Raw genomic sequence first — 112,763 nt, forward strand, 5'->3', positions numbered from 1 at the left:
ATCAGCCCTGAAGGGCAGAACGCCCATCGCCGCCCTCAAGGACTGGCAACGCCAAAGGCCCGAGCTGTTCAGGAAGCGCGTCTACAATCACACGGGATGCGACATCTAATCCATAGATCGTGTCACGCCATATAAGGCCCATGCAACCTGAAAGGCGGAGGCCAGCATGAAGATCACGAGGGCGGGCAGCACAGCCTCGGTCAGGGGGCCGGGCGACTGGTTCACCGGCAGCGTGCGCATCGACCCGCTGTTTCAGACCGAAGCCCCCGCACGGGGCGCGGGCGCGGCGGTCACCTTTGAACCCGGCGCCCGCACCGCCTGGCACACCCATCCGGCGGGGCAAACGTTGATCGTGACCGCAGGACGCGGCCGCGTGCAGCGCGAAGGCGGCCCGATCGAGGAAATCCGGCCCGGCGATGTGGTCTGGTTTCCCGCGGGCGAAAAGCACTGGCACGGCGCGGCGCCGGAGGTGGCGATGACGCATATCGCCATTCAGGAGGCCGTGGATGGCATCGCGGTCACCTGGCTGGAACAGGTCAGCGATGCCGATTACCTTGGCTGATCCCGCAACCCTGTCGCGGCGCGGGTTCCTGATCGGCCTGACCTGGGCCGCATCCTATGCCTTCACCGCGCCGGCCATGGCCAGAGAGACCCCCATGCGAATGACATGCCGGTTTGCCGGTCAGGCATTCACCGTCCGGCTGAACGACAGCCCGGCAGCGCGTGACCTGTTCGCGTTGCTGCCGCTCGATCTGCGGATCGAGGACTACGCCCATAACGAGAAGATCGCCTATCTGCCGCGCAAGCTGACCGAGGAGGGTGCAGGCCCGTTTGGTGATGAGGCGGCAGGCCATGTCTGCACCTATGCGCCCTGGGGCAACCTCGTGTTCTTCCACGCGCCCTACCGCTATTCCCGCGGGCTGATCCGGCTGGGCCGGATCGAGGGCGGCATCGCGCCGCTTTTGCTGCGCGGCACCTATCCGCTTGGCCTGACACGGATCGGCTGAGCCTTTTCTCCGCAAAGGACATCACCATGAAAGACAAGGTCATCATCATCACCGGCGCCTCCTCCGGGATCGGCGAGGCGACCGCGCGGCTGCTGGCCGCGAAGGGGGCGAAAGTGGTTCTGGGCGCGCGCCGCGAGGACCGACTGAAGGCGCTGGCCGCCGAAATCACCGCAGCGGGCGGCGAGGCGGTCTGGCAGGTGCTGGATGTCACCAAACAGGCCGACAATGACGCCATCGTCAAACTGGCCAAAGATACCTATGGCCGGGTAGACGTGATCTTCCTCAATGCCGGGATCATGCCCAGTTCGCCGCTTTCGGCACTGAGAACCGACGACTGGCATGACATGGTGGATATCAACATCAAGGGCGTGCTGAACGGCGTGGCGGCGGTGTTGCCCGTATTCATCGCGCAAAAATCCGGCCATGTGATTGCGACGTCCTCGGTGGCGGGGCTCAAGGCCTATCCGGCGGCGGCGGTCTATGGCGGAACCAAGTTCTTTGTCCGCGATTTCATGGAAATCCTGCGTATGGAATCCGCGATGGAGGGCACCAATATCCGCACCGCCACCATCTTTCCGGCCGCAGTCAACACCGAATTGCTGGGCACCATCAGTGACATTGGCACCGCGGCGGGCATGGCAGCACTTTATGAACAGGTCGGCATCACGTCCGACCGGATCGCCAATGTCGTGGCCTTTGCCATTGAACAACCCGCCGACACGAATGTCAGCGAACTGACCGTCGGCCCCACGGTGCAGGCCTGGTAAGCGCTTGCGGCGGCTGGGGAGCCCGCCGCCGGATACCCTGATTCAGCCGGCGACGGCATATTTGCGCCCCAGTTCATGCCCGCCCGTTATCAAGCAGCGCCTGCACATGGCGCGGGCCGACCGGGCGGATGCCCAGCGGGTTGAGCGCCTTGATCGAATAGTAACCGCGCGTGATGTGATCCATGTTCACCGTCTCGCGCACCCCCGGCAGGTTCAGGATCCGCGCCATATAGGCCGAGAGGCGCGGGTAATCCGCGATCTGGCGCAGGTTGGTCTTGAACAGCCCGTGATAGGCCGCGTCAAAGCGGATCAGGGTGACGAAGGTGCGGATGTCGGTTTCGGTCAGGCGGTCGCCGAGCAGGTAGTCGCCGGTCAGCCGCGTCTCCAGCAGGTCGAGCGTTTCGAACACGCCTGCCACCGCCTCGTCATAGGCCGCCTGCGTGCTGGCGAAACCGGCCTTGTAGACACCATTGTTCAGCCGGTCATAGATCACCGGGTTCAGCGCCTCGATCTCCCCGGCCAGATCGGCGGGGTAGAGCCGCAGATCCGAGGGCACCAGATGCTCGAACGCAGTATCGAACATGCGCAGGATGTCGGCGCTTTCGTTGCTGACCATGACGCCCTGTTTCATGTCCCACAGCACCGGCACCGTGGCGCGGCCGGTGAAATGCGGGTCGGCGCGGGTATAGATCTGGTGCATGAATTCGGCCCCGAACAGCGGGTCGTCCTCCGCCCCCGGATAGCCGCCGAAGCGCCAGCCCTGATCGGTCATCACCGGGTTGACCACCGTCACCGGGATCACCGCATCCAGCCCCTTGAGCTTGCGCGCGATCAGCGTGCGCGAGGCCCAGGGGCAGATCAGCGCGACATAGAGCCGGTAGCGCCCCGCCTCGGCCGCAAAGCCGCCGGTGCCGGTCGGGCCGGGGCGGCCGTCGGCGGTGATCCAGTTGCGAAAGCTGGATACCTGCCGCACGAACCGGCCCTTTTCATCGGCCTTCTGCACCGGCTGCCAGTTTTCCACCCATTTTCCATCGACAAGCATGTGCAGGCTCCTTACCGGGCGTGGAACACAAAGGACCGCATCGAGATCGAGCCGAGGTCGATCACATCGGTCATGTAGGTCAGATCGTCCCCGCTATCCGAGGCGCCCGCGATGGTCAGCGCGGGCAGGTAGTGATCGACCGAGGGATGCGCCATTTGCAGCAGCGACCCCAGCTTGCCGCGATTGGCAAGCGTCGCGAAGTCGCGGTCGGTCAGGCGATCGGCGAACAGGCTGTCGAATTCCTGAGCGAAATCGAGCGTCCGACTGTTCGGCCCCCATTGCACCGCGCGCAGGTTATGCACCACATTGCCCGACCCCAGGATGAGCACGCCGCGATCGCGCAGCTGCGCCAGCTCGCGCCCGATTTCAAGCTGATAGTCCAGCCCCTTCGACATGTCGATGGAGATCTGGAACACCGGCACATCGGCATCGGGATAAAGGAATTTCAGCACCGTCCAGGCGCCGTGATCCAGCCCCCAGGTGTCGTCCTCCTCGGCGTGATGGCTGGCCAGCAGGCTGACCACCTCGCGCGCCAGTGTCGGGTCGCCCGGGGCGGGATAGCGTTGCTGAAACAGCGCCTCGGGGAAGCCGTAGAAATCATGGATGGTCTTCGGCATGGCCGAGACATCGACCAGCGTCGTGCCCCGCGTCATCCAATGCGCCGAAACGACAAGGATCGCGCGGGGGCGCGGCAGGTCGCGGCCCAGTTCGGTCCAGGCGCGGCTGTATTTCGTATCCTCGATGGCGTTCATCGGGCTGCCATGGCCCAGAAAGACCAGCGGCATCCGGTCACTGGGGGCCAGCCCGTCGCGCAGCGAGGCAAGGGTCCGGGTCGTGTTCATCGTCGCATCTCCTGTCGCCGGAAGGGAAGGGGAGGGCGCCACATGGGCGCCCCCGGATGGTCAGGCAAACTGGCCGAGCAGCCGGTCAAGGAAGGGCAGGCGCAGCGCCATGGCGCCCCGGCCCAGCAGGGCGATCACCCCCTGAACCATCGCCCAGAACAGCGGGAATTCCCAACCGCCGCCTTCACCGGAAAACAGCCAGCCATTGCCCGAATGCACCCAGGCCGCGCCCAGAAGCACCGGGATCAGCGCCAGCGCCACCAGCCGGGTCGCAACGCCGAGGATCAGCGCCGCACCGCCCGCCAGCTCGGCCAGAATGGTCAGATAGGCCAGCGCGCCGGGCAGGCCGAGGCTTTCGAAATAGCCCACGGTCCCGGCGATGGTGAACACATTCACCTTCAAGAGCCCATGCGCCAGGAACATGACACCGCTTGAAACCCGAAGCAGCGTGGCGGCGAGATTGACGTTGCGATCCATGGCCATGTCCTTTCAGGCGATTTGCCATTGCGGCGCGATGGCGGTGCCAAGGCCCAGCACATAGCCGAACTGGATGTTCAGAAAGCCCAGCGGCTCCAGATAGCGGGCGTTCTTCAGCGGACCGGCATCGACCGGCACCAGACCGATGTCGCGGGCCAGTTGGCTCACCCGGTCGCGCGCCGCCGCATCGTCGGAGGCGACGAAGGTCTGAAGTGGCTGGTCCTTGATCGAAAGGCCCGTGGCGTAATGCTGCGCGAAGATGGTGTTGAACGCCTTCACCACGGTGGCGCCGGGCAGAAGCCGCGCGATTTCCTCGGCGGCGGAACTGTCATGCCCGACGACGAGGCCCGAGAATTCGGCATTGACCGGGTTCGACAGGTCGATGACCAGCTTGCCGCTGAAATCGGCGGCCTTGGCCACATCCGCCGCCGCGCCATAGGGTGTGGCGAGGATCACCACATCCGCCCCGGCCACGGCCGCCTTCAGATCAGCGTCGCGGCCATGGGCCACGGCCGCATGCCCGGCCTTCGCCAGCGCCCCGGCAAGCCCGGAGCCGATATTTCCATTCCCGATGACCGCGATATTCATCTGCTTTTCCTTTCTGCCGCCCCGTCCGGGCGCCGTGTTTCGATGACAGATATTTACGGCTTGGCAATAACGAACAAAATGGCGATGTTATGGATTGACTATAACCATTATATTCTGAATTGACCGATGGATACACTTGACCAACTCCGCGCCTTTGTCGCCGTGGCGCAGGCCGGTTCCTTTACCGCCGGTGCCGGTCAGATCGGCGTGTCGAACCGGCTGAGTTCGAAATATGTGGCCGAGCTGGAGGCCCGGCTGGGCGTGCGGCTGTTCCAGCGCACCACGCGCAAGGTCGGGCTGACGCCAGCGGGCGAGGATCTGCTGGCCCGTGCGCCCGCGTTGCTGGAAGAGATGGAGACCCTGCTGGCCAGCATTGCCGAGGGTTCGCGCGGGTTGACCGGCACCATCCGCATCGCGGCGCCCGTGACCTTTGGCGAGGTCTATGTCGGGCCGATGCTGGGGCGGTTCGCGGCGCTGCATCCGGGGCTGACGTTCGATCTGCGGCTGGATGACGGCTATACCGATCTCGCGGCGACCGGCGTCGATCTGGCCTTCCGCATCGGCGCGACGCAGATGCAGTCGCTGCGGGTGCGCAAGCTGGGGGTGGTGCGGTCGGTGCTGGTGGCCAGCCCCGCCCATGTCGCCACCGCGGGCGCCCCCGAAAGCCCCGAGGCGCTGGCGCGGCACGTCTGCATCCTCGACAGCAATCGCCAGTCGCCGCGCCGTTGGGTCTTTCTGCGAGGCGGGGCCGAACATGTCGTGCATGTCGAGGGGCGGTTTCAGGTCAATTCGGGGCGCGCGGCGGGGGCACTGGCCGCCGCCGGGCTGGGACTGGCCTATGTGCCGCGCTTTGCCATCGCCGAGGCGCTGCATAATGGCGTGCTGATCCCGGTGATGACGGGCTTTGAGGGCACCGCCACGACGCTGAGCGCGGTCTATCTTGAAGGACGCGCCCTGCCGCGCAAGGTGCGGGCGCTGATCGACTTTGCCCATGACGACATCCGTACCGCCGGAATCCTTTGAGCTGCCCTTCATGCCGAGTGTTCAGCCAAGGCCCACCTGACTGATGTGGTCGGGTCATCTTTCCGGTGCTCTTCGATGGTCGGCTCGACGTATGAGCAGGGCATGGAAATCTCCATGTAACGCTCTGACGTTACTCGTTTGTCGCAACCAAAAATAGAATGTGCCCTTGAACGGTTCTTGAATCGGATAATCAGGGTTATGTATTCATAAAATCAACCCGGTGCCGCCGCTCGCCAGATGGCAGGCGGTGGCGCCAGGGTCACAACAAGCCAAGCCAGCGTGGCAGGGCCAGCGAAAGGTCGGGCCAGAAGCTTGTGACCAGCATCACCGGCAAGGCCACGAACAGCAGGATCAGCAAGGCAGGCCGCACCGCATCCAGCACCGACGCCCGGCAGACCCGGCAGGACATGTAGAGGATCGGCGCCATCGGCGGGCTGTTGGCGCCGATGACCACCGAACAGGCCACGATGGAGGCGAATTGCACCGGGCTGACCCCCGATGCTTCCATCAGCGGCAGGAACAGCGGCGCGACCACGACGGTGCAGGACACGTCATCCATCAATGCGCCTGCGACCACCAGTACCAGATTGACCAGAAGGATGGCGCCGATGGGCGAAGTTGCGATGCCCTGAACCGCGTCCGACAGGTCTTGCGGGATGCGTTCGGATGCCATGATCCGCGAGATCAGGAAGGAAAATAGCAGGATCAGGATGATGGAGCCGGTCGTCTCTGCCGTGCGGACCAGCGCCTCTGCCAGGTTGCGCAGCTTCAGCTCGCGATAGATGAAAACCCCGATCAGGATGGATGCGACAGCGGCGACAGCGGCAGCTTCGGTCGGGGTGACGAACCCGCCGTAGATCCCCCCGAGGATGATCACCGGAAGCGACAAGGCGGGCAGCGCCGACAGCGCCACCTGCCCAAAGCTTTGGGCGTTGTCTCGCGGGGGCGGCAGAATATCAGGGTTCCGGGCAACGGTGACGCGGTTGAAAACCAGCAGCCCGGCAATCAGCAGGATCGCGGGCAGGATCGAGGCGGCAAAGCAGGCGGCAACCGATTGCCGGGTGACCACGGCAAACAGGATCATGGTGATCGAGGGCGGGATGAGGATGCCCAGCAGCGACGAGACCCCCAGAAGCGCAGCCGTATAGCCGCGGGGATAGCCACGCTCTTCCATCGGTCTGGACATGATGGTGCCCATCGAGGCCACCGCCGCAGAGGCCGTTCCGGCAATAGCGCCGAAGATCGCCGAGGACAGCACGATCACACTGCCCATGCCGGACCGGCCTGTGGCGATGCGACCCACAAATTCGATGATCCGGCGGGCGATGCCGCCCCGGTCCATCAGATAGCCGGTGAAGATGAACAGCGGCAGTGCGAGCAGCACGACCGAGTCGAGCGACCTGTAGCCCTGCAACATCAGCGTGTTCAGATTGGCGTCATAGATCCATGCCAGAAAGCCTGTCACCAGCGCAAAGCTGAAGGCGACCGGCACGCCGACGGCCAGCAGGACCACAAGCAACGGCACGGCAAGCAGGCCGGTCATCGTCAAACTCCTTTTGCGCGGCGAAGGGCCTTCAGGCTGTGGATCACATCGCGCAGCGCGTAGATCAGACAGCCGACCGAGCCGACGACGAGCGACATCTGTGGCACCCACATCGGGATGCCGAACGAGGGCGTGAACTGCGGCCGCTGCATGCCCCAGGCAAGCATGCGATAGGTCCAGTAGCTGAACAGCGCTGTGGCACACACGGTGCAAAGCGCCACAACAAGCTGTTGCAAGGCGCGTTGACGCGGATCGACCAGCTTTTCGTTCAGCCAGTCCACCACAAGATGCTGGTGCCTGCGTGACGCGGTTGCCGCGCCAAGCATGTAGCTGGCCATCGCGAAAAGCCCGATGATCTCGAATATTCCGACAACGGAAATGTTGGCGAAACGGGCGACGATCAGAAAGACCATCAGCGAAACCACCACCGCCATGGCGATAGCTGCGAGCGTGTCAAGCACGCCCGCAGCCAGTTTGCCAAACCCGGCCATGCGCATCAGAACTCGGCGGCGTTGGCACGGACCTTGTCCATGATCTCCTGCCCGATGCGCTTGTCCATCTGCGGCCAGACCTCGTCACGCACCTTGCGGGCAATCGGGGCAAGATCCGAGTCCGAGGGTTCGATATATTCGATGCCCGCCTCTTTCGCCTTCTCGACATAGCCTGCGTCGATGGTCCGGGCGGAATCGAAGCCGTCCTGCATCACGACCTGCGCGGCATCGGCCACGACCTTCTTCTGCTCGTCGCTGAGACCGGCCCAGAATTCGCCATTGGCGGAAATGACGCCGGTGATGAACTGCTGGCGGGTGCGGTTGTAGTAGTTGATCGTGTCTCGGAAATATTCGTAATCCCAATAGATCACGTTGGCCGCATCCCCGTCGACAACCCCGGTCTGGATCGAGGTGAAGGTTTCCGACCAGTCGATCGAGGCCGTCTGATACCCCATCGCCTGCAAGGATTCCGCCATCGGGAACATCGTCGGCACCCGCACCTTCAGCGAGGCGGCTTCTTCCAGCGATTTGGCGTATTTGCCTTTGGTTGCCACGCCGTTGAAGCCCTCGGGCCAGGCGCCGAAGAATTTCAGCCCGATGTCGGAATAGACCTCGTCCAGAATGCCGTTCAGCCAGCCGCCCTGCCCGTAGGCCTTGAAGGCATCATCCCAGCTTTTCAGCATGTAGGGCGTGTAAAGCAGCCCGATCCGTTCGTCGTAAGAGGTGGAGGGCCAGTTGATCATCAGCTGCACATCATTGGCGACGAACAGGTCAAAGATCTCCTGCTGGCCGCCCAGTTCGTTCTGGTAGAAGATGTTGACCTTGATGTCGCCCTTGGTGCCCTCTTCGATCAGCGAGGCCCATTTTTCCATCGCATCGCCGGTGGGCGAGCCTTTGGCGCCCGAATCCGTCGCCAGCTTGATCGTCATGCTTTGCGCGGATGCGGTCAGGGCAATCAGGCTGACGCCTGCAGCAAGGGCGAGGGTCTTGAGTGCGGTGATCGGCATGACAATCCTCCATGTTGCGTCATGTCTGGCCTGCGATTGCAGGGCGCGGCATCCGGCGCGCGTGCCGCGCTGCCGGCCGCTGCGATTCCGTTACCTGCACCGCCACATGACGCCGCCTTGACAAAATTGTTACCCCTCTCCGCACACTTGTGTCCACAGAAATTATTGGCAGTAGCGCGCAAACTGCCGCCGGATGCTTCGGGCATTGCGCCCTGCGGCCGGCCCCGCGTATTCTGGCCGCAGAAACGGGAACAATCAGGGATTGGCGCGTGCGGGACAGGGATTCGACAGGGGGGCAGGTTGACGATGCCGAAGACCGGGCCGAACGGCGAACCAGACAGGACTGGCTGGATCTGGCACTGCGGACCCTTGTCGACGAAGGCATTGACAATGTCAAAATCCAGATCATGTCCAAGCAGTTGAACGTCGCAAGATCCAGTTTTTACTGGCATTTTGAAAGCCGCGAGGCATTGCAGCAAGCCATGTTGGACGATTGGCTGCGCAAGAATACCAGCCCGATCATCGAACGCGCGATGCGCCCGGCGCCGGATGTCATTTTCGCGGTGATCAATGTCTTTGAATGCTGGCTGGATGAAACGCTGTTCAGCCCGGCGCTGGACATGGCGGTGCGTCTTTGGGCGCGACGTTCCGCAGAGGTGCGCGATGTCGTGACCCAGGCTGATGGAATCAGGGTAGATGCCCTGCGCCGCATGTTCCTGCGCTATGCCTATCCCGAAGAGGAGGCTCTGATCCGCGCGCGCACCCTGTATTACACGCAGATCGGGCAATATACGCTGGAGGATTTCGAGCCCCCGGAGGTCCGGTTCTCGCGCGGTCCCGCCTATCTGCACATCTTCTCGGGACAGGAGCCGACGGCCGCGCATCGTGCACATCTGTCGAAATGTATTGAGGAAAAGTTCTTCGTGCCCCTGCGGGCCAAAATGGCTGACAAGGGAGGCGACTGAGCGGCGGAAACGGCAGCCCCTCGGAAACTCTGGACATAAGTGTACGGTCATGTCACCTTCCTGAAAACAGGGAGGCTCACCATGCTGAATCACTATAGGGTCGTCATCATCGGCGGGGGCGTGGTCGGCGCCTCGGTTGCTTATCATCTTGCGAAATTCGGCTGGACCGATGTGGCCATCGTCGAGCGGGACGTGCTGACCGCGGGGTCAAGCTGGCATGCCGCAGGCGGCTTTCATGCGCTGAATGCCGATCCCAACATCGCCGCACTTCAGGCCTATACGATCGACCTGCTGACCGAGGTGGGCGCGGAATCCGGCATCAATATCGGCATGCATATGACCGGCGGCATTTCCATCGCCTCGGCCCCGGCGCGGTGGGAGTGGTTGCAATCTGCTTATCGCACCTTCCAGTCGCTCGGGATCGAAGATGTGGAACTGATCGGGCCGGAAGAGATCAGGCGCCGCTGCCCCATCATCTCGACCGAGGGCATCATCGGCGGCATGTGGAGCGACCGCGAAGGCCATATCGACCCGTCGGCGGTGGTACATGCCTATGCCCGCGCCGCGAAAAACCGGGGCGCGCACATCCTGGAACATACGAAGGTCGAAAGTCTGAACCAGCGTGCGGATGGCCAATGGGAGGTTGTCACCGACAAGGGTGTGATCATCGCCGAGCATGTGGTCAATGCCGGTGGTCTCTGGGCCAAGCAGGTGGGGCGGATGGCGGGGGTCGACCTGCCGGTCACGCCGATGGAGCATCATTATCTGGTGACCGAAGCGATCCCCGAACTGGTGGCGATGCAGGGCGAAATCCCGCTGATCGTCGATCTGGAAGGCTTTACCTACACCCGGCAGGAACAGAAGGGCCTGCTTCTGGGGATCTATGAACGCGACTTCAAGCATTGGCACATGGAGGGCGCACCCTGGGATTTCGGTATCGAGCTTATCCAGGAAGACCTTGGGCGGATCGAACATGAACTCGGCCTCGGGTTCCAGCGCTTTCCCTGCCTGAACGAAGCGGGCGTCAAGCGCTGGGTCAACGGCGCCTTCACCTTCTCGCCTGACGGCAATCCGCTGGTCGGGCCGGTGCGCGGCCTGCGCAACTATTGGGTCGCCTGCGGGGTCATGGCGGGCTTCCTGCAGGGTGGCGGCGTCGGCAAGTCGCTGGCTGAATGGATGATCAGCGGCGCGCCGCAGGCCGATATCTTTGGCATGGATATTGCGCGCTACGGCGATTTTGCCTCGAACCGCGAATATATCCGTCAGACCACCGGACAATTCTATTCGCGCCGCTTCGTCATGTCCTACCCGAACGAGCAGCTTCCGGCTGGCCGCGTGTTGAAAACGCCAGGTGCCTATGCCGACATGACTGCCGCCGGGTGTCAGTGGGGTTCGGGCTGGGGGCTGGAACAGCCGCTGTATTTCGCTCCGGCCGGGTTCCGGGAGGAGCCTTCGCTGAAACGGTCGAATGCTTTCGATCTTGTCGGGGCCGAAGCGCAGGCGGCGCGCGAGGGGGTGGCGCTTCTCGATATCACCGCCTTTTCGCGGTACGAGGTCACCGGCCCCGGGGCCGAAGCCTGGCTGGCGCGCACCTTCGCCTGCAAGCTGCCAAAGCCGGGCCGGGCGGGCCTTGCGCCCATGCTGTCCGAAGATGGCAAGCTGAAGGGCGATCTGTCCCTGCTGAACTGGGGGAATGGCACCTGGTGGATCATGGGATCGTATTATCTGCGCCAGTGGCACATGCGCTGGTTCGAGGGCACCCTGCCCGTCGGTGTCACCTTGCGCGATATCTCGGATTCGGTCGGGGGGTTCGCTGTGACCGGCCCCCGCTCCCGCGAGGTATTGCAGAAACTCAGCCATCAGGACCTGTCCTCCCGCGCTTTGCCGTTCATGGGGCTGGCGCAGGTGGATCTGGGGCTGCTGCGCACCCGCGTAGCCCGCATGTCGGTCACGGGCGAACTGGGGTTTGAGATCAACGTCGGCGCGCTGGAACATGCCAGCCTGCGCAAGATGCTGCTTGAGGCGGGCGCCGCGTTCGGTATCCGCGAAATCGGCTTCAACGCCGTTCTGTCACTGCGGCTGGAAAAGAGCTTCGGCATCTGGTCGCGCGAATTCACCCAGGGCTATACGCCGGGCGAAACCGGGCTGTCGCGGTTCATTGACTGGACCCGCGAAGGCTTTGTCGGGCGCACGGCGGCGCTGGCCGAACGCGACGCGCCCTCATCGCGCACCGTCGTGACGCTGGAAGTGGACGCCACCGATGCCGATGCCACCGGATATGAGCCCGTCTGGCAGGATGGCCGGCTGGTCGGTTTTGTCACGTCGGGCGGTTATGGCCATACCATCGGCAAGAGCCTTGCCATGGCCATGGTCGACCGCAGCGTTGCGGCGTCCGGCACCGCGCTCAGCCTGCATATCGTGGGCCAGGAAGTGACGGCGCGGGTCATTCCGCCCTCGCCTTATGACCCTGAAGGATCGGCGCTGCGCGCCTGACCGCCCTGCCCCGCCGCCCGCAGGCGGGGCCTCTCACAGCCGGAAGATCGTGATGACAAGGCACTATTCGGCCCTCTCTCTGGTGAAAGAGGGTCTCAACAACCAGAAGGGCTGGGTCCGCGCCTGGGAAAGCCGGGCGCCGAAGCCGCGCTATGATGTCGTAATCATCGGCGGCGGCGGTCATGGCCTTGCCACGGCCTATTATCTGGCGCGGACCCACGGGATCACCAATGTCGCGGTGATCGAAAAGGGCTGGCTGGGCGGCGGCAATACCGGGCGCAACACCACGGTGGTGCGGTCGAACTATTTTTTCCCGGAAAGCGTGCGGCTTTATGACATGTCGCTGAAGCTCTACGAGGGCCTGTCGCGCGAGCTCAACTATAACATCATGCTGTCGCAGCGCGGCATGATCAGCCTCGCCCATACCCCCGCCGAGATGGAGATGTCCGCCCGCGTGGTGAACGCCATGCAGATCAACGGCACCGATGCCGAGCTTTTCGGCCCCGAGGACGTGCGGCGGGTGCTGCCGATCTACAATTTTTCCGACAAGGCCCGGTATCCGGCGCTTGGCGGGGTCTGGCAGGGTCGCTCCGGTACGGCCCGGCACGATGCGGTGGCATGGGGCTATGCCCGCGCGGCCTCCCGTCTCGGGGTCGACATCCTCCAGCAATGCGAGGTGCAGGATTTTCTGATCGAGGGTGGGCGCTGCCGGGGGGTCGTCACCAGTCGCGGCACGATCCGGGCGGATCGTGTGGGCATGGCGGTGGCGGGCCATTCGTCGCAAATGGCAGCACGGGCCGGGTTCCGCCTGCCCGTCGTATCCTACGCGCTGCAGGCCTGCGTGTCCGAGCCGGTGAAACCCGTGCTTGATACCATCGTCCTGTCCCCCGGCGCGGGCACCTATGCGAGCCAGTCCGACAAGGGCGAAATGGTGGTGGGCGGCGGGTTGGATCGCATCCCCTCTTACGGTCAGCGTGGCAACCTGCCGGTGCTGGAAACGGTTTTGTCAGGTCTGGTCGAGATGTTTCCGGCCTTCCGCCAGCTCAGGCTGATGCGGCAATGGGCGGGGATCGTGGATGTGGTGCCCGACAGTTCGCCCATCCTCGGGGAAAGCCCGCTGCCGGGTCTGTTCCTGAACTGCGGCTGGGGAACCGGCGGGTTCAAGGCGATCCCGGCGGGCGGCACCCTGCTTGCACACCTTCTGGCCACCGGCACCCATCACGATATCTCGCGCCCTTTCGATCTGGACCGCTTTGCCACCGGCCGCCTGATCGACGAGGCCGCAGGTTCCGGCATCGCACACTGAGGCATCATCCATGCAGATCTTTTCCTGCCCGTTTTGCGGCCCCCGGCCCGAATACGAATTCCACTTCGGGGGCGATCTGGGCAATCACCGCCCCGAAGGCCCCGAGGTTTCGGCTGAAGTCTGGGCGCAATACCTGCACTTCCGCAACAACCCCAAGGGTGCCTCGGAGGAGATCTGGCTGCATATGACCTGTGGCGAAATCTTCGCGCTACAGCGCGATACCCTGACGATGGAGGCCGCCCCCGGCCAGGCGCTGACCGCAGCGGAGGGCCGGCCATGACCGCACGCCGCCTGCCCCGCGGGGGCGAGATCGACCGCACGCGCCCGCTGCGCTTCACTTTCGACGGCCAGGCGGTTTCCGGGTTCCATGGTGATACGCTGGCATCCGCCCTGCTGGCTTCGGGCCAGCCCGTCCTTGGCCGCAGCTTCAAGTATCGCCGCCCACGCGGATTGTTCGGTGCGGGTGTGGAAGAGCCGAACATCTATGCCGATGTGACCGGAGACGGACAGTTCCGCCCCAATCAGCGCGTGACCACCGAACCCGCCATCGAAGGGCTCGATCTGCGTGCGGTCAACGCGAGCCCGACCGCGCGCAATGACCGCACGGGATTCATCGACCTCTGTGCGCGCTTCATCCCTTCGGGCTTCTACTACAAGACCTTCATGTGGCCCGACTGGCATCTGTTCGAGCCGCGCATCCGCGCCATGGCCGGTCTGGGCCGGGTGGAAACCGGCCAGACCGGACCGTCGGGGGATCAGATAAACCATTTCTGCGATGTGGTTGTCGTGGGTGCCGGGCCGGTTGGCATTGCCGCCGCGCTGGCGCTGGCCCGGCGGGGTGACGAGGTGATGCTGGTCGATGAGGGCAGCCGCATTGGCGGAAGCCTGCTTTATCGGGACGCCCGGATCGACGGCGTGCCGGGCGCCGACTGGCTGCCTGCCGCCAGTGCCGAACTGGCCGCCCTGGGCGTAAGGGTTCTGACCCGCACCACCGCTTTCGGTATCTATGACCATGGTCTGATCGCGCTGAACCAGAGGCGAGAAGCCGGACGGCCGGATACGTTGTGGCGAGTGCGGCCGGATCGCATCGTTCTGGCGGCAGGAGCGATCGAGCGTCCCCTGCCCTTCGCGCAGAACGATCTGCCCGGCATCCTGTCGGCGCAGGCGGGACTGGCCTATCTGCGCCGGTTTGCGGTCCTGCCCGGCGCCCGTCTGGTCATCGCGACCAACAACTCAACGGGCGCCGAGGTGGCGGGGGCCATGGCAGCGGCAGGGGCGAGCGTGACCCTGATCGACCGCAGGCCGCAGGCCACCGGGCCGGACACCGTTGATCTGCGGGCAGGCCGCAGCCTCCGCCGTGCCTTTGGCCGTGGCCAGGTGACGGGGGTCGAACTGGATGATGGCACGCGGCTAGATTGCGATGGCGTTCTGGTCTCCGGCGGATTTACCGCCAGCATCCACCTTTTTGCGCAGGCGCGTGGCAAGCTGGCCTGGGATGACCGCCGCCTCACCTTCCTGCCGGGCGCGGAGGTTCCGGGCCTCACTGTCATCGGTGCTGCCGCCGGGCATTTTACGCTCGCCGACGGGCTCGCCGCGCTGCCCGCAGCGCTTGGCCTGTCCTCCGCGCCGGTCGCCGAAAGCGCGCCTTACGATATCACACCTGCCTGGCCTGAACCCGGCCGGAAGGACCGGGTCTGGGTGGACTATCAGCATGATGTCACCGCCAAGGATGTCGAACTGGCCGCGCGCGAGAATTTCGTCTCTGTCGAGCATCTGAAGCGCTACACGACCCTTGGCATGGCTACTGATCAGGGCAAGACCTCGAACCTGAACGGGCTGGCGCTGATGGGGCAGATCACCGGGCGCACCATTCCCGAGGTCGGCACCACGACCTATCGCCCGCCTTTCACCCCCGTGCCCTATGCCAGCTTTGCCGGGCCGCGCGGGGCGAGCCGCATGAACCCCGTGCGCCGCCTCGCGCTGGAGACGCAGCATCGCGCGGCGGGGGCCGTGCTGGCGGAATACGGCGGATGGCTGCGTCCCGTTCATTATGGCCGGGACGAAACGGCCATCCTGACCGAGGCGCGAATGGCGCGGCAGGCGGTCGGGCTGTTCGATGCCTCGCCTCTGGGCAAGATCGAGGTCATCGGCCCGGATGCGGCGGAGTTTTTGGATTTCATCTATTACAACACCATGTCGACGGTGAAGTCCGGCCATTGCCGCTATGGCTTTATCCTGTCTGAAAGCGGCGTGGTGTTCGACGACGGTGTGCTGGTGCGGCTTGATGACGACAGGTTCGTGGTGTCCTGCTCATCCTCCCATACCGCTGGCGTCCATGCCCTGCTGGAGGAATGGCGGCAGGACAGGTTCCCTCGCAAAGCTATCTTCATCCACAACGCCACAGCAGAAACCGCCACGATCACCGTGTCTGGCCCCCGCGCTCGCGATACCATTGCGGCGGCGGGCATCGCGGCGGATCTTTCGGATGCGGCTTTCCCGCATATGACAAGCCGCTGGCTGGCTGCCGAGGCGCTGCGCCTGACGCGGGTCAGTTTTACGGGCGACCGTTCGTATGAAATCTCGGTCCGGCAGGATCGCGCAGCGGCCTTGTGGGACCGGCTTGCCGAAGCCGCCGCACGCCATGGTGGTGGCCCGGCCGGGATCGAGGCCATCATGATCCTGCGCGCCGAGAAGGGTTTCCTTGTCATCGGCAAGGATTCCGATGGCATGACGCGCCCGATGGATCTTGGCGTCTCCGGCCCGCTGCGGACAAAGAAGGCAGAGTTTATCGGTCGGCGTTCGCTGTTTCAGGAAGAGGCGCAGCGCCCGGACCGCAATCAACTGGTTGGACTGCTGCCCGCCGATGATCAGGGTCTGCTGCCGGTGGGGGGGCATGGTCTTGACCTGTCGGGATCAGTGCCGCGTTCCATCGGTTATATTACCTCCAGTTCTCCGGGCGCGGCGGTGGATCATCCGGTGGCGCTGGGGCTGATCGAACGCGGTGCCAGCCGGCATGGCGAAGAAATCGTGATCCAGCATCTTGGCCAACGCCGCCGGGCGCGAATCTGCGCCCCCTGTTTTCTTGATCCGAAGGGAGATCGGCTGAATGCCTGACCGTTCCGGCTTCTGGCCTGCCCCGCCTGCCCCCGATGCCCGGCTGGAGGGCGAGGGGCTTTCTGTTCGCCAATTGCCGCCTGTGCCGCAGGTGATGGTCAGCGGCGCTACAGACCGCTTTCTCGCGGCCCGGGGTCTTGGCCCGGCGGTCGGCCTTCTGGGGCAGGTCACACCCGAGCGCTATGCCCTGCGGCTTGCCCGGTACAGAATGCTGGTGGCTGGTGTCCGGCAGGATCATGAAACGGCGGGCTGGCAGGATGGAGTGGCCACGACGCCGATGACCGGGGCGCTGGCAGTCCTTGAAATCGCGGGACCGAACGGCATGGCGCTGTTTGCCCGTGCCTCTGCGATTGATCCACGCCTGTCCAGCGCCAGCGCCGCGCTGGATTTCGCAGGGGTTCATGCCGCCCTGTGCAGGGTGGAGGGGGTCTTGAGGCTGCATGTCGACCGGGGGCTGGTGCCCTATCTGTTCGACTGGATCGCCGCGACCGGCATGGCACGCTGAAAAACCCGGCGCCGTCAGGACGGCGCCGGGCAAGATTGCAAGGAGGCGTGGATCAGGCCTCGAACAGGTCCAGTTCCATCACCTTGACCCAGGCTGCAACGAAATCAGCCACGAATTTCGCTGCATTGTCGGACTGGGCATAGACTTCGGACAATGCGCGCAGTTGCGAGTTCGATCCGAAGACCAGATCGGCGCGCGTGCCGGTCCAGCGCAGTTCGCCCGTCTTGCGGTCCCGGCCCTCGAACCGGGTCTGATCCGCATTCGCGCCGTGCCATTCCACCGCCATGTCGAGCAGGTTGACGAAGAAGTCATTCGTCAACTGACCTTTGCGCCCGGTCAGCACCCCGTCGGCAGAGCCGTTGTAGTTGGCGCCAAGTACCCGCAGCCCGCCGACCAGCACGGTCATTTCCGGCGCGCTGAGCGTCAGAAGCTGGGCGCGATCCACCAGCATTTCCTCGGGCGCGGTTCGGAAATTGCCCTTGGAATAGTTGCGGAACCCGTCAGCCTGCGGCTCCAGCGGATCGAAGCTGGCGGCATCGGTCTGCGCTTCGGTGGCATCCATCCGGCCCGGCGTGAACGGCACGCTGACCGGGTGTCCCGCGGCGAGCGCCGCCGCTTCTACGGCAGCAGAACCACCCAGCACGATCAGATCGGCCAGCGAGACCTTCTTGCCGCCGGTCTGCGCGGCATTGAAATCGGCCTGCACGCCTTCCAGCGCGGCAAGAACGCGGGAAAGCTGCGCGGGCTGGTTGACCTCCCAGTCCTTTTGCGGCGCAAGGCGGATGCGTGCGCCATTGGCGCCACCGCGCTTGTCGGAACCCCGGAAGGTCGAGGCAGAGGCCCAGGCCGTCGCCACCAGTTCGGCGGTGCTCAGGCCGGTCGCCAGAATCCGCGCCTTCAGATCGGTGATATCGGCGGCGTCGATCAGCGCGTGATCCCGCGCCGGAATCGGGTCTTGCCAGATCAGATCCTCGGTCGGGGCTTCCGGCCCCAGATACAGCGCCTTCGGACCAAGATCACGATGCAGCAGCTTGAACCAGGCACGGGCAAAGGCATCGGCGAACTGATCAGGGTTCTGGTGGAACCGGCGCGCAATGGGTTCGTAGATGGGATCGAAGCGCAGTGACAGGTCCGCCGTTGTCATGAAGGGTGCGTGCCGGATCGCGGGATCATGCGCATCGGGGATCATGTGTTCAGGACGCACATCCTTTGCCTGCCACTGGATCGCACCGGCCGGGCTTTTCACCTGTTCCCACTCGTAGCCGAACAGCATGTCGAAATAGCCGTTGTCCCAGGTGGTCGGATTGGGTTTCCACGCCCCTTCAAAGCCTGAAGTGGTGGTGTGGATGCCCTTGCCGGTGCCGAAGCTGTTGATCCAGCCAAAGCCCTGCGCCTCGATGGCGCCGCCTTCCGGTTCAGCCCCGACCAGCGCCGGATCGCCCGCGCCATGGGCCTTGCCGAACGTATGGCCGCCAGCCACCAGCGCCACCGTTTCCTCGTCGTTCATCGCCATACGGCCGAAGGTCTCGCGCACATCGCGGCCCGAGGCGACGGGATCGGGGTTGCCGTCCGGTCCCTGCGGGTTGACGTAGATGAGGCCCATCTGTACAGCGGCCAGCGGGTTCACCAGATCCCGTTCGCCGGAATAGCGGCTGCTCGGTTTGTCCGACGTGGCAAGCCATTCGCCTTCCGGCCCCCAGTAGATATCTTCCTCCGGCGCCCAGATGTCGGCCCTGCCCCCGGCAAAGCCGAAGGTTTTGAAGCCCATGGTCTCCATCGCGACATTGCCCGCCAGCAGCATCAGATCGGCCCAGGAAATCCGGTTGCCGTATTTCTGCTTCACCGGCCACAACAGGCGGCGGGCCTTGTCCAGATTGCCGTTGTCCGGCCAGGAGTTCAGCGGCGCAAACCGCTGGTTGCCGGTCGAGCCGCCGCCCCGCCCGTCAGCGGTGCGATAGGTGCCCGCCGCATGCCAGGCCATGCGGATCATGAAGCCGCCGTAATGGCCCCAGTCGGCTGGCCACCAGTCCTGGCTGTCGGTCATCAGCGCCGCCAGATCCTTCTTCAGCCCGTCATAATCAAGCTTTTGGAACTCAGTGCGATAATCGAAACCGGCGCCCATCGGATCTGATTTCGGGCTGTGCTGATGCAGGATCGACAGGTTGAGCTGGTTCGGCCACCAGTCCTTGTTGCCGCGCCCGCCCAGCGTGGTCTGCGGCAGGCTGTGATGCATCACCGGGCAGCGCCCGGCGGGGGTATTTCCGTCCATGATTTTCCTCCCAGGATCGGCGGTTGGCGATCAGCCATCAATCGGGCGCCAGCTTCCGGGCGGGTGCCCGGACCTCCCGCAGGCGGCCTTCAATCTGGAATCATTCTAGTCACGGATCACTGTAAGGGAAACTTGAATATTCTTATTTCTGATATAAGGTTTCCTGATGAAGGGCCTGACACTGAAGCAGATACGCTATTTCGAGGCGCTCGCCCGTCACCGCACCTTCGGGCGCGCGGCGGAAGCCTGCGCCGTGACCCAGCCCGCCTTGTCCATGCAGATCAAGGAACTGGAGGAAATGGCCGGAACGCCGCTGCTGGAACGGGGACCGCGGCAGATCCGGCTGACCGCCTTTGGCGAGATGTTCCTGACCCGCGCCCAGGCCATGCTGGCCATCGTCGATGATCTGGATGATCTGGCACGCGCGGCGGGCGGTCAGCCGGCGGGCAAGCTGCGGCTTGGTGTGATCCCGACCATTGCGCCTTATCTGCTGCCGGCGGTCATCACCCGGCTGTCCCAGCAATTCCCCGGCCTGATGCCGATTCTGCGCGAAACCATGACCTCGCGCCTGATCGAGGAACTGAACGATGGCAGGATCGACGCCGCCATCCTTGCGCTGCCGGTCTCCGAACCGGCGCTGACCGAAGTGTCGCTGTTCACCGAACGGTTCGTGCTGATCCGGCAGATTGCGGATGCTGACAGGCCGGTGCCCAGCCGCGACATGCTGCGCGAGATGCGCCTGCTGCTGCTGGAAGAGGGGCATTGTTTCCGGGATCAGGCTCTGTCCTTCTGCGACATGCCCTCGACCCAGCCGCGCGAGATGCTGGACGGCAGTTCGCTGTCCACGCTGGTGCAGATGGTGGGGGTCGGAATCGGAGTGACGCTGATCCCCGAAATGGCGGTGCCAATCGAAACGCGGTCTGCCGCCGTCTCGGTTGCGCGCTTCCGCGATCCGCAGCCGGTGCGGACAATCGGCATGGTCTGGCGACGCTCCAGCGGTATGGAGGCGCAGCTTCTCCAGATCGCCGAAGTGGTGCGGCACTGCGGCATGACGTTACGGCAGGCCAGTGGCCTCACGACCCTGCCCGGCTGGCGCCGCTGAAGCCAGTGACGCGCTGTCCGTCACGCGGAAATGCTTGATGAATGCAACATCTGCATTGTAGGTTTGATCCACAGAAGCGGCAGAACCCGTCAAAATCGGACACCGCTTGCGGCATTCTGTAGTCTGAAACCGGCGGGGAGGGCCGGTGCAAAGAAAGCAGAAATGCTGAATTTATATATGGATCACTGGACATTGGGAGGATGACCATGGTCGACATAATTTCGAAGCGCGATGGCCCGCGCCGCGAGGACGAGCGTGCCCGGCGCATGATTCAGGCGAATCAGGGGGCCATTACCCAGATCGCCGACCGGCTGACCCAGGGTGCCTACAGCGCGGGTAAACGCGCCAAGGCCGCTGCCAGCAATGCCCCGCCGCCGCCCGATGGCAAGATCTTCCACGATCTGACCTCAGGGCGCGCACAGACCGGCACCGCCTCGGGCGATATCCGGGTCAAGGTCAGCGTCAATAACCGTGTGGTGGCCTATGACAGCGGGTCGGGGCGGCAGCTTCATCTGCTGGGCGAAATCCGGCGGCAGGATGACGTGCGCTACTTCGCGCTGGCATCGCGCGAGAACGGGTTCTTCTCGGCCCTGCCCGAGGATGTGACCGAAGCCATTGGCGAGCTGGATGGCCAGATCATCGACGACACCTGCCCCGAAAGCCTGCTGGCCGGCGAAATTTCTGAGCGGCTTGGCTTTCAGTGACGTTCCGGCGTCCGCTTCTGGCGGGCGCTTTCCCTCCCGCCGATACCCGTACACCCGCACATCGTAACTGCGTGCGTCAGCAAGGGCGAAATCCGCGCCCCAGCCCTTTGGGAGGAACTGCATGACCGATCTGGCAACGGGATTTCATACCCGGACCGGCATGTTCGAGGACTGGCTTGACCAGCGCGCTACCATGCGCGCCTGGGAGGATTTTCTGACCTTCAAGGAACTGGACCCCATACGGACCTCGGGCGTCCGGCGCGAGATCCTTGAATCCTGGTCCCGCAGTCTGGCCTCCGGCATCGACGCCACCGCCGAACTGGCGCCGCTGGACGAGACGGAGGAGCGGCTTGAGGATGCGCGGCAGAAGAATTCCGAACTGCGCGCGGCAGCCCGGCATCCGTTCGAAAAGATCGGCCCGCTGCTGGCAGAGGCCAATGCGCTGCTGATCCTGACCGATGCCGAGGGGCTTGTTCTGGATCAGATCGGCGATTTGCGCACACATGATGCCGCGCGCAGCATCCATCTGGTCCGGGGAGGCCAATGGGACGAATCCGCGATTGGCACCAACGGGATCGGCACCGCGATCCGTTCGGGACGGCCAACTGTCGTGCACGCGTCAGAGCATTTCTGTCAGGGCATCAAGGCCTGGACCTGTGCAGCTGCGCCGATCCGCGACCCGGTGGACCAGCGCATCATCGGTGCGGTGGATCTCTCCGGCCCGCCCAGCATCTTCCGCCCGCACAATGTCGCCATGATCGCGGCCGTTGCCCGCGAGATCGAATCCAGTCTGGCCGAGCGGCAGGAAATGCGCCGCACCCGGCTGCTGGAGGCATTCCTTGACAGCGGCCCGACCCGCAGCAGCCGCGACGCCGTGGTGATCCTCGACCGGATCGGGCGCGTGATGTATCACCGCTTTCCGGCGGGCGTGCCGAAGACGCCGAACCCGCCCGGTCTGACACTGGGACAGCAGTTCATCACGCTGACCGGCACCATGAGCGATCAGGACATCGCCCGCGCCATCCCGCCACATCTGCAACCCAGCGGCATCAGCAGGCTTTTTCTGGACGGGGAGTTCAGCGGAGCGGCACTGATCCTGCCGCCCCGGCGCAGCACCCCGGCCATCGCGGCAGAGCCGTTCCGCATTCCGCCGCGCGCGGGGGCGGAACGCGACGAACTGCTGATGATCGGGCAGTCCCCGAAGTTCGTGAAAGCTGTCGACCTTGCCCGCCGCACCGCCGCCGCAGGCTCTCCGGTTTTGATCCAGGGGGAAACCGGCGCGGGGAAAGAGCTGTTCGCCCGCCTGATCCATACCTCGGCCGCGCACAAGGGCCGCGCGCCTTTCGTCACCGTGAACTGTGGCGCGATTTCCGCCGATTTGTTTGGATCGGAGCTGTTCGGCCATGTCTCGGGGGCCTTCACAGGGGCCTCACGCGAGGGCAAGGCAGGCAAGTTTGAACAGGCCGACGGCGGCGTGCTGTGCCTCGACGAGATTGGCGAGATGCCGCTTGAATTGCAACCCTATCTGCTGCGCGTGCTGGAACAGCGGGCGGTTTACCGCATCGGCTGTTCAAAGCGGCGGCAGGTCGATGTGCAGCTTGTGGCGATGACCAACCGCGATCTGGGCCAGGAGGTCGAGGCAGGTCGCTTCCGCCGGGATCTTTACTACCGTATCGGCGCCATGACGATCGAGGTGCCGCCGCTGCGGGAACGGCCCTGTGACATTCCGGCGCTGGCGGATCATTTCAACCGCGCCGTGGCCACCAAGATGCGGCGCGAACCGCTGCTGCTGTCAGAAGAGGTGGCGACGCGGCTGGGCGCCTATGGCTGGCCGGGCAATGTGCGGGAAATGCGCAACCTGTTCGAGCGCCTGCATCTGGTCGTCTCGGACGGGGTGGTGACAGAAGCTGATCTGCCCCCCGCCTTTCTCGCCCCCGTCGCCGTGCCGCAGGGCAAGCTGTCCGCACCGCAGGAACCCGATCTGCCGCCCAATCTGACCGATATGGAAGAACAGGCGATCCGTCGCGCGCTGGCGGCAGAGCAGGGCAATCTGACCCGCGTCGCCGCCGTTCTGGGGATTTCCCGCCCGACGCTGTATCGCAAGCTGAAGACTTACGGGATCAAACGCAGCTACGGCTAGCGCGCGGCACTTTCGGGGCCGTAAATGACCAGATGGGGCGAAGGATGACCTTCGCCCCATCTGTTTTGATCAGCCGTCCTTGCGGATCAGAACATGACCTCGCCGCCATTCGGCGAAATGCAGGTGCCATGGAAGAAGGCCCCTTCGGGCGAGGCCAGAAGCACCGCTGCCGGGGTGATCTCGTCAACCTCGGCAAAACGACCCAGCGGGATTGCGGCCTTCAGCGTATCCAGAAGCTCCTGTGACAATGGCGTCAGCAGGTCGGTGTTGGTCACGCCCGGTGCCACTGCGTTCACAAGAACACCCGTCCCGGCGCATTCCAGCGCCAGCGCACGCGTAAAGGTCGCGTTTGCCCCTTTCGCCGCGCAATAATGCGTCAGCGTGGGTGCCCCCTTGTAGGCCAGTTGCGAGGTGATGTTGATGATCCTGCCGCTGCCGCGTTTCTTCATATCGCGATAGACGGTCTGGGCCATGAAGAAGGTGCCCTTCACATGGACATCCAGCATCCGGTCAAAGCTGGCCTCACTGATATCCTCGAACGCTTCGGTGATATTGTGCCCGGCATTGTTGACCAGAATGTCGATCTCGCCCAGGGCGGCCTTTGCCCCGGTATAGAACGCATGGATGGCCGCGACTGAGGAGACGTCGCATTCGGCGGCATGGACCTTACGGCCCAGGGCGGCGATGGCGGCGGCAGTTTCCTTCGCACGCTCGTCATCGCGGAAGTGGCAGAACGCGATATCCGCGCCCTCTGCCGCAAGGGCGAGGGCGATGCCCCGCCCGATGCCGCGCGATCCGCCCGAAACGATTACCGTCTTGCCCGCAAGTTTCTGGGTGCTCATTGTCATTTCTCCTGTGATCTCATTGCCGCCCGAGCCGTTCGGCACCGCCGCCAAGCGCCGGACCGGCGGTCGGGTCGACGTGATCCTCGACATGGCCGATCAGCGTTTCGGTGGTCAGGATCAGCGCAGCGACCGAAGCCGCATTGGCCAGTGCCGAGCAGGTGACCCGCACGGGATCGACGATGCCGGCTTCAATCATGTCGCGGAAACGGCCCTGTGCGGCATCGAAGCCATGCCCGCTTCCTGACCGGATCACCTCGGCAATGACGGCATTCGGGTCAGAGCCTGCGTTGATCGCGATGCGGGCCAGCGGGCGGGTCAGCACCGAGCGGACAAGCTCCACCCCGACCGAAACATCGCCCGAGGTTTCGGCCACCAGCGCATCCAGTTCGGGGGCGACATGGGCCAGGGCAGAGCCGCCACCCGGCACCACGCCCTCCTCCACCGCGGCCCGGATCGCATAAAGCGAATCCTCGATCAGCTGGATCTTGCGCTTCTGTTCCACCGGGGTCAGGCCGCCGGCATGGATCACCGCCGTGCCGCCCGAAAGCTTGGCCAGACGTTCGCGCAGCTTGTCCTGCTCGATATTCGGCGGGGCGATGTCATACTGGCGCTGCACTTGCAGGCGGCGGGCTGCGATGGCCGCAGGTTCACCCGCGCCGCCGATCACCGTGGTCTGGTTGGCCGACGCCCGGACCTGACGCGCCGCGCCAAGCTGTTCGCGGGTGACATTCTCGATCTTCCTGCCCAGATCGCGGGCCAGAACCTCGCCGCCGGTAAGGATCGCCAGATCATCCATCTGCGCCTTCCGCCAGTGGCCGTATTCCGGCGGATGCACGATCAGATATTTGCCCGGCCGCGCCGCTTCCAGAAGCGTAACCACGACTTCGGGCGCGATTTCTTCTGCCACGACCAGCAGCGACCGGCCTTCCGCCTCGGCGATGCCGCGCGCGTTGTCCAGCACAGAAGGATGCAGGATCTTCTGGTCGGTCAACAGGATCAGCGGCTTGTCCAGCACCGCTTCCATTTCGTCCTGATCGGTCACCATGTGATGCGAGATATAACCCCGCTCGAAGGACATGCCTTCGGTGACTTCCAGCGTTGTCTCGACCGTCACCGAGAAATCAGCGGTGATGATGCCATCCTCACCCACGCGGGAATGCGCCTCGGCAACGATTTCCCCCAGACGGGGATCGGTCGCGGCGATATTCGCCACGGCGCCCAGAAGGCGCGGATTGTCCTTGACCGGAACCGCCTGACGTTTCAGCGCCTCGACAACGCGGCCCACCGCCAGTTCGATGCCCCGGCACAGATCGACCGTGCGGGCGCCGCGTTCGGCCTGGGTCACACCCTGCTGGATCATCGCATTGGCCAGAACGATGGCGGTGGTGGTGCCATCCCCCGCGACCTCGTTGGTCTGCATCGACACTTCGCGCACCACCTGCGCGCCCATGTTCTCGAACCTGTCGGGCAATTCGATTTCGGTCGCGATGGAAACGCCGTCCCGCGTGATGAGCGGGGTGCCCACCGGACGGTCAATCATCGCATTGAGCCCTTTCGGCCCCAGCGTCGGTTCGACCGCAGCGGCCAGACGGGCGACGCCACGAGCCAGAGCGCGGCGGGCCTCGACATTGTGAATCAGAAAGTTCGGCATGGATAATCCTCCTTTGTCACCGCACGCGCGGGGCGCGGCGGTCTCCCTTCATGGTGGTTGGGTTGGCGTGTTCAGCCCCGGCTGCTCTGGCTGTCCCCGCAGGCCCGTGGCGGAACCCGCCCCAGGATGAAGTCGATCAGCTCCGGCTCCTCTCCGTTGCGGACAACTTCCTTGTAGCGCGCCGCGGCAAGGCCACGGCACATGGCGCCATTGAACTCCATGTTGATGCGCAGGGCGCGCAGCCGCATCAGATGATCTTGCAGGTCTTCGGCAACGATGGGATCGCCGCGCCAGGTGACGAAGGCCCAGTCTTCGGGCAGAAGCGCCAGCCCGTCCCCGACGAGGATTTCGCGGTAGCGCGGTTTCTGCGCTGCCGCCTCGGCATGGCCCGAAAGGTTGAGCGCATCAAACTCGGCCAGTGTCAGCGTTGTGATCTGCCCGGCGGTCCAGCCCATCGCGCGCAGGCCCTGAAGCACAGCTTCCTGTCGGCGCAGAAACGCCTTTTCGCGGAAGGTCTCGCGCACCTCGTCCAGATTGCCGCCTTCGGTCAGCGCAGCAAAGATCGCCTCGAAAGGCTGCTGGCCGTTGATCCCGTCATTCACCTTGTCGGCAAAGCAATGATCCTGCAACTGCACACGCACCTTCTGCACCCAGGCAGGCGTCATGGCGGCCTTGCGGATGCCGTCGGCCATCAGGAAGGCGAAGTTCGGCGAACACCAGTAGGTCGGCAGACGAAAGTCGATCTCGACCTCGCCGCTGCGCGATACCTCCAGCCGTTCGACAAATCCCATGTCGGTGATCGGCTCGTCCAGCTCGGGGTCGGTGACGGCGGAAAGCCGCCGCCACACTTCCCTTGCCTGCGCGCCACGGATTTGCGGCACAGGCATCGGCTTACTCCGCCGCGATGCGAACGGGGGACTGGGCCAGTTCGCGCATCTTGGCGGCCACGTCGATGTCGTAAAGCCGCGCCGCATTCAGCCCGAGGATCTTGCGCTTGATTTCATCCGTCAGCTGCACGCCACGCTCGGTGGCGATGTCTTCGGGAATTTCGAAATTCCACAGCCGGTCGACCAGCCATTGCGGCGTCCAGATCGCGTAGTCCGACCCGAACAGGATCTTGTCGGGGCCAAGCCAGAACAGCAGCTCCGAAATCACCTCGGCAAAGTAGCGCGGACGCGAGTGGATGAAGGGCAGCGCCACGGCAAGACCGCCGTAGACGTTGGTTTCCTGCGTGGCAATCCAGCAGAAATCATCCAGACGCGGCAGGCCGCAATGTTCGATGATCCAGTTCAGGCCCTGGAAATCCGTTGCCGCTTCATCGACATCGCCCACCGCGAAGGCATCCTTCGACAGCGGCAGGATGGTCGGACCCTTGTGGACATGGATGTTGCGGATGCCCAGCTTCTCGCACAGTTCAAAGCACTTGTAGGCCGAAGGATCGGTCAGTTTCCAGCCTTTGGAATCGCCGTTCCATTCGGCCGTATACATCTTGACCCCTTTGACATCGAAGGTCTCTTTCATGTAGTGGATGTATTCCAGCGCCTTTTCGCCATCGCGGGGGTCGAAGGCCCCGTTGACGATGAAACGGCCCGGATTGATCTGCGCCATCTGCGACGAGCGTTCGATGGACGAGAAACCTTCCTTGTAGAAGTCGCGCAGATAGGTGGACTGGATGATCGCCATGTCATCCGGCCCGTCGACGAAGAGATCGCGATAGATGTCATCGACCGAGTATTTCTCGAACTTCGATTTCTCCCAAAGCTGGTCCTTCGGCGACAGCGCGGTGTGATAGGCATAGAAGCAGTCGATGAACTGCTTGCCATGCACGTTGCGCTGGTTGGCCGGGCTGCCATCCCAGAAATGGGTGTGGCAGTCGAGAACGAAGACGTCCTGTCCGTCGGGTGTCTTGTACATGATTTCCTCCCTGGATGTTCTGTTGTGGTGTCAGGTGGTGATCGCGACCTTCAGCACGCCGTCGCGCTGATTGGCGAAAAGCTCGTAGGCATCCTCGATCTGGTCGAGGCTGTAGCGATGGGTCACCAGCGCCTTGAAATCGACGCGCCTTGCGCGCACGACTTCCATCATCCGCCGCATCCGCTCTTTCCCACCGGGACACAGCGCCGAACGGATGGTCTTTTCGCCCAGACCGGCCGCATAGGCATCCAGCGGAATCTTCAGATCGCCGGAATAGACCCCAAGGCTCGACAGCGTGCCGCCGGGCCGGATCGAGCGCAGCGCCCATTCAAAGGTCGCCTGAAGACCAAGCGCCTCGATGGCGACATCACAGCCGCGCCCGTTGGTCATTTCAAGGATGGTCTCGACGACGTTGTTCGACGCCTTGAAATCCACCACCTCGTCCGCGCCCATGCGCCGGGCCATTTCCAGACGCGCGGGCACGGTGTCGACCGCGATGATGCGACTGGCGCCCATCAGCTTGGCCCCGGCGGTGGCACAAAGGCCGATGGGGCCCTGTGCAAAGACCACAACGGTGTCGCCGATCTTGATGCCGCCATTCTCGGCGCCGACAAAGCCGGTCGACATGATGTCGGGGCACATCAGCACTTCTTCGTCGGACAGGTCGTCCGGGATCGGCGCCAGATTGGCCATGGCATCGGGCACCAGCACATATTCGGCCTGACAGCCGTCGATGGTATTGCCGAATTTCCAGCCGCCGATGGCCTTCCAGCCATGCGGGGTGCCCGCCCCATCCTGCGAGCAGAAACCGCAGAGGCAGGCATTCGACCAGCCCGAGGGCGTGATCGCCCCGGCGATGACGCGCTGCCCTTCCCGGAAGCCCTTCACGGCAGAGCCGAGCTTTTCGATCACGCCGACCGGCTCGTGTCCGATGGTCAGGCCCTTCTCGACCGGATATTCGCCCTTCAGGATATGAATATCCGTGCCGCAGATCGTGGTTGTCGTCACGCGCATCAATGCGTCGTTCGGTCCGACATCGGGGATCTTCTTGTCCTCAAGGACAATGCGCCCCTTCTCGACGAACACCGCCGCCTTCATCATCTGGGCCATGCGTGCCCTCCTTGATCCGGTTGGTGGGAATGGGGAGAGCGCGGCAGGCGCTCTCCCCGCATCGCTCAGATGAACTCGAACACTTCGTCCATGTTGCCGAACAGGATGACGGTGTTGTCGTCGATCCGCACCATGCGGCCATAGTGGGTCGAGGTATTCACCTCGAAGATCTCGGCTGTCATTTCCCGGCCCAGATATTCGCTGATGTCATCCATCTTGAAGATCAGCTTGCCTTCGCCGTCGATGCGGATGGTGGCCGGGTTGTAGGTGACCGTCACCTTCGGGTCCTGATCCATGTATTCGGCGATGGCGCGGGCCTCGACCGAGTCATTCATGGTGACGCCGCATTCATGCGAGATTTCGCGGCTGCTGAGGTCGATGTCCTTCATGGACTTGAAGATGTTGCTCTTCGTGCTGTCGCGTGCGGTGGTGGACATTGGATGCTCCTCTCAGCGGCTCAGACCGACTTCGCCAAGGATCTGCGCCAGCCGCTCGTGCGAGACGGCCAGGGCATCGGCGAAGGACACAGGCTTGGAATGGGGTTGCGACCAGACGGGTTGCAGCGCGGCGGCGGCCTTGTCGGCCAGACCGGCGTGCTTCTTCACCCAGCCGTTGAACAGGGCACGGTTGTGGGCGCCGTGCTTTTCGTCATTAGCCAGCAGGTAGATCAGGTCGATGGTATTGGCGAGATTGCGTTCGTAATCCGCTTCGGCCGCCGAGATCACCGGAGGCGTGATGAAGTCGTTGTTCGCCGCCGCCGCCTGCATCAGGAAGCCCGAACGGAACAGCTCGCCCACCAGCGGTTCGAAGATCAGGTTGATCGCGAAATACTGCTCCAGATAGTCTTCCGACCCCATGATCGTCTCGATCGCAAGGCGGGTGGGCTGCCAGATCGGGTCTTCAAGCCAGGCCTGCTTGCCCAGCTCGTCGCTCCAGCCTTCGATATCCATGCCGATCTCGGCCAGATACAGCGTGATGTCCTGCGCCAGCCGCATCTTGTAGGAAGAATTGGTCAGCGTGGCGTTGTTGATCATCTGGGTATAGCCATAGCGCTGCGCCTGCATGAGCGAGGTGCCAAGGCCGAATTCGGCATGTTTCCATGCGCCCAGATGAACTTGCAGGATGCGCTGCCACACCTTGTCAAAGGCCATGTGTGCACCGGCCTTGCGGGCATTGCCGATGACCGCCTGCACCATGGTCTCGATCTTGGACTGGCGCTGGTAATGGGTGCGTTCCCATTCCTGGTCGGGCGCGCGGAAGGCGTGCCAGTTCGAGGACAGCGCCTTGGTGTTGTCCTTGGTATAGGCGCCCTTGCCGTTGCCGAAGCTGATGATCCAGTCCTGGATCAGATAGCGTTCCGGATCGGGCTGCACGTCACAGGTGACATCCTCGTAATGGGTCGCGCGTTTGCCGCGCGGCTCGAAGTAATTGTATTTGCGGCTGGTCGATCCGGCAAAAATCGCGGCGCCTGCCGCCCCGGAACCGACAGAGCTGGAGGTTGCTGTCATGGTCTCTCTCCCTTGATGGTGTTTTCACTTGGACGAGCGGTCGGGCCGCCTTAATGGCCCGACGAACCGGACGTCGTGGTGAACTTGTCGTAGAAAATCCGCTCGCTTTCGAAATCGAGCATGAAGAGCGTGGGCGTCAGCGCGTCGATCATCGGCGGCGGGCCACAGGCATAGACATCGCCCTGCCCTTCCAGCCCCAGCGCCTTCAGCCTGCGGTCCACCGCTTCGTGAACGAAGCCGCGCTCGCCGGTCCAGCCGCTGCCCTCGGGGGCATGTGACAGGACGGGGATGAAGGTCACCGAGGGATGTTCGGCCGTTATGGCGGCCAGCCGGTCGAGGTGGAACAGGTCGTCCTCTGTCCTTGCGCCGTAGAAGAAATAGACCGGCCGGTCCTCGCCGCTTTCGATATGGTCGTGCAGGATCGACCAGACCGGCGACATGCCCGACCCGGCACCCACCAGCACCACCGGCCCCTCGCGGTTCTCGCGGCGGAAACACATCCCGTAGGGGCCAACCACCGTCACTTCCGCTCCGGCCCGGATTCCTCCGTTGTCAAGCTGGTTGGAGAACTTTCCTTCGGGGTATTTCTTGATGATGAAGGAGAGCTTTTGGGTTTCGCTCGGCGGATTTGCCATGGAGAACGAACGCGTGATCGTCTCCCCTTCTTCCGTGGTGACTGTGATGTCGACATACTGACCCGCCCAGAACTTGAGCGGCGCATTCAGCTCGATCTCAACGCCGCGGATGTCATGCGTGAGCTTCCGGAAATCCGTGATCCGGCCTTCGAAGGTCTTGACCGGAATGGATTTCGACAGGACCTCCTCATCATAGTTCAGAAGGTCGATCGTCAGATTGTCGAACGCCTTTGCCCGGCACATCAGGATCTGGCCGCCATCGCGGTCCGCATCGTTCAGGGCAAAGGTTGAATATTTCAGCATCTCGACCTCGCCGTCGAGAAGCACGCATTTGCAGGCGGAGCACTGCCCCTCCTTGCAGCCATGCGGCAGCGCGATGCCCTGGCGGAATGCGGCGTCAAGGACGGTTTCATCCTCTTCCACCTCGAATTCCACGCCCACCGGCTCGAGCCTTACGGTGTAAACATCTCCCATTCTGTCCGGCCTCCCCGCCGTCAGTCTGGCAGCCCGCCGGGCCGCCTGGTCAGTTCCGGTCACTGGCGGGGGCCTGCGATGGCCCCCGCCCTGCCCGCTCAGTTGCAGGGATTGATGGTGAAGCCCGCCTTGTATTCGGCGATGTGCTTGGCACGCGCCTCGGGGGTCATTTCACGCAGCAGCGTCAGCGGCGACAGCAGGGTGTGGCCGCGCACGTCGTCGAGCGTCCACATATCCTTGTTGTCGAAGCGCAGGTGCGGCTGCGGCACCAGGGTCTTGCCGTCGTCGCGGACGAAGTTCAGATCCTTGATCGCATCCGCGAGATCCCAGCCGTGATAGACGGTTTCCCACTCGCGCTTGCCCGAGAACTTGCCCATGGCCGGGGTCGGACGGCCCTGATATTCGCTCGAGAAGGCCTCGACGGCGGTCCAGCGGTCCAGCTCATGCGCGAAGGTGTGGATCTGGCCGTCGATTTCATCGACCACCATGTCCTCGCGGATGAGGCAGGGCACCAGGCACGACCAGCAGCGATGCGGATAGACGTAGCCGGTTTCCTCGTTGAAGGTGATAACCTTCTGGCCCGGCTTCGACAGCTTCGCATACCATTTCCAGAACTCGCCGAATTCGGCATACCAGCCCGGATACTTGTGCTCGAACCATTCGAAGTCCTTGTCGGTCTGGGCTTCGATCCGCCAGAAGTTCACCGGCCAGCCGACCGCGAAGAACTGCGCGACCTTGTGGACATAGTTCTTCTTGGTGATGCGGTTCCAGGCTTCCTGAACATCGTCATGGTGCACCTTGATGCCGTACTTCTCAAGCGGCAGCATATAGGTGCGGTAGTAGTCCTCGAAGATCCAGCGGTGCCACATTTCCGCGTAGGATTCCTTTTCCTTGTCGCGGTTGGTGGTGCCGTATTCGATCAGCGTGCCGATGGCGGCGTCAACGATGGCGTGGTTCTGCCAGAATGCATAGCGCAGGTCGCGTTCCAGGAGCAGGTGGTTTTCCGGCTCTTTCAGCGCAGCCATCAGCAGCGAGTGGCCGTTGCCGATATGGCGGCTTTCGTCCGACTGCACCGACAGGAACACGGTGGGCAGCGCGTAGTCGCCGTTGCGGGCGGCTTCCGACGGCATGGCCACGAAGAGTGTGTTGGTGAAGGCGGTCTCAGCGACGACCGTCAGATACATGCAGGCCGAAGTCATCACGTCGCCGGTGATGAAGCCTTCACCGAACTGACGGCCGATGGTGGTGGCATAGCACTTGCCGAAAGCTTCTTCGGTGATGTCGAAGCCCGCCGGGTCGATGTAGTTCTCCATATACCACTTCTTCAGGTTCATCTGAATGGTGGAGTGGCGGAACTCGTCAACCATCTGCATGGTAAAGCCGGTGCGCAGGTCTTCGCCGGGTGCGATGCGTGCCACCATGGCCATCGAGCGCGCGGCCGAGATTTCCGGGAAGGGAATGATCGCCAGGAACAGCTTCATCCATTCCACCCAGCGCGGCTGCACGTTGCGGAACATGTCACCGCGCAGCGCGGCGTCCAGCGCGCCGTAAACCCGGTTGTCCTTTTCTTCCTGCATGGGGAAGTAGGACCGCAGCACCTGCTTCATCGGGTCGCGCGGGGCCTTGTTGATCTTGTAATCGGTCGGGAAGGTCGCGGCTTCCTGGACATAGCTGGGGTTCCAGCCGAGATCCGAGATCTTCTTTGTCGCTTCGCCGACCGAGATCCCGCGCTGTGCGGTGATCTTGTTGAGCGTCAGTTGAGTCATGCCATGAGTCTCCTGATGTTGACGGCACGGACAGATTTCCGGGCCGGTGGGCGGAGGCTCCGCCCGGGATTGTCCGGCCGGTGGGCCGGGTCAGGTCACGGCAAAGGTTGCGGGCAACGGGGCCGGGAAACCGCAAGCGACTGCATCAGCGTGATGGTCGTCTCCGGTGGCCGCGCTTCTCCTCCCATTCCTTCGTTCTTGTGGGGCGCCCTGCATGGGGAGCCGCCTTCTTGTGTCTGGGATACATGCAGAACCCGTGCCAAAGCGGGGTTTCGGGGGCGGTTTTCCTGAAATTCTTCGCGCGTATTCTAATAATATATTGAAAATAAACAGTTTTATTTTTCGCACTTTTTATCGGCAACCTGCGGGCAGGCAGATGGGGCCGCAGGGAGCAGACGTTGCATTCCGTTACACTTGTCACGCCCCCTCGCCGTTACATTACGCAAAACTGTAACACTTCGGCCCTTTACTCCCGGTTCGGGCCTGATTCGCCGCCTCACGCGACTTGCCGTGGTGCAGAAAATTTGTACGGCGGCGCAGCATGTAAAGCGGCACGGAAACTGTAACTGCCGACCGGCACAAAATGTTACATCCGTAACGTGCAACCCTCATTTTACCATTTATAATCATCATCTTACAAAGACGGTCGCGCTTCTGGGGATGCCCCGATTCTGCTATGATCTGCACAATCGCCGGCCCGCACCGGCCCGGTTGCAGAAGGCCGTTACAATGTCTGATCCACTTCCCGTCGACCAGAATCCCGCCCGCCTCACCGCCGAGGCGATGGTGGCGCGTGCGCCGCAGGATCTGGTGTTCACCATGCAGTTCATCGGCCAGAGCCAGGAAATCCTGCACACCCATTTCCGGCGCTTTCTGGAGACCCGGCTGTCCGCCGCCGGGGTCACGCCCGAAAGCCACCCGCTGCTACCGTTCTTCATCGACAGCCACGCGGTCGAGCTGCGGGACTTTGTGGTGACCGGCGTCTCGCTGGCCCGCAGCTTCCGCTTGGGCGAAATCGAGATCCTGACCGGCGATGTCGAAACCCTGATGCGTGTAGACATCTGGGATGCGCTGGCCAGCCAGATCGACATGGCCGAACGGCGCTTCAGCGAAGGAATCGCACGCGTGGTCGCCGGCCTGAACGCCGACGAGGCCGCGCTGCGCGAGGCCCGGTCATGACAGGCTCAGTGCATCATTCCGCCGGATTGCGCGGCGCCGGGCAGGAAAGACCAGATCGCCGCCAGATCTTCGCGCATCAGCCGATGCGCAGCGGCCAGCAGGCGCTCGCGCGTCGCATCGGGCAGGGCCGCAAGCTGCTCCTGCGCGAGCAGGGCATCGCGACCATCGGTCGTGCCGCTGGCAAGCGGATGGTCCGCGCCCAGTTCAACGGCGGCGGCCTGTGCAAGGGCGGCAAGGAAACGGGTTTCGGGATCGGGCGGCGTCATCTGTCGCTCCATGGCGGCCAATGGGGGGCAAGATGACAAAAGACATACGCGGCACGCAAGAGGTTCTGGCCGATCAGTTTCGCCTGACTGCCGATCTTTGTGTTCTGACCGGCGAGTATCACCGCCTTTTGCAGCGGGTCGCGGCGGCCGGTTTCGCCCGCCAGATGGCCGAGGACGGGCCAGAGCCGCAATTGATCGAGGCCGAACGCACCGAGATTGCCGCGAAGCTCGCGGCAGAGTCCTGCGAAGTGAAGATTCAGGATCTGGAACACCGGCTCAGCGCCCTCGGGCAAGAACTGGCCGCGTTGAAATAAGGAGCGACCATGACCCACACCATTGCCCCTGCCGCGACGCCCCAGCAACCGGCGAAATCGGCGCAATCCCCCCTGTTTGATCTGCTGGCCCGCAGCTGGACGCTGGAGGCCGCCATCACCGATGTCGCGCTGGACAGGGCGGGCAAGGCGGCGGGCTTCGCGCTGGCGGATGGCCGTATGGCGCTGATGCCGCTGGACGACCCGGAATCCCCCCTCGCCCGGATGCGGGTCGAGGCGGATTCCGGCCGCAGCACCATCCGCCCGCGCGAAAAGCCGGTGGCGCAGCCGATCCTCACGCCCGAGCTTGCAACCGGCGCACCGCTGCTGGCGCCGTCGAACATGATCGGTCTGGTCGCGGCGGGCCGTGACGGGCGTATCCATCGCGTAACGCCGCGCGGGCAGGTGATTTCGCTGTGCAACAAGGCCGAGCCGATCTTTGCCCTGGCAGCGGACGGGCTGGGACGGCTGGCCATCGCCCGCGATGGCCGGACCGATCTGCATGACGAGGATGGCATGGCGCGTCAGGCGGGACTTCTGACCCCCGGCCCCGCCCATGCGCTTGCCTTCGCGCCGGATGACCGCTCGCTTGCGGTGGCGCTGAAGGAAAGCCTGATCATCGGGCAGCCGCGCAAGGGGTATGAGCTGTTCCCGCTGGGTGGCAGCGGTCCCATCGGCTTTTCCGCGGACGGGCGCTGGCTGGTCGGGTCCAATGGCAAGGACGGGATCTGGCTGCTACAGCGTCAGGACGGGCAGATCGCGCGTATCGGCAAGTTCCGTGCGCCGCCGACCTCGGTCGCCTTCAGTCGCGCGGCGGATGCGGTTTTCGCCTCCGGCGCCTTCCGCGCGGCAGGCTGGTCGCTTGCCGCGCCGCCTTTCGGCAACGAAGCGACGGGTGCGCTGAAAACCGGGCGTTCCGGTCTGGTGCTGATCGACAAGGTGGCAGCCCATCCCGCGCGCGACCTGATTGCGCTTGGCACGGCGGATGGCGCCGTTGCCATTGCCCAGGCCGGACGGGCCGAGGAAATGCCCCTGCGCCAAGCCGACGGTGCGGCGGTCACCGCGCTCGCCTGGTCGGCCGATGGTCTTCATCTGGCGATCGGCACCGCGAATGGCGAGGCGGCATTGGTGACGCTGCCGCCGCAACTCTTCAAATAAGGAAAGGAACCGACATGACCCAAGCCCAGCAAAGCCGGACGGACGAGGATGCCAGCAAGGATGCGTTCTTTGCACGGATCGCGGAAATTTCGCAGGACATGATCGCGGCGCATGGCAAGGATTTCGCAATGGGAACCCTTGTTCTCGCCGCGCGCTGGATCGCCAGCGACAAGATCAGTGAACCGCCTGCCCGCCACTGAGCGGTCCGGGCCGGGCGGTGGCCGCTACCCCGCCCTGCCCGGCCATCGTCCAGCGCATCTGGTCCAGCAGGATGTCGCGCGACCCGGCGGCAAAGGCCAGCAGTGCCGAATCTGAGGGCGCGCGTTCGGCGATGCAGGCCAGATCCTTGTCCAGACCGCTTTCCAGCAGATGCGCCCAGGCACAAAGCTCATGCAGCCGATGCGTCACAAAATCCACACAGTCGCAGGCCACCGGATTGGCGGGCCAGGCGGTATCCCTGCCCTGCCCGCGCCGCCCAAGGGGCGAACTGTGCACCGCGCTGCCCAGCAGCGTCAGCACCTCGCGCCGCCACTGGCCGTATTCACTTTGGTCCGAATAATCGAGACCAATGCTGTAAAGCTTTTCCGCCACCAGCCGGAAGGCCCGGCCGCCCGCGATATGACGGCGCCAGAAATCATTTGCCTCGTCGGCGGTGCGGCAGCCGACGAATTGCTGCGCCAGACGCGGGCGCAGCAGCAGTGCCAGCAGCATGTCCACATCCTCGGATACCGACCGCGCCAGTTGCAGTGCGGGCACCGACAGTTCCGACAGGACCAGCAGCCGCAGGGCCGAAACCGTCTCGATCAGCCGCCCGGACAACAGATGCAGCGCACAAAGCTGCGGCCCGCTCAGCCGCAGACCCGCAACACGGTTGCCCGCCTCAGCGGCACGGTTCAGCGAGATGATCCAGATCAGCGCCTGATCGAACAGGCAAAGGCCGTCATGCGCGCGGCTGTCCGCTTCGGGTTTGCCCGGCGGCAAGGGCCGGAACCCCGGCAGGCCCCGGATGCACTCGCCCCAGATCCGGTCCAGATCATGCCCGCGCGCCGACCACATCTGGCGCAGCCGCGCGGCCAGTTGTGGCGTCATGGCGCTGTAGAAACGCTCGGGTCCGATCAGTCGATCCGGGGCAAATGTCGCCAAAGTCGTTTTCCCGAAACAGGTTGGGCAGGCTGATGGTATCGTCTCGGCAAACGCAAAGCCAGCGTCAAACCCTGGGTTTCCGGCAGATCCAGGCGGTTGGCCTGCTACGGCTGACCAACGAGGGGCTGGCCGATCATCTGGCGCGGCGGGCGGCCGCCAACCCCTTTCTGCGCCTGCGGCTGCCTGCGGGCATCGTATCCGGCGGCGGCGAAGTCGAGCAGGCCGATACCTCGGGCGGGCTGTATGCACATGTCATGGCGCAGTTGCGCCTGATCGCCGCCGCCCGCGCGGACGAGGCGCTGGCGATTGCCTTCGTCGAGGCGCTGGATGGCAACGGCTGGCTGGATCGCCCGGTGGCCGAGATTGCCCGTGGTGCCGGTCGTCAGCTGCACCGGGCCGAGGCGATGCTGGTCGCGCTGCAAGCAGAGGTGGAGCCGGTGGGGCTGTTTGCCCGCGATCTGGCAGATTGCCTGCGTCTGCAAGCACAGGACCGCGGTCAGATGACGGCTGCCATGGCACTGGTTCTGACGCATATCGGCCTGCTGGCAGAAGGCGGTGTCCCTGCGGTGGCCGCCGCGACGAGGCTGCCGCAGGATGAGGTTACCACCGTGCTGGCCACCCTGCGCCGGATGGACCCGCGTCCGGGTCTGGCCTTTGGCGGCGGCGTCGCGCCGCTGCGGGCGCCGGATGTAATCGTATCACGCGGGGCTGCGGGCTGGGAGGTGGCGCTGAACCGGTCCACCCTGCCCGTACTCAGCGTCAGCCCGGCCCCCGACGCTTCCGCCGCCACGCGGGCGGCGCGCACCGAAGCGGCCTGGCTGGCCACGATCGTGGAGCGGCGCAACCGCACCGTCCTTGCGGTGGCCCGCGCCGTGCTGCTGCGACAGGGCGGGTTTCTGGATCACGGCGCGCACGCGCTCGTCGCCTTGCGGCGCACCGAGATCGCGGCAGAGCTTGGGCTGCATGACAGCACGATAGGCCGCGTTGCGCGCGATCTTCTGGTGGAAACGCCACAGGGGTTGCGCAGCCTGTGCAGCCTTTTCGACAGCGGCCCGCGCCGGGCTGGCCTCGTGCCGGCCTCTGCCGCGATCCGGCACCGGCTGGCGCAGCTTGTCGCTGCGGAAAATCCCGCCGATCCCTTGGACGATGGGGCGCTGACCACCCTGCTGTCGTCCGAGGGCATGGCCCTTGCACGCAGGACTGTCGCCAAGTTCCGGCAAGAGCTGGGCATTCCGCCCCGAGCCCGTCGCCGCCGTCGTCAGGAGGCCTGATCCTTCAGGTGTTTGTAGATCGTCGTGCGGGACATGCCCAGAACCCGTGCCGCGCGCGAGACATTGCCCTCGTGCCGCGCCACCACTGTGCGGATGTTCTGGCACTGGTCCGCTTTCCAGGGCACGCCCGCGCATTGCGCGCAACAGGTGGCACCGGAGGACACGGGTCTGACCGGGGCCCCCGGCAAAAGCGCGTCGAAATCCTGCGCCTCCAGTGCACCTTCGGGGCGCATCAGCATGGCCTGCAAAACGATGGCGCGCAATTCGTGCAGGTTGCCGGGCCAGTCATGCGCGGCAAGGCGGGCCAGCGCCGCCTCGGTCATCCGGGCATCCGGGCGGACAGAGCGGGCAAACCTTTGCGCCAGCGCGGCGAGATCGCTGCGAAGCCGCAGCGGCGGCAGGTCAAGCCGGAAACCTTCCAGCCGGTAGCGCAGCGCGGGCAACAGACCCGACAGCGCGGCCGGGGCACTGGTGGCGCAGACCACCCGCAGGTCGGTGCGCACCACAGCCCCCGTCTCGGGGTGACGGTATTCGCCGATATCCAGCACCCCCGCCAGTGCAGCCTGCGCCACCACCGGAAGGTCGGTCACCTCGTCCAGAAACAGCGTGCCACCCGCCGCCTGCTGCAACAGCCCCGGCTCGGTGCCGCTGCCCAGACAGACACGGGCGAAATCGCCCTCGGCCAGCATGCGCCCGTCCAGCGTGACCAGCGGACCGGACCGTTCGCTGGCAGCATGGGCCAACCGGGCGATCAGGGCTTTGCCAGTGCCGGTCTCGCCGGTGATCGCGATGGCCGCGCCGCGCTTTGCAGCATCGGGCAGCGCCTGCAACCTTTGCCACAGCGCGGGGTCGTCGATGACGACATCGCGGAACAGGTTACGCGCAGGGGCGGTGCCCGGCTCTGCCACCACCGGGATCAGACGCCGTGCCAGCGCAAAACTCGCGCGGTTTGCGACGCAGCGCAGTGACACCGCCGATCCGATCCGGTCCCTGACCCGCAGCGTCTCGCCCTCGACCAGACGCTGCTGGATGGCTGCGAAAGGCTGTTCGAAGATGCGGTCGAAGCTTTCGCCCAGCAGGCGCGGAAAGCCGGTCAGGAACATCTCGCCCCGCCGGTTGATGGCATGGAGCGTCAGATCCTCGTCCAGCACCAGAACCCCCATCGACAGCGTGCCCAGATATTCGGGCCGGGGATGGAATTGCAGCACGATCCGCCGGTCATGGCCGGATCGGATCAGGCTGTTCTCGATGCTGCTGGCGGCCATTTGCACCAGCGCGGCGGTGTGCTGTTGCCGCACCGCCGACATCGAGGAGGCATCCAGCACCCCTGCCAGCCGCCCCGCCCCGTCAAAGATCGGCGCGCTGATGCAGGAGACATCGCCATGCGCGCGCAGGAAATGCTCACCGCCATAGACCTGCGCCGGGCGTCCCGTCGCGATGCAGACGCCCATGGCATTGGTGCCGCGCAGATTCTCGCTCCAGACCGAGCCGGGTATGACCTGCGCCCCGGCCTCGGTTTCGGCAAACTGGGTGTCGTGCAGCGTGTCCAGCACCACCCCGTCCGGCGAGCCGAGCGCGATCATGAAATTCGATCCGGCGATCTGATCGTAAAGCAGTTCCAGCTCAGGCCGGGCAAAGCGGATCAGATCGGCATGGCTCTGCCGGGTAGCATTGAACTCCACCTCCGACAGGATCAGCCGCTGGCTGCGCGCCAGCGGGTCCAGCCCGTGCGACAGGCTGCGCAGCCAGCTTTCGGTGATGTCGCCCGGCAGGGCGCCACCCGGAAACCGCCCCTGCGTTTCCAGCATCTGCCGCGCACGGCCAAGGGCCGAGGTCTGCAAGTCCATGGCCGCGTCTCCTCCCCGATCCTTGGCCAGTCCCGAGCGTATCTGCTGGTGGCACCCTGTCAACGGTGGCGGATGATTCGCGTTCAATCGTCCAGTTTGTGAACACATGGGGATTTTCCAAAGCGCCTCAGGCAGATGCGCGGGCGGGCGTCCAGTTCCTGAACGGTATTTCCGGCACCTTCGTCCAGTTTGCGAACGGCTGCATCCGCAGCATGGGCTTTCATTGCCGCGTCCCCTGCCTCTGCGGAAACTTGCCCCCATCACCGCCGGGGAGGGCGGTCACCAGGAGGCTCGCCAGACCATGAAAGCACAGGTTCTTCATCATTATGACCCGGCCCTGACCGCACCCGTCTGGGTGACGGAGGAAACCGTGCCGGACCCGCGGATCGTCAAGTCGAACGACGTGATCGTGCGCATCGGTGGCGCGGGCGTCTGCCGCACCGACCTGCATATCATCGAGGGGATCTGGCGCCCGCATACCGATCCGACGGGCACAGGGCTGCTGCCGCTGATCATGGGGCACGAGAATGCGGGCTGGGTCGAGGAGGTCGGCGCCGAGGTCGAAGGATTCAGGAAGGGCGATCCGGTGATCGTGCATCCGAAGGTCACGGGCGGCACCTGTATCGCCTGCCGTCGCGGCCATGACATGCATGGCGACGGCAAGTTTCCGGGGCTCGACAGCAATGGCGGCTATGCCGAGGCGCTGCTGACCTCGTCGCGCAACCTCATCGCCCTGCCCAGGACGCTCGCGCCCCGCGATGTCGCGCCCTATGCCGATGCGGGGCTGACCGCCTATCGCGCCGCCAAGAAGGCAGCGCAGCAACTGCTGCCCGATCAGGCGGCGGTGGTGATTGGCGCGGGCGGTCTGGGCCATATCGGCATTCAGGTGCTGCGTGCGATGTGCGCGGCGCGCATCATCGTGGTCGACATCTCCGACACCTCGCTGGCGCTGGCTGGCGAACATGGGGCCGATCATCTGGTGAAGGCGGATGGCGGCGAGGTCGAGGCAGTGCTGGCCCTGACCGGCGGCAAGGGCGCCGAGGCGGTGATCGACTTCGTCGGCGAGAAGGGCACGACGAAAAAGGGCCTCGACATGACCCGCGCGGCGGGCAGCTACTATGTCGTCGGTTATGGCGAAGATATCCGCGTGCCCACCGTCGACATGGTGATCACCGAAAAGAACATCATCGGCAATCTGGTCGGCACCTGGGCCGAACTGACCGAGCTGATGGCCCTGGCGGATCGCGGCCTCGTGGAGCTGGCGACCAAACATTACCGCCTGTCCGAGGCCAATCAGGCGCTGCGCGACCTGCATCACGGCAAGATCCGCGGCCGCGCCGTTCTGGTGCCCTGAACTGCCACCATTCAAGGGAAGACAGAGATGAACACCACCACCGCGCTGAAGCGCGCGCTTTACGCATCCGTGGCATTTGGCCTTGCGACCGGCATGGCCACGGCCGAGGACTACAGCCAATACGGCATCAAGGCCGATGTTCCGGGCTTGTGCAGCTTCGAGGCGATCGACGCCAAGGACTACACGGGCCGCACGCTGAACATCATCACCCATGCGATCCCGGTGATCGGCGAGCCGACCGCCCTGCATGCCCGGCAGTTTCAGGAACTCACCGGCGCCACGGTCAATGTTGTGCATGTGCCCTTCGGCGATCTGTTCCAGCGCATCATGATCCCGTTCCAGACCGGACAGGCCGCCTATGACGTGCTGTTCTACGGCTCGCTCTGGCTTGGGGATTTCAACCCCTATCTGGCCGAGGTTCCCGCCGCCTATCAGGAGGTCGCGGGGATGAAGGAAGTCACGGAAACCTATCGCGGCATCGCCGGCTGGCAAGGCCGGATGCTGCAATACACCATGGATGGCGACCGCCATTACCTGAAATACCGCTCGGATGTGTTCTCGAACCCCGAGATGCAGGCGCTGTTCAGGGAAAAGACCGGGCGCGAGCTGACTGTGCCCGCCACCTGGGAAGACTATAACGAGGTCGCCTCGGTTTTCACCAACATGGATTGGGACGACGACGGCGCGCCGGATTTCGGCACCGCCGAAGTGACGAAGCGCGATGACCTGATGTTTTCCGCCTTCATCAGCCGGGTCGCGCCTTACGCCAAGCACCCGGATGTGAAGGGCGGGTTCTTCTTCGATCTGGAAACCATGACCCCGCTGGTCAACACGCCCGGCTGGGTGCGCGGGCTGGAACTGTTCGTCGCGGCGCAGGCCGCCATGCCGCCCGGAGGCACCTCTTTCGGGCTGGGGGACGAGATTTTCTCGTTCGGCGGCGGGCAGACGCTGATGTCCTACAGCTGGGACGATGCCTTCATCCAGGCGATGCAGGAGGACAGCCCGATCCGCAACAAGGTGGCGGCCGCGATCCTGCCGGGCGCGAAAGAGGTGTGGAACCGCAAGACCGGCCAGTGGGATACATTCGACGAGCCCAACCGCGTCGCCTATGTCACCTGGGGCTGGACCTCGGCGGTGGCGAAGGACAGTGCCAATCAGGACATGGCCTTCGACTATCTGTGCTTCTTTGCGAACGAGGCCAATACGCTGGCCGATCTTCAGATCGGGCGCTTCGGGATCAACCCCTATCGCGATACCCATTTCGACCCGGCCTTCTACGAGACGGAAATGGGTTGGGATGCCGCAGTGGCGGAAACCTATACCGCAACGCTGAAGGGCATCGACACTGCGCCGAACCAGGTTTTTGACCTGCGCGTGCCGGGGGTGGGCGAGTTCATGTCGTCACTTGCCGCAGGGGTGGCCCGTGCGCAATCGGGCGAACAGTCGCCGCAAGAGGCGTTGGACGGCGTGGCCGCCGAATGGACCGCCATCGTCGACCGCATCGGCGCCGACCGCGTGCGCGAGGCCTATGCCAACGTCGTGGCGCTGGAAGACCGCTGAGCGCATTCGCCCGGAGGGCCAGACCCGGCCCTCCGCCCGCCCGTCCATGCCCGAGACCGCCATGTATCGCCAGAAATACATCTTCCTGCTGCCCGGCCTTCTGGTGCTGGTTGCGGTGATCCTGTTCCCGCTGATCTTCACCATCCGCGTCAGCTTTTCGTCATGGGATGTCTACAATCCCGGCCTGAACAATGCGGGCGGCGCGATGTATGCCCGGCTCTGGGACGACAGCCGCTATTGGGAGGCACTCTGGCGCCTCTCTCTGCTTAGCCTGTCAACGGTGCTGATCCAATATGTACTGGGGTTCGCGCTGGCGCTGCTGGTCTGGCGAGACATTGCCGCGCGGCGCTTCCTGCGTGTGCTGTTTCTGGTGCCGATGATGACAACCCCGGTGGTCATGTCGGTGATCTGGCGCACGATCTTTCACGAAAGCCTCGGTCCGCTGAACCCGATCCTCGAAGCCCTTGGCATCGGCGCCCAGCCCTGGCTGTCACAGGCCACCCATGCCTTCGCCGCAGTGATGATCGTCGAGATCTGGCAATGGACGCCTTTCATGTTCCTGTTGCTGCTGGCGGGGCTGCTTTCGCTGCCGTCCGAACCGTTCCTGGCCGCCAGGGTCGACGGGGCGGGGCCGGTGCGGACCTTCCTGTCGGTGACCTTCCCGATGATGGGCGCGATCTCGGTCGGGGCCATCCTGATCCGCGCCATCGAGGCGTCAAAGATCATGGAAACCGTTTATGTGCTGACCTCGGGCGGGCCGGGCACCGCGACCGAAACCGTCAGCTATTACATCTACATCCGGGGCATGCGCGATTTCCAGATCGGCTACGCTGCCGCGCTGTCGCTGACCTATCTGGTCATCATGGCCGTGGCGCTGACCCTGATCGCCAAGGCGCTGATCCGCCTGATGGTGCGGGAGGCGCGGGCATGAGAACGCTTTACCTCGCCCTGAAATATCTGGCCGTCACGCTCTGGTCCGGTTTCGTGATCTTCCCCTTCCTCTGGATGCTGACCACCAGCTTCAAGACCGCCAATGGCGTGACCGGCGGCGCCACATGGCTGCCATGGCTGCAATACCAGCCCTCGCTGGGTGGCTGGCAGTCGCTGTTCGGCGGCGCAGGCGGGGTCAATATCGTCAGACCCTATCTGAACTCGCTGGTCGTGACGCTGAGCGGATCGGCCATCGCGCTGATCCTTGGCACCCTGGCCGCCTATGGCCTGTCACGGTTCAGCTTTCGCGCCGGGCCGATCCGCAATGGCGACATCACCTTCTTCTTCATCAGCCAGCGCATCATGCCGCCCATTGTTCTGGCGATCCCGTTCTTCCTGATGCTGCGCTGGCTGGGGCTGCTCGACAGCCTGCCGGGGCTGATCCTGATCTATGTTGCGCTGCTGATGCCGATTGCGGTCTGGGTGATGGTGGATTTCTTCAACACCATTCCGCGCGGTCTGGACGAGATGGCCTGGATGGACGGCTGCCCCCCGGTCACCACCTTCCTCCGTGTCATCCTGCCCAATGTGATGCCGGGCCTCGTGGTGGCGGGGATGTTCTGCCTGATCTTCGGCTGGAACGACTTTTTCTTCGCTTTCACGCTGACCTTCACAAAGACGCAGCTTCTGCCGGTCTCCATCGTGGCGCTGAACTCGTCGGTGACGCCATGGTGGGCGCTGTCGGCAGCGGCCATCGTCTCGGTCGCGCCGCTGGCGGTGCTCGCCGTCGTGGTCGAGCGCTTCCTGTCGCGCGGCGGTCTTGCCGGGGCGGTGCGCTGATGCTGGTGCTGCGCGATCTATCCCTGACCGAGGGTGGCGTGCCGCATCTGGCGGCGGTCAGTGTCGAGGCTGAGCCGGGGCGGATGACCACCCTGCTGGGCCGCACCGGGGCGGGCAAGACCACGCTTCTGCGCGCGGTGGCCGGGCTGGTGCAGCCGCAATCGGGCCAGATTTCACTAGCGGGTAACGACTGGTCACGCCTGCCACCCTGGCGGCGCCCGGTGGCCATGGTCACCCAGCAATTCATCAACTACCCGCATCTGAGCGTGCTGGACAACGTGGCCTTTCCGCTGATCCGGCGCGGTGAACCGCGCGAGGCCGCCCGCGAGGCCGCGGCTGCAATGCTGGGGCGCGTCGGTCTGGCGCAGATGACCGGGCGGCGTCCGGCGGCGCTTTCGGGCGGGCAGCAGCAGCGTGTGGCCATTGCCCGCGCACTGGTCAAGCGCGCGCCGGTGCTGTTGCTGGACGAGCCTTTCGTCAATCTGGATTACAAGCTGCGCGAAGGGCTTCGCGAGGAGCTGGCAGAGCTTTTGCGCAGCCAGAGCGACACCGTGGTGCTTTATGCCACCACCGACCCGCGCGAGGCACTTCAGATGGGCGATTGCACCGTGCTGATGGCCGAGGGGAGGGTTCTGCAAGCCGGGCCGCCTCGTGCCGTGTTTGGTGCCCCGGCCACGCTAGAGGCGGCGCGGGTGGTCAATGACCCGCCGATCAACCTGCTGGCAGCCGAAATCACCCAAAGCGGCCTTGTGCTGGATCATCTGGGGCCGCAATCCGCCGGGGCAACAGGCCGCGCCTTGCCGCCGGGGCGTTACACGCTGGCCCTGCGGGCCGAGGATATCCGCAGCGGCGGCCCCCTTCCCGCGCGCGTCGCCCTGACCGAGGTTTCCGGCTCGGAAACCGTCACGCATCTGGTGGCGGGGGGGCAGCCCCTTGTGATGCTGGAGCGGGCGGTGACCGATCACCGGCTGGGGTCCGAACTGGGCCTGATGCTCGATCTGGGGAAGGCGCTGGTCTTCGGTGCCAATGGCGCCCTGATCCCGAAAGGAGCCAGCCATGGCTGAGATCCGGTTGCAAGAGCTTGCCCATGCCTATGCCCCCGGTGCGCCTCATGCGCTGAAACCGCTGGACATGACCTGGCGCGACGGGGGCACCTATGCGCTGCTCGGGCCGTCGGGCTGCGGCAAATCCACCATGCTCAATATCATCTCGGGCCTGCTGCATCCCTCGGAAGGGCGGGTGCTGTTCGACGGGCAGGATGTCACCCGTCTGGGCACCGGCCAGCGCAATATCGCGCAGGTCTTTCAGGTGCCGGTCATCTATCGCTCGATGACGGTGGGGCAGAACCTTGCCTTCCCGCTGGTCTGCCGGGGCGTCCCGACCCCGCGTATCCGCCAACGGGTGGAGGCAATTGCCGAACGGCTTGGCCTCACACCACTGTTGAAACGGCCCGCCAATGCCCTGACGGCCGATCAGAAACAACTCGTTTCGCTGGGCCGTGGGCTTGTACGCGAGGATGTGGCCGCAATCCTGCTGGACGAGCCGCTGACCGTCATCGATCCGCAGATGAAATTCGAGCTGCGCCGCATCCTCAAGGAAATCAACGCCGAATTCCGGGTGACCATGGTTCTGGTCACGCATGACCAGACCGAGGCGATGACCTTTGCCGAAGAGGTGATCGTGATGAACCATGGCGAGGTGGTGCAGGCAGGCCGCCCGCGCGATCTGTTCGAACGACCGGCCACCACGCATGTCGGCCATTTCATCGGCTCGCCCGCCATGAATTTCCTGCCCGCGCTGGCCGTCGCGGGGTGGGCCGTCGTGCCGGGCACCGGCTTGTCGCTGCCGCTGCCGGACGGGCTGCCCACAGATGGCCTCGTGCTGGGTTTCCGGCCGGAGCACGCGCGGCTTTCGGGCGCAAGCGGCACCATGCAGGGCCGCGTGGCGCGGCTGTGGTTCGAGGGGCTGGACGAGATCGTGGCCCTCTCCCACCCGGCGGGGGAGGTGCGGCTGCGGGCACCGGCCGGGCTGGGGCTTGCCCCCGGTGACACCGCCGCCTTCACCCTGCGCGACAGCGCGCTGCGGCTTTATCGCAACGGGCGCCTTGTCGCCTGATTTACCGGAAAGGAGCATCCCATGGCCAAGGCCATCCACAGCATGATCCGCGTTCTTGACGAGGAGCGCACGCTGAAGTTCTACGACGAGGCCTTTGGCCTGAAACCCGCCGCCCGGCTGGATTTCGACACGTTCACGCTGGTCTACCTTTCGAATGCCGAAAGCAGCTTCGAGCTGGAGCTGACCATCAACAAGGGCCGGACCCAACCCTATGACCTTGGCGACGGCTACGGTCATCTGGCGGTGTCGGTGCCCGATGTGGCTGCCGAACACAGCCGCCTGACCGCCCTTGGACATGCCCCGCGCAAGATCGTCGACTTCGCCCCCGGCGGCGAGGTGATCGCGCGGTTCTTCTTCATCGCCGATCCCGACGGCTACCAGATCGAGGTGCTGGAACGGGGCGGTCGCTACCTTTGACCCAACCCCGCCGGGAGGAGCGGCGGGGCACTCAGCCAACAGCAAGGAGGACACCATGACCACCAAACCGAACTGGCGCGGGATGACCCGCCGCCAGCTGATTGCGCGCAGCTTTGCGGCGGGCACTACGCTGATCGTCGGCGCCGGCTTCGTTGCCGCGCCGAATGCGGCCTGGGCTTATGAGGCGGCGGCACTGAAGCCCGAAACGCTTGCCACGCTGATCCGCATGGCGCGCGACATCTATCCGCATGATCACATCGGCGATGCTTTCTATGTCACGGCGGTGAAAGGCTATGACACCGCCGAAACCGCGGCCGAGATCGAGGCGGGCATCGCCGCGCTGAATGCCGCAGCACAGGGGGCGGGCCATGCCAGCTATCTGGATGCCGCATGGGAGGATGACCGCGTGGCCCTGCTGCGCGGGATGGAGAAATCCGCCTTCTTCCAGAAGATCCGGGGCGGGCTGGTGACCGGGCTCTACAACCAGAAAGAGCTGTGGCCGCTGTTCGGCTATGAAGGCGAGTCCTTCAGCCAGGGCGGCTACATCGACCGTGGCTTCGACGACATCGACTGGCTGTAAGGAGAACAGGACCATGGTTGCGAAATTCGACCTGAATGACGACTCGGTCGTCCTGATTATCGGCACCGGCGCAGGCGGCGGGGTGCTGGCCAACGAACTGGCGCAAAAGGGCGTCAAGGTGGTGGCGCTGGAAGCGGGCGGGCGCTATCTTCCCGAGGATTACATCAATGACGAATGGGATGCTTTCGGCCAGCTGTCATGGCTCGATGCGCGGACCACTTCGGGTGACTGGCGCGTGGCACAGGATTTCTCGGGCCTGCCCGCCTGGATCGTCAAGGCTGTCGGTGGCACCACGATCCACTGGGCCGGGGCCTCGCTGCGGTTTCGTCCGCATGAATGGAAGGCCCGCACCACCTATGGCCATGTCGCGGGTGCCAATCTGCTGGACTGGCCGATCGACGCCGAGGAAATGGCGCCCTGGTATGAAAAAGCCGAGGCCAAGCTGGGCGTGACCCGCACCGGCAATTTCCCCGGCCTGCCCGGCAACAACAATTACAAGGTGCTGGAAAAGGGCGCGCTTGCCCTGGGTTACAAAGAGGTCTCCACCGGGCGCATGGCCATCAACTCGGTCGAGAATGATGACCGCCCGGCCTGCCAGCAGACCGGCTTCTGCTTCCAGGGCTGCAAATGGGGCGCGAAATGGTCGGCCGCCTATACCGATATCCCGAAGGGCGAGGCCACCGGCAATCTTGAGGTGCGGTCCAATGCGCAGGTGCTGCGCATCGAACATGATGAAAACGGCCGCGTCACCGGCGCGCTTTATGCCGACAAGGAGGGCAACCAGCATTTCCAGAAGGCGCGCGTGGTCTGCGTTGCGGGCAATTCCATCGAAAGCCCGCGTCTGCTGCTGAACTCCGCCTCCGAGATGTTCCCGGATGGTCTTGCCAATTCCTCGGGTCAGGTCGGGCGCAACTACATGCGCCATGTCACCGGATCGGTCTATGGCGTGTTCGAAAAGCCGGTGCGGATGTGGCGTGGCACAACCATGGCGGGGATCGTGCAGGACGAGGCCCGGTTCGACCCGTCGCGCGGTTTCGTCGGCGGCTACGAACTGGAAACCCTGTCGCTTGGCCTGCCCTTCATGGCGGCCTTCCTCGATCCCGGCGGCTGGGGGCGTGGCTTCACCTCGGCCATGGATGATTACGAACGGATGGCGGGGATGTGGATTGTCGGCGAGGACATGCCGCAGGAAACCAACCGCATCACGCTGTCCTCGACGGTGAAGGACCAATATGGTCTGCCCGCACCCAATGTGCATTTCGATGATCACCCGAATGACATCGCGATGCGCAGTCATGCCTACCGGCAGGGCGAGGCGATCTATCGTGCCGCCGGCGCCACCCGCACCTTCCCGACACCGCCCTATCCGTCCACGCATAACCTTGGCACCAACCGGATGTCGGAACATGCGCGCGACGGTGTGGTGAACCGTCATGGCCAGACCCATGACATCGCGAACCTGTTCATCTCGGATGGCAGCCAGTTCACCACCGGCGCGGCGGAAAACCCGACGCTGACCATTGTCGCCCTCGCGATCCGGCAGGCAGACCACATTGCGGCGGAACTGTCGCGGCAGAACCTGTAGGTCAGCACAGCCATCCTCTTCCGCCTGTCCAGTGGCGGAAGGGGCGCGGGCAAGCCGGTTCACCCTTTGGGGTGCCGGCTTGCCTTGCCATGCCGCCCCGGGACCGGGCACCTGTCAGCCGATCCAAGACCAAAGTGGAATGGCACGGTTCGGGCACTCTGCTAGCCTTGGTCAGCCATCGGCACAGAGGAGGATGACATGGCCTGGAAGAAACCGACCCTGAAGGAAGTTGCCTGCGGCATGGAGATCAACATGTACGGTCCCGCCGAGGATGACCGTCGTTCCGACGACGTGATCTGACCCGGCGATGATCGTCCGGACGCTCGGCGCGGGGGCTGGTGGCGGGCTGCCGCAATGGAACTGCGGCTGCCGCAACTGTGCCCTTGCCCGGGCGGGCGCGATCCCGGAAATGACGCAGTCCTCGGTCGCCGTTTCCCCGGACGGCGACCGCTGGATCGTCCTGAATGCCTCGCCCGACCTGCGCGCGCAACTGGCTGCCGCGCCGCCGCTGCATCCGCGCGGGTTGCGCGACACACCCATCGCGGCGGTCATCGTAACCAATGCCGATGTGGATCATGTGGCGGGTCTGCTGACACTGCGCGAAAAGACCGGGTTTGACCTCTGGGCCACATCGGGTACCCGCGCCGATCTGGCGGCGAACCCTATCTTTGGCGTGCTGGACCCAACGCTGGTGATCCCGCGCACCATCGCACTGCATCAGCCATTCGAGCCCCTGCCCGGCCTGCAGGTCACCGCCTATCCTGTGCCCGGCAAGGTCGCATTATATCTGGAGGGGGCTGCGCCCAATACCCGGATGCTGGGCGAACAGACCATCGGCCTGCGGATCGAAGCCAAAGACCGCGTGTTTCACTACATCCCCGGCTGCGCCGAAGTGACCGACGATCTGGTCGCACAATTGGCCGACGCCGATCTGCTGTTCTTCGACGGCACCGTCTGGCGTGATGACGAAATGCCCGCCAGCGGCACCGGCGCCAAAACCGGCGCGCGGATGGGCCATATCGCAATGTCCGGCCCCTCGGGCAGTCTGGCACGGCTGGCCGGGCTGCGGGCGCTGCGCCGCTACATTCATGTGAACAACACCAATCCCGCGCTCGACCCCGCCAGTGCCGAACGCGCCGCCCTGCGTGCCGCCGGGTGGGAGATCGTTCAGGATCAGGAGGAGATCCGCCCATGACCGACCAGAGCCCGAACCCGCAGGCCTTCGAAGCCCGTCTGCGCCAGATCGGCGCCGAACGCTATCACGACCGCCACCCGTTCCATCATCGCCTGCATGGCGGCCAATGCACGATGGACGAGGTGCAGGCCTGGGTCATCAACCGCTGGTATTACCAGTCGCGCATTCCGATGAAAGACGCGGCCTTCATGTCGCGCTGCACCGACCCGCAGTTGCGCCGCAACTGGCGCAGCCGGATCGAGGATCACGATGGTGGCGAAGCTGAGGGCGGCGGCATCCGGCGCTGGCTGAAACTGGCCGAGGGGGTGGGGCTGGACCCTGATTACGTCGCCTCGGGGCGCGGCGTGATGCCCGCCACGCGCTTCGCGGTGGATGCCTATGTGCGTTTCGTGCGGGACGAGCCGCTGATCGCGGCCATGGCCTCGTCACTGACGGAACTGTTCGCGCCTGCCATCCACGGCCAGCGGATCGAAGGGTTGCTTGCGCATTACCCCTTCGCCAATCCCGAAACCACCGCCTATTTCCGCCACCGTCTGACCGAGGCGCCGAAGGACGTGGCCTTCACCCTGCGCTGGGTTCTGGATCACGCCACCAGCCGCGCCGATCAGGAGGCCGCCGCCGCCGCACTGACCTTCAAGACCGAGGTGCTTTGGGCGCAGCTTGATGCGCTTTGGCATGGCTATGTCGAAGGCAGCATCCCGCCCGGCGCCTGGCGCCCCGGTGAGGGACAGTTGCAATGAGCGCCGACCCGCTGGTACTGCTGCCGCGCGGGGTTCGGCTGCATGACGACCGCGTGCGGGGACGGCCCGTCCTTCTGGGGCCGGAACGGGCGCTGATGCTGGATGACATTGCCCATGCCATCCTGACCGAAGTCGACAACTGCAGCCGCGAAAGCCAGATCGTCACCCGTCTGGCTGCGCGCTTTGCCGCGCCCCAGGCCGAGATTGCCGGGGATGTGCATGAGTTCCTGAGCGATCTGCGCGACCGGCGGCTGGTGGATCTGCTGCCATGAGCGCCATTCCCCCGCCGATCTCCATGCTGGCCGAGTTGACGCATCGCTGCCCGCTCGCCTGCCCTTATTGCTCCAACCCTCTGGAATTGCTGAAATCCGATGGCGAACTGCCAACGGAAACCTGGGCCGGTATCTTTCGTCAGGCCGCGGACCTTGGCGTGTTGCAACTGCACCTTTCCGGGGGCGAACCCGCCGCGCGCCGCGATCTGGCTGATCTCGTTGGCGCGGCGCGCGAGGCGGGTCTTTACGTCAACCTCATCACCTCTGGCATCGGGCTGACCGAGGCGCGGCTGGATGCGCTGGAGGCGCGCGGCCTCGATCATGTGCAACTGTCGCTGCAAGGGGCGAGTGCGGCGGTGGCGGACCGGATCGGCGGCTACACCGGGGGATTTGACCGCAAGATGGCGGTGGCGCACAGCATCGCCCGGCGCGGCCTGCCGCTGACAGTGAATGCGGTGATGCACCGGCACAATCTGGACCAGCTGCCTGAGGCGATTGCGCTGGCGGCCGAGCTTGGCGCCCGGCGGATCGAAGTCGCCTGTGTGCAGTTCTATGGCTGGGCGCTGAAGAACCGCACCGCCCTGCAACCCAGCCGCGCACAGGTCGCGGCCGCCAAGGTCACGGTGGAGGCTGCACGCGACACCTATAAGGGCCGCATGCAGATCGACTTCGTGCCGCCCGATTATTATGCCGATTATCCCAAGGCCTGCATGGGCGGCTGGGGGTCTACGGGTCTGAACATCGCGCCCGACGGGACGGTGCTGCCCTGCCATGCGGCGCAGACGATTCCGGGTCTCAGCTTCCCGAAGGTGACCGACCTGCCGCTGGCTGATATCTGGTACCGCAGTGACGCTTTCATGGCTTTCCGCGGCACCGATTACCTGCCGGACATCTGTCAGGGCTGCGCGCGGCGGGACCGGGATTTCGGGGGATGTCGCTGTCAGGCGATGGCGCTGGCAGGAGATGCCCGCGCGGCTGATCCGGTCTGCCGCCATTCGCCGCACCGGGGGCTGGTGGACCGGCTGCTGGCCGAGGCGGATGACCGGCCACTGGAAACCACCGATTTCACCTATCGGCGCTAGCGCGTCAGTGCCCGAGAGCAGATCCGCTTCACCCCGCTCATCTGGAAACAATGCGCAGGAATATCTCGCAGCGCGGTGCCGCTGGCCTGTCTGACGCCCGGAAGGCGGGAACGATACTGAACACAAACATGCAAATGAAAAAACGGGCGCACAACTGCGCCCGTTTCCGTCATGGCTGTGGCACGCGGGGCAACCCTGCGTGCCATGAAGACCTCAGAAGAAGCCCAGCTTGTTGGGGTTGTAGCTGACCAGCATGTTCTTGGTCTGCTGATAATGGTCCAGCATCATCTTGTGCGTTTCGCGCCCGATGCCCGACTGCTTGTAGCCACCGAAGGCTGCATGGGCCGGATAGGCGTGGTAGTTGTTCACCCAGACGCGGCCTGCCTCGATGGCGCGGCCAAAGCGATAGGCGCGGGTGCCGTCACGGGTCCACACACCGGCGCCGAGGCCGTACATCGTGTCATTGGCGATGGCCAGCGCCTCAGCCTCGTTCCTGAAGGTGGTCACGCTGACGACGGGGCCAAAGATTTCTTCCTGGAACACCCGCATCTTGTTGTGGCCCTTCAGGATGGTCGGCTGGATGTAGAAACCTTCCGCCAGATCGCCGTTGAAGCGCGCGGCATCGCCACCCACCAGCACCTCGGCGCCTTCATCACGGCCGATTTGCAGGTAGGACATGATCTTGTCATGCTGCATCCGCGAGGCCTGCGCGCCCACCATGGTGGCCATGTCGCGCGGGTCGCCCTGCTTGATCGCCTTCACGCGGGCGATGCAGCGGGCAATGAATTCCTCGTAGATGTCTTCCTGGATCAGCGCGCGCGATGGGCAGGTGCAGACTTCGCCCTGGTTGAAGGCAAACAGCACAAAGCCTTCGACCGCCTTGTCAAGGAAGGCATCATCCTCGGCCATCACATCGCTGAAGAAGATGTTGGGCGACTTGCCGCCCAGTTCCAGCGTCACCGGGATCAGGTTCACCGTCGCCGCTTCCATGATCTTGCGGCCCGTGGCCGTCGATCCGGTGAAGGCGATCTTGGCGATGCGGTTCGACCGCGCCAGCGCGTCGCCCGCTTCGGCACCATAGCCGTTCACGATGTTCAGCACGCCCGGCGGCAGCAGATCGGCGATCAGTTCGGCGAGCACCAGAATGGCCGCCGGGGTCTGTTCGGCGGGCTTCATCACGATGCAGTTGCCGGCGGCCAGCGCGGGCGCCAGTTTCCACGCCGCCATCAGGATCGAGAAGTTCCACGGGATGATCTGACCGACGACGCCCAGCGGCTCGTGGAAGTGATAGGCCACGGTGTCATGGTCGATTTCCGACATGGTGCCTTCCTGGCTGCGCAGGACACCGGCAAAGTAACGGAAATGGTCGATCGACAGCGGAATGTCGGCAAAGGTCGTCTCGCGGATCGGCTTGCCGTTGTCCCAGGTTTCGGCCGCGGCCAGCAAATCAAGGTTGGCTTCCATCACATCCGCGATCTTCAGCAGGATGTTTGACCGATGCGCCGCCGAGGTCTTGCCCCAGGCGTCTTTCGCGGCATGGGCGGCGTCCAGCGCGGCATTCACGTCGGCGGCATCCGAACGGGCCACTTCGCAGACCTTCGCGCCGGTGATCGGGGTAATATTGTCCATGTAGCGCCCCGCCACCGGGGGCACGAAACGTCCGCCGATGAAATTGTCATAGCGGGATTTGAAGGGCGAGACCGTGCGGAAATCGGCCTGTGTCATCTGGTTCATGCTGTTCCTCCTCCGAAGCCGCCTCCTTGCGGCCATGGGGAAAGCATGGGGTCTGGGGATGAGTCGGTCACCGGGGGCACGAAGGTTCGCGCCGCCCGACTGTCTCAGGTTTGAGACAGTCGGGGCGCGTAAATCTCAGGTCCGGCCCAGCTTGCGGTGCATGGTCGCGCGGCTCAGCCCCAGCGCACGGGCGGCGGCGGAAACATTGCCCGAGGCACGCGCCATTGCCCGGTTCAGCACGGCGCGCTCGGCATCTTCCAGCCGTTCATGCGCTTCCAGCTGCACCAGATCAGCCAGCGGGCGCGGCATGGCAGACAGATCGCCCCTCAGCCCCAGATGGGTGCGCGCCGCTCGGGTGGCGCCGATCACCAGATCATCGGCATCCACCGCCAGCACCGCCCCCTGCCCCTGATCCAGGCCCGGCACCAGCACCATACGGGCGCGCGGGAAATGATCGCGGAACAGATCCGTCTCCATCTTCCGGGCCGTATCGCCAACGGTATGGGCAATCAGCGAGGCCACCGCCTCGGGCAGGTCGGCGCGGGCGGTGGAAACGTCGATCACCGCCACCAGCCGTCCCTGCGCATCATGCACGGGCGCGGAGGAACAGGACAGGCCGGTGTTATGGGCCAGAAAATGCTGATCACGGTGGATGGTCACTGCCCGCCCCTCGGCCAGACAGGTGCCGATGCCATTGGTGCCCAGTTCCGCTTCGGACCAGTTGGCGCCGGTCCAGAGACCGGAGTCGGCAAAATCGCGGTCATCGCCCGGATTGCCGCGCCGGTCCAGCGCCACGCCTTCGGCATCGGCCAGCACGACGCAGGCGCCAAGACCGCCGACGATCTGGAACAGCCGGTCCAGATGCGGCGCGGCCAGCAGCGGCAGCGGCCCGAGCCGGTCACGGGCCTCCGCCAGCTCGGCCTGTGTCAGGCGGGGCACCGCATGGCGGCGGGTCGGGTCCAGCCCGTGCAGATGCGCCGACCGCGCCCAGGAGGCCGCGATGGCGGATCGGGCCGCCTGCCCGTTGGCAAGCGCCACCTCGATCCTTTGCAGGTGGCGGGACAGGGATGTCTGCATCTGCGGTCCTCCGGGGCGTCGGCTCTGCCGATCCTTCCCCACAGAAGCACCCATCCCGCCTGTCCGCAACGCGACCAAAGGCGCAGTTGTGCCGGATCAGGCGCTTTTGCGCTGAACCGTGCCGGTCAGGTTCGCCACCAGATCCCCTGGCAGATCCGGCTCCGTAACCAGCGCCGGAACAAGACCGATCCCCTCGCGTTTCGCGCGGTAGACCAGCGCGCTGGTGCGGTCATAGCCCAGATCAAGGCTCAACCGGGTGGCCAGCGCGAGGCTGCCTTCAAACAGCGCGCGGCAACGGTCGGCATCCGCCACGATCCCGTCAACGCAGCGCGTGCGGAAGGTGTTGGCCGCGTTTTCCATCAGGCTCAGCGACTCAAGCAAACGGCACAGCATCACAGGTTCCATCGCGTTCAGCTGCAATTCACCCGCCTCGGCTGCCATCGTCACCGTCACATCATTGCCGACCACCGCATAGGCCACCTGATTGACCATCTCGGGGATCACCGGGTTCACCTTGCCCGGCATGATCGACGATCCGGCCTGTACCGGCGGCAGGATGATTTCGCCCAGACCAGCGCGCGGCCCGCTGGACAGCAGCCGCAGATCCGAGGCGATTTTCGACATTCGCAGCGCGGCGGATTTCAGTGCCGCCGAAAACTGCACCAGCGCGCCCTGATCGTAGCCCGCGGCGAACAGGTCGTCTGCGCCGGTCAGATCAAAGCCCGAGATTTCCGACAGCGCGGCAATGGCGCGGGCGCGATACCCTTCAGGTGCCAGAATACCGTCACCAATGGCTGTGCCACCCAGATTGATCACGCGCAGCCCTTCGCTTGCGGCGGTGATCTGGCGCACGCTGTCGGCCAGCGTGGCAGCAAAGGCAGCAAATTCGGTGCCAAGGCTCATCGGCACCGCATCCTGCAACTGGGTACGGCCAACCTTGGTGATCCCGGCGAACTCTGTCGCCTTGTTGCGGAACGCCAGCGCCAGCACCTCCAGCGCGGTGGTCAGCGCCCGCGCCCGGTGCAGCAGCGCCAGCCGGATTGCCGTGGGATAGACGTCATTGGTGGATTGCGAATGGTTCACATCGTCGTTCGGATGCAGGTAGCGGTACTCGCCAAAGCCATGCCCCATCGCCCGCAGGCCCAGATTGGCGATGACCTCATTGGCGTTCATGTTCGACGAGGTGCCCGCGCCACCCTGAATCAGATCAACCACGAAATGATCGTGGTGCTGGCCCGCGATGATCTGGTCGGTGATGGCAGTGATGACCTGCGCCTTTTCCGGTGCCAGGACCCCCAGTTCCAGATTGGCCCGCGCGGCAGCCTGCTTGACCATGGCGAGGGCACGCACGAATTCCGGCTCGTCCTTCAGGCGGCTGCGCGAAATCGGAAAGTTCAGGACGGCGCGGGCGGTCTGCGCCCCATAGGCCAGATCATCGGCGATTTCGACGACGCCAAGCTGATCCCGTTCGACACGCATGGAAGTTCTCCGTTGTTGCTGTGCCAAGGATGTCGCGGCGCTGTCTTTTGCGGAAATGCCGTTGATACATTTATCATGCCTTTTTTGCATGATGCCTTTTCGGTATGATCAATGCCGAAAAGGGCAGGGAGCATGCAATGGAACTGGTCTGGCTGCTGGATTTCGTGACGCTGGCAGAATGTTCGGTGTTCTCGCGCGCGGCGGAAATCCGCAACGTGACGCAACCTGCCTTCACCCGCCGCATCAAGAAGCTGGAATATGCGGTGGGAACGGTGCTGTTCGACCGTTCCGTGCATCCGGTTACGCTGACCCCGGCGGGTGAGAAATTTCTGCCGGTGGCGCAAAGCCTGATCTTTGAATGGGAAACCGCGCGGGCCGAGCTTGCGGGGGCGGGCGAGGCGCGGGCGGGTATCCGCATTGCCTGCCTGCAATCGCTGAGCGTGGCCTATGTGCCTGTTTTCCTGCGCAATCTGTACGATCATGGTGCGCGGCCGCGGTTCCGGGTCTTTGCCGATAATTTCGCCGGATGCGTGGATGCCGTGACCTCCGGTTCTGCCGATGTGCTGATCTGTTATTCGCATGACACGATTTCCACCGGCAGCTTCCTGCCGGGCAAGACGGTCTGCCCGCTGGACCGCGACCGCCTGATCCCGGTGTCGAAGGCCATGGCCGGGCAGGCGCTGCATGGGCTGGACGGGGGAAACATCCCCTTCCTGTCACCGGGGCCAGGCAGCTTTCTGGGGCGGCTGACCCGCACGATCCTCGCCCGCAACGGCGACGCGCTGTCGCTGGATACGGTTTATGAGGACAGTATCGGCGCCGCGCTGAAAACTGCCGTGATCGAAGGGCTGGGTATTGCCTGGCTGCCCGAAAAGCTGGTCGCGGCGGAACTGGCCAGCGGGGCGCTGGCCGATCTGTCGCGCGACATGCCGCAGATGGCCGAGCCGATCGGGATTACCGCCTATCGCAACGCCCATGCCACCAGCCCGCAGGTCGAACGGTTCTGGTCGCGCCTCGTCAGCAGCAGCACGGGCTGAGCGGCTCAGCGCCCGGTCAGACGGTTTGCCCAGGTCGCAAGGCGCGAGGTGGTCTTGCCGCCGCCCGCCGCTTCGTTCCGGTCGGCGCGGTGGTAAAGCCAGTACATGCCATGCACCCCCAGCCAGCGGAACGGCTCCACTTCCCATTTGCGCGGGCGGCGGTTGACCCAGGGCAGAGCGGTCCGTTCGGTCTGGCGGTCCAGCACCAGATCGGCCAGCGTCTGCCCCGAGAAATTGGAGGTCGAGACCCCCAGCCCGACATAGCCGCCCGCCCAGCCGATGCCGGTCTGCGGGTCCATCCCCGCAGTGGCGCACCAGTCGCGCGGCACGCCCAGCACCCCGCACCAGGCATGATCCAGCCGCAGCCCGCGCGTCTGCGGCAGCATCCGATAAAGGATGTCCTTCAGCTTTTCGATGGTTTCCGGCTGGGTCTGGCCGCGGGTATCGGTTTTCGAGCCAAAACGATAGGGCACGCCGCGCCCGCCCATGGCGATGCGGTTGCCCCGCGTGCGCTGCGCATAGCAATAGGCATGCGAGGCATCGGCCAGAAGCTGATGATCCTCCCAGCCGATCTCGCGCCACAGGTCATCGGGCAGTGGTTCGGTGACCACAATGGCGCTGTTCATCGGCAGCCACTGACGTTCGTTGCCGGGGATGCCATGGGTAAAGCCCTCGGTGGCGCGGATGATCCGGTGCGCCGTAACCCTGCCCCGGTTCGTGGTGACAAGGCCCTTTGCGATGCCGGTCACGGTGGTCTGTTCATAAATCGCCACCCCGCGCCTTTCCACCGCATCAGCCAGACCGCGCACCAGCTTGGCGGGCTGCACGCGGGCGACGTGGTGACGCACCAGCGCGCCCCGCGCATCGGGTACCCGGATGCGCGCCGCCGCCTCGGCCCCGCCGATCAGTTCCAGCCGCGTGGTCGGCACCTGCCAGGACATCGCGGTTTCGTAATCCGCGCGCAGACGCGCCATCTGTGCGGGGGTCTGGGCGAAGGTCAGGCAATCGGTCAGCCGGAAGTCGCAGTCGATGCCCTCGGCCTCCGTCACGCGCTTCACCTCGTCCACGGTGGCGCGTAACTGGCGTTCAAATTCGATAACCCCCGCACGGCTGCCGGAGGACAGGTATTTCTGGCGGCTCCATCCAAATTCGCCCGAACACCAGCCGCCATTGCGACCCGAGGCGCCGAAGCCCGCGAATTCCTTTTCCACGATGGCGATGGACAGGCCGGGCTCAGCTTCTTTCAGGTAATAGGCGGTCCAGAGGCCGGTGAACCCCGCGCCGACGATGCAGACATCCACCGAGATGTCGCCGGGCAGCGGCGGGCGATAGCCCGGCACGCCGCCCATATCGGCATACCAGAACGACACTTCGCCATTGGTCCCTACGTCCATCTTCCGCTCCTTGCCACGCCGCACCACCGTCGATCACGCGCAGTATGCGGCCTTCGCCGGGGCGTGCCAATTCCCCACGGGGAAGGTTTGGCGGGCCGCCACCCCGGAGGCCGGGGCGGCGGCAGCCGGATTACAGGTCTTTCACCAGCCGCAGCGCATCATAGATCGCGGCATGGGTGTTACGCGCCGCCACCGCATCGCCGATGCGGAACAGCCGGAACCGGCCTTCGGTGTTGCGCCGCACATCCTGCACAGCACCGGCGGTCAGCGCGCGGTAATCCACCTCGCCCAGGTTCGACGACTGCGGCTTCAGCTCGAAATAAAGCTCGTCCAGCGGGCGGGTGCCGTGGTTGACCACCACCTGATCCACCAGCCGCTCGCGCCGGAAATCGCCGTAGTCGCTGCCCAGCGTGGCGCGCAACGCATTGCCCTCGCGTGCGACCGACATAAGACGCCAGGTCACCGTGAAGGTGGTGTCGCGCTTTTGCAGGTTGCGCATGTAGGGCACAAGGTTCATCGCCATGACCTCGGGCGAGAAGCTGCGGTCCGGGGTCACGATTTCTACCGCGGCCCCGGTGGCCGAGATCAGATCGGCCGCTTGCAGTGCCGCATGATCACCCGCGTCGTCATAGATCAGCACATTGCTGCCCGGCTTCACATCGCCCGACAGGATGTCCCAGGCAGAGACCACGAGGTCATTGCCACCCGACAGCACCTCGGTATGCGGCAGACCACCTGTGGCGATGATCACCTCGTCGGGGTTGGTCGCCAGAATATCAGCGGCATCAGCGAAGGTGTTGAAGCGGAAATCCACCCCCAGCTTTTCACATTGCGCCTGACGCCAGGCGATGACCGAGATCATCTCGCGCCGCCGTTCATCCTGCGCGGTCAGGCGGATCTGACCGCCCGGCTGGTCGGCCGCCTCGAACACCGTCACGGCATGGCCACGTTCGCCCGCCACCCGCGCGGCCTCCATCCCCGCCGGACCGGCGCCGACAATGGTGATGCGCTTCTTCGTGGGGGCAACGGGGATGCTGTGCGGCATCGTCTCTTCCCGGCCCGTCGCCGGGTTGTGCAGACAGAAGGCCAGCCCGCCCTGATAGATCCGGTCGAGGCAATAATTGGCGCCGACACAGGGACGGATGTCATCCTCCCGCCCTTCGATGACCTTGCGCACCAGATGCGGGTCGGCCATATGCGCCCGCGTCATCCCGACCATATCCAGCTTGCCGCTGGCGATGGCGTGCCGTGCCGTCGCCACATCGGGGATCTTCGCCGCATGGAAGGTCGGAAAGCCGGTCGCCGCACGGATCTCGCCCGCGAAGTCCAGATGCGGCGCGTTCTTCATACCCTGAATCGGGATCAGATCGGTCAGCGCCGGGTCAGTGTCGATTGCCCCGCGCACGACATTGAGGAAATCGACCAGCCCGCTGTTCTTCAGCTTGTGGCTGACCTCCAGCCCCTCGGCCGCCGTCATGCCGCCCGGCTGGCACTGATCGCCGGTATAGCGCAGGCCGACGATGAAATCCTCGCCACAGCGGGCACGGATGGCGCGCAGCACGTCGAAGGTAAAGCGCAGCCGGTTGTCGAGGCTGCCACCATAGGGCGCCTCAAGATCATTGGTCAGCGGCGACCAGAACTGTTCGAGCAGGTGGCCATAGGCCTCCAGCTCGATCCCATCCACGCCCGCCGCCTTCATCCGCTCGGCGGCATCGGCGAAGTCGCTGATGATGCGGGTGATGTCCCAATCCTCGATCCGCTTCGGAAAGGCGCGATGCGCCGCCTCACGTTCATGGCTGGGGGCGACGACCGGCAGCCAGTCGGCCTTGTCCCAGCGGGTGCGGCGGCCAAGGTGGGTCAGCTGGATCATCACGGCGGCGCCATGGTCGTGGCATTCATCGACCATCTGCTTCATCCAGCCCACCACCTCGTCCTTCCAGGCGAGGATGTTGTTGAACACTGGCGGGCTGTCCTGCGCCACGCTGGCGGAACCGGCCGTCATTGTCAGCGCCACGCCCGCCTTTGCCCGTTCCACATGATAGGCGCGATAGCGGCCCTTCGGCATCCCGTCTTCCGGGTAGGCCGGTTCGTGGCTGGTGATCATGATGCGATTGCGCAGCGTGAGATGCTTCAGCTTGTAGGGCTGCAAAAGCGGGTCGTTCGACATGGCGGGCGCCTTTCGGATGCGGGCTGGCAGGTGAGTCTGGCGGGATCATCGGAAAAATGTTCATAACTGTCAAGAAAACAGTCAGTGCAGAACATTTCTTGCGGATACCCTCCGTTCCGCCTAGTCTGCGTGTCATGGAAGAGACGGAAAAACCTGAAACGGGCTGGCGCGGATCGCGCGAGGGCTGGCTGGAAGCGGCCTATGGTGCGCTGATCCGCGAGGGCGTGGATGCGGTGAAAATCCTGCCGCTGGCGGAGCAGCTGAAGCTGTCACGGACGTCGTTCTACTGGTTCTTCCAGAACCGCGACGCGCTGCTGGCCGCACTGGCCGAGATGTGGGAGGCGCGGACCACAACCCCCCTGACCGCCGCGACGCGTGAATTTGCCGAAACGGAGACGGAGGCGATGCTGAATGTCATCGCCTGTTTCCTGCGGCCCGAGACCTTCGACGCGAAGCTGGAATTCGCCATGCGCGGCTGGGGCCTGAAAGACCCGGCCATCCTTGCCCGCGTGGCCGAGGCTGATCAACAGCGACTGGCCGCGCTGGCTGCCCTGCTGGAACGCTGGGGCCATGCGGCGCTGGATGCCGATGTGCGGGCGCGCACCATCTATCTGGTGCAGATCGGCTATATCTCGATGCAGGCTGACGAGACGCTGGAAACCCGGTTGGAGCGGATTCCGAGCTATGTCGAGATCTACACGGGGCGCCCGCCGGAACCACGCGAGATTGCCCGGTTCCGGGGTCGTTTCGGCCTCTAGGCTCAGAAATTCAGGGCCTTTTCGGTGGCGACCTCCAGCGCCGCGGTAATGGCCTCGGCAAAGCCCGACGCCTCGGCCGCCGTCAGCCCCGCCGCCGTGACACCGCGATAGCCGTGGTAGCTTTCCAGCAGCGCCGCCGCCTGTTCCGGGCCCTGGGTGAACAGCGCGGGGGCACCGCAGACCACCGACCGCACGGCCCGCCATGCCACATCCGGCGCGATGCCCCGCCTGATGGCGTCGTGATACATTGCCTGCGCCATCAGCGCCGGATAGGCGGCACCCGAGCCGGACAGCGCCGACATATAGGCCAGCGCCGTCTCATCCGCGACGCGATCCACCATGCCGATGGCGCCCAGCACCCCGGCCACCCGGGTTGCGGCTGCGGCGGGGATCTCGCCCGCGCACCACGGCACATGAGCCTGCCCCTCCTGCGCACCGCCGCCGGGCATGGCGCGGGCAATGGTGGCCTGCGGCCAGTCCCGCGCCAGCCGTTCCAGCGGCACGCCCGCCATGAAGGAAATCACCAGCCCGCCAAAGCTCTGCGGGACGGGGATGTGGTAATCCCCGGGACGCACCGACAGCACCACAACCCCGGCGCCCGCCAGAAGGTCATCAAGGTCTGTCGCCCAGTGAACGCCCGGCCAGCCGTCATAATCCGCCGTCGGCCCGCGCCGGTTGAGCAGGCGCAAAGCCCCCGGCGGCAAGCCGCGCCGCAGCAGGTTCTGTCCGAGCGCCAGCCCCAGCCAGCCGGTTCCGCCAAGAATTGCAATGCCCTGTGCCATGCAGATCAATACCACATATCCGCGACTTCCGCCTTTCGCCGCGCCACGAAATCGCGCAGCGCCTCGTCAATACCTTCGTCCAGCGCCGGGGCCTCATATTCCGCCAGCCGCCGCTTCCACAGCTTGTTGGCACGGCTCGCGGCATCCTCCGACCCGGCAGCCTCCCATTTCTCGAAAGGTTCGTTGTCGGAAAGCTCGCTGTCCCAGAAGGCGGTTTCGTAATGGCCCATCGTATGCGTGCAGCCGAAGAAATGGTTGCCCGGCCCCACTTCGGCGAAGGCATCGACGGCAAGCTGGTCGTCATCGACCTGCACGCCCTTCAGATAGGAATGCAGCGCGCCGCAAAGGTCGGCGTCCAGCATGAATTTCTCGTAGGACATCGACAGCAGGCCGTCGAGGAACCCGGCGGAATGCAGGATGTAATTCGCCCCGCAGTGAATGGCGGAAAGCATGGACATCGTGCCCTCCATCATCGCCTGCGCGTCGGGGAGTTTCGAGGTGGTGAAATTGCCGGCACAGCGCAGGGGCAGGTTCAGCCGCCGGGCAAGCTGGCCAATGACCATGCTGCCGATGGCGGGTTCGGGCGTCCCGAACGTGGGACTGCCCGACCGCAGGCTCATCGAGGACAGGAAGTTGCCAAACACCACCGGCGCACCGGGACGTTCAAGTTGCGTCAGCGCGCAACCGGCCAGTGTTTCGGCAAGCGCCTGTGCGATGGCGCCCGCGCTGGTGACCGGCCCCATGGCGCCGCCGAGGATGAATGGCACGAGGATGGTGCCCTGCCCCGCCCGCGCATATTCCCGCATGCCGCGCGTCATCGTGCCATCCCAGACCAGCGGCGAGTTCACGTTGAAATTGCCCATGATCACGCAATTGCGGTCGGCCATATCGGCGCCGAACAGGATGCGCGCCATTTCCACGCTGTCGGCGGCCCGTTCCGCCGCCGTGACCGAGCCCAGAAAGGCGCGGTCGGAATATTTGATATGGGCATAGACCATATCGAGATGGCGCTTGTTCACCGGCACGTCGGTCGGTTCGCAGATCGTGCCGCCGGAATGGTGGAACCACGGGGACGACTGCGCCAGTTTGATGAAATTGGTGAAATCCTCGATGGTGCCAAAGCGGCGGCCCCGGTCGAGATCCATCACGAAGGGGCTGCCATAGGCCGGGGCGAAGACCACGTTGCGGCCGCCGATCTGCACATTGTTCGCCGGGTTGCGGGCGTGTTGGGTGAATTCGGCCGGAGCGGTGCGCACGATCTCGCGCAACATGCCGGGTTCGAACTTCACCGAAACGCCCTCCACCTTCGCCCCGGCACGACGCCAGAGGTCCAGCGCCTCGGGGTCGTCGCGAAACTCAAGCCCGGTTTCCGCCAGAATGCGGTCGGCGGCGGCCTCGATCTTCAGCAGGTTTTCCTCGCCCATCACGTCATAGGTGGGGATGCCCCGCGTGATGTAGGGCACATGCACGCCGCGCGTGGCACCTGTGCCGCGCTCGCTGCGGCGCATGTCGCGCCCGCCGCTGCGGCGCCGCCCGCGGCCGGACTCGTTCATGTCGGTATTGAGGTCATCCATGATTTCACCTTCGGCAGAGCGTGGGACAGCATGACCTTAAGGCCGCCGCGCGGCAGTTGTGACGAGCAGAAAAAAGGCCCGAGTCGATGATCTGAGGTTATATACCGGCAGCGAATTCGTCGATGATCCAGTCGCGGAAGGCCGCAGCAGCGGGCGAGAGTTCGCGGCCATGCGGTTCCATCAGGTGATAGCGCTCCTCCAGCATCACCCGGCGCCCGCCCACCTGAATCAGACGGCCTTCCACCAGATAGGGGTTGATCAGCGTAGCCCAGCCAATCGCCACACCCTCGCCGTGCAGGGCAGCGTGAATCGTATCGGTGTAATGGTTGAACCGCAGACGGCTGGTATCCGAGGCTTTGGCGATGGCCGGGGATTCCCCCGCCAGCTTGGCCCAGGACCGCCAGGACAGCCAGGCCGGGTCCACCCAATCCGAGGCCAGAAGCGGCATCTTCGCCAGATCGGCGGTGGCCGCCTGCATCCCCAGCCGCGCAAGCAGGCGCGGGCTGCACACGGGGAACACCTCGTCCGCGATGGTGGCAAGACTGCGCGCATCTTCAAAGGGCGGCTTGCCGTAGCGGATCGACAGGTCCAGCCGGTCGCGGCGCAGGTCCGTGATGCTGTCTTCGGCCACCAGGCGCAGCTTGATGTCGGGATAAGCCGCGCGAAACTCGGCCAGACGCGGCAGAAGCCAGAAATGTGTGAAGGCCAGCGTCGCCCCGACGGTGATGCTGTCATGCACGACAGGCTGGCGGATCGTCTCGATCATCTCGGCGATGCGCTGGAACGAGCCGGACAGCACCGAGGACAGCGCCGCCCCCTGCGTGGTCAGCACGACCTTGCGATGCGCGCGAACGAAAAGCGCGGTGTTCAGTTCGGCCTCAAGCTGCTTGATCTGCCGACTCACTGCCGCTTGCGTCACCCCCAGTTCCGAGGCCGCACGGGTAAAACTTTCCAGCCGTGCCGCCGCCTCGAAGGTGGTCAATGCGCCAAGCGAGGAAATCGTTCGCCGCAGACTGACCATTTTCGACCTCCTGTCGCGATTTTACGAAACGCATAACTCAGAGTTATCTAAACGTCGAGAATTTTTGCGGTTGAGCGAAAAGCTTCCGCAACGGAACGTCAACGGCACTTACCAGTCGGCGGAACAAGCCGGCAAAAGCAACAGGCCGGGGAGGCGCCTCCCCGGCGCAGGGAGCAAATGATGAAAGCCAGCCTCTTCGTGACATCGGCCGTCCTGGCCACGATTGCCACTGCCCAGACCGCTGCGGCCTGTGGCGATGTGACGATCACCGAAATGAACTGGGCCTCGGCCGGGATCGTGACCGGCGTATCGAAATTCCTTATGGAACAAGGATATGGCTGCAAGGTTACCGTGGTTCCTTCGAACACTGTGCCCGCGCTCGCCTCGGTGGCGGAAACCGGCAAACCGGATATCGTGACCGAACTCTGGCTGAACTCGCTGCCGGAGTACAAGCCGCTGGAGGAAGCGGGCAAAGTCAGGACCGTGGCGCATGTACTGTCCGATGGCGGTGTCGAAGGCTGGTGGATTCCCGATTATCTGGCGGCCGAACATCCTGAGCTGACCAAGATCGACGGTATTCTGGCGCATCCCGACATGGTGGGCGGCGTGTTCAACAACTGCCCCGAAGGCTGGGGCTGCCGAGTGGCCAACGATAACCTGAAGGTTGCCTATGATCTGGCCGGACATGGCGTGACGGTTTTCGACCACGGCTCGGGCGAGACGCTGGCCGCCTCCATCGCCTCAGCCTATGCCGACAAGAAACCGTGGTTCGGCTACTACTGGGCGCCGACCGCCGTTCTGGGCAAATATCCGATGGTGAAGGTCGATGTCGGCCCCTATGACGCCGAGGCGCATGTCTGCAACCAGACTGTCGGCTGCGCCAATCCGAAAAAATCGGATTTCCCCAGCGCCGAGGTCGTGACCGCCGTGACCACCGATTTCGCCGCCCGCGAACCCGAAGTCGTCGATCTGATGTCGAAAGTCGCCTTCACCAACCAGCAGATGGGCGAGGTTCTGGCGTGGCAGGAAGAAAACAAGGCCTCGATTGACGAATCCGTGGTGCACTTCCTGATGACCTACCCGGATGTCTGGACGGCATGGGTCAGCCCGGAAGCCAAGGAAAAACTGGCCGCTTTCGCACAGTGACCCTGATCGGGGGGCGGTCTTGCGCCCCCCACCTTCCGGTGAGGACCGATGGCAGCCTATACTCAACTTTTCGATACGCTGGGCCTGCGCGCCTGGTGCGACGCCGGATCGACCGGCGGGCCGATGACCATGGCGCAACTGATGGCCAAGGCGAAGGCGCAGTCCGGCGGGGCCGAGGAGGTCGCGTTCTGGTCGCGGCCCTTTCCGTCGCTGGATGTGCTGAATGAAAGCTGCAACGCCATCTGGCGCACGCGCGATCTGACCGCCGCGGTCGAAAGCCTGTTCATGAGCATGAAAGACGGTCTGAAGCTGGTGCTGGACCCGCTGACCCAGCCGCTGAGCTGGGCGCTGACCGGCACGCTGAAGGGCTTTGCTTTCCTGCCCTGGTGGCTGACCATGCTGCTGATCCTGCTGGTGGTGCAGCGCGTGACGCGGTCGCGCGGGCTGACCGCCTTTGTCGGCGCATCCATGCTGGTTCTGGCCCTCATCAACCATTTCGACGCGGCGATCCAGACTTTCGCCATCATCCTCGTCTGCACAGTGATTTCGGTGCTGCTGGGCCTGCCCATCGGCATCCTGATGTCGAAAAACGACCGGGCGCAGAAAGTGGTGCTGCCGGTTCTGGACCTGCTGCAAACCCTGCCGTCCTTCGTGTATCTGATCCCGCTGATCTTCCTGTTCAGTGTGACCGAGCCAAAGCTTTATGGCATTGCCATCATCCTTTACGCCATCGTGCCGATCATCCGGCTGACCGATCTGGGCATCCGTCTGGTCGATCCCGATGTGACCGAGGCCGCCGATGCCTTCGGCATGACCCGCTGGCAGAAGCTGGTGAAGGTCGAGCTGCCTCTGGCCATGCCCAATATCATGGCGGGCCTGAACCAGACCATCATGATGAGCCTCGCTATGGTCGTCATCGCCTCGCTGGTGTCGGCGCCGGGCCTGGGCGTACTGGTGCTGCGCGGCATCAACAACCTTGAGCTGGGCGTGGGTCTGGTGGCCGGTCTGGGCATCGTGCTGCTGGCCATCATCCTCGACCGGGTGACCAAGACCGCGCTGTCGCGCATGAATGCCGGAGACCAGCAATGAACGCGCCCGCCCCGGTCAAGATTTCGGTCCGCAATCTCTACAAGATTTTCGGGCCACGCCCCGAGGCGGCGCTTGCCGATGTCCGGAAAGGCATGGGCAAGACCGAGCTTCTGGAAAACGGCAAGCATGTGCTGGGCCTGTCCGACATCAACATCGACATGCGGGCGGGGCAGATCACCGTCATCATGGGGCTGTCGGGCTCAGGCAAATCCACGCTGGTGCGCCACTTGAACCGGCTGATCGAGCCGACGGCCGGTCAGATCCTGATTGACGGCACCGATGTCACCGGCCTGTCGCCCGAAGGGTTGCGCAGGCTGCGTCAGGACCAGATGACCATGGTGTTCCAGAAATTCGCGCTGCTGCCGCATCGCACGGTTCTGGAAAACGCGGCGCTGGCGCTGGAGGTCAAGGGCGTGCCGCTGGCGGAACGCAGCGCCGAAGCGATGAAATGGCTGGAGCGTGTCGGGCTGGGCAAATTCGCCGACAGCCATCCGCACCGGCTATCGGGCGGGATGCAACAACGGGTGGGCATTGCCCGCGCGCTGGCCTCCAACGCGCCGATTCTGCTGATGGACGAGGCGTTCTCGGCGCTTGACCCGCTGATCCGCACCGACATGCAGAACCTGCTGCTGCAATTGCAGACGGAACTGCACAAGACCATCATCTTCATCAGTCACGATCTGGACGAGGCGCTGAAGCTGGCCGATCATCTGGTCATCCTGAAGGATGGCTGCGTGGTGCAACAGGGCGACCCGCAGAGCATCGTGCTGCATCCGCGCGATCCCTACATCGTGGACTTCGTCAGCGACATCAACCGCGCCCGCGTGCTGCGGGTACGGTCGGTGATGACGCCGGGCCTGTCGGACGACATGCCGCCCGAGACGGTGGATACCGAAACCACGCTGGAGGCGCTGATCGCGCTGTCCGATGGCGACACCCATCGCGCCTATACCGTTCTGAACAAGGGCCAGCCCGCCGGGCGGATCGACATGCGCGACGTGGTGCGCGCGCTCGTTCCCAAGGTGGGCTGACCGCCCCGCTTTTCCTCCTCCCCTCCTCTCCCTCCTCCCTTCAGGAAACACCGTCATGCAAGGCGATCTCCTTTCTCTGCTGAATGAACAACGCTCTGGCTTCTCGCTGGCCCGGCCCTTCTATGCCGACCCCGAGGTCTTTGCCGAGGACCTGCGCGCCATCTGGCAGCGCGAATGGATCTTCGCCGCCTCGATCGCCGAGTTTCCCAAGACCGGCAGCTATGTGACGCTGCAACTGGGCGCCTATCCGGTGGTCGTGGTGCGTGGTGCGGATGGTGTGATCCGCGCGTTCCATAATGTATGCCGCCATCGCGGACAGCGCATCTGCTCCAAACCCTCGGGTCAGGCGGCAAAGCTGGTCTGCCCCTACCACCAGTGGACCTATGACCCGGACGGGCGCCTGCTGTGGGCGCGCGACATGGGCACGGATTTCGACGCCTCCAAGCACGGGCTGAAGCCGGTGCATTGCACTCAGGCCGCCGGGATGGTGTTTGTCTGTCTGGCCGAGGAAGCGCCGGATTTCGCCGCCGTGCAGGCCGAGGCGGATCGCTATGCCGCGCCGCATGGCATGGCCGACCTTAAGGTCGCCTTCCAGTCGCGCATCGTCGAGGAAGGCAACTGGAAGCTGGTGCTGGAAAACAACCGCGAATGCTATCACTGCGCGGGATCGCATCCGTCGCTCTGCCGCACCTTCAGCGACGACCCCGATCTGGTCGGCGCGGATGACAGCCTGTCCTCGCCCGCCGGTGCCGCCCATGTGAACCGCTGCGAAGAGGCTGGGCTGCCCTCGCGCTATGTCATCGCGCCGAACGATCAGTGGCGTCTGGTGCGCATCCCCTTCGTGGGCGAGGGTGTCAGCTACACCATGGATGGCGCCGCCGCCGCACCGCGCTTGCCGGGCATGCCCTTCGCCAATGCCGGGTCGCTGCTGTTCTTCCACTATCCGAACACCTGGAACCACTTCCTGTCAGATCATGTGCTGAACTTCCGCGTCCTGCCGATCAGCGCCACCCAAACCGAGGTTGTGACCACCTGGCTGGTCCACAAGGATGCCGTGGAAGGGCGTGACTACGATCTGAAACGCCTGACCGAGGTCTGGCTTGCCACCAATGACGAGGATCGCCGCGTGGTCGAGGAAAACCAGATCGGCGTAAGCTCGCCTGCCTATGAACCCGGCCCTTATTCGGCGAAACAGGAAAGCGGCGTGATCCAGTTTGTCGACTGGTATGTCCGCGCGATGATCGCGGCGCAGGCCCCCGGCGGCTCCCGGCTGGCGGCAGAGTAAACCGATGCCGCAGCGCCAGAACTGGACGGCAGAACCCTGGGATGACCACGAGGAGCTTGAATGCGCCATGGTCATCCCCGAAGCGCCCGATTGCGCCACCATCGCCTTCCGCGCCCCTTCCGGGGCGTGGTTCGACTATCAGCCGGGGCAGTTCCTGACGCTGGATCTGCCACTGCCTTCGGGCATGGTCAGCCGGACCTATACCATATCTTCCTCGCCCTCGCGGCCGCTGTCGCTGTCGATCACCGTCAAGGCGCAGCCGGGGTCCGAAGGCACGCGCTGGCTGATCGACCATCTGAAGCCCGGCATGCGTCTGCGCGCCCATGGCCCGGCGGGGCAGTTCACCTTCCTGCGCCACAAGGCACCGAAATATCTGTTCATTTCGGCAGGATCAGGCATCACCCCGATGATGTCGATGACGATGTGGGCCTGGGATTCGGGCGAAATGCCCGACATCACCTTCGTCCATGCCGCGCGCCGCCCGGCCGAAATCATCTTCCGCCGCAGGCTTGAACAGTTCGCCGCCCGCGTGCCGGGGCTGCAATTGCGCTTCACGGTGGAAGAGGTGGACCCGTTCGAGGTCTGGCCCGGCTATCGCGGGCGGCTCAGCCAGATCATGCTGGGCCTGATGGCGCCGGATTATCTGGAACGTGAGATCTTCTGCTGCGGCCCCGAACCGTTCATGCGGGCGGTGCGCGAGATGCTGGCCTCGCTCGGCTACGACATGGCGCGCTATCACGAGGAAAGCTTTGCCGCCCCCGCGCTGGTCGAACAGCCGGTCGAGACGGTGGAGCTTGGCGGCGCGGCCAGCGTGACCTTCGCGCTGTCGGGCAAAACGCTGGGCTGCGACGGCTCGGAAACCGTGCTGACCGTGGCGAAACGCGCCGGGCTGAACATTCCGTCCAGCTGCAACTTTGGCCTTTGCGGCACCTGCAAGGTGAAGAAAACCTCCGGCGAAGTGGTCATGGTGCATAACGGCGGCATCTCGGATGACGAGATTGACGAGGGGCTGATCCTCGCCTGCTGTTCGCACCCGCAGGGTGCCATTACCGTCGAGGTCTGACCGCCCCCTCATGTGCAGCAAGAATTTTCTTGCTGCACATGCACTTTTGTGTGCATCAAACATATATTCGCTACACACAAGACGGACCCTGCCATGCCTGCCCTTTCCCATTCCCGCGCCGCGCAGGTGGCCTATCAGGATCTGCTGCGCCTGCATCTGGAAGAAACCGCCTCAGAACTCATCGGCAGTGTCGAAGAGCGGGTGCGCAACGGGCGCTGTTATCTTTATGACAGGTTCCGCATCGGGACCGAGATGAAAAGCCGCTATCTGGGCGAAGGCACGCCCGAGTTGCGCGCCCGGCTGGCGCGCGCGGCGGAATTGCGGGCGGGGGCCGGGGCACGCAGGGCGGGGATGACGCGGCTTGCCCGGATCCTGCGGGCCGAAGGCTTCATCGCCACCGACCGTGACACCGGCTCCCTGCTGCTTGCCTTTGCGCGGGCCGGGGTGTTCCGGCTGGGTGGCACGCTGGTCGGAACGGCGGCCTATGCACTTTATCAGGGCGAACTGGGCGTGCGTTTCGATTCAGACGAACTGGCCCAGACCGGCGACATTGATTTCGCCAGTTTCGAACGGCTCTCCGTGGCACTGGGGGACCGGGTGGAGGAAAACCCCGGCGACATCCTTCAGGCGCTGAAATTCGACCCGGTGCCGGGGATGCCGGACCGGCAGGTGTGGAAGTGGCGGCAGAACCGGGGCGAGGCGCTGGTGGAGTTCCTGACCCCGGCTTTCGGCGATGAAACCGTGAAGCCGTTGCCCGCGCTGGGGGTCAGCGCGCAGGCGCTGAACTACCTGAATTACCTGATCGCCGATCCGATCCCGGCCATCGCGCTTTACCGCTCCGGCGTGCTGGTACAGATCCCCCGCCCCGAGCGGTTCGCCATCCACAAGCTGATCGTGGCAGACCGGCGGCGCGGCGGGGCCGATCAGGCCAAGGCCCGCAAGGATCGCGGCCAGGCGGCTTTCCTGATCGGGGTTCTGGCGCAGGACCGGCCGGACGATCTGGCCGAAGCTCTGGCTGAGGCGCAGGCGCGTGGCCCGCGCTGGCGGCAACGGATCGGAGCAAGCCTGTCGCGGATGCCGGACACCGCCGCCATCCTGCGCGATCTTGCGTGACGCTGACTCAGCGCTGGCTGGCCCAGCGGTCGCGGCTGAGGCCATACCAGACCTCACCCTGTTCGGACCCGGCAACCGGAACCGGGGCTGCGGGATACTCCGTCCGCTCATGGGTCATCCCCGTCTTTTCCATGACGCGACGCGAGCCGTGGTTGACCGCCAGTGTGCAGGCGATGATCCGGTCATGGCCCGCATGACCGAACCCCCAGTCAATCAGGGCCATCGCCCCTTCGCTGGCCAGCCCCCTGCCCCAGTGATCGCGGCGCAGCCGATAGCCAAGCTCGGCCAGCCCACCACCTTCGGGAAACAGGCCGAACCAGCCGACAAATGCCTCATCCGCGCGACGCCGGGCCGTCCAGACATGCGGTTCGTGACCCCGCGGCATCAGGAAGGTCACCTTGTCCGGGTCCACGCGGCCATGATCGACCGGACCGCCGTTCAGAAATTGCATGACTTCGGCATCCCGCTCCAGCGCGATGAAATCCGGCCCGTCCGCCGGGTGACACGGGCGGAGCGTCAGATTCAACGTGTGCAGGACGGTCATGATGCGGTATCCTGATTGCGCGGGCTATTCCATAAGACCATCGGGTGCGGCATGGCGCAATGCGGGAAACCGGCTGTCATCTGGCGGGGCAAGTCTCTGATAACACAGCATGGAAAGCCGTGAATGACCTAACGTAAGGCAGTATTGCCACCAAAATGGGAATGCTTTCTCTTGACCTCGCCCGCTGGCTGAACCAGCAAGGTGCGGCGAACAGAATATAACGAACCCTTCCCTTCCCGGTTTGTAGCTATTGGAGACCCTCGATGTTCAAGCGGCTGGTAATCGCGGTCATTTTGCTGGGGCTGATTGTCGGCGGCATTGTCTGGTTCAAGTACTTCCGGGACGATATGATCGCACAGTATCTCGGCGGCATGGTTCCGCCGCCGGTTCCTGTCAGCACCGAGACGGTCGAGGCTGTCACATGGGAGCCGGGGATCGAGGCGATCGGCACCGCCCTTTCGGCGCGCGGCGTCGATCTCGCCATCGAATCCGGCGGGCTGGTGCGCGCAATCCAGTTCTCCGCCAATGACAAGATTTCGAAAGACCAGCATCTCGTTCAGATCGACGATGACAGCGAGGCTGCTTCGCTGGCAGCCGCGAAAGCGGGGCTGAGCGTCGCGCTGGCCGATGCCAACCGCGCGCATACGCTGTCCGAACGCGGCGTCGGTGCGGCGAATACCGTCGAAAGCGCCGATGCCCAGGTGCAAAGCGCCCGTGCACAGGTCGCCCAGGTGCAGACCGCGCTGGACAGCAAGAAACTGGTGGCGCCCTTCGACGGGGTGATCGGCATTCCGCAGATCGAGGTCGGGCAATATGTGACCCCCGGCACGATCTACGCCACCTTGCAGGATCTGTCGCATATGCGGGTAGATTTCGCCGTGCCGGAACAGCAGATCGCTGATCTGACCATGGGCGGGCCGGTCAGCGTGACCTCCGAGGTCGGCAATTTCAGCGCGAAGGGCAACATCATCGCCATCGAACCGCGCGTTGATTCCAACTCGCGCATGGTTTCGGTCCGGGCCGAGGTGGATAACCCCTCCGGCGAGCTGTATCCGGGCCAGTTCCTGCGCGTGCGTATCGCCCTGCCGAAAGAGGAAGGCGTGATCGCCGTGCCGCAAACGGCCGTCAGTTCCACCCTTTACGGGGATTCGATCTATGTGCTGCGGCCGGGAGACACGGCGGAAGAGCAAAAGGTCGAACAGGTGTTCGTTACCATCGGTCGCCGTTCCGGCGCGCGGATCGAAGTGGTCAAGGGCATCGCTGCCGGCGACGAGATCGTGACCTCGGGTCAGAACCGCCTGACCTCGGGCGCACGGGTCAAGGTCGACAATTCGGTGGTGCTTGACGCCCCTGCGGGCGAGTGAGGGCCGAAAGATGAATTTTTCGGAAATCTTCATCCGACGCCCGGTCCTGTCCACCGTCGTCGCCGCACTGATCCTGTTTCTGGGTCTGGTTTCGGTGGTGAACCTGCCGGTTCGCCAGTATCCCGAAGTCGAGGAAACCGTGGTGACCATCACCACAGTCTATCCCGGCGCATCGGCCGATCTGATCCAGGGCTTCGTCACCTCGCCCATCGCCTCGGCGGTGTCGACGACCGAGCATGTCGATTATATCAGCACCGCATCGCGGCCCTCTGCCTCGGTCGTGACGGTACAGATGAAACTGGGCGCCGACCCGGATATCGCCCTGACCGAAGTCATGTCCAAGGTGCAGCAGGTGCGCGGGCAACTGCCGTCGGATGCCGAAGACCCGGTGATCGTGAAAGGCACCGGCCAGACCTTCGCGCTGATGTATCTGGCGGTCCAGAACCCCAACATGACCCCCGAGCAGCTGACCGAATATCTGGAACGCGTGGTCCGTCCGCGCGTGACCAATATCGACGGCGTGGCGCAAATGGAAATCATGGGCGCCTCGGAATATGCCATGCGGATCTGGCTCGATCCGCTGCAACTGGCCGCACGCGGTGTCACCGCCTCCGAGGTGCTGGGCGCGATCCGGGCCTCGAACTTCCTGTCGGCGCCCGGCAAGACCGAGAATGAATACTTCATCTACTCGCTGACGCTGGCCTCCACCGTACAGTCGGCCGAAGCTTTCGGCGCGCTGCCGCTGGTGCAGGGCAAGAACGGCACCGTGCGCCTGCGCGACGTGTCACGGATCGAACTGGCCTCGGGCGAGCAGGATGCCATCGTGACCTTCGCGGGCGAGCCGGGCACTTTCATCGGTATCATTCCCGCGCCGGGCGAGAACCAGCTGGATGTCGCCGCCAACGTGCTGGCGGCCCTTCCGGCGCTGAACGACACGCTGCCCAAGGGCATGACCATCAAGCTGGTCTACGATTCCACCGAAACCATCGCCGCCTCCATTCAGGAGGTGTTCAAGACCATTGGCGAAGCCGTGGCCATCGTGGTGGTGGTGATCCTGCTGTTCCTCGGCTCGTTCCGGTCGGTTCTCATGCCCATCGTCACGATCCCGCTGTCGCTGATCGGGGTCTGCGCCATCATGCTGACGCTGGGCTATTCGATCAACCTGCTGACGCTGCTGGCCATGGTGCTGGCCATCGGTCTGGTGGTCGATGACGCCATCGTGGTGGTGGAAAACATCCATCGCCATATTGACGAGGGCCTGTCTCCGGCGCGTGCTGCGATTGTCGGGATGAAGGAAATTACCGGCCCGGTCATCGCCATGACCATCACGCTGGCCGCCGTGCTGGCGCCGCTGGCCTTTACCGGCGGGCTGACCGGGTCGCTGTTCACCGAATTTGCGCTGACGCTGGCCGGGTCGGTCATCCTGTCGGGGATCGTCGCGCTGACCATCACCCCCACGATGTCCGCCCGTCTGCTGAGCCACGACGCCCCGGGCCGCTTCCAGCGCACGGTGGACCGGGTGCTGGGCGGCGTCGCCAACTGGTATGAACGCCGGGTGTCCTCGTCGCTGGATTACCGCCCGGTCACGCTGCTGATGGTGGTGTCGCTGCTGGGGGCCACCGGGTTCATGTTCATGAACACCTCCTCCGAACTGGCCCCGGAAGAGGATCAGGGTGCGCTGTTCGCGATCCTGAACGGCCCGCGCTATGCGACGCTGGATTATACCGACGCCTTCACCCGCGAGATCGGCAAGCGTACCGCCGACATCCCCGAGGTCGATACTTCGTTCTCGGTCGCCGGGATGGGCGGGGCAGACAATACCGGCTTCTATATCTGGGCGCTGAAGGACTGGTCCGAGCGCAGCCGCAGCCAGGCCGAGATCCAGGCCGAGATCCAGGGCAAACTGGATACGACGCCCGGCCTGCAAGGCTATGCCTTCGCCCCGCCGTCGCTGCCCGGTGCCGGGGGTGGCTTGCCGATTTCCATGGTGATCCAGTCGATCCACTCGCCCGACCGCGTGGTCGAGATCGCCGATGAAATCCGCATGAAAGCCATGCAAAGCGGCAAGTTCATCGTGGTGCAGAACAGCCTTGCTTTCGACGCGCCGCAGATCAGCATTACCATTGATCGCGACCGGGCGGCGGAACTGGGCGTGTCGGTCAGCGAGATCGGCAATACGCTGGGCCTGCTGGTCGGCGGCGGGGCCATCGCGCAATTTGACCGCGACTCCAACAGCTATGACGTGATCACGCAGGTGCCGCAGGAGTGGCGGAACAACCCTGAACGGCTGGAACAGTTCTTCGTCCGCTCCTCATCGGGCGAGATGGTACCGCTGTCCTCGGTGGTTTCGCTGCAACCCGGTGTGGCGGCGGCCTCTATCGAGCAGTTCAACCAGCTCAATTCCGCCACGCTTTCCGCCATGCCGATGATCGGTCTGTCCACTGGCGTTGCCCTGGCCGAGCTGGAGCGCATCGCGGGCGAGGTGCTGCCGGACGGGTTCTTTATCGACTATTCCGGCCAGTCGCGGCTGGAAAAGACGGAAGGCAACACCATCCTTCTGGCCTTCGGCGCCGCGCTTATCGTCATCTACATGGTGCTGGCCGCGCAGTTCGAAAGCTTCCGGGATCCGTTCATCATCATGATGTCGGTGCCGCTCTCGATCTTCGGCGCGGTGCTGCCCCTGTTCTTTGGCGTGAGCACGCTGAACATCTACACACAGGTCGGGCTGATCACGCTGATCGGGCTGATTACAAAGCACGGCATCCTGATGGTGGAATTTGCCAACCAGCAGCGTGAGGAACACGGCCTGTCCCGCAAGGAGGCCATCGTGGCCGCCGCCAAGACCCGTCTGCGCCCGATCCTGATGACCACTGCCGCCATGGCACTGGCTGTGGTGCCACTGATCATCGCGGAGGGTGCGGGGGCTGCGGCACGGCAGGCGATGGGTGTGGTGATCTTCGCCGGTCTGATGATCGGAACGGTCTTCACCCTGTTCGTGGTGCCGATGTTCTATACCCTGATCTCGCGCAGCGACAGCGCCTACCTACTGCACAAGAACGAGGTCACGAAGAAATTCGCCTGACCCTGGCGCAGACTGATATCGACAGGGCGGCGCGGGACACTGCGCCGCCCTGTGCGTTTCAGAGTCAGAAAACGAAGTCGCCGATGTCCAGATCGGCCACGCGCATGTTTTCCAGCCGGACCGAGCTGCCGGCAGACAGGCTCAGCACCACATCGTCCCCCGATTGCCGGGCCGTGTCGATCACCGCCTGAACCTGCGCGCGGCTGAAGTCATCCAGATGCAGCCAGTCCTGCCCGTTGGTGAAATCGGTGATGCGGTCGCGGCCGTCGCCACGTTCGAACTCGAACACATCGGCGCCCGAACCGCCGGTCAGCGTATCATTGCCCCGGCCGCCTTCCAGCCAGTCACGCCCGGTGCCACCGAACAGGCGGTCGCGTCCCGCGCCCCCGTCCAGTTCGTCATTGCCGGAACCACCGAACAGCCGGTCGTTGCCGCCGTCGCCGTCCAGTTCGTCATGGCCAAGGCCGCCGTGCAGCACATCGTCACCGCTGTCGCCATCCAGTTCATCATTTCCGCTGTATCCGAACAGCCGGTCATTGCCCGCGCCGCCGTCCAGTTCATCATTGCCGGCGTAGCCTTTCAGCGTGTCATTGCCGCCACGACCGTCCAGCCAGTCAATGCCATCGCTGCCTTTCAGCAGATCGGCAGTCGGGGTTCCAGTCTTGCGTGCCATCGGTGGCTCCTTTTCTTGCGCGTTGGATACAGGACGATATGTCCCGAAGGTGGCTTGGCTTAACCCGGCGCTGCTGACAGTGTTCCGATCCCGGATGTCAGCCAATTGTCAGACAGGCATGTTCCCGCCGGGTCATGTGGTCTCAGTCATCAGCACGCTGGCGCAGGATGCGGCCGGTCGCGGCGTCAACACGCAACTCGACCCGCAGCCCTTCGGCGGTAATCGCTTTCGCCTCGATCAGGCCCGCGTCCAGTTCCGCCTCGCTGACGCGATAGCCCTGCGCCTCAATCTGCGCGACAAGCCCGGAAAGCCGAGGCTCGGTCTGCGCAACAGCGGCGGACACCCCTGTCACCAGCACCAGAAGCGCGGGAAGAATAGCCTGTTTCATATCAACCTCCTGAGGACCGGGCCATGATGCCCGCCCCCCTTCTGGCAAAGCTGCGCTGACGCGGCTCTGATCCGATTTGTCAGTGTGATGTCAGGATGGATCGGCTAGGTTGCCTGCATGAAAGCCCATGTCCTTGCCTCTGCCTGTGCCCTCGCTCTCCTGTCTTCCGCAGGACATGGCGACACGCCGCGCCGTGATTTTGAAATCGCGCGCGATGCCGTCGCGAGGGGCGAGATCCTGCCACTGGCCGAAGTTCTGGCGCGGCTTCAGACCGTGCATCCCGGCCGGGTGATCGAGGTTGAACTGGAAATCAGCGACGACAAGATGGTTTACGAGGTCGAACTGGTGACCCCCGATGGACGGTTGATCGAAGTGGAGCTTGACGCCGCCACGGCGGAAATCCTCGATTATGAAGAGGAAGACCCCTCCTGATGCGCGCGCTTGTTGTCGAGGATGACGTGAGGATCGCGAGCGATCTGCACCGGGCGCTTGCCTCGGCCGGGTTCAGGGTGGAACGGGTGGCGGACGGTGAAACCGCGTGGTTTCGCGGCGGGACGGAAACCTATGACCTGATCGTCCTCGACCTCGGGCTTCCACAGCTTGACGGGCTCACCGTGCTGAAACGCTGGCGGGCGGAAGGGGTGGAATGCCCGGTTCTGGTGCTGACCGCACGCGGCGCCTGGACCGAACGGGTCGAGGGCATAGACGCCGGGGCCGATGATTATCTGCCCAAACCCTTTCGTATGGAAGAGCTGCTGGCCCGTGCGCGGGCGCTGGTCCGACGGGCAGGCGGGCGCGGGGCGGCGCAGCAGGCGGTGGGGGATCTTTCGGTCGATCTGAACCGCATGATAGTAGCGCTGCGCGGCGTACCGGTGGCCGTGACACCGCTGGAGTTTCGCCTGGTCGCCTATCTGGCGCTGCACCGCGACCGGACGGTGCCGCCAACCGAGTTGCTGGAGCATCTGTACGGGGATGAAGATGCCAAGGAGGCGAATGCGGTCGAGGCCATCGTCGCGCGGCTGCGGCGCAAGCTCGGCAGCGGTGTCATCGGCACACGGCGCGGCTTCGGCTATTATCTGGAAGCTGCGGAATGATCCTGCGGTCCTTGCGCTGGCGCCTGATCCTTGCCGGAGGCGGGGCCATCGTGCTGGCGCTGGTGCTGGCGGCCCTCGGCCTTGCCCTGCTGTTCGAGCGTCATGTGGAACGGGTGGCAGTCGCCGATCTGGAGGCCCGCGCCATGGCCGTCGCTGCCCTGGTGGAGCCGCAGCCCGACGGGCCGCCGGCCTTCCGCAAAGTGGCCTCCGACCCGCTTTATGAACAGCCGTTTTCCGGGCATTACTGGCAGATCGAGCTTGGGTCTTCAGTGCTGCGTTCGCGGTCACTGTGGGACTTTGGCTTTCCCCCGGCAGAGGCGCCGCCGGACCCCGCCCCGCCGCGGGGACGGCGGGTTCTGGCGCTGACCGGACCGCTGGAAAGACCGTTGCTGGCGCTGGAATGGTGGCTGGAGGTTCGCTCGGGCGCCGAAAGCCTGCCGCTGCGCATCATCGTCGCCCGCGACCGCGCCGAACTGGATAACGCCCGCCAGGGTTTTCTGTCGGATCTGCTGCCCTATCTGGGCCTTCTGGGCCTGTGCCTGCTGGCGGCCTCGTCGGTGCAGATCACCGTGGGCCTGCACCCGTTGCGCCAGATCCGCGCGCAGGTTGCCGCGCTGCGCTCGGGGCAGCGCGCCCGGCTTGGCCCGGACATGCCGCAGGAGGTGCAGCCCCTCGCCGCAGAGATTGACGCCCTGCTTGATGCCCGCGACGACGAACTGGCCAAGGCCCGCCATCGCGCGGGCGACCTGGCGCATGGTTTCAAGACGCCGTTGCAGGCGCTGATGGGTGATGCCAGGCTGCTGCGCGACCGCGGCGAGGCGGATATCGCGCAGAGTATCGAGCTTGTGGCCGGGTCGATGCGGCGTCTGGTCGATCACGAACTGGCGCGCGCGCGCATCCGCTCGGACCGTCTGGTCGCCGCTGTTGCGGACCCCGCCGTGGTCATCGGCCGGGTGGTGGCGGTGCTGCAACGCACGCCCGCAGGCGCTGAACTGGACTGGCAGGTTGATGTGGCGCCCGGCCTCGCCGCCCGCATTGACCCCGCCGACCTGACCGAGGCCGTCGGCGCCCTGGCCGAAAATGCGGTGCAGCATGCCCGGAGACGCATTGCGATATCGGCCCGGCGCGACGGCGCGCATCTGGCCATCACTCTGCGCGATGACGGGCCGGGGGCGCCCGATGCCGCGCTGACCCGGCTGCGCCAGCGGGGTGCGCGACTGGACGAGGCGGGCGACAACCATGGTCTCGGACTGGCCATCGTGGCGGATATTGCGGCTGCGGCGGGGGGTGAACTGATGCTGCGCAACGCCACACCGGGCCTGGAGGTCACGCTGCGGCTTTTATCGGCTGCAAAAGGCTGATGTCGGGATCAGGCCACCACGGTGCGGATCGCGGTTGAAGCGCCGGTCGGGATGGCCGACAACAGGGCATGACCCGTCTTGTTCCGCTGTTCCGGTGCTACTTTCCCGGCTTTGCCATTGCTGCCGTCGTCGCACTGGCGGCGCAGTTTCTGGCCGATCACTACGGCGCGCCCTCGATGCTCATGGCGATCCTGATTGGCCTTGCGCTGAACTTTCTGGGCGAGGACACCCGGACTGCGCCAGGCATCGGGCTTGCGGCACGGCATATCTTGCGGATCGGGGTGGCGCTGCTGGGCATCCGCATCAGCGCCGATACCCTTGCCGGGCTGGGTCTTGCACCGCTGAGCCTTGTTGCCCTGGCCGTGCCGCTGACCATCGGCTTCGGCCTGTTGCTGGCCCGGCTTCTGGGGCAGCCCGGCCGGTTCGGCTTTCTGACCGGCGGTGCGGTAGCGATCTGCGGCGCCTCGGCTGCCATGGCGATCGGCGCCCTGCTGCCGCAGGATGACCGGCGCGAGCGGGACATCGCCTTCACCGTCATCGCGGTCACGGTGATGTCAACGCTGGCGATGATCCTTTATCCGGTGCTGACCGCCCGGCTGGGCCTGACCGATGCCTCCACCGGCCTGCTGTTGGGCGCGACGATCCATGACGTCGCGCAGGTGGTGGGCGCAGGCTTTTCGGTTTCGCCTGAAACCGGCGAGATTTCGACGGTGTTCAAGCTGTTCCGGGTGATGCTGCTGGCGCCGGTCGTCGTGATCGGGGCGCTGACGCTGCGCAATGGCTCCGCGGCAGGCGGGCGGCGCCCGCCGCTGGTGCCCGGCTTCGTCATCGGTTTTCTGGTGCTGGCGGCAGCCAATTCGCTGGGTCTGGTGCCGCAGGCGCTGCGCGATCTGCTGGACCCGCTGATCCGGGCAAGCCTTCTGATGGCCATCGGCGCGGTGGGGCTGCGTACCAATCTGCCGGGGCTGATGACCGTGGGGGCAACGGCGGCGCTGATGATCGTGGCGGAAACGGTTTTCCTGCTGGCCATCGTGCTGGGGCCGCTGCTGATCTGGGGCCTGTAATCGCGCTGGACCTTCCTGTTTTATCCGGTTAATGCACGATTATGCACGATTCAATACTCCCCCTCGCCCGCCGCGACCTGATTGCCCACCGGCTTGACGCCGGGCAATCGGTTCACTCCGGCGCGCTGGCGACCGAGTTCGGGGTTTCCGAAGATGCGATCCGCCGGGATCTGAGGGCGCTGGCACAGCAGGGCCTGTGTCGACGGGTTTATGGCGGGGCTTTACCGCTTTCACCTGCCTCGGGGCCGGTTGCCGCACGTCAGGCCGAAGCGCCCGCGCAAAAACAGGCCCTTGCACAGGTGGCCTGCGGCCTCATCCAGCCCGGCATGACGCTGTTTCTGGATACCGGCAGCACTGTCGCACATCTGGCGGCGCACCTGCCCGTTCTGCCCGATCTGCGGGTTATTACCAACTCCCTGCCCGCCGCCGCAGTGCTGATGCAGCGAAATGATCTGTCGCTGGTGTTGATTGGCGGCGGCGTCGATCCGTCGACGGGCGGCTGCACCGATGCCCGCGCGCAGGCCGCACTGGCCCTGTATCGCGTCGACCTTTGCTTCCTGGGTGCCTGTGCGCTGTCGCAGAAACAGGGGCTGGCGGGGTTCGATCTGGCGGATGTCGATTTCAAACGACAGCTCATTGACCGCAGTGCGGAAACCGCCCTGATGATGACCACCGCGAAGCTGGAAACCACGGCGCCCTATGCCATCGCCGGGCTTGATGCGGTGGCCGATTACATCCTTGCCGCCGATGCTCCTGCCCCCGTGGCCGACGCCCTGCGCGCGGCCGGGGCCCGTGTGCATCTGGCCCACCCCGACCGGAGCATGACATGACCCCTTCCGCCAATACCCCCGCAACACGGCGGGCAACGCGGCTTGGCTTCTTCATTGCCGGGTTCGTCATGTCCTGCTGGGCGCCGCTGGTGCCTTATGCCAAGGCCAATACGGGCGCGAGTGAGGGAGAGCTGGGCCTGCTGCTGCTGTGCCTCGGGATCGGCTCGCTGATCGCCATGCCGCTGACAGGCTGGTTCAGCACCCGCGCCGGGGCACGGCCGATGATCCTGCTGGGCGGTCTTGGGCTCGTGCTGATCCTGCCTGCGCTGGCGGTGGTCAGCGTGCCGGTGATGCTGGGGGGCGCATTGCTGGTGTTCGGGGCGGCGCTTGGTACGATCGACGTGGCAGTAAACGTCCATGCGGTCGAGGTGGAGCGCGACTCCGCGCGCCCGCTGATGTCCGGATTTCATGCAATGTTCAGCCTGGGCGGGGTGGCCGGTGCGGGCGGCATGACCTTCCTGCTGTCATCGGGCCTGACACCGGGGCATGCCGCCCTGTGGTGCAGCGCGCTGGCGCTGATCACGCTGATCCTTGCCGCCCCCGGCCTGCTGCCCGCGCGGCAGGGCGAACCCGCGGCCTTTGCCCTGCCGCGCGGGCTGGTCCTGATCCTCGCCGGGCTTGCGGCGGTGACCTTTCTGGTCGAGGGCGCCATTCTGGACTGGGGCGCGCTGCTGATCCTTGATCGTGCCCTTGCGCCTGCGGAACAGGGCGGCCTCGGCTATATGCTGTTCTCGGTCGCGATGGTGCTGGGCCGGTTCAGCAGCGACCGGGTGGTCGCCTTGCTGGGCGCGCGGCGCGTGCTGGTCTGCGGCGGGCTTCTGGCGCTTGCCGGCTTTGCCGTCCTTCTGCTGTCGCCGCTGGCGGTTCCCGCCATGGCCGGGTTCGTGCTGATCGGCTTCGGTGCCTCGAACCTCGTGCCGGTGCTGTTCAGCCTTGCCGGGCGGCAGAAAGCGATGCCGGCGGGGCTGGCCATCGCCGCGGTGACGACGACCGGCTACGCCGGCATCCTTGCCGGTCCTGCCGCCATCGGCGCGCTGTCGCAGGCGACCAGCCTGTCCACCGCCTTTTGGCTGCTGGCTGTGCTGGTCGCGCTGGTGCCGCTGTCGGCCCGCATCGTCACACGCTGAGGGGGCGGGCCGCGGCGGTTCAGTGCTGGTTCTGGCCCATCCGGGCAAAGGCGGCAGGGTTTGCCGCCTTCAGCCGCCGCGCCGCCAGCATCCCCACCAGCGCCGCCAGCGGGATCAGCGAGGGCAGGATGGTCCCCAGCGCCCCGCCGGTGGTGCCCGTCAGATCGCCGAAGTTCAGGAAGATGTAGACGAAGAGCGCCGCCATGATCAGCCCCGAGACGCCGGGCAGGATCAGCGTCTTCAGCGGCGAGGCCCCCGCCGCGCCCTTGCCGAAGAATACGATGACGGCAACCGAGGTTACGGTCATCATGCCCAGCACGCCCAGGGTGCCGATCTGGCTGATCCATGTGAACATGTTCAGGATCGGATCAAGCCCCAGCCCGGCAAAGATCGCCAGCACGACCAGCGCCCCGACGGTCTGCACAACCGAGCCGATATGCGGGCTTTGATGCCGGTCATGGGTCTGGCCAAACACTGCGGGCAACAGCCCCTCGCGTCCGGCGACATAGGAATAGCGCGCGATGTAATTGTGAAAGGCGGACAGCGCGGCGAAAAGGCTCGATACCAGCAGGATACCCGCGATGGGTGGCACCGGCCCGCCGACATACTGATCGGCCAGCACGAAGAAATATTCGGTCGGATCGGCCAGCCCGCCGATGGTCGGCAGCAGGTTGTCGGCCCCCACCGCGACGATCATCAGCCAGGTGGTGAAAACGAAGAACAGCCCGATCATCAGGACAGACAGATAGGTTGCGCGCGGGATGGTGCGGTCAGGGTCGCGGGCTTCCTCGGCATAGATTGTCGTCGCCTCGAAGCCGATGAAAGAGCCCAGGCAGAACAGGATCGCCGCCGTCATCGACCCCGAAAAGATGGCCCCGGTGTCAAAGATGTTCAGCGCCAGCCCCCCGGCCCCGCCTTTGCCGAGGATGGCGAAATCGACGATGAACACCACAAGGTATTCCAGCGCGACCAGCACCATCATCACACGGGCCGAAAGATCGACCTGCCGGTAGCCCAGAACGCCCACCAGCGCGATAGCCAGAAGGCTCCAGACCCACCAGGGCAGGACAAGGCCAAAGCTACCGAACACGCCTGCCGCGATGCCGCCCAGCAGGCCGATCAGCCCGAACTGCATGGCATTATACGCCACCAGCGCGGTGAAAGCGGTGGCGCCGCCCCAGGTGCCGCCCAGGCCCCGCGCCGCATAGGCATAGAAGGCACCCGCATTCTTCACATGCCGCGACATCGCGACATAGCCGACCGAGAAGGCCAGCATGACCAGCGTCATGAAAAGGAAGGTCGCAGGCACCCCGGTGCCATTGCCGATCAGAAAGGCAATGGGCACCGCGCCCGCCACCCCGGTCAGCGGGGCTGCGGCTGAAATCACCATGAAGGTGACCGCCAGAAGCCCGAGAGAATTGCTGCGGAGCCGGTTCGCCCCCGCGCCAGTCGTATCAGTCATGGTCCACTCCTTGCTGGATTGCGGACGCCGGTCTTTGCGCCGGCTGTCCGATGCAGTGCCTCGGGCCTAGTCGCCCTCGGAGAAATGCACGGCCCGGCGATAGGCGCGCTGGCCGTAAAGCAGTGCCGCCGGGCTTTCGGACAGCCGCACACCGACGACATGCCCGATGATGATGTGATGCGTCTCCCACAGCAGCGCGGTGCCAAGACGGCATTCAAAGGCTGCGGTCGCGCCGGTCAGAAGCGGCTGGCCCAGTTCGCCGGGTTGCCAGGGCGTGTGGTCGAAACGCCCGGCCCGGTGGCCGGTCAGGCCGCGCCCGGCAAAGAGGTTCGACACATCCATCTGGTGCTCCCCCAGAAGGTTGGCACAGAAGGCGCGGTTCTTCAGGATGGCCGCCGCCGCCGGGCTTTGGTGATGAATGCAGGCCAGAAGCGAAGGATGATCGCCATCGGCAGAAACGGAGGTGAGCGACGAAATCGTCACCGCCTCGCGCCCGCCCTCGCCATCGGTGGTCGCGACCGCGACAAACGTCGCGGCGCGGCTCATGCCTTCCAGAAACAGGCTGCGCAGATCCGCCATGGCTCAGCCCAGATCGAAAAAGCGTTCGAGTTCCACATCGGGAACCTTGCGGCGGAAGGCATCGTACTGGCATTCGCGCGTGGCGGTGAAAGCCTCGACAAAGCGCGGGCCCAGCCAGTCGGCCGCGAAGGCAGAGCCGCGCAGCCGCGAGATCGCCTCGGGCATCGAGCGGGCAAAATCGCGCGGCGCTTCCTGTGCATAGCCGGAGCCGATGGTTTCGGGGTCGGGTTCCAGCCCTTCAAGGATACCGGCAACGCCTGCGGCCAGTGTGGCGGCGGTGGTAAGATAGGGGTTGGTATCGGCGCCGGGCAGGCGGTTCTCCACCCGCAGGCTGCCCGCGTCATGGCCTACCACCCGCAGGCAGGTCGTGCGGTTTTCGTACCCCCAGGTCAGGCCGGGCGGCGCGAAGGTGCCCGGCGCGAAGCGGCGATAGGAATTCACCGTGGGCTGGAAAATCAGCGTCATGTCGCCGAGATATTTCTGCAAACCGCCCATGAACTGGCGGAAGGTCGCACTCATGCCGTGCCGCGCTGCCGGGTCATGGAACAGCGCCCGGCCATCGTCCCCCTTCAGGCTGACATGCAGGTGGATGGACTGGCTGTCGGCCTGTTCGTTCCAGCGCGGCATGAAGGTGACGCTGCGCCCCTGCCGCAGCGCCAGCGCGCGGACAAAGTTCTTCAGCAGCACCATCTGGTCGGCAGGCTCCACTCCCTCGCCCGCCCCGATGCAGGCTTCCATGAAACCGGCGCCGATTTCCTCGTGCATCTTGGCAAGGTCGATGCGCAGCGGTTCACAGATCGCGGCCAGCGCCTCATACCATTCCGTCTGCATGACCTGATAGAGGATCAGGTCATGGCTGGCATGTGGCGTCGCGGTCTTGAGGTTTCGGTATCCCTTGGCACGCGCGCTTTCCGGGGTTTCGTCGAACAGCGTATATTCAAGTTCCATCCCGTATTTCGGGAAGAACCCGGCGTCCGCCGCCCGCGCCAGCACCGATTTCAGGATCGCGCGCGGGCAGATCGCGGCTGACGCTCCGGTGTAGTTGGACAACACCAGCAGATCATGCCCCGGCTTCGACCATGGCAGGCTGCGCGCCGAGGCCGGGTCCAGTTGCAGCGGATCGTCGTGAAAATCCCCGCTGTCATCATTCACGCCCGGAATGATCAGCATCTCGTCGGTCGGATCCAGCGCAAGCTGGGCCGGAGCCATGCCCATGCCGTTCTGCGCGATCCCTTTCAGGCTGCGGGCCGAAACCATCTGGCCCCGCAAAAGCCCGTTCGTATCGGCCATGGCCACCGTGGCAAAGCGGCTGCCGGGATCGGCAAGGAAGTCTTCAAGCGTCATCCTGTTCCCCTGTCGGAAGCGGTCGGGCGCCTGTCAGCGCCTCTAGTTGATGAAGATCGGTTTGCGGATCGGTCGAATAGGCGCGCAGGAAAACCCGCAGGCCGTTGTGGATATAGCGAGCCAGCTGCGCCTGGGTCGGCGCCGCGTCCGGCATGTAAAGCGCCTGCGTCCGCGGGGCTGAAAGGATCAGGCCCCACAGATCCTGCGCGGCGAGTTCGGCATCTTCGAAAGTCAGCCGCCCCTCGTCACGCCGCCGCACGAGATAGGCCATGATCCCTTGCAGCACATGATCGGGGCCAGAGGCCTGATAGGCCCGGCCGATCTCGGGAAAGCGCTGCACCTCGCCGATGATCAGCCGTGCAAGTGACAGCAGGTCCGGGCGCATCACCGTGTCGGCATAGTCCCAGGCAAACTCCAGCAGGTCGTTGACCATGCCCTCTTCGGTCGGATGTTCAAAGACATCGAGCATCCGGTCGCGCTTGCCCAGCATCATGGCCGAGAACAGCGCCTCTTTCGACGCGAAGTATTGGTAAAGCGTCGGCTTCGAAAGCCCCGCCGCCATGGCCACCGCATCCATCGTCGCGCCGGAATAGCCGGTTTCGGCAAAGACCTTCAGCGCCGCATCGAGAATGCGCCTTTCGCGGTCGATCCGGTTCTGTTCGCGGCGGGACAGGACGGTCATCGCGGCAGCGCCTCCAGAAAGCCGGTGAGGATGCGGCTGTAGCTTTCGGGGCATTCCACGTTGCAGACATGGCCTGCCCCGGCGATCACCTCGAACTGAACCGAAGGATGCGGCGCCTGATCCCAGATCCGGCCCGCGATGCCGCGGATTTCGGCAGGCGGCGCCAGGCGGTCATGCTCTCCCGTCATCAGCAGAACCGGCATGGTCAGTTTCGAGAAATCGAAACGCTCCAGCGGGTTGGTGAAGCAGACCAACGCATCGCGATAAGTGGCGGCGGGAATGGCCGCCATCGAGGCATGCAGCGCCTGCCGTGTCGCCTCATCAGCCTCCGGCCCCGCCAGAACCTTCACCACCGCCGGCGCGAAATCGGCAGGCACCTGACCCGCGTTCAGGGGCACCTCACGGCTGAGCCGGAACGCCTCGCGTTCCTCCGGTCCCGCCTCGGACATGCCGGTGCAGCCTCCGGACAAGACCAGCCCGGCCAGAAGCTCCGGGTGGCGCATCGCGAAGGAGGTCGCGATCCACGAGCCATAGGACAGCCCCACCAGCACCAGCCGGTCGGCACCCAGAACGCTGCGCAGGCGCAGGATGTCGGCACAGTAATCGTCGACGGTGGATTGCCGTGGACCGAGCGTGCTGTCGCCATAACCGCGCAGATCCAGCGCCGCCGCCCGCATCAGCCGCCCTGCCTGACCCAGTTGCGGCAGCCAGTTACCGCGCGCGCCGCCGATGCCATGCAGGAACAGGCAGAGCATGCGGCTGCCGGTTTCAGGCGTGACCGACAATGCCAGCCGGGGCAGATCATCCACCATCATCGAGGTGCTGCCCATCGGGTGAGGCAGCGGTTGCACAGCGGGAGCCGGGGCCACACGCAGCACCGCCAGCGTGGCAATTCCAGCCTCGAACACCGCCCGCGTACCTTCGGCAATCTGGCCCAGCCGCACGGCGGGGGCCCGGATCGCCGCCGTCCACAGCACGCTGGACCCGCCGCCTTCTGCCGGGGCGACCGAAAAGCGGGCGTCATAGGCCTCGCAGCCGGCGATGCCCTCAAGATGGGTATAGCCCAGCACCCGGTCGCTGTCTGACCGATAGGTGAGCTGTTCGCGGTACAGCGTATCCTCACCATGAACCCTGATCGCCCGGATCAAAGCACCACGGGTATCGCGTTCGACGACGATCTCGCGGATCGCCGGATGCCAGGCGGCGCAGAAATCGCCCGCCACCTGCCAGACCTGTTCTGGCGGCAGCGGCACATGGCCATGCACATGGACCTGATCGCGCGGCATGGTCTAGCGCAGCGCCCTGAGCGTGCCGGAATCCCCCCGCCACAGCGAGTTGCGGGCACCGCCCTCGTCGCCCGGCGCGGTGTCGATCTCGTCCATGTCGTAGAGGGTGAGGATCGAAAGATAGTCCTCCATGATTTCAGAGGTATAGGGCAGCATCAGCGCCCCGCAGCGGCTGTCGCGATACATCCGCTCCAGCGGCAGGCTGCGCAGCATGGACTGCCCGCCGCAGGTGCGAATAGCCATCGAAGTCATCTCGGCCGCGCCTTCCATCACGTTATACTGTGCGGCATACATGCGCATGACCTCACCCTTGGTGGGAAAGCCCTTCGCTTCGGTAAACGCCTGCCACCAGAGGGCGCGCATATTGGCAAGGCGGGCATACATCTTGCCCACCGCAATGCGCTTTGTCGCATACATGCGACGGTCGATGGGCGGCTGGCCCGGCACCTTGCCCTTCAGGTAGGCCACCGTGAAATCAAACGCCCCCTGCGCGACGCCCATATAGGTGGGCGACAGCGTCGCCATCATGTGAGGCCAGTTCGGCAGCGTCTTGCCGAAGATGCCGCGCGGCATCAGCAGATCATCCCCGGTGACGAAGACATCCTTCAGGATCAGGTCGCGCGAATTGGTGCCGCGCATGCCCAGCGGATCCCATTCGCCCTTCACGCTGAGGCCGGGCGCATCCTTGTGGACGACGAACAGCATCGTGTCCTCGTGCCGCGGCTCCACCCCCTCGAACACCTCGGTGCAGACGATGGTGTAGTAATCGCAATAGCCTGCCAGCGAAGCGAACTTCTTGAACCCGTTGATGCGCCATCCCCCATCCACCTTGCGGCACTGGGTCTGGTTGGGTTTCGAGGTCCAGTTCTGCCCCCCCTCGGAGATCGGTTGCGAGAAGATCGCCCGTTCCGCAATGGCACGGCGGAACTGGCGGTCGCGCAGCGGGGCGAAGGCCGCCTTTTCCTCGGGCGTCAGGTTCGGCATGTCGAACATGAACCGCGACCAGGCCATCGAGGAATTGTGCATGTTGAAGGTCAGCGCGGTCGCCCCGCAGTATTTGGCGATCTCAGCCCCGACCATGGCATATTCCCACATGGAAAAGCCCCAGCCGCCATATTCCTCGGGGATGCAGAGACCCAGAAAGCCCTCCTCCGCCAGATCACGGTAGTTTTCCACCGGGAAGCTGGCCTCGTCATCCACCGCCCTTGCGCGGGCGGCAAATTTCGTGGCGCCAAGCTCATTCACCCGGCGCAGCTTTTCCAGCACAACGGGGCGGATGCGGCTGATGTCATAGTAATCGGCCGGGTCGCTCATGGGCGGGTGGGCGGTGATCGCACTCTGGTCGGTCATCAGGCAAGCTCTCCTTGCAGAACGCCGTCGCGAACGACGACGCGCCCGTCGAGGGCAATGGTGCAGTTCCTCATCGGAAGATCGAAATGGCCGAGCGTGTAGCGCCCCGCATACTGATTGGCCCCGGTGGACCACAGGAAAGACCCGGCCAGCGCGCGGAATTCCACCGCCTGCATGTCGCGCTTGTCGTACATCGCCGCCGAGATCCAGCGCGCACCGGGATGCATCCCCCAGCCGACATGGCTCATGCCATAGGCGTTACGGTCGTCCCAGGCTTCCATGTATTCGCGGAAATGCAACGCATCGATGCCGTCACCCCGGATCGCGGTGACGAAATCATTCTCGATGGTGAAGTCGATCTGGCTGGTCAGGTAAGTCTTGAAGGTCAGGTTCATGTCACCGACCCCCATGACGATGCGACCGTTGACCGCATTCCTGCCGGGAAAGGCGAGGCACAGGCCGCCCGGCCAGTGCGCCACCGCGCCGGGTGTGGTGCCAAAGCCCGCCGTACCGCCGCAGGGGGCGCCGCGCAGATCCACCGTCAGATCAGTACCAAGCGCCGAGGTCACCCGCATCTCGGACGCTTCACGCAGCATCTGGATACCCAGTTGCACCTTCGGCCCGTGTTCGGCCTTCGGCTCGGTCCGTTCCAGGATTTCGGGGTGTTCGTTGGTGATGACCAGCAGGCGGGTGTTCCCCGCCTCCTCGATCTCCGGCCATTCCGGGGCGTGGATCAGCCCCTCGACCGTACAATCCACAATCACCTCGACGCGTTTAAGCGCCTCGATCACCGCGCGATTGCCCTGGATCGCCCAAGAGGTGCCGGTGGATTTGACCGGGACCGGCGCGGTCTGCACCGGGGTGGGCATCTGGATCATGCAGAAATCCGCCCCCAGATCATAGGCGGCCAGTTCCGACAGATGCACCAGCACCGGCCGCGACTGGGTTTCCGAAAGGATGGCGACGGGTGTGCCCTGCCCGATCCCGTTCAGCGCGAAGACGCGCCGGAAACAGGCAAGCCATTTCCCCTCGATGCGTTCCTGAAGCATCGGTTCCTCATTCCCTGTTGACGATTCGCGTTCGCGCGAATTTCTTAACTCTGTAGTTAAGATTTTATCGCAGCCCGGATTCTGTCAACAGAATTTTCGAAAATATTAAAAACGTCGAAAATTCAGCGCCATGGCAGATTGGAGCTGACAGATCTCGGGCAAAATGCTGCCGCGGATGGCAAAGGCTGGCGTCGCTGAACCGCGCGACGGTGCGTGGGCAAGATGCGATGGAACATAGCAACAACCCGTCCCCGCCCGCGCGCCAGAGGCCGCCCCTCCTGCCGCAACGCAGTGACCAGCGCCGGAGACGAAGCCCGGAATGACCGACATGACCCACAAGGACCACAAAATGCGGACCCACGCCCAAGCCGTCGTCATCGGCGGCGGCCTCATCGGCTGTTCGATCCTCTATCACCTTGCGAAGCTTGGCTGGCGCGATGTCATCCTGCTGGAACGGTCAGAGCTGACCTCCGGCTCCACCTGGCATGCGGCCGCGAATATCCACGGGCTGCATGATGTCACCAATATCTCGCGGCTTCAGCATTACACGATGACGCTTTACAAGCAGCTTGAGGCCGAGACGGGTCAGGGTTGCGGCATCTTCCAGCCCGGTTCGCTGTATCTGGCACAGACCGAGGCGCGGGAACACCAGCTCCGCATTCAGGCGGCCAAGGCCCGCCGCTACGGAATGAATTTTCACGAAATCAGCCGGGACGAGGCCGAGCGTCTGCATCCTCTGGTCGATTTCGACGGCATCCGCTGCATCATGTATGAACCCGACGGCGGCAATGTCGATCCATCGGGCGTGACCATGGCCTATGCCGCAGGGGCCCGCCAGATGGGGGCGGAAATCATGCGCTTCACCCCCGTCACCGGGACGGAACCGCAGCCCGACGGCAGCTGGATCGTGCGCACCGACAAGGGCGACATCCGCAGCCCCTGGGTCGTCAATGCCGCAGGGCTCTGGGCGCGCGAGGTGGCGCGGATGGCGGGGGTCGAACTGCCACTGATCCCGACGGAACATCAGTATTTCGTCACCGAAACCATCCCCGCCATCGCGGATCTGGGCCGCCGCCTGCCTTCGGTCGCGGATCGCGACGGCGAATATTACCTGCGGCAGGAAGGGCTTGGCCTGCTGGTCGGCGCCTATGAAAAGAACATGAAGTTCTGGGCCGAGGACGGCACGCCGCAGGGGTTTGGCCACGAGCTTTTCGCCGACGATCTGGAACGGATCGAGCCGAATATGATGCGCGCCATTGACCGCGTGCCCGCAGTGGGCGCGGCGGGTATCAAGCGCGTCATCAACGGCCCGATGATCTGGTCGCCCGACAGCGCGGCGTTGTTCGGCCCGGTGCCGGAACTGACCGGCTATTTCTGCTGCAACGGCATCATCCCCGGGTTTTCGCAATCCGGGGGGTTGGGCAAGCTCGCGGCGGAATGGATCGTCGAGGGTGAGCCCTCGCTCGATATGTTCGGCTGGGACATGGCGCGCTTTGGCCACTGGGCGGGGCGGGCTTTCACCAAAGCGCGGGTCGAAGATCAGTATTCCCACCGCTTCAAGATCCACTTCCCGAATGAAGAACGCGCTGCGGGCCGCCCGGTCCGCACGCGCCCGGCCTTCGCGATGCAAAAGGACATGGGCGCGATCTTCGGGCTGAACTACGGCTGGGAGCATCCCCTGTGGTTTGCCGCCGAGGGCGAGCCGGATCATGAGACCTGCGGCTTCACCCGGCAGAACTGGTGGGCGCCGGTCGGGCGCGAGGCGCGGATGCTGCGCGAGCGCGCCGGGATCATCGACATCTCGAACTTCGCGAAATACAGCGTCACCGGGCCGGGGGCCGAGGACTGGCTCAACGCGTTGTTCGCCAACCATATGCCCAGGGCGGTGGGGCGGTCCTGCCTGACGCCGCTGATCGGGCGGCGGGGCGGCATCGCGGGCGATTTCACCGTCACCCGGCTCGGGGCAGAGGAATTCCTGATCGTGGGCTCCGGCATGGCCGAACGGTTTCATTTGCGGTTCTTCCGTCAGATACCGCTGCCCGAAGGCACCCGTTTCGAAAGCCGGACTGAGGCGATATGCGGTTTCAACGTCGCCGGACCAAAGGCGCGCGATCTGCTGTCGGGGCTGACCGGGGCCCATCTGTCGGACACGGCCTTCCCGTTCATGCGTTCGGCCCGCATCAGCGTGGCGGGGGTGGATTGCGTGGCGATCCGCGTCAGCTTTACCGGCGATCTGGGGTGGGAACTGCACTGCGCCGAGGCCGACCAGACGCGGCTTTACGCCGCGCTGCTGGACGCTGGCCGCGCCGTCGGGGCCGGTCCGGTGGGCAGCCGGGCGCTGATGAGCCTGCGGATCGAGAAGGGTTACGGCTCATGGGGCCGGGACTACAGCCCCGAATACTGGCCGCAGGAAAGCGGGCTGGACCGGCTGATCAGGGCTGACAAGGACTTCCTGAACAAGGCGGCGTGGCAGAGCATTGCCGGTCACGCCCCCCGCGCCGTGATGACCATGCTGGAAATCGACGCGGCAGATGCCGATGCCACAGGCGGGGAGCCGATATTTCTGACCGACGGCACGCCCGTCGGGCAGGTGACTTCCGGCGGCTATGGCTATTCCGTCGGCAAGTCACTGGCCATCGCCTATCTGAAGGCAGGGATGACGCAGCCCGGTGACACGGTCCATGTGGCGATCCTTGGCCGTCCGCATACCGCGCGGGTTCTCGCTGAACCGCCCTTCGACCCCGATGGCAAGCGCCTGCGCGGCACGGGCTGAACCCTGGCAGGCGCCACCGACGCCCGCCACAAGGGTTCACGACAGCCCGAGACAGGCGTATTTCAACTCGGTGTAATCCTCGATCCCGTGGCGGCTGCCCTCGCGACCCAGACCCGATTGCTTGATGCCGCCGAAAGGCGCCACCTCGGTCGAGATGAGGCCGGTGTTCACCCCGACCATGCCGTATTCCAGCGCCTCCATCACCCGCCAGACCCGGCCAAGGTCACGGGTGAAAACGTAGGATGCCAGCCCGAATTCGGTGTCATTGGCGGCGGCGATCACCTCGGCCTCGGTATCGAACCGGAAGACCGGGGCCAGCGGGCCAAAGGTTTCCTCGCGCGCAATCTGCATTTCCGCCCTGACGCCGGAAAGGACGGTAGGCTGGAAGAAGGTGCCCTCCAGCCGCGCGCCGCCGGTGGTGACGACCGCGCCTTTTGCGCGGGCATCCACCAGATGCGCTTCAACCTTGGCCAGTGCGGCGACGGAGATCAGCGGCCCGATCTCGCTGCCTGCCTCATCGCCGGGGCCGACCCGCAGGGCCGCCACAGCCTCGGACAGGCGCGCGACGAAGGCATCATGGATACCGGCCTGCGCATAGATACGGTTCGTGCAGACGCAGGTTTGCCCGGCGTTGCGGAACTTCGCCACCAGCGCGCCCTGCACCGCCGCCTCCAGATCCGCATCATCAAAGACAATGAAGGGGGCGTTGCCGCCAAGCTCCAGCGACAGTTTCTTGATCTGCGCCGCGCCCTGCCGCATCAGGATGCGGCCCACGTTGGTCGAACCGGTGAAGCTGATCTTGCGCACCGCCGGGTTTTCGCAGAACTCCAGCCCCAACCCGACCGCATCGATTGACGGCAGGACCGACAGCACGCCCTTCGGCAGCCCGGCGCGTTCGGCCAGCACCGCCAGCGCCAGTGCCGACAGCGGGGTTTCCGCCGCCGGTTTCGCCACGATGGTGCAGCCTGCCGCCAGAGCAGGTGCAAGCTTGCGGGCGATCATGGCATTGGGGAAGTTCCAGGGCGTGATCGCGGCCACCACGCCGATCGGCTGGCGGATCACCAACAGCCGCTTGTCCCGCTGATGACCGGGGATGATCTCGCCGTAAAGCCGCTTCGCTTCCTCGGCGAACCATTCGATGTAAGAGGCGCCATAGAGGATCTCGCCCTTCGCCTCGGCCAGCGGCTTGCCCATCTCGGCAGTCAGGATCGCGGCAAGGTCGTCGGCATTGGCGATGACCAGATCGTGCCAGCGCCGCAGAAGTGCCGCACGTTCCTTGCCGGTCAGCGCGGCCCAGCCGGGTTGCGCCGCCCGCGCCGCCGCGATGGCCGCCGCAGCGTCAGCGCGCGTGCAATCCGCCACCTCGGCCAGCAGGCTGCCGCGCGCAGGGTCGCGCACGGCGATGCGGCTTCCGCCCTGCACCCAGACCCCGGCGAGGAAGGCGCGGGTTTCCAGCAATGTCGGATCGCTCAGCCGCATCGTTTACCCCCGCACAAAGGCGTGGGCGGCCTCGGGCGACCAGCGCACGTTGAGCCGGTCACCGCGCGCCACGCGGCCTGCCAGCGGATGACCGAAGTTCAGCCGCACGGTCAGCGCATCGCCCCAGTCGGTGCGCGCCGCGACCGAAGTGCAATTGCCGAGAAAAGTGATGTCCTGCACCGTCACCGGCAGCGAGGCGCCCGCCGGTCCGGCCTCCGGGGTCAATTCCATCCGCTCGGGGCGCAGCATCAGATCGGCCGCCTGCCCTTCCTGTCCCGCACCATGCAGCGGCACGTCGACGATCTGCTGCCCACCCTCGAACCGGATCGCAGCGCGGCCACCCTTCAATGAGGCCAGACGGCCCGAAAGAAAGGCGCTGTCCCCGATGAAATCAGCCACGAAATGCGTGGCGGGATTGGCGTAAAGCTCTGGCCCAGTGCCAACCTGTTCGATCTTGCCACGGTTGAAGATGGCAATGCGATCCGAGAGGCGCAGCGCCTCTTCCTGATCGTGTGTGACGTAAAGGATGGTCACCCCGGTTTCCTGATGGATGCGGCGGATTTCGAACTGGATTTCCTCGCGCAGCTTCTTGTCCAGCGCAGAAAGCGGCTCGTCCATCAGAAGGACCGGAGGATCATAGACCAACGCCCGCGCAAGGGCCACGCGCTGCTGCTGGCCGCCCGACATCCTGGCCGGCATCCGGTCCTCGAACCCGTCCAGCCTCACCAGTGACAGCGCGCGCTTCACCTTTGCTGCCACCTCGGCCTGCCCCATCCGGCGCACGCGCAGCGGGAAGGCGACGTTCTCGCCCACGCTCAGATGCGGGAAAAGGGTATAGCGCTGGAACACCATGCCGATGTTGCGCTTGTGCGAAGGCGTGCGCAGGATCGACTGCCCGCGCAGGCGGATGTCGCCCGCCGTCGGATCCTGAAAGCCTGCCAGAATATATAGCGTGGTGGACTTGCCGGAACCCGACGGGCCGAGGAAGGTCATGAACTCGCCTTCCGCGATGGAAAGCTCCACATGATCGGTCGCCACGACATCGCCATAGGTCTTGCGGATGCCGTTGATGTGCAGGAAGGGCGTGGTCATTCGGATTTGCCTTTGCGGATCAGGGCGGCGGCGATCATCAGGATCACCGTCAGCGCGACAAGCAGGGTGGAGGCGGCGGCGATCACAGGCGTCAGATCCTGCCGCAGCGTCGTCCAGACCTTCACGGGAAGCGTCTGAAGCGAGGGCGAGGCCATGAAGATCGCCAGCACCACCTCATCCCAGGAGATGAGGAAGGAAAAGATCGCGGCTGAGAACAGGCCATGACGGATGCCCGGCAGGGTGACACGCAGCCGCGCCTCCCACGGGCTTGCGCCACACAGGATGGCGGCATCCTCGATCGACGGGTCGAAGGTTTCCAGCGCGCCGGAGATGGTGATGATGGCAAAAGGCAGCGCCACGATCAGATGTGCGATGACAAAACCGGGCAAGGTGCCGTTCAGCCCCAACCGCAGGAAGGCCGCGTAAAGCGCCACGGCGACGATGACCACCGGCAGCACCATCGGCGTCAGGAAGAAGGCACGCAGCACCGCCCGGCCCCGGAAGGTGCCGCGCACCAGCGCCATCGAGGCCAGCAACCCCAGCACCACCGACAGCACCATGACGATGACCCCGATCTTGGCCGAGGTCAGCGCCGCCCCGATCCAGCGCGGATCGGCGAACAGCTCCTCATACCATTTCAGCGTCCAGCCCGGTGGCGGAAAGATCAGCCAGCGGGACGATCCGAAAGACAGCGCCACGATGAACAGGATCGGCAGCAGCAGAAACAGCGCCATCACTGCACAGATGGCCGACAGCGCCCATTTCCACGCGCCCAGCTTGTCGAAATCCAGAAGCATCAGCGCGCCTCCGCCTGATCGAAGAACCGCAGTTGCACGGCATAAAGGCCGAGCGTGACGACCAGCAGCACGAAGGCTGCCGCGCCGCCCATGCCCCAGTTCACAAGGCTTTGCACCTGTTGGGCGATCAACTCGGCCAGCATCATGTTGGCGGTGCCGCCCAGAAGCGAGGGGGTGACGAAATAGCCCAGCGACATCACGAAAACCATCAGCCCGCCAGAGGCCAGCCCCGGCCCTGCCAGCGGCAGCAACACCCGGCGCAGGGCCTGCGCCTTGGTCGCACCGCACAGCGCGGCGGCTTGCAGGATGGCCGGGTCGATCTTCCTGATCACCCCCAGCAGCGGCAGGATCATGAAAGGCAGCATGATATAGACCATGCCGATGGTCACCCCGATCAGGTTGTTGGTCAGTTGCAGCGGCTGGTCGATCAGCCCTATGGCCTTCAGCATACGGTTGATCAGGCCCGTCTGTTGCAGCAGCACCATCCAGGCATAGGTGCGGGCCAGCAGATTGGTCCACATTGACAGCAGGATGACAGCAAAGATCACCGCCGACCAGCGGGCGGGCATGATGGCCAGTGCCCAGGCAACGGGGAAAGCGATCAGCACGGTGATGGCCGTCACCACCCCTGCCACGAAGAAGGTGTTGAAGAAGATCTTCGCATAGGTCGTGCTGCCCAGCAGGGTCGCATAGTTCTGCAAGCCCGGCGCAGGCTCGGTCACCGAACGCATCAGCAGGAATGCGACGGGGATGACGAAGAAAGCCAGCAGCAGCAGGATCGCGGGCATGGCGAAGCCAAACCCCGAACCGCGGCCGCCGGAAGTGGCGGAGAGCATTGCAGAACCTCCAGAAAGTCGGGACAGGGCCCGGATGCGCACGGCGGGCATCCGGGCGGGCGGTCAGGCGTTACTGTGCCTGCCAGGCATACCAGCGGTTGCCGATCTCGTCGCGGTGCTCGGCCCAATAGGCCATGTCGGCATTCACCTGCACCGCCGTTTGCGCATCGGGCAGCGTGGCACGAACCGCCGGGTCCATCAGATCGGCCGACCCGAGGTTAACGGGCGCATAGCCGGTCGCGGCGGCAAAGGCGGCCTGCCCCTCCGCACTGGTCGCTTGGGCGATGAACTTCATCGCGGCGTCCTTGTGGGCGGTGCCCTTCGGCACGACCAGCGCGTCGGCGGCGGTAATGTTCTGGTCCCAGCTGATGCCGACCGGCATGCCATCGGCTTGCAGCGCAGCCAGACGACCGTTCCAGAAGAAGCCGATCGGCGCCTCGCCGGAGGCGAGAAGCTGCTGCGACTGCGCGCCCCCTTCCCACCAGATGATATCGGACTTGATGGTATCCAGCTTGGCAAACGCCCGGTCCAGATCCAGCGGATAGAGCGCATCCGGGGCCACGCCATCGGCCAGCAGCGCCGCCTCGATCACACCGGGGGCCGACCATTTGTAGAAGGTCCGCTTGCCGGGAAATTTGGTGGTGTCGAACAGATCGGCCAGCGTGGCGGGCTGCGCATCGCTGAAATTTGCCGGGTTCCAGCCCAGAACGAAGGAATAATAGAACGAGCCCACCGCGTAATCCGACACGAAGCGCGGGTCGAGCTTCGCCTTGTCGATCACCGTGAAATCCAGCGGCTCCAACAGGCCCTGCTTCCCCGCTTGCAGCGCCCAGTCAAATTCCGCATCGACCACATCCCAGGTCACGGCACCCGCCTCGACCATGGCTTTGATCTTGCCATAGTCGGTTGGCCCGTCCTGCATCACACCAGTGCCGGTTTTCTCGGTGAAGGGCTGGGCCCAGTTGGCGGCCTGCGCATCCTGGGTTGTGCCGCCCCAGGAGGTGAAGACCATATCCTCGGCCATGGCGGCATGCGCCGTCAGGGCGCTGGCGACGGCCAGCGCGAACATCGTTTTCTTCATGGCATTCTTCCCTGTTGTGTTTTCAGTTTTCAGCGCATGACGAACGGGTCCGGGATCGGATCGTCCGAGGTGCGCAGCCACACGGTCTTCACCGTCGTGTAGTCCAGCGCCGCCGCCAGCCCGCCCTCGCGGCCATGGCCGGAAAGACCGTAGCCACCAAAAGGCGCGATGGGAGAAACGGCGCGATAGGTATTCACCCAGACGATCCCGGCGCGGATACCGCGGATCATCCGGTGCGCCCGCGTCAGACTGCGGGTGAACACGCCCGAGGCAAGGCCATAGGCGGTGTCATTGGCCAGGCGCAGCGCCTCGGCCTCGGTATCGAAGGTGACGACGGATAGGACCGGGCCGAACAGTTCTTGCCTGACAGAAGGCGCATCGGGCACGTCGGAGCAATCAAGGATCGTCGGCGGATAGTAAAAGCCCGCGCCTTGCGGCATCTGCCCGCCGGTCACGAGCTTTGCCCCCGCCGCCAGCGTTTCCGTCACCAGCCCGTGCAGCCGGCCGCGCTGCCGCGCGGTGCACAGCGGGCCGACCTCGGTTGCCATCGCATCGGGGGCGCCGATGGCCACCGCCTCTGCCTTGGCCTTCAGCCGCGCAAGGAAAGCATCCTTCACGCTGCGCTGCACCAGCAGGCGCGAACCGGCGACACAGCTTTGCCCGGTGGCCGCGAAGATGCCTGCCACCTGCGCATTGGCCGCGCTGTCCAGATCGGCGTCGTCAAACACGATGAAGGGTGACTTGCCGCCAAGTTCCAGCGAGGTTTTCGCCAGGTTCTCGGCCGAGGCGCGCACGATATGCCGTGCGGTCTCCGGCCCGCCGGTGAAGGCGATATGGGCAACCTTCGGATGGGTGGTCAGCGCCACCCCCGCCTCAGGCCCGCCGGTCAGAATATTCACGACTCCTGCCGGGAACCCCGCCTGATCGACCAGTCGGGCAAATTCCAGCAGCGGCGCGGGGCCGTCCTCACTGGCCTTCAAGACCACCGTGCAACCGGCCGCCAGCGCCGGGCCCAGCTTCACCGCGCTGAGGAACAGCTGGCTGTTCCACGGCACGATGGCCGCCACCACGCCCACGGGTTCACGCCGCAGCCAGACCTCCATATCCGGTTTGTCGATGGGCAGATGGGCGCCCTCGATCTTGTCGGCCAACCCTGCGTAATAGCGATAGTACTCCGCGACATAGGCGATCTGCGCGCTGGTCTCGCGGATGATCTTGCCGGTATCACGGGTTTCCAGCGCTGCCAGACGCGGCGCCGCTTCCTGCACCAGATCGGCCAGACGATAAAGCAGCTTGCCCCGCGCGGTCGCCGTGGTCGCGGCCCAGGCGCCAAAGGCCCGGTCCGCCGCCACCACCGCCCGGCCCACATCTTCGGCCGAGGCGGCGGGCATCTGCGCCCAAGGCGTGCCGGTCGCGGGGTCGATGCTGTCGAACCCCTGCGCGGCATCCTCGAAACGCCCGTCGATATAATGCTGGAAACGGTCCATGGTCTGTCCTCAGGCGAAGGCGGGCATCACGTCGCGGATGAAGCGTTCGAGCGAAGCCTTTTTCCGTGCAAAGCTCATGCCGCTGTCGATCCAGAAGCTGAACTCATCATAGCCCATCGCCTCATAGGATTTGATGCGTTCGATAACCTCGGGCGCCTCGCCAATGATCTGGTTCTTACGCATCGCCTCGGCTGAATAGAACGGATGGGCGGCGACATCCTCAGGGGTCAGCGTTTCGATCAGACCCATCGAGATGGGACGTTCATTTTTGAACCAGGCGCCGAAGTAGTTGTAGAACATGTTCAGCTCCTCCGCGCCCTGCTGCGCATCGGCCTCGCTGTCCGCGACATAGGTGTGGCGCAGGACCATGATCCTGGGCCGGGCAATCTCAGGGAATTTGGCGCAGGCCGCGTTGAAACGCTCCATCAGGCTTTGCACTTCCTCATCGCCCAGATGCAGCGGCGTCACCTGCACGTTGCAGCCCTGCGAGACGGCAAATTCATGGCTGTTCGGATCACGCGCCGCCACCCAGATCGGCGGGTGCGGCTGCTGCATCGGCAAGGGCGCGGAGGTGGTTTTCGGAAACTGCCAATATTCGCCGTCATGGGCGTAATCGCCCTGCCACAGCGCCTTGATGGCGGGCACCAGCTCGCGCATGCGCCCGCCAGCGCCCCAGGCATCCATCCCCGGCATCAGCCGTTCGTATTCGAAGTTGTAGGCGCCGCGCGCGATGCCCAGCTCCAGCCGCCCGCCAGTGATGATGTCGGCCATCGCCGCCTCGCCCGCCAGCCGGATCGGATGCCAGAACGGCGCGATCACTGTGCCGGTGCCCAGACGCACGTTCTTCGTCTGATGCGCCAGATCGACGAGGTTCAACAGCGGATTGGGCGCGATGGTGAAGTTCATGCCGTGATGTTCACCCGTCCAGATGGCATGCATCCCGCCTTCGTCGGCAATCCGGCACAGCGCGATCATCTCGTCGTAAAGCTGCTTCTGGTCCTCTTCGGCCGAGACGCGCTCCATATGGATGAAAAGTGAGAATTTCATGGGTTACCTTTCCCCGGTCCTTTGCACGCGTCCCTGTTCGTGGGTCCCGAAATAGATGCCGTAATTGCCGATCCGCGCCTCGTCGGCCAACCGCTCCAGCATGACGCGCATCGCCGGGTCCGTCACGTCGGCCACGCCTTCGGCTGTCAGGTCAACGAAAGCGCCGCGTGCGGGGCGGCCTGTCTCGGCGGCGCAGCGGAAGGCGATATGCTGCCGCCCCTGCGCGACATCTTCGTAAACAGCGTAGATCGAGCCCGGCGCTGCGGTCAGCCCGGTCGCGGCGATCAACTGCGCAAGCGCGGTCTGGACACCTTCGCGGCCCACCCGCGCGGTGGGCAGTGTCAGCCCGCCCTGCCCGTCATCCATCAACAGGATCTGGCCACCCGCCTCCAGAATAGCCGAGATCACGACATCGGGCCCGGTCGGCAGTTGCGCCGCCGTCTGGGCCGGGGTGACATAGGCGCCGCGGTAATAGCCAAGCCCCGGCGCAGGCGTGGCCTCGAAGCCGCCGATGCGGCCGATGAGAATAGTGTGATCCCCCGCCAAGACCGCCTGTTCCAGCGTGCAGTCGAACCATGCCGAAACCCCCGCGATCAGCGGCGATCCGACCGGCCCCTTGCGCCAGTAAACGGTGGCAAAGCGATCCTCCACCGGACGCGCGAAGGTGGCGGACACATCCTTCTGCCCTTCGGCGAGGATATTCACCGCAAAGCCCGGCGCGCCTTCAAATGCCGCGCGGTTGATCGAGCCATTGGCGATCGACACCAGCAGCAGCGGCGGGTCCAGCGAGACCGAGGAAAACGAATTGGCGGTAAAGCCCAGGGGCTTGCCATCCGGCCCGAGGGCGGTGACCACGGTCACCCCGGTCATGAAGCAACCGAAGGCGTCGCGCAGCGCGCGGGGGTCCAGCGGGGTTCCGGTCATGCCTGCGCCTCCGTCGTTGCAAGCCAGCGTTTCATTTCGGTCGTCACGGCCTCGGGCGCGGTAAGGTTGACCATATGCCGGTGACCGGCAATCACAACCGCCCGGCCCTGCGGCGCCATGGCGGCCATCGCCTCGGTCATCGCCGGGGTCGAGTTGGCATCTCCGTCACCCGTCAGCACCAGCAGCGGGCAGCGGATGGCCGACAGGCGGTCGGCATAGACATCATCACCTTCCGCGAAGGCGCGATAGGCGGCGGCATAGCCCGCCGCATCGACCCTGCGCAGCCAGCCCGCAACCTGATCGCGCGCCGCCTCGTCCCCCGGCCCGAACCAGCGCGCCAAAGGCACCTCGATCCCGTTGGCCCCGGTCGCGATTTCCGTCGCCCGCGCCTCGACCGCCGCGCGCGCCTCGGGACTGCGACGATGCACGCCGTTCAGAAGTGCAACCCCGCGCACGAGATCCGGGCGTTCAACCGCGAGGCCCCCGGCGATCAGCGCACCCATCGAATGCCCCGCCAGCGCGACCGGCCCAAGGGCCAGCGACTCCACTACCTGCGCCGCCCAAGAGACATAGTCGGGCAGGCGCGCGCCTTCGGGCAGCGGGTCGCTGCCGCCATGGCCCGGCATGTCCACCGCGATCACATGCGCGGTGTCGGCCAGCGCCCCGATCTGCGGCCCCCAGGCCTCGGCCCGAAGGCCGACGCCGTGGATCAGCAGCAGCGCCGCGCCGGATCCGGCCTCCAGCAACCGGACCGCGCTACCGTCAGACAGCCGCAGGGTTCGAGACATCATGCCCCAGATCCTTCAGATCCTGATAACGGTCGCCAATACGGTGATGCGGGCGCCCGCCGGTCGAGGCCCCCAGCGCCACGACGATTTCATCTGCCGCAGGCGCATCGGGAATGGCAAAATGAATGGTCTGGTAGTGCGAGCGGCGACCCTCGTCATTCTTGTCCATCAGCGGGATCATCACCGGGCAGTTGGCCGCCCCCCGCACATTGGTGAAAGCCAGATAGGTCCTGGCAGCGAGCGCCTGACGGTAATGATTACCAAAGCGCAGCGTGTGGATCAGCGCATTGGCGTGTTCCAGCTCGCCGTCGAGCCCCACGACTGCCGCCTTGCCATAGCCCTCGACATTATCGGCGCCGCCCGCTGCATCCAGGATCATCCCGGTAAGCAGCGCGCCCAGTTCCGGCGCGACGGCATGGATTTCCGGCTTCAGATCCTCGACGAAACCACGCCCGGCCCAGGGGTTCTTCAGCACCGCCGCCGCCGCAATCAGTTTCAGCGGACGCGGTGCGGCGCGGCCGCCTTCGACCAGCGTGGTTTCGATGGTGATGAGCGTCTTGCGAATCTGCGCCGACATGCCCTGAGTCCCTCCGGTTCGTTGTGATGGTATGTTGGTATACCATAATACAACATGTCAAGAACAACTTGCGCGAAGACCGGGGCGCGTCTAATCTGCGGCCATGGATCAGACACCCGAACACGACCTGCGCATCGCCCATTCACCGACCACCCTGCGGGAGCTGGCGGTTGAACGGCTCCGCCATGCTATCATCACCGGCCGCTTCACCGGCGGTGACCGACTGGTGGAACGCACGCTCTGCGATCAGCTGGGTGTGTCACGGTCCGTGGTGCGCGAGGCGATCCGCTATCTGGAGGCCGAGGGGCTGGTGGAAACGCTGGGCCGCAGCGGCCCGGTCGTGGCAACGCTGGACTGGACGCGCGCACGCCAGATCTATGATATCCGCCGCTTGCTGGAAGCCGATGCCGCTGCTGCCTGTGCAGACATCGCAGATGCGGCGGTGAAGGACAGACTGCGCGCCGCGCTGGCAGAGCTTGAGGCCGCCTTCACCGATGCGGCCCCGCAGAAACTTTACGCTGCTACAACAGCGTTTTACGAAGTGATTTTCACCTCCGCGGGGCATGACATCGCATGGGAGATCGTGCAGCGCCTGAACAGCCGTATCTCGCGGCTGCGGGCGCTGACACTGGCCACAACCGACCGTCGGATTTCCGGCCCCGCGCATATGGCGCGAATCTGTGCCGCCATCTGCGCCAATGACCCCGAAGCTGCTGCCGACGCGGTACGCGCCCATCTGCGGGATGCGGCCGAAATCGCCCGGCAATTGCTGGAGGATCAGGGATGAGCGCCTATTGGATTGCCCATGTGACGGTCACGGACCCGGATGCCTATGCCGGATATCAGGCATTGGCCCCGGCAGCCTTCACCGCCCACGGCGCACGGTTTCTGGCGCGGGGTGGTCCCTCCGAGGTGCTCGAAGGTCCGGTGCTGGACCGGCATGTAGTGATCGAATTTCCGACCCTGGCGGATGCGCGCGCCTGCTACGACTCGGCGGAATACCGGGCCGCCCGCGCCCGGCGTGAAGGGGCGGCAACGGTGCATGTGGTCATTGTTGAAGGCCTGCCCGGCTGAACGGTCTGAACGACAATGAAAAGCCGGGCGCGATGCACGCGCCCGGCCTGATGTTTCCGTTGCCCTGTCAGGCGCTCAGATCGAAACGGTCGGCGTTCATCACCTTGGTCCAGGCGGCCACGAAGTCCTTCACGAACTTCCCGGCGTTGTCGTCCTGAGCATAGACCTCGGCATAGGAGCGCAGGATCGAATTAGAACCGAACACCAGATCCGCCCGCGTCGCCGTCCATTTCACCGCGCCGGTTTTGCGGTCGCGGATTTCATAGACACCCGAACCGACGGGATGCCAGCTATAGGCCATGTCGGTAAGGTTGACGAAGAAGTCCGGGGTCAACGCGCCAACGCGATCAGTGAACACACCATGCGCCGTGCCGCCGTGGTTGGTGCCCATCGCCCGCATCCCCCCGACCAGCACGGTCATTTCCGGTGCGGTCAGGCCCAGAAGCTGCGCCCGGTCCAGCAGCATCTCCTCGGGGCTGACAATGTAATCCTTCTTCTGCCAGTTGCGGAAGCCATCGGCCAACGGCTCCATCACATCGAAGGACTCGGCATCGGTCATCGCATCGGTCGCGTCGCCACGGCCCGGTGCGAAGGGCACCTCGACGGCATGGCCCGCAGCCCGGGCCGCCTGTTCCACCCCGACATTGCCCGCCAGCACGATCACATCCGCGACCGAAGCGCCCGCTGCGGCGGCAATCGGCTCCAGGACAGACAGTACACGCGCCAGACGCGCCGGCTCGTTCCCGGCCCAGTCCTTCTGCGGGGCCAGACGGATGCGGGCGCCATTAGCCCCGCCCCGCATGTCAGAGCCGCGATAGGTGCGGGCGCTGTCCCATGCGGTCGCGACCATATCGGCCAGCGACAGGCCGGAGGCGGCAATCTTCGCCTTCACCGCCGCGACATCCCAGCCGGTCGACCCCGCCGGAACCGGATCTTGCCAGATCAGGTCTTCGGCCGGGACGTCAGGCCCGATGTAGCGCACCTTCGGCCCCATGTCGCGGTGGGTCAGTTTGAACCATGCACGGGCGAAGGTCTCTTTGAAATACTCCGGGTCCGCCATGAACTTCTGGCAGATCGCGTTGTAGGCCGGGTCCATGCGCATGGCCATGTCGGCGTCGGTCATCATCGGATTATGGCGCTTCGACGGGTCTGTGGCGTCCAGCGGCTTGTCTTCCTCGCGGATGCTGACCGGCTCCCACTGCCAGGCACCAGCGGGGGATTTGCGCAGCTCCCACTCATGGCCGAACAGCATCTCGAAAAAGCCCATGTCGAACTTCGTCGGGTGCGTGGTCCAGGCGCCTTCGATGCCCGAGGTCATGGCACGGTTGGCCTGGCCGTTCTGGTCGGGGTTAGCCCAGCCGAAGCCCTGCGCCTCGATCCCGGCCGCTTCCGGCTCCGGGCCGAGCCGCGCGGCATTGCCCATGCCATGCGCCTTGCCGACGGTGTGACCACCCGCGGTCAGCGCCACGGTCTCTTCGTCATTCATCGCCATGCGGGCGAAGGTCTCGCGCACCTGGGCGGCGGTCTTCAGCGGATCGGGTTTGCCGTTCACGCCTTCCGGGTTGACGTAGATGAGGCCCATCTGCACGGCGGCCAGCGGGTTTTCCATGGTGTCCGGCTTTTCGACATCGCCATAGCGATTGTCCGAAGGCGCCAGCCATTCCTTTTCCGCACCCCAGTAAACGTCTTTCTCGGGGTGCCAGATGTCGGCGCGGCCAAAACCGAAACCGAAGGATTTCAGGCCCATGTTTTCATAGGCCACCGTCCCGGCGAGGATCATCAGATCGGCCCAGGAAATCTTGTTGCCGTATTTCTTCTTCAGCGGCCACAGCAGGCGGCGGGCCTTGTCGAGGCTGGCGTTGTCCGGCCACGAGTTCAGCGGCGCGAAACGCTGGTTGCCGGTGCCGCCACCGCCACGGCCATCGGCCAAGCGATACGAACCGGCCGAGTGCCAGGCCATGCGGATGAACAGACCGCCGTAGTGCCCCCAGTCCGCCGGCCACCAGTCCTGGCTGTCGGTCAGCAGCGCATGCATATCCTTTTTCAGCGCATCGAAATCCAGCGTCTTGACGGCTTCGCGATAGCTGAACTCTGCCCCCATCGGGTCGGACTTGCTGTCATGCTGATGCAGAATGTCGAGGTTCAGTGCATTGGGCCACCAGCTGACGACCGATGCGCCGGTCTCGGTGTTCCCGCCATGCATCACCGGGCATTTCCCGGCGGGGTTCATGTCGTTTCCGTCCATCTTGCTCTCCCACTTCTGGCTTCCTGCCCGCTGCATCAGGGTCGGTCCGAATCCCGTTCCCCAAGGCTGGCCGGCGCTTGATGGCAAGGTTGTGGCACGGTTCTTCCATAATTAGAATTTGCATTTTCTAATGATGGCGATATGCAGGACTTATGATCGGTCTGTCGATGCGCCATCTGCGATATTTCGATGCGCTGGCCCAATATGGCCATTTCGGTCGCGCGGCCGAGGCCTGCGCGATCTCGCAGCCTGCACTGTCGCTTCAGATCAAGGAACTGGAGGAAATCCTTGGCACGCCTCTGGTCGAACGCGGGGCGCGACGCATCCGGCTGACGGCCCTGGGCGAGGCCTTTGCGCTGCGGGTGCGGGATATCCTGCGGGCCGTGGATGAACTGGGTGCACTGGCCCGTGCCTCGCAGGGTCCGCTGGTGGGGCAGTTGCGGATCGGCGTTATTCCCACCGTCGCGCCGTATCTCCTGCCCCGCGTGATCAAGGAACTGGCCGCTGCCTTCCCCGGCATTGACCTGCGCCCGCGCGAGGCGGTGACTCAGCGCCTGATCGAGGATCTGGCCGAAGGACGGATGGATACCGCCATCGTCGCCCTGCCGATTTCCGAACCCTTCCTGCATGAAGAGGCCCTCTTTGACGAGGAATTCGTGCTGGTGCGGCCACAGGAGGATGCCGCAAAGCCGGTTCCGAAACCCGAAAAGCTGCGCGAGATGCGGCTTCTGCTGCTGGAAGAGGGCCATTGCTTCCGCGATCAGGCGCTGTCGTTCTGCGAAATGACAGCGGCCACCCCTCGCGATCTGATGGAGGGCAGCTCGCTTTCAACACTGGTGCAGATGGTCGGCGCCGGGATCGGGGTCACGCTGATCCCGGAAATGGCAGCGCCGATCGAAACCCGGTCGGCAGCGGTATCGCTGGCCCGTCTGACAGAGCCGCGCCCGCGCCGGACCATTGGCATGGTCTGGCGCAAGACCAACCCGCTGGCCCCGCAGCTGACTCGCATCGCCACGATCCTGCGCACCGTCGAATCCGGGGAAAACCCTCCAAATAGGGGCGCCAAAACGTCCGGAAAAGGAATTTAGCGACCTGATACGTCGCTTTTGTGCCCCCGCCGGTGGACTCCCGCAGGCACTTTCCTTAGGGTGACGTCTCGAAACCGTGAGGGAAGAGTATGCTGGATAAAACCTTGGTTCCTGTGGATCTGCGCCGCCCGACCCGCACCGGCAAGACGCGATCCATCGCAACCGGGTCCGCCTCCAGCCTTGCCGTCACGCAGTTTCCGGGGCTCCTGCCGGGTCAGCCCGGTGTCGCCCCAACGGCATTGAGGCGCCGTATCTGACGTCCCGTTCAGGGTTTCGGCCCTTCTGCCACGCGGATGGGTGCATTCGCATTCCGCCACATGATGTATCAGAACAGGAGACAGGCCATGGCCGAGTCCGGCGACACGCAGGGCATACCCGCGCCCGAAGGCGCGACACAGATCATTGATACCGAATATGAAATCGGACAACATAATATCGAGGGCAACCTCGGCCCCCTGGGGTTTGACATCCACAACCCGGTCTTTCTGGTTTCGGCCCTGTCGGTCGTGGCCTTTGTGTTTTACGCCCTTGCACTGCCCGAACAGGCGGGCGCGGCTTTCGGCTGGCTCCGCCCCTGGCTGACCTCCACCTTTGACTGGTTCTTCATGATCGCCGCGAACATCTTCGTGGTGTTCTGCCTTGTGCTGATCGTCAGCCCCTGGGGCAATGTGCGGCTGGGCGGGCGCGATGCGACGCCGGATTACAGCTACACCGGCTGGTTCGCCATGCTGTTCGCAGCCGGGATGGGCATCGGGCTGATGTTCTTCGGCGTGCTGGAGCCGGTCTATCACATGGCGATTTCCGCCCCGCTGGGCACACCCTCGCCCTTTGACGAGGCAGGCAACCTGATTCCGGAAAATGTGGACCGGGCGAAGGCGATGGGCCTTGCCGCGACGATCTATCACTGGGGTCTGCACCCCTGGGCGATCTATGCCGTGGTCGCGCTGGCGCTGGCGCTGTTTTCCTTCAACAAGGGTCTGCCACTGACCATCCGTTCCGCCTTTTACCCGATCTTCGGCGAAAGGATCTGGGGCTGGACCGGGCATATCATCGACATTCTGGCCGTCTTCGCCACGCTGTTCGGCCTTGCCACCAGCCTCGGCTTCGGCGCGCAACAGGCGAATGCCGGTCTGAACCATGTCTTCGGCATTCCGGTCGACACCACGGTGCAGGTCATCCTGATCACGCTGATCACCGGCGTCGCCCTGTTTTCGGTGCTGCGCGGGCTGGATGGCGGGGTGAAGCTGCTGTCAGAGATCAACATGGGCATCGCGGCGTTGCTGCTGCTGTTCGTACTGCTAGCCGGGCCGACACTGGCCATTCTGGGCGATTTCGGGCAGGGGCTTCTGGCCTATGCGCAGGATCTCGTGCCGCTGTCGAACCCCTTCGGCCGTTCGGATGACGACTACCGCGAGGGCTGGACGGCGTTCTACTGGGCATGGTGGATCAGCTGGTCGCCGTTTGTCGGCATGTTCATCGCGCGGGTTTCGCGCGGCCGGACGGTGCGCGAGTTCATCACCTGTGTCCTCATCATTCCCTCGCTGGTCTGCGTGCTGTGGATGGCCGTCTTCGGCGGCGTGGCGATTGATCAGGTTCTGACGGACCCCGCCACTTCGGCGGTGAAGGCGCAGGTCATCGACAATTACGACCCGCCGCTGTCCCTGTTCGCAATGCTGGAGGGATTGCCGCTCAGTTCCATCACCTCGGTCATCGCCATTGTGCTGGTCATCGTGTTCTTCGTCACCTCGTCGGATTCCGGCTCGCTGGTGATCGACACGATCACGGCGGGCGGCAAGGTCGATGCGCCCATGCCGCAGCGCGTGTTCTGGGCAACGTTCGAGGGCGCGGTGGCCATCGTGCTGCTGGTCGGTGGTGGCCTCGGCGCCCTGCAGGCCATGGTGATCTCGACCGGGCTGCCCTTTGCGCTGGTCCTGCTGCTGATGTGCTGGGCCGTGCTGAAGGGGCTGATGTCCGAGCCACGCTGAACCCATGCCGGGCCGCGGCCTCAGCCGCGGTCCAGCACCTCCACCGACAGGATGGTCGGCAGGTGGCGGGCGATTTCCTCCCAGCTTTCTCCTTCGTCGATGCTGGCGAAGACAGAGCCGGAATTGGTGCCGAAATAGACCCCGGCGGGGTCGCGCGCATCGCCCGCCATTGCCTGTCGCAGCACCGTGAAGAAACAACCCTGTTGCGGCAGGCCCGCGCGCTGCGCCCGCCAGCTTGCCCCGGCATCATCCGACTGCCACACCGCCGCCGCCGCGCCGGGCGGGAAACGGCCATCACGATCCCCGTTCAGTGGCAGCGTCCACAGCCGGTTCGGATCGCGCGGATGCACCCGGATCGGAAAGCCAAAGGTTGAAGGCAGACCGGCGGTGATATCATCCCAGCTTCGCCCGCCGTCAGGGGATCGCCAGACTCCATGGTGGTTCTGCTGATACAGCACATCCCCCGTCCCCGGTGCGCGCATCATGTTGTGAACGCAATGGCCGATCTCGCCACCCTGCGGCCCTGCGGGATGGTCATGCCCGGCACAGCCACCCAGATTGGACAGGCGGTTCCGGCGCTCCCATGTCGTGCCGCCATCTTCCGAGGCAAAGACCCCGGCGGCGGAAATCCCGATCCAGAGCTTTTCGGGGGCTTCCGGGTCCGACAGGATGGTATGCAGCACCAGCCCCGCCGCACCGGGACTCCAGCTTCCGGCAGAGGGGTGATTGTCCAGCCCCTCGACCAGCGCGAAGCTTTGGCCGCCATCGGTGCTGGCCAGAAGATGTGCCGGTTTGGTACCCGCGTAAAGCGTGCCCCCGACCAGCCCCAGCGACCAGATCTGAGTCATGGATTCGCCGAAAGGCAGCGGTTCGGGGCTCCACCCGATCATCGCGGCGAAATCGGCGTCGTTTTCGGCCCAGCGGTCAAGCTGGCCCCGGCTGAGCCGCGTGACCGTCCAGCTTTCCCCGCCATCATCAGAGCGCCAGACCCCGGCGCCATGCCAGTCCCCGCCCCCGCCTGCCCAGATCGTGCCGGTTTCGGGGTCGCCGATGATATGGTTGATCGGCCATCCGTCGCAGAACGGGCCGGAAACCTTCCAGCCGCCCCGCCCCTCCAGTGCTGTCAGCAGAAAGGCCCCCTTGGTGGTGCCGATCAGAATGCGGAACAATCCTGTGTCCATCTCGCGCCTCCCTGTCCCGGCGGGATGGTAGCACGCGTCCCCGCAGGGCCGAAGCGGCTTCTGTCAGCGAGTGAAACGCAGGCGCAGGTTGAAGCTGTGGCTGTCCTCGGTCAGGCCCTTTGGGGCGGCAGGCATCCGGCCCGCCGC

At 64.8% G+C, this 112,763-nt stretch carries 105 protein-coding genes and 1 pseudogene (1 of these 106 running past the window's edge); 55 read left to right on the plus strand and 51 right to left on the minus strand.

What is annotated here, in order from left to right; genetic code table 11:
- From IE126_RS25930 to IE126_RS09010, 4 genes and pseudogenes are all read left to right on the plus strand, one after another.
- Nucleotides 1–109 (plus strand): annotated as a pseudogene (locus IE126_RS25930) (IS481 family transposase); the annotation flags it as partial.
- Nucleotides 110–166: 57 nt separating this feature from the next.
- Entirely contained in the window at nt 167–562 is a 396-nt protein-coding gene (locus IE126_RS09000) for a (R)-mandelonitrile lyase (protein WP_108129073.1), read from the plus strand.
- Complete coding sequence (locus IE126_RS09005) at nt 543–1,007, plus strand: cyclophilin-like fold protein (protein WP_229825362.1); 465 nt, start codon at nt 543–545, stop codon at nt 1,005–1,007. Before IE126_RS09000 ends, IE126_RS09005 begins: the two co-directional genes overlap by 20 nt.
- 26 nt (nt 1,008–1,033) lie before the next feature.
- A complete protein-coding gene (locus IE126_RS09010; protein ID WP_108129072.1) occupies nt 1,034–1,774 on the plus strand; it encodes an SDR family oxidoreductase in 741 nt (246 codons plus the stop codon).
- Nucleotides 1,775–1,847: 73 nt separating this feature from the next.
- Here IE126_RS09010 and IE126_RS09015 read toward each other — a convergent pair whose 3' ends face one another.
- Genes IE126_RS09015 through IE126_RS09030 form a run of 4 tightly spaced genes read right to left on the minus strand, consistent with a single transcriptional unit; the run spans nt 1,848 to nt 4,723 of the window.
- A complete protein-coding gene (locus IE126_RS09015) occupies nt 1,848–2,816 on the minus strand; it encodes a glutathione S-transferase family protein (RefSeq protein WP_189380752.1) in 969 nt (322 codons plus the stop codon).
- An 11-nt stretch (nt 2,817–2,827) separates the two neighbouring features.
- The gene (ygiD, locus tag IE126_RS09020) at nt 2,828–3,658 is read right to left on the minus strand and encodes a 4,5-DOPA-extradiol-dioxygenase (RefSeq protein ID WP_189380753.1); all 831 of its coding nucleotides are present in this window, start codon (nt 3,656–3,658) and stop codon (nt 2,828–2,830) included.
- 60 nt (nt 3,659–3,718) lie between these two features.
- A complete protein-coding gene (locus tag IE126_RS09025; protein WP_189380754.1) occupies nt 3,719–4,141 on the minus strand; it encodes a DoxX family protein in 423 nt (140 codons plus the stop codon).
- A 6-nt stretch (nt 4,142–4,147) separates the two neighbouring features.
- Nucleotides 4,148–4,723, minus strand: a complete 576-nt coding sequence (locus IE126_RS09030) for an NADPH-dependent F420 reductase (RefSeq protein ID WP_108129068.1) — start codon at nt 4,721–4,723, stop codon at nt 4,148–4,150.
- Between the two features lie 126 nt (nt 4,724–4,849).
- Between IE126_RS09030 and IE126_RS09035 the strand changes: the two genes are divergently transcribed.
- Nucleotides 4,850–5,746: a LysR family transcriptional regulator gene (locus IE126_RS09035; RefSeq protein ID WP_108129067.1), complete on the plus strand. Its 897-nt coding sequence runs from the start codon at nt 4,850–4,852 to the stop codon at nt 5,744–5,746.
- Between the two features lie 259 nt (nt 5,747–6,005).
- Here IE126_RS09035 and IE126_RS09040 read toward each other — a convergent pair whose 3' ends face one another.
- From IE126_RS09040 to dctP, 3 genes are read right to left on the minus strand one after another with little or no spacing between them, the layout of a single operon-like run.
- Nucleotides 6,006–7,289 (minus strand): TRAP transporter large permease, encoded by a 1,284-nt coding sequence (locus tag IE126_RS09040; protein WP_054302934.1) that lies wholly within the window; start codon nt 7,287–7,289, stop codon nt 6,006–6,008.
- A 2-nt stretch (nt 7,290–7,291) separates the two neighbouring features.
- Complete coding sequence (locus tag IE126_RS09045) at nt 7,292–7,786, minus strand: TRAP transporter small permease (RefSeq protein WP_054302933.1); 495 nt, start codon at nt 7,784–7,786, stop codon at nt 7,292–7,294.
- A complete protein-coding gene (gene dctP, locus IE126_RS09050) occupies nt 7,786–8,787 on the minus strand; it encodes a TRAP transporter substrate-binding protein DctP (protein WP_189380755.1) in 1,002 nt (333 codons plus the stop codon). Before dctP ends, IE126_RS09045 begins: the two co-directional genes overlap by 1 nt.
- A 269-nt stretch (nt 8,788–9,056) precedes the next feature.
- On the opposite strand from dctP, the gene IE126_RS09055 reads away from it, so the two are divergent.
- The 6 genes from IE126_RS09055 (at nt 9,057) to IE126_RS09080 (ending at nt 17,170) form a co-directional block, all read left to right on the plus strand.
- Entirely contained in the window at nt 9,057–9,752 is a 696-nt protein-coding gene (locus IE126_RS09055) for a TetR/AcrR family transcriptional regulator (RefSeq protein ID WP_189380756.1), read from the plus strand.
- An 81-nt stretch (nt 9,753–9,833) separates the two neighbouring features.
- A complete protein-coding gene (locus IE126_RS09060; RefSeq protein WP_189380757.1) occupies nt 9,834–12,245 on the plus strand; it encodes a GcvT family protein in 2,412 nt (803 codons plus the stop codon).
- Between the two features lie 52 nt (nt 12,246–12,297).
- Complete coding sequence (locus IE126_RS09065) at nt 12,298–13,551, plus strand: sarcosine oxidase subunit beta family protein (protein ID WP_189380758.1); 1,254 nt, start codon at nt 12,298–12,300, stop codon at nt 13,549–13,551.
- Between the two features lie 10 nt (nt 13,552–13,561).
- Nucleotides 13,562–13,831 carry a sarcosine oxidase subunit delta gene (locus IE126_RS09070; RefSeq protein ID WP_108129062.1) on the plus strand — a complete coding sequence of 90 codons (270 nt, stop codon included), beginning with the start codon at nt 13,562–13,564 and terminating at the stop codon, nt 13,829–13,831.
- Entirely contained in the window at nt 13,828–16,665 is a 2,838-nt protein-coding gene (locus tag IE126_RS09075) for an FAD-dependent oxidoreductase (protein ID WP_189380759.1), read from the plus strand. The genes IE126_RS09070 and IE126_RS09075 overlap by 4 nt, the downstream gene beginning before the upstream one ends.
- Nucleotides 16,658–17,170: a hypothetical protein gene (locus tag IE126_RS09080; protein ID WP_189380760.1), complete on the plus strand. Its 513-nt coding sequence runs from the start codon at nt 16,658–16,660 to the stop codon at nt 17,168–17,170. Before IE126_RS09075 ends, IE126_RS09080 begins: the two co-directional genes overlap by 8 nt.
- Before the next feature lie 52 nt (nt 17,171–17,222).
- On the opposite strand, the gene katG (IE126_RS09085) is transcribed toward IE126_RS09080, so the two are convergent.
- Nucleotides 17,223–19,439 carry a catalase/peroxidase HPI gene (gene katG / locus IE126_RS09085; protein WP_189380761.1) on the minus strand — a complete coding sequence of 739 codons (2,217 nt, stop codon included), beginning with the start codon at nt 19,437–19,439 and terminating at the stop codon, nt 17,223–17,225.
- A gap of 166 nt (nt 19,440–19,605) precedes the next feature.
- On the opposite strand from katG (IE126_RS09085), the gene IE126_RS09090 reads away from it, so the two are divergent.
- The 3 genes from IE126_RS09090 to IE126_RS09100 all read left to right on the plus strand — a co-directional run bounded on the left by IE126_RS09090 (nt 19,606) and on the right by IE126_RS09100 (nt 23,385).
- Entirely contained in the window at nt 19,606–20,541 is a 936-nt protein-coding gene (locus IE126_RS09090) for a hydrogen peroxide-inducible genes activator (protein ID WP_054302925.1), read from the plus strand.
- A gap of 206 nt (nt 20,542–20,747) precedes the next feature.
- Nucleotides 20,748–21,245 (plus strand): hypothetical protein, encoded by a 498-nt coding sequence (locus IE126_RS09095; protein ID WP_189380762.1) that lies wholly within the window; start codon nt 20,748–20,750, stop codon nt 21,243–21,245.
- A gap of 121 nt (nt 21,246–21,366) precedes the next feature.
- Nucleotides 21,367–23,385 (plus strand): sigma-54-dependent Fis family transcriptional regulator, encoded by a 2,019-nt coding sequence (locus IE126_RS09100; RefSeq protein ID WP_229825364.1) that lies wholly within the window; start codon nt 21,367–21,369, stop codon nt 23,383–23,385.
- Nucleotides 23,386–23,471: 86 nt separating this feature from the next.
- On the opposite strand, the gene IE126_RS09105 is transcribed toward IE126_RS09100, so the two are convergent.
- The 9 genes from IE126_RS09105 to IE126_RS09145 form a co-directional block, all read right to left on the minus strand.
- Nucleotides 23,472–24,227, minus strand: coding sequence for an SDR family NAD(P)-dependent oxidoreductase (locus IE126_RS09105; protein WP_189380763.1), 756 nt, complete (start codon nt 24,225–24,227; stop codon nt 23,472–23,474).
- A gap of 19 nt (nt 24,228–24,246) precedes the next feature.
- Nucleotides 24,247–25,881, minus strand: coding sequence for a molecular chaperone GroEL (groEL, locus tag IE126_RS09110; RefSeq protein WP_054302922.1), 1,635 nt, complete (start codon nt 25,879–25,881; stop codon nt 24,247–24,249).
- A gap of 71 nt (nt 25,882–25,952) precedes the next feature.
- Nucleotides 25,953–26,768 carry an iron-sulfur cluster assembly protein gene (locus IE126_RS09115; protein ID WP_054302921.1) on the minus strand — a complete coding sequence of 272 codons (816 nt, stop codon included), beginning with the start codon at nt 26,766–26,768 and terminating at the stop codon, nt 25,953–25,955.
- Nucleotides 26,769–26,772: 4 nt separating this feature from the next.
- Nucleotides 26,773–27,795, minus strand: a complete 1,023-nt coding sequence (locus tag IE126_RS09120; RefSeq protein ID WP_189380764.1) for an amidohydrolase family protein — start codon at nt 27,793–27,795, stop codon at nt 26,773–26,775.
- A 30-nt stretch (nt 27,796–27,825) separates the two neighbouring features.
- Nucleotides 27,826–28,905 (minus strand): NAD(P)-dependent alcohol dehydrogenase, encoded by a 1,080-nt coding sequence (locus tag IE126_RS09125; protein ID WP_054302919.1) that lies wholly within the window; start codon nt 28,903–28,905, stop codon nt 27,826–27,828.
- 65 nt (nt 28,906–28,970) lie between these two features.
- Nucleotides 28,971–29,342 carry an MmoB/DmpM family protein gene (locus IE126_RS09130; RefSeq protein ID WP_028029691.1) on the minus strand — a complete coding sequence of 124 codons (372 nt, stop codon included), beginning with the start codon at nt 29,340–29,342 and terminating at the stop codon, nt 28,971–28,973.
- Nucleotides 29,343–29,354: 12 nt separating this feature from the next.
- Complete coding sequence (locus IE126_RS09135) at nt 29,355–30,413, minus strand: aromatic/alkene monooxygenase hydroxylase subunit beta (RefSeq protein WP_054302918.1); 1,059 nt, start codon at nt 30,411–30,413, stop codon at nt 29,355–29,357.
- Between the two features lie 50 nt (nt 30,414–30,463).
- The gene (locus IE126_RS09140) at nt 30,464–31,522 is read right to left on the minus strand and encodes an NADH:ubiquinone reductase (Na(+)-transporting) subunit F (RefSeq protein WP_189380765.1); all 1,059 of its coding nucleotides are present in this window, start codon (nt 31,520–31,522) and stop codon (nt 30,464–30,466) included.
- Nucleotides 31,523–31,620: 98 nt separating this feature from the next.
- Nucleotides 31,621–33,288: an aromatic/alkene/methane monooxygenase hydroxylase/oxygenase subunit alpha gene (locus tag IE126_RS09145; RefSeq protein WP_054302916.1), complete on the minus strand. Its 1,668-nt coding sequence runs from the start codon at nt 33,286–33,288 to the stop codon at nt 31,621–31,623.
- A 729-nt stretch (nt 33,289–34,017) separates the two neighbouring features.
- On the opposite strand from IE126_RS09145, the gene IE126_RS09150 reads away from it, so the two are divergent.
- A complete protein-coding gene (locus IE126_RS09150; RefSeq protein ID WP_108129055.1) occupies nt 34,018–34,467 on the plus strand; it encodes a hypothetical protein in 450 nt (149 codons plus the stop codon).
- 5 nt (nt 34,468–34,472) lie between these two features.
- On the opposite strand, the gene IE126_RS09155 is transcribed toward IE126_RS09150, so the two are convergent.
- The gene (locus IE126_RS09155; RefSeq protein ID WP_189380766.1) at nt 34,473–34,733 is read right to left on the minus strand and encodes a hypothetical protein; all 261 of its coding nucleotides are present in this window, start codon (nt 34,731–34,733) and stop codon (nt 34,473–34,475) included.
- A gap of 32 nt (nt 34,734–34,765) precedes the next feature.
- Between IE126_RS09155 and IE126_RS09160 the strand changes: the two genes are divergently transcribed.
- The 3 genes from IE126_RS09160 to IE126_RS09170 are packed head-to-tail and all read left to right on the plus strand — an operon-like array spanning nt 34,766 to nt 36,402.
- Nucleotides 34,766–35,047 (plus strand): hypothetical protein, encoded by a 282-nt coding sequence (locus IE126_RS09160; RefSeq protein WP_145693596.1) that lies wholly within the window; start codon nt 34,766–34,768, stop codon nt 35,045–35,047.
- Nucleotides 35,048–35,056: 9 nt separating this feature from the next.
- Nucleotides 35,057–36,202, plus strand: a complete 1,146-nt coding sequence (locus tag IE126_RS09165; RefSeq protein ID WP_189380767.1) for a WD40 repeat domain-containing protein — start codon at nt 35,057–35,059, stop codon at nt 36,200–36,202.
- Nucleotides 36,203–36,216: 14 nt separating this feature from the next.
- Nucleotides 36,217–36,402, plus strand: coding sequence for a hypothetical protein (locus IE126_RS09170; RefSeq protein WP_054302911.1), 186 nt, complete (start codon nt 36,217–36,219; stop codon nt 36,400–36,402).
- Here IE126_RS09170 and IE126_RS09175 read toward each other — a convergent pair.
- Nucleotides 36,377–37,345, minus strand: a complete 969-nt coding sequence (locus IE126_RS09175; RefSeq protein WP_145693597.1) for a hypothetical protein — start codon at nt 37,343–37,345, stop codon at nt 36,377–36,379. The two genes, IE126_RS09170 and IE126_RS09175, sit on opposite strands and share 26 nt — an antisense overlap.
- Nucleotides 37,346–37,377: 32 nt before the next feature.
- Between IE126_RS09175 and IE126_RS09180 the strand changes: the two genes are divergently transcribed.
- Entirely contained in the window at nt 37,378–38,616 is a 1,239-nt protein-coding gene (locus IE126_RS09180; protein WP_189380768.1) for an RNA polymerase factor sigma-54, read from the plus strand.
- On the opposite strand, the gene IE126_RS09185 is transcribed toward IE126_RS09180, so the two are convergent.
- A complete protein-coding gene (locus tag IE126_RS09185; protein ID WP_189380769.1) occupies nt 38,604–40,463 on the minus strand; it encodes a sigma-54-dependent Fis family transcriptional regulator in 1,860 nt (619 codons plus the stop codon). The two genes, IE126_RS09180 and IE126_RS09185, sit on opposite strands and share 13 nt — an antisense overlap.
- A gap of 301 nt (nt 40,464–40,764) precedes the next feature.
- On the opposite strand from IE126_RS09185, the gene IE126_RS09190 reads away from it, so the two are divergent.
- From IE126_RS09190 to pqqE, 14 genes are all read left to right on the plus strand, one after another.
- A complete protein-coding gene (locus tag IE126_RS09190; RefSeq protein WP_054302907.1) occupies nt 40,765–41,817 on the plus strand; it encodes an NAD(P)-dependent alcohol dehydrogenase in 1,053 nt (350 codons plus the stop codon).
- Nucleotides 41,818–41,844: 27 nt separating this feature from the next.
- A complete protein-coding gene (locus IE126_RS09195; protein ID WP_189380770.1) occupies nt 41,845–43,377 on the plus strand; it encodes an extracellular solute-binding protein in 1,533 nt (510 codons plus the stop codon).
- Nucleotides 43,378–43,438: 61 nt separating this feature from the next.
- Entirely contained in the window at nt 43,439–44,308 is an 870-nt protein-coding gene (locus tag IE126_RS09200; RefSeq protein ID WP_108129208.1) for a carbohydrate ABC transporter permease, read from the plus strand.
- Nucleotides 44,305–45,147, plus strand: a complete 843-nt coding sequence (locus IE126_RS09205) for a carbohydrate ABC transporter permease (protein WP_189380771.1) — start codon at nt 44,305–44,307, stop codon at nt 45,145–45,147. Before IE126_RS09200 ends, IE126_RS09205 begins: the two co-directional genes overlap by 4 nt.
- Nucleotides 45,147–46,211, plus strand: coding sequence for an ABC transporter ATP-binding protein (locus tag IE126_RS09210; protein ID WP_189380772.1), 1,065 nt, complete (start codon nt 45,147–45,149; stop codon nt 46,209–46,211). The genes IE126_RS09205 and IE126_RS09210 overlap by 1 nt, the downstream gene beginning before the upstream one ends.
- Nucleotides 46,204–47,262, plus strand: coding sequence for an ABC transporter ATP-binding protein (locus IE126_RS09215; RefSeq protein WP_189380773.1), 1,059 nt, complete (start codon nt 46,204–46,206; stop codon nt 47,260–47,262). Before IE126_RS09210 ends, IE126_RS09215 begins: the two co-directional genes overlap by 8 nt.
- A gap of 21 nt (nt 47,263–47,283) precedes the next feature.
- Nucleotides 47,284–47,679 carry a VOC family protein gene (locus IE126_RS09220; RefSeq protein ID WP_054302903.1) on the plus strand — a complete coding sequence of 132 codons (396 nt, stop codon included), beginning with the start codon at nt 47,284–47,286 and terminating at the stop codon, nt 47,677–47,679.
- A 55-nt stretch (nt 47,680–47,734) separates the two neighbouring features.
- A complete protein-coding gene (locus tag IE126_RS09225; protein WP_054302902.1) occupies nt 47,735–48,259 on the plus strand; it encodes a twin-arginine translocation pathway signal in 525 nt (174 codons plus the stop codon).
- A gap of 13 nt (nt 48,260–48,272) precedes the next feature.
- On the plus strand, nt 48,273–49,844 hold the full coding sequence (locus IE126_RS09230) for a GMC family oxidoreductase (RefSeq protein ID WP_189380774.1): 1,572 nt from the start codon (nt 48,273–48,275) through the stop codon (nt 49,842–49,844).
- A 198-nt stretch (nt 49,845–50,042) separates the two neighbouring features.
- Nucleotides 50,043–50,144 (plus strand): pyrroloquinoline quinone precursor peptide PqqA, encoded by a 102-nt coding sequence (gene pqqA / locus IE126_RS09235; protein WP_054302900.1) that lies wholly within the window; start codon nt 50,043–50,045, stop codon nt 50,142–50,144.
- Between the two features lie 7 nt (nt 50,145–50,151).
- The gene (pqqB, locus tag IE126_RS09240; protein ID WP_189380775.1) at nt 50,152–51,039 is read left to right on the plus strand and encodes a pyrroloquinoline quinone biosynthesis protein PqqB; all 888 of its coding nucleotides are present in this window, start codon (nt 50,152–50,154) and stop codon (nt 51,037–51,039) included.
- A complete protein-coding gene (pqqC, locus tag IE126_RS09245) occupies nt 51,036–51,779 on the plus strand; it encodes a pyrroloquinoline-quinone synthase PqqC (protein WP_189380776.1) in 744 nt (247 codons plus the stop codon). Before pqqB ends, pqqC begins: the two co-directional genes overlap by 4 nt.
- Nucleotides 51,776–52,051 (plus strand): pyrroloquinoline quinone biosynthesis peptide chaperone PqqD, encoded by a 276-nt coding sequence (gene pqqD / locus IE126_RS09250; protein WP_189380777.1) that lies wholly within the window; start codon nt 51,776–51,778, stop codon nt 52,049–52,051. The genes pqqC and pqqD overlap by 4 nt, the downstream gene beginning before the upstream one ends.
- On the plus strand, nt 52,048–53,133 hold the full coding sequence (pqqE, locus tag IE126_RS09255) for a pyrroloquinoline quinone biosynthesis protein PqqE (protein ID WP_189380778.1): 1,086 nt from the start codon (nt 52,048–52,050) through the stop codon (nt 53,131–53,133). Before pqqD ends, pqqE begins: the two co-directional genes overlap by 4 nt.
- A gap of 213 nt (nt 53,134–53,346) precedes the next feature.
- Here pqqE and exaC read toward each other — a convergent pair whose 3' ends face one another.
- The 3 genes from exaC to IE126_RS09270 all read right to left on the minus strand — a co-directional run bounded on the left by exaC (nt 53,347) and on the right by IE126_RS09270 (nt 57,423).
- Nucleotides 53,347–54,867 carry an acetaldehyde dehydrogenase ExaC gene (gene exaC / locus IE126_RS09260; RefSeq protein WP_054302895.1) on the minus strand — a complete coding sequence of 507 codons (1,521 nt, stop codon included), beginning with the start codon at nt 54,865–54,867 and terminating at the stop codon, nt 53,347–53,349.
- 135 nt (nt 54,868–55,002) lie between these two features.
- A complete protein-coding gene (locus tag IE126_RS09265) occupies nt 55,003–55,944 on the minus strand; it encodes a GAF domain-containing protein (RefSeq protein ID WP_189380779.1) in 942 nt (313 codons plus the stop codon).
- A 96-nt stretch (nt 55,945–56,040) separates the two neighbouring features.
- Complete coding sequence (locus IE126_RS09270; RefSeq protein ID WP_189380780.1) at nt 56,041–57,423, minus strand: aspartate ammonia-lyase; 1,383 nt, start codon at nt 57,421–57,423, stop codon at nt 56,041–56,043.
- Between the two features lie 137 nt (nt 57,424–57,560).
- Here IE126_RS09270 and IE126_RS09275 point away from each other — a divergent pair, with 137 nt between their 5' ends.
- The gene (locus IE126_RS09275; protein WP_189380781.1) at nt 57,561–58,460 is read left to right on the plus strand and encodes a LysR family transcriptional regulator; all 900 of its coding nucleotides are present in this window, start codon (nt 57,561–57,563) and stop codon (nt 58,458–58,460) included.
- Between the two features lie 5 nt (nt 58,461–58,465).
- Here the strand turns inward: IE126_RS09275 and IE126_RS09280 are convergent, their stop codons facing one another.
- Both IE126_RS09280 and hpbA read right to left on the minus strand, forming a co-directional pair.
- Nucleotides 58,466–59,854, minus strand: a complete 1,389-nt coding sequence (locus IE126_RS09280; RefSeq protein WP_189380782.1) for an NAD(P)/FAD-dependent oxidoreductase — start codon at nt 59,852–59,854, stop codon at nt 58,466–58,468.
- Between the two features lie 130 nt (nt 59,855–59,984).
- Entirely contained in the window at nt 59,985–62,021 is a 2,037-nt protein-coding gene (gene hpbA, locus IE126_RS09285; RefSeq protein ID WP_189380783.1) for an N-methyl-L-proline N-demethylase HpbA, read from the minus strand.
- Between the two features lie 134 nt (nt 62,022–62,155).
- On the opposite strand from hpbA, the gene IE126_RS09290 reads away from it, so the two are divergent.
- Entirely contained in the window at nt 62,156–62,779 is a 624-nt protein-coding gene (locus IE126_RS09290; RefSeq protein ID WP_054302889.1) for a TetR/AcrR family transcriptional regulator, read from the plus strand.
- Nucleotides 62,780–62,781: 2 nt separating this feature from the next.
- Here the strand turns inward: IE126_RS09290 and IE126_RS09295 are convergent, their stop codons facing one another.
- The 3 genes from IE126_RS09295 to IE126_RS09305 all read right to left on the minus strand — a co-directional run bounded on the left by IE126_RS09295 (nt 62,782) and on the right by IE126_RS09305 (nt 66,156).
- On the minus strand, nt 62,782–63,561 hold the full coding sequence (locus tag IE126_RS09295; RefSeq protein ID WP_189380784.1) for a pyrroline-5-carboxylate reductase family protein: 780 nt from the start codon (nt 63,559–63,561) through the stop codon (nt 62,782–62,784).
- A 5-nt stretch (nt 63,562–63,566) separates the two neighbouring features.
- Nucleotides 63,567–65,114: a trimethylamine methyltransferase family protein gene (locus IE126_RS09300; RefSeq protein ID WP_199750680.1), complete on the minus strand. Its 1,548-nt coding sequence runs from the start codon at nt 65,112–65,114 to the stop codon at nt 63,567–63,569.
- A gap of 118 nt (nt 65,115–65,232) precedes the next feature.
- Complete coding sequence (locus IE126_RS09305; protein ID WP_054302886.1) at nt 65,233–66,156, minus strand: LysR substrate-binding domain-containing protein; 924 nt, start codon at nt 66,154–66,156, stop codon at nt 65,233–65,235.
- Between the two features lie 180 nt (nt 66,157–66,336).
- Here IE126_RS09305 and IE126_RS09310 point away from each other — a divergent pair, with 180 nt between their 5' ends.
- From IE126_RS09310 to IE126_RS09335, 6 genes are all read left to right on the plus strand, one after another.
- The gene (locus tag IE126_RS09310) at nt 66,337–67,302 is read left to right on the plus strand and encodes an ABC transporter substrate-binding protein (protein ID WP_054303037.1); all 966 of its coding nucleotides are present in this window, start codon (nt 66,337–66,339) and stop codon (nt 67,300–67,302) included.
- A 48-nt stretch (nt 67,303–67,350) separates the two neighbouring features.
- A complete protein-coding gene (locus IE126_RS09315) occupies nt 67,351–68,391 on the plus strand; it encodes an ABC transporter permease (protein WP_189380785.1) in 1,041 nt (346 codons plus the stop codon).
- Nucleotides 68,388–69,422: a quaternary amine ABC transporter ATP-binding protein gene (locus IE126_RS09320; protein ID WP_054302884.1), complete on the plus strand. Its 1,035-nt coding sequence runs from the start codon at nt 68,388–68,390 to the stop codon at nt 69,420–69,422. The genes IE126_RS09315 and IE126_RS09320 overlap by 4 nt, the downstream gene beginning before the upstream one ends.
- 55 nt (nt 69,423–69,477) lie before the next feature.
- Entirely contained in the window at nt 69,478–70,707 is a 1,230-nt protein-coding gene (locus IE126_RS09325; RefSeq protein WP_189380786.1) for an aromatic ring-hydroxylating oxygenase subunit alpha, read from the plus strand.
- Nucleotides 70,708–70,711: 4 nt separating this feature from the next.
- Nucleotides 70,712–71,770: a hybrid-cluster NAD(P)-dependent oxidoreductase gene (locus tag IE126_RS09330; RefSeq protein ID WP_054302882.1), complete on the plus strand. Its 1,059-nt coding sequence runs from the start codon at nt 70,712–70,714 to the stop codon at nt 71,768–71,770.
- Between the two features lie 93 nt (nt 71,771–71,863).
- Nucleotides 71,864–72,883, plus strand: coding sequence for a nucleotidyltransferase family protein (locus IE126_RS09335; RefSeq protein ID WP_189380787.1), 1,020 nt, complete (start codon nt 71,864–71,866; stop codon nt 72,881–72,883).
- 7 nt (nt 72,884–72,890) lie between these two features.
- On the opposite strand, the gene IE126_RS09340 is transcribed toward IE126_RS09335, so the two are convergent.
- Nucleotides 72,891–73,427 carry a GNAT family N-acetyltransferase gene (locus IE126_RS09340; protein ID WP_189380788.1) on the minus strand — a complete coding sequence of 179 codons (537 nt, stop codon included), beginning with the start codon at nt 73,425–73,427 and terminating at the stop codon, nt 72,891–72,893.
- Between the two features lie 263 nt (nt 73,428–73,690).
- Between IE126_RS09340 and IE126_RS09345 the strand changes: the two genes are divergently transcribed.
- Nucleotides 73,691–74,791, plus strand: a complete 1,101-nt coding sequence (locus IE126_RS09345) for an efflux RND transporter periplasmic adaptor subunit (protein WP_054302879.1) — start codon at nt 73,691–73,693, stop codon at nt 74,789–74,791.
- A gap of 10 nt (nt 74,792–74,801) precedes the next feature.
- On the plus strand, nt 74,802–77,873 hold the full coding sequence (locus tag IE126_RS09350; protein WP_054302878.1) for an efflux RND transporter permease subunit: 3,072 nt from the start codon (nt 74,802–74,804) through the stop codon (nt 77,871–77,873).
- Nucleotides 77,874–77,937: 64 nt separating this feature from the next.
- Here IE126_RS09350 and IE126_RS09355 read toward each other — a convergent pair whose 3' ends face one another.
- Together IE126_RS09355 and IE126_RS09360 are read right to left on the minus strand one after the other, a co-directional pair.
- A complete protein-coding gene (locus IE126_RS09355) occupies nt 77,938–78,546 on the minus strand; it encodes a calcium-binding protein (RefSeq protein WP_189380789.1) in 609 nt (202 codons plus the stop codon).
- Nucleotides 78,547–78,688: 142 nt separating this feature from the next.
- Nucleotides 78,689–78,934 (minus strand): PepSY domain-containing protein, encoded by a 246-nt coding sequence (locus IE126_RS09360; protein ID WP_189380790.1) that lies wholly within the window; start codon nt 78,932–78,934, stop codon nt 78,689–78,691.
- A 117-nt stretch (nt 78,935–79,051) separates the two neighbouring features.
- Between IE126_RS09360 and IE126_RS09365 the strand changes: the two genes are divergently transcribed.
- From IE126_RS09365 to IE126_RS09390, 6 genes are all read left to right on the plus strand, one after another.
- On the plus strand, nt 79,052–79,366 hold the full coding sequence (locus tag IE126_RS09365) for a PepSY domain-containing protein (protein ID WP_054302875.1): 315 nt from the start codon (nt 79,052–79,054) through the stop codon (nt 79,364–79,366).
- A complete protein-coding gene (locus IE126_RS09370; protein WP_189380791.1) occupies nt 79,366–80,028 on the plus strand; it encodes a response regulator in 663 nt (220 codons plus the stop codon). Before IE126_RS09365 ends, IE126_RS09370 begins: the two co-directional genes overlap by 1 nt.
- Nucleotides 80,025–81,389, plus strand: a complete 1,365-nt coding sequence (locus tag IE126_RS09375) for a sensor histidine kinase (RefSeq protein WP_189380792.1) — start codon at nt 80,025–80,027, stop codon at nt 81,387–81,389. The genes IE126_RS09370 and IE126_RS09375 overlap by 4 nt, the downstream gene beginning before the upstream one ends.
- A gap of 68 nt (nt 81,390–81,457) precedes the next feature.
- Nucleotides 81,458–82,453: a YeiH family protein gene (locus IE126_RS09380; protein WP_189380793.1), complete on the plus strand. Its 996-nt coding sequence runs from the start codon at nt 81,458–81,460 to the stop codon at nt 82,451–82,453.
- A gap of 41 nt (nt 82,454–82,494) precedes the next feature.
- Nucleotides 82,495–83,283, plus strand: coding sequence for a DeoR/GlpR family DNA-binding transcription regulator (locus tag IE126_RS09385; protein ID WP_189380794.1), 789 nt, complete (start codon nt 82,495–82,497; stop codon nt 83,281–83,283).
- Nucleotides 83,280–84,410, plus strand: a complete 1,131-nt coding sequence (locus IE126_RS09390; RefSeq protein WP_189380795.1) for an MFS transporter — start codon at nt 83,280–83,282, stop codon at nt 84,408–84,410. Before IE126_RS09385 ends, IE126_RS09390 begins: the two co-directional genes overlap by 4 nt.
- A 19-nt stretch (nt 84,411–84,429) precedes the next feature.
- On the opposite strand, the gene IE126_RS09395 is transcribed toward IE126_RS09390, so the two are convergent.
- From IE126_RS09395 to IE126_RS09425, 7 genes are all read right to left on the minus strand, one after another.
- Nucleotides 84,430–85,872 (minus strand): APC family permease, encoded by a 1,443-nt coding sequence (locus tag IE126_RS09395; RefSeq protein ID WP_189380796.1) that lies wholly within the window; start codon nt 85,870–85,872, stop codon nt 84,430–84,432.
- A gap of 66 nt (nt 85,873–85,938) precedes the next feature.
- Entirely contained in the window at nt 85,939–86,451 is a 513-nt protein-coding gene (locus tag IE126_RS09400) for a flavin reductase family protein (RefSeq protein ID WP_054302869.1), read from the minus strand.
- Between the two features lie 3 nt (nt 86,452–86,454).
- Nucleotides 86,455–87,795 (minus strand): glutamine synthetase family protein, encoded by a 1,341-nt coding sequence (locus tag IE126_RS09405; protein ID WP_189380797.1) that lies wholly within the window; start codon nt 87,793–87,795, stop codon nt 86,455–86,457.
- Nucleotides 87,785–88,477 (minus strand): TetR/AcrR family transcriptional regulator, encoded by a 693-nt coding sequence (locus tag IE126_RS09410; protein WP_054302867.1) that lies wholly within the window; start codon nt 88,475–88,477, stop codon nt 87,785–87,787. The genes IE126_RS09405 and IE126_RS09410 overlap by 11 nt, the downstream gene beginning before the upstream one ends.
- Nucleotides 88,474–89,763 (minus strand): alpha/beta fold hydrolase, encoded by a 1,290-nt coding sequence (locus tag IE126_RS09415; protein ID WP_189380798.1) that lies wholly within the window; start codon nt 89,761–89,763, stop codon nt 88,474–88,476. Before IE126_RS09415 ends, IE126_RS09410 begins: the two co-directional genes overlap by 4 nt.
- A gap of 3 nt (nt 89,764–89,766) precedes the next feature.
- On the minus strand, nt 89,767–91,113 hold the full coding sequence (locus IE126_RS09420; protein ID WP_229825367.1) for an acyl-CoA dehydrogenase family protein: 1,347 nt from the start codon (nt 91,111–91,113) through the stop codon (nt 89,767–89,769).
- Nucleotides 91,113–92,162 (minus strand): M29 family metallopeptidase, encoded by a 1,050-nt coding sequence (locus IE126_RS09425; protein ID WP_054302865.1) that lies wholly within the window; start codon nt 92,160–92,162, stop codon nt 91,113–91,115. Before IE126_RS09425 ends, IE126_RS09420 begins: the two co-directional genes overlap by 1 nt.
- Nucleotides 92,163–92,511: 349 nt before the next feature.
- On the opposite strand from IE126_RS09425, the gene IE126_RS09430 reads away from it, so the two are divergent.
- A complete protein-coding gene (locus IE126_RS09430; protein WP_189380884.1) occupies nt 92,512–94,935 on the plus strand; it encodes a GcvT family protein in 2,424 nt (807 codons plus the stop codon).
- A gap of 36 nt (nt 94,936–94,971) precedes the next feature.
- Here the strand turns inward: IE126_RS09430 and IE126_RS09435 are convergent, their stop codons facing one another.
- From IE126_RS09435 to IE126_RS09480, 10 genes are all read right to left on the minus strand, one after another.
- Nucleotides 94,972–96,414 carry an NAD-dependent succinate-semialdehyde dehydrogenase gene (locus IE126_RS09435; protein WP_189380799.1) on the minus strand — a complete coding sequence of 481 codons (1,443 nt, stop codon included), beginning with the start codon at nt 96,412–96,414 and terminating at the stop codon, nt 94,972–94,974.
- Nucleotides 96,415–96,417: 3 nt separating this feature from the next.
- Nucleotides 96,418–97,506, minus strand: a complete 1,089-nt coding sequence (locus tag IE126_RS09440) for an ABC transporter ATP-binding protein (RefSeq protein ID WP_108129188.1) — start codon at nt 97,504–97,506, stop codon at nt 96,418–96,420.
- Nucleotides 97,503–98,303: an ABC transporter permease gene (locus IE126_RS09445; RefSeq protein WP_189380800.1), complete on the minus strand. Its 801-nt coding sequence runs from the start codon at nt 98,301–98,303 to the stop codon at nt 97,503–97,505. The genes IE126_RS09440 and IE126_RS09445 overlap by 4 nt, the downstream gene beginning before the upstream one ends.
- Entirely contained in the window at nt 98,303–99,139 is an 837-nt protein-coding gene (locus IE126_RS09450; protein WP_189380801.1) for an ABC transporter permease, read from the minus strand. The genes IE126_RS09445 and IE126_RS09450 overlap by 1 nt, the downstream gene beginning before the upstream one ends.
- A 70-nt stretch (nt 99,140–99,209) precedes the next feature.
- The gene (locus IE126_RS09455) at nt 99,210–100,220 is read right to left on the minus strand and encodes an ABC transporter substrate-binding protein (protein WP_189380802.1); all 1,011 of its coding nucleotides are present in this window, start codon (nt 100,218–100,220) and stop codon (nt 99,210–99,212) included.
- Nucleotides 100,221–100,249: 29 nt separating this feature from the next.
- Nucleotides 100,250–101,707 carry an aldehyde dehydrogenase gene (locus tag IE126_RS09460; RefSeq protein ID WP_189380803.1) on the minus strand — a complete coding sequence of 486 codons (1,458 nt, stop codon included), beginning with the start codon at nt 101,705–101,707 and terminating at the stop codon, nt 100,250–100,252.
- Nucleotides 101,708–101,716: 9 nt separating this feature from the next.
- Complete coding sequence (locus tag IE126_RS09465; RefSeq protein ID WP_054302858.1) at nt 101,717–102,754, minus strand: LLM class flavin-dependent oxidoreductase; 1,038 nt, start codon at nt 102,752–102,754, stop codon at nt 101,717–101,719.
- Between the two features lie 3 nt (nt 102,755–102,757).
- Nucleotides 102,758–103,678 (minus strand): flavin reductase family protein, encoded by a 921-nt coding sequence (locus tag IE126_RS09470; RefSeq protein ID WP_189380804.1) that lies wholly within the window; start codon nt 103,676–103,678, stop codon nt 102,758–102,760.
- Nucleotides 103,675–104,469 (minus strand): alpha/beta fold hydrolase, encoded by a 795-nt coding sequence (locus tag IE126_RS09475; protein WP_189380805.1) that lies wholly within the window; start codon nt 104,467–104,469, stop codon nt 103,675–103,677. The genes IE126_RS09470 and IE126_RS09475 overlap by 4 nt, the downstream gene beginning before the upstream one ends.
- Nucleotides 104,441–105,043 carry an amino acid synthesis family protein gene (locus tag IE126_RS09480; RefSeq protein ID WP_054302855.1) on the minus strand — a complete coding sequence of 201 codons (603 nt, stop codon included), beginning with the start codon at nt 105,041–105,043 and terminating at the stop codon, nt 104,441–104,443. The genes IE126_RS09475 and IE126_RS09480 overlap by 29 nt, the downstream gene beginning before the upstream one ends.
- 103 nt (nt 105,044–105,146) lie before the next feature.
- Between IE126_RS09480 and IE126_RS09485 the strand changes: the two genes are divergently transcribed.
- Entirely contained in the window at nt 105,147–105,830 is a 684-nt protein-coding gene (locus IE126_RS09485; RefSeq protein ID WP_108129182.1) for a GntR family transcriptional regulator, read from the plus strand.
- Nucleotides 105,827–106,117 (plus strand): DUF1330 domain-containing protein, encoded by a 291-nt coding sequence (locus IE126_RS09490; RefSeq protein ID WP_108129181.1) that lies wholly within the window; start codon nt 105,827–105,829, stop codon nt 106,115–106,117. Before IE126_RS09485 ends, IE126_RS09490 begins: the two co-directional genes overlap by 4 nt.
- Nucleotides 106,118–106,184: 67 nt before the next feature.
- Here IE126_RS09490 and katG (IE126_RS09495) read toward each other — a convergent pair whose 3' ends face one another.
- Nucleotides 106,185–108,362 (minus strand): catalase/peroxidase HPI, encoded by a 2,178-nt coding sequence (gene katG, locus IE126_RS09495; protein WP_189380806.1) that lies wholly within the window; start codon nt 108,360–108,362, stop codon nt 106,185–106,187.
- Nucleotides 108,363–108,514: 152 nt separating this feature from the next.
- On the opposite strand from katG (IE126_RS09495), the gene IE126_RS09500 reads away from it, so the two are divergent.
- From IE126_RS09500 to IE126_RS09510, 3 genes are all read left to right on the plus strand, one after another.
- A complete protein-coding gene (locus IE126_RS09500) occupies nt 108,515–109,450 on the plus strand; it encodes a hydrogen peroxide-inducible genes activator (protein WP_108129179.1) in 936 nt (311 codons plus the stop codon).
- An 89-nt stretch (nt 109,451–109,539) separates the two neighbouring features.
- Nucleotides 109,540–109,707: a hypothetical protein gene (locus IE126_RS09505; RefSeq protein ID WP_189380807.1), complete on the plus strand. Its 168-nt coding sequence runs from the start codon at nt 109,540–109,542 to the stop codon at nt 109,705–109,707.
- A gap of 87 nt (nt 109,708–109,794) precedes the next feature.
- Nucleotides 109,795–111,435 carry a BCCT family transporter gene (locus tag IE126_RS09510; protein WP_054302851.1) on the plus strand — a complete coding sequence of 547 codons (1,641 nt, stop codon included), beginning with the start codon at nt 109,795–109,797 and terminating at the stop codon, nt 111,433–111,435.
- 20 nt (nt 111,436–111,455) lie between these two features.
- Here IE126_RS09510 and IE126_RS09515 read toward each other — a convergent pair whose 3' ends face one another.
- Together IE126_RS09515 and IE126_RS09520 are read right to left on the minus strand one after the other, a co-directional pair.
- Nucleotides 111,456–112,616, minus strand: coding sequence for a WD40/YVTN/BNR-like repeat-containing protein (locus tag IE126_RS09515; protein WP_189380808.1), 1,161 nt, complete (start codon nt 112,614–112,616; stop codon nt 111,456–111,458).
- A gap of 63 nt (nt 112,617–112,679) precedes the next feature.
- Nucleotides 112,680–112,763: the final stretch of a TonB family protein gene (locus IE126_RS09520; RefSeq protein ID WP_108129177.1), read on the minus strand. It continues 780 nt past the right edge of the window; only the last 84 of its 864 coding nucleotides appear in the window; its start codon lies beyond the right edge, outside the window — the gene reads right to left on this strand; its stop codon occupies nt 112,680–112,682.

Origin of the sequence: Gemmobacter nanjingensis, assembly GCF_014652195.1 — a bacterium.
GTDB classification, from domain to species: domain Bacteria; phylum Pseudomonadota; class Alphaproteobacteria; order Rhodobacterales; family Rhodobacteraceae; genus Gemmobacter; species Gemmobacter caeni.

Coding starts and splice junctions, on each gene's coding strand:
- IE126_RS09000 (WP_108129073.1), top strand. CDS start 167: ATGAAGATCACGAGGGCGGGCAGCACAGCCTCGGTCAGGGGGCCGGGC.
- IE126_RS09005 (WP_229825362.1), top strand. CDS start 543: ATGCCGATTACCTTGGCTGATCCCGCAACCCTGTCGCGGCGCGGGTTC.
- IE126_RS09010 (WP_108129072.1), top strand. CDS start 1,034: ATGAAAGACAAGGTCATCATCATCACCGGCGCCTCCTCCGGGATCGGC.
- IE126_RS09015 (WP_189380752.1), bottom strand. CDS start 2,816: ATGCTTGTCGATGGAAAATGGGTGGAAAACTGGCAGCCGGTGCAGAAG.
- ygiD (WP_189380753.1), bottom strand. CDS start 3,658: ATGAACACGACCCGGACCCTTGCCTCGCTGCGCGACGGGCTGGCCCCC.
- IE126_RS09025 (WP_189380754.1), bottom strand. CDS start 4,141: ATGGCCATGGATCGCAACGTCAATCTCGCCGCCACGCTGCTTCGGGTT.
- IE126_RS09030 (WP_108129068.1), bottom strand. CDS start 4,723: ATGAATATCGCGGTCATCGGGAATGGAAATATCGGCTCCGGGCTTGCC.
- IE126_RS09035 (WP_108129067.1), top strand. CDS start 4,850: ATGGATACACTTGACCAACTCCGCGCCTTTGTCGCCGTGGCGCAGGCC.
- IE126_RS09040 (WP_054302934.1), bottom strand. CDS start 7,289: ATGACCGGCCTGCTTGCCGTGCCGTTGCTTGTGGTCCTGCTGGCCGTC.
- IE126_RS09045 (WP_054302933.1), bottom strand. CDS start 7,786: ATGCGCATGGCCGGGTTTGGCAAACTGGCTGCGGGCGTGCTTGACACG.
- dctP (WP_189380755.1), bottom strand. CDS start 8,787: ATGCCGATCACCGCACTCAAGACCCTCGCCCTTGCTGCAGGCGTCAGC.
- IE126_RS09060 (WP_189380757.1), top strand. CDS start 9,834: ATGCTGAATCACTATAGGGTCGTCATCATCGGCGGGGGCGTGGTCGGC.
- IE126_RS09065 (WP_189380758.1), top strand. CDS start 12,298: ATGACAAGGCACTATTCGGCCCTCTCTCTGGTGAAAGAGGGTCTCAAC.
- IE126_RS09070 (WP_108129062.1), top strand. CDS start 13,562: ATGCAGATCTTTTCCTGCCCGTTTTGCGGCCCCCGGCCCGAATACGAA.
- IE126_RS09075 (WP_189380759.1), top strand. CDS start 13,828: ATGACCGCACGCCGCCTGCCCCGCGGGGGCGAGATCGACCGCACGCGC.
- IE126_RS09080 (WP_189380760.1), top strand. CDS start 16,658: ATGCCTGACCGTTCCGGCTTCTGGCCTGCCCCGCCTGCCCCCGATGCC.
- katG (WP_189380761.1), bottom strand. CDS start 19,439: ATGGACGGAAATACCCCCGCCGGGCGCTGCCCGGTGATGCATCACAGC.
- IE126_RS09090 (WP_054302925.1), top strand. CDS start 19,606: ATGAAGGGCCTGACACTGAAGCAGATACGCTATTTCGAGGCGCTCGCC.
- IE126_RS09095 (WP_189380762.1), top strand. CDS start 20,748: ATGGTCGACATAATTTCGAAGCGCGATGGCCCGCGCCGCGAGGACGAG.
- IE126_RS09100 (WP_229825364.1), top strand. CDS start 21,367: ATGACCGATCTGGCAACGGGATTTCATACCCGGACCGGCATGTTCGAG.
- IE126_RS09105 (WP_189380763.1), bottom strand. CDS start 24,227: ATGAGCACCCAGAAACTTGCGGGCAAGACGGTAATCGTTTCGGGCGGA.
- groEL (WP_054302922.1), bottom strand. CDS start 25,881: ATGCCGAACTTTCTGATTCACAATGTCGAGGCCCGCCGCGCTCTGGCT.
- IE126_RS09115 (WP_054302921.1), bottom strand. CDS start 26,768: ATGCCTGTGCCGCAAATCCGTGGCGCGCAGGCAAGGGAAGTGTGGCGG.
- IE126_RS09120 (WP_189380764.1), bottom strand. CDS start 27,795: ATGTACAAGACACCCGACGGACAGGACGTCTTCGTTCTCGACTGCCAC.
- IE126_RS09125 (WP_054302919.1), bottom strand. CDS start 28,905: ATGGCCCAGATGATGAAGGCGGCGGTGTTCGTCGAGAAGGGGCGCATT.
- IE126_RS09130 (WP_028029691.1), bottom strand. CDS start 29,342: ATGTCCACCACCGCACGCGACAGCACGAAGAGCAACATCTTCAAGTCC.
- IE126_RS09135 (WP_054302918.1), bottom strand. CDS start 30,413: ATGACAGCAACCTCCAGCTCTGTCGGTTCCGGGGCGGCAGGCGCCGCG.
- IE126_RS09140 (WP_189380765.1), bottom strand. CDS start 31,522: ATGGGAGATGTTTACACCGTAAGGCTCGAGCCGGTGGGCGTGGAATTC.
- IE126_RS09145 (WP_054302916.1), bottom strand. CDS start 33,288: ATGACTCAACTGACGCTCAACAAGATCACCGCACAGCGCGGGATCTCG.
- IE126_RS09150 (WP_108129055.1), top strand. CDS start 34,018: ATGTCTGATCCACTTCCCGTCGACCAGAATCCCGCCCGCCTCACCGCC.
- IE126_RS09155 (WP_189380766.1), bottom strand. CDS start 34,733: ATGACGCCGCCCGATCCCGAAACCCGTTTCCTTGCCGCCCTTGCACAG.
- IE126_RS09160 (WP_145693596.1), top strand. CDS start 34,766: ATGACAAAAGACATACGCGGCACGCAAGAGGTTCTGGCCGATCAGTTT.
- IE126_RS09165 (WP_189380767.1), top strand. CDS start 35,057: ATGACCCACACCATTGCCCCTGCCGCGACGCCCCAGCAACCGGCGAAA.
- IE126_RS09170 (WP_054302911.1), top strand. CDS start 36,217: ATGACCCAAGCCCAGCAAAGCCGGACGGACGAGGATGCCAGCAAGGAT.
- IE126_RS09180 (WP_189380768.1), top strand. CDS start 37,378: ATGGTATCGTCTCGGCAAACGCAAAGCCAGCGTCAAACCCTGGGTTTC.
- IE126_RS09185 (WP_189380769.1), bottom strand. CDS start 40,463: ATGGACTTGCAGACCTCGGCCCTTGGCCGTGCGCGGCAGATGCTGGAA.
- IE126_RS09190 (WP_054302907.1), top strand. CDS start 40,765: ATGAAAGCACAGGTTCTTCATCATTATGACCCGGCCCTGACCGCACCC.
- IE126_RS09195 (WP_189380770.1), top strand. CDS start 41,845: ATGAACACCACCACCGCGCTGAAGCGCGCGCTTTACGCATCCGTGGCA.
- IE126_RS09200 (WP_108129208.1), top strand. CDS start 43,439: ATGTATCGCCAGAAATACATCTTCCTGCTGCCCGGCCTTCTGGTGCTG.
- IE126_RS09205 (WP_189380771.1), top strand. CDS start 44,305: ATGAGAACGCTTTACCTCGCCCTGAAATATCTGGCCGTCACGCTCTGG.
- IE126_RS09210 (WP_189380772.1), top strand. CDS start 45,147: ATGCTGGTGCTGCGCGATCTATCCCTGACCGAGGGTGGCGTGCCGCAT.
- IE126_RS09215 (WP_189380773.1), top strand. CDS start 46,204: ATGGCTGAGATCCGGTTGCAAGAGCTTGCCCATGCCTATGCCCCCGGT.
- IE126_RS09220 (WP_054302903.1), top strand. CDS start 47,284: ATGGCCAAGGCCATCCACAGCATGATCCGCGTTCTTGACGAGGAGCGC.
- IE126_RS09225 (WP_054302902.1), top strand. CDS start 47,735: ATGACCACCAAACCGAACTGGCGCGGGATGACCCGCCGCCAGCTGATT.
- IE126_RS09230 (WP_189380774.1), top strand. CDS start 48,273: ATGGTTGCGAAATTCGACCTGAATGACGACTCGGTCGTCCTGATTATC.
- pqqA (WP_054302900.1), top strand. CDS start 50,043: ATGGCCTGGAAGAAACCGACCCTGAAGGAAGTTGCCTGCGGCATGGAG.
- pqqB (WP_189380775.1), top strand. CDS start 50,152: ATGATCGTCCGGACGCTCGGCGCGGGGGCTGGTGGCGGGCTGCCGCAA.
- pqqC (WP_189380776.1), top strand. CDS start 51,036: ATGACCGACCAGAGCCCGAACCCGCAGGCCTTCGAAGCCCGTCTGCGC.
- pqqD (WP_189380777.1), top strand. CDS start 51,776: ATGAGCGCCGACCCGCTGGTACTGCTGCCGCGCGGGGTTCGGCTGCAT.
- pqqE (WP_189380778.1), top strand. CDS start 52,048: ATGAGCGCCATTCCCCCGCCGATCTCCATGCTGGCCGAGTTGACGCAT.
- exaC (WP_054302895.1), bottom strand. CDS start 54,867: ATGAACCAGATGACACAGGCCGATTTCCGCACGGTCTCGCCCTTCAAA.
- IE126_RS09265 (WP_189380779.1), bottom strand. CDS start 55,944: ATGCAGACATCCCTGTCCCGCCACCTGCAAAGGATCGAGGTGGCGCTT.
- IE126_RS09270 (WP_189380780.1), bottom strand. CDS start 57,423: ATGCGTGTCGAACGGGATCAGCTTGGCGTCGTCGAAATCGCCGATGAT.
- IE126_RS09275 (WP_189380781.1), top strand. CDS start 57,561: ATGGAACTGGTCTGGCTGCTGGATTTCGTGACGCTGGCAGAATGTTCG.
- IE126_RS09280 (WP_189380782.1), bottom strand. CDS start 59,854: ATGGACGTAGGGACCAATGGCGAAGTGTCGTTCTGGTATGCCGATATG.
- hpbA (WP_189380783.1), bottom strand. CDS start 62,021: ATGTCGAACGACCCGCTTTTGCAGCCCTACAAGCTGAAGCATCTCACG.
- IE126_RS09290 (WP_054302889.1), top strand. CDS start 62,156: ATGGAAGAGACGGAAAAACCTGAAACGGGCTGGCGCGGATCGCGCGAG.
- IE126_RS09295 (WP_189380784.1), bottom strand. CDS start 63,561: ATGGCACAGGGCATTGCAATTCTTGGCGGAACCGGCTGGCTGGGGCTG.
- IE126_RS09300 (WP_199750680.1), bottom strand. CDS start 65,114: ATGAACGAGTCCGGCCGCGGGCGGCGCCGCAGCGGCGGGCGCGACATG.
- IE126_RS09305 (WP_054302886.1), bottom strand. CDS start 66,156: ATGGTCAGTCTGCGGCGAACGATTTCCTCGCTTGGCGCATTGACCACC.
- IE126_RS09310 (WP_054303037.1), top strand. CDS start 66,337: ATGAAAGCCAGCCTCTTCGTGACATCGGCCGTCCTGGCCACGATTGCC.
- IE126_RS09315 (WP_189380785.1), top strand. CDS start 67,351: ATGGCAGCCTATACTCAACTTTTCGATACGCTGGGCCTGCGCGCCTGG.
- IE126_RS09320 (WP_054302884.1), top strand. CDS start 68,388: ATGAACGCGCCCGCCCCGGTCAAGATTTCGGTCCGCAATCTCTACAAG.
- IE126_RS09325 (WP_189380786.1), top strand. CDS start 69,478: ATGCAAGGCGATCTCCTTTCTCTGCTGAATGAACAACGCTCTGGCTTC.
- IE126_RS09330 (WP_054302882.1), top strand. CDS start 70,712: ATGCCGCAGCGCCAGAACTGGACGGCAGAACCCTGGGATGACCACGAG.
- IE126_RS09335 (WP_189380787.1), top strand. CDS start 71,864: ATGCCTGCCCTTTCCCATTCCCGCGCCGCGCAGGTGGCCTATCAGGAT.
- IE126_RS09340 (WP_189380788.1), bottom strand. CDS start 73,427: ATGACCGTCCTGCACACGTTGAATCTGACGCTCCGCCCGTGTCACCCG.
- IE126_RS09345 (WP_054302879.1), top strand. CDS start 73,691: ATGTTCAAGCGGCTGGTAATCGCGGTCATTTTGCTGGGGCTGATTGTC.
- IE126_RS09350 (WP_054302878.1), top strand. CDS start 74,802: ATGAATTTTTCGGAAATCTTCATCCGACGCCCGGTCCTGTCCACCGTC.
- IE126_RS09355 (WP_189380789.1), bottom strand. CDS start 78,546: ATGGCACGCAAGACTGGAACCCCGACTGCCGATCTGCTGAAAGGCAGC.
- IE126_RS09360 (WP_189380790.1), bottom strand. CDS start 78,934: ATGAAACAGGCTATTCTTCCCGCGCTTCTGGTGCTGGTGACAGGGGTG.
- IE126_RS09365 (WP_054302875.1), top strand. CDS start 79,052: ATGAAAGCCCATGTCCTTGCCTCTGCCTGTGCCCTCGCTCTCCTGTCT.
- IE126_RS09370 (WP_189380791.1), top strand. CDS start 79,366: ATGCGCGCGCTTGTTGTCGAGGATGACGTGAGGATCGCGAGCGATCTG.
- IE126_RS09375 (WP_189380792.1), top strand. CDS start 80,025: ATGATCCTGCGGTCCTTGCGCTGGCGCCTGATCCTTGCCGGAGGCGGG.
- IE126_RS09380 (WP_189380793.1), top strand. CDS start 81,458: ATGACCCGTCTTGTTCCGCTGTTCCGGTGCTACTTTCCCGGCTTTGCC.
- IE126_RS09385 (WP_189380794.1), top strand. CDS start 82,495: ATGCACGATTCAATACTCCCCCTCGCCCGCCGCGACCTGATTGCCCAC.
- IE126_RS09390 (WP_189380795.1), top strand. CDS start 83,280: ATGACCCCTTCCGCCAATACCCCCGCAACACGGCGGGCAACGCGGCTT.
- IE126_RS09395 (WP_189380796.1), bottom strand. CDS start 85,872: ATGACTGATACGACTGGCGCGGGGGCGAACCGGCTCCGCAGCAATTCT.
- IE126_RS09400 (WP_054302869.1), bottom strand. CDS start 86,451: ATGGCGGATCTGCGCAGCCTGTTTCTGGAAGGCATGAGCCGCGCCGCG.
- IE126_RS09405 (WP_189380797.1), bottom strand. CDS start 87,795: ATGACGCTTGAAGACTTCCTTGCCGATCCCGGCAGCCGCTTTGCCACG.
- IE126_RS09410 (WP_054302867.1), bottom strand. CDS start 88,477: ATGACCGTCCTGTCCCGCCGCGAACAGAACCGGATCGACCGCGAAAGG.
- IE126_RS09415 (WP_189380798.1), bottom strand. CDS start 89,763: ATGCCGCGCGATCAGGTCCATGTGCATGGCCATGTGCCGCTGCCGCCA.
- IE126_RS09420 (WP_229825367.1), bottom strand. CDS start 91,113: ATGACCGACCAGAGTGCGATCACCGCCCACCCGCCCATGAGCGACCCG.
- IE126_RS09425 (WP_054302865.1), bottom strand. CDS start 92,162: ATGCTTCAGGAACGCATCGAGGGGAAATGGCTTGCCTGTTTCCGGCGC.
- IE126_RS09430 (WP_189380884.1), top strand. CDS start 92,512: ATGCGGACCCACGCCCAAGCCGTCGTCATCGGCGGCGGCCTCATCGGC.
- IE126_RS09435 (WP_189380799.1), bottom strand. CDS start 96,414: ATGCGGCTGAGCGATCCGACATTGCTGGAAACCCGCGCCTTCCTCGCC.
- IE126_RS09440 (WP_108129188.1), bottom strand. CDS start 97,506: ATGACCACGCCCTTCCTGCACATCAACGGCATCCGCAAGACCTATGGC.
- IE126_RS09445 (WP_189380800.1), bottom strand. CDS start 98,303: ATGCTTCTGGATTTCGACAAGCTGGGCGCGTGGAAATGGGCGCTGTCG.
- IE126_RS09450 (WP_189380801.1), bottom strand. CDS start 99,139: ATGCTCTCCGCCACTTCCGGCGGCCGCGGTTCGGGGTTTGGCTTCGCC.
- IE126_RS09455 (WP_189380802.1), bottom strand. CDS start 100,220: ATGAAGAAAACGATGTTCGCGCTGGCCGTCGCCAGCGCCCTGACGGCG.
- IE126_RS09460 (WP_189380803.1), bottom strand. CDS start 101,707: ATGGACCGTTTCCAGCATTATATCGACGGGCGTTTCGAGGATGCCGCG.
- IE126_RS09465 (WP_054302858.1), bottom strand. CDS start 102,754: ATGAAATTCTCACTTTTCATCCATATGGAGCGCGTCTCGGCCGAAGAG.
- IE126_RS09470 (WP_189380804.1), bottom strand. CDS start 103,678: ATGACCGGAACCCCGCTGGACCCCCGCGCGCTGCGCGACGCCTTCGGT.
- IE126_RS09475 (WP_189380805.1), bottom strand. CDS start 104,469: ATGATGTCTCGAACCCTGCGGCTGTCTGACGGTAGCGCGGTCCGGTTG.
- IE126_RS09480 (WP_054302855.1), bottom strand. CDS start 105,043: ATGTCGGCGCAGATTCGCAAGACGCTCATCACCATCGAAACCACGCTG.
- IE126_RS09485 (WP_108129182.1), top strand. CDS start 105,147: ATGGATCAGACACCCGAACACGACCTGCGCATCGCCCATTCACCGACC.
- IE126_RS09490 (WP_108129181.1), top strand. CDS start 105,827: ATGAGCGCCTATTGGATTGCCCATGTGACGGTCACGGACCCGGATGCC.
- katG (WP_189380806.1), bottom strand. CDS start 108,362: ATGGACGGAAACGACATGAACCCCGCCGGGAAATGCCCGGTGATGCAT.
- IE126_RS09500 (WP_108129179.1), top strand. CDS start 108,515: ATGATCGGTCTGTCGATGCGCCATCTGCGATATTTCGATGCGCTGGCC.
- IE126_RS09505 (WP_189380807.1), top strand. CDS start 109,540: ATGCTGGATAAAACCTTGGTTCCTGTGGATCTGCGCCGCCCGACCCGC.
- IE126_RS09510 (WP_054302851.1), top strand. CDS start 109,795: ATGGCCGAGTCCGGCGACACGCAGGGCATACCCGCGCCCGAAGGCGCG.
- IE126_RS09515 (WP_189380808.1), bottom strand. CDS start 112,616: ATGGACACAGGATTGTTCCGCATTCTGATCGGCACCACCAAGGGGGCC.